This is a genomic window from Aureimonas altamirensis (assembly GCF_001463885.1).
In the GTDB taxonomy this organism is placed as follows: domain Bacteria; phylum Pseudomonadota; class Alphaproteobacteria; order Rhizobiales; family Rhizobiaceae; genus Aureimonas; species Aureimonas altamirensis.
Genome location: NZ_BBWQ01000009.1, coordinates 56423 through 165084, shown reverse-complemented (window position 1 = coordinate 165084; position 108662 = coordinate 56423). Strand labels below are relative to the sequence as shown.

The following is a 108662-nucleotide window of genomic DNA, read 5'->3' as shown; positions in this document are numbered from 1 at the left end:
AGCTGTCTGCCCAAATGCCTTTTGCCCGCCGCAGGTAGGTCTGACGATCAGGGAAGCCGGTCAGCCCACCATTGACCGCACGGGTCAGGCCCTCAGCATCGTCGATATCGGCGAACCGAGAAAGGCGGTTCTTCTGCCAGTAGATGCAGGCCGACAGCAGCGCTTCGGGAAAGCGCCGGAGCATATCCGGGTTGGAGACTACAGGCAGGCCGGTCTCTGCCTCTACCTGGCGGTAGTTGCTCCTGCCTGTCGTCATCTTCATGCCCGACCCGCGAAACCGCCATCCGTCGCCAGTTGCCGGCGGGCCGTTGCCCATTCGGCTTGAGTAGACGTTGTTCGCCAGCTTCTCTGGGTTGCCGGCGTACTCTCGCGCCACATCGATCGACTTGAACCTAGATGGCCAGACCTCGCGCAAGCGCCCGGCCGAGTAGTTCAGGTTTTCCTCGAGCTGTCGGAGCCCGGATGTCTCCTGAGCGCACTGCGCCATGAAGTGCTGCAGCCGACGGCCTGTATCGATCCCGTACTGCGGCAAGAGATGCTGATGCTCGATGATGCCATTGACGATCATGGCAGACGCCTGCGGCGCCAGCCGACGCAGGTCGGCAGCGGTGATTTTCATTAGGGTGCTCCAAAGAAAAAGCCGCCCCATTGCTGAGGCGGCGCGGTTTGCACACATTCTGTTGATAGGTCGCGGCGGCGTGAGCTCGGGAGGCTCCGCATGGGAGGACTGGGGTTAGCTACGGCGCCCCGGTTCTCTCCGTCTCAGGCTGTAAAGCGGTCTATGTCTGATAGACCGAGATCGCAGCCAGCTCGGCAGCGGTGAACAGGTCCGATGTGAACGCGATGATGTCGTATCCAGCAGCACCCGAAGACTGCGCCTGGTAGGAGCCGGTATCTCGGCCGAACACCAGCTGAGCATGATCGCCAAGGCCTGAGCCGTAGCGAGCTTCATGGCTAGCAGCTGCGGATCCATTCACCGACATGCGGCAGATGCCCGGTCGATCAGCGGGGTAGTTGCCGGCAACGTCGCGCTCTCGGAACGTCACGGCGACCCTGAACGGATCGGCAGCGGTGTTGCCCGTTGGGATCGACAGGTTGCCGCCGCCGGCGGTGCAGAAAATCGTCCCGTTCGCCTGCATCTCCAGACGGCCGTCATACTCCCAGCCCATGAGGTAGCGGCTGCCCGATCCGCCAGTGTCGGTATATGGCGGGGCAAACAGCTGGCCCTGCAGCAGAATGGTGCCGTTCAGAGCGATCTCGGGCGTGATCAGGCTGCCTGGGTTGATGGTTTCCGCCGCCTGATCGACCCGCGCCGTAGTGGTGCGGATCGGTATGGTCGGATAGTCCGGCTCCTTGAAGGTTGTCCCGCGAGCATCGAGGTTGACGTCCCGAACGTCGCCGCTGGGCGTAACCGTGATAGCGCCGCCGCCTGTCGGCTGGAAACGCGTCCACACGCTGACATTCGTGCCCGCCCCGGCAAGCGTCAGCGTCCCGCCAGGGATCGGACTACCGGTCAGCGTCAGGCTGCCGGAGCCACGGAAGCGCAGGTTGTGCCGGAAGTTCTCGATCGTGACTGACTGCGCCGCACTGAAGATGCCCGACGGGAACAGGATGTTGGCTCGTGGGTACGGATCGAACACCACCTGAGGCCGACCGCGGTCGTTCGACACCCGGACTGTGTTCGCTGCGGTGTCGTAGGCATACGGGCCGTTCGGTGCGGCCATGTATCCCCGCCCTGCCGACGCGACGATCGCAAGCACTTCCTCACGCGTGGCGACCCTCTTGGGCCACTTCCCGCCCACCTTCGGCCCCGTCCAGATGGCAGCGTCATTCCCGCGGGCAATTGCCTGGAAGCGATCCCACTGGGGATCATCGAACCAGTTGCCAGCCGGGACTTCGGCGACGACGGTTGGGTTGAACATGACAGCCGTGGACGCGATTGCTGGGGGCGCGATGGTGCGAACGCCACGGCCAACGACAGGAGCGCGAACCAGGGATGATGCGGCGATCGCCGATGGTGCGACCGCCACTGCACCACGGTCGATGGTCGAGGCGTAGAAGGTGTTGGTAGAAGCAACGGATGCCGGCTCGATGCCGACCACACCAGCTGAGACGCCGGCGACCAGCACGGTGGCGGCAGACGGGATATCTACCGGCTGGATGATTACTTCCCCCGTGGCGATCGCAGGCTCGCTGATGACGGATATCGTCTGTATCGCCTCAGGGAGGATCGCCAGCGCGTCACGAAGAACCGAAGGTTCGGAGATCGTGGACGTGGAAGAGATTGCTCCCGGTGAGAGACCGACTCCACCGCGAAGCACGGTATGACCGAAGACTTCCGCAGTCGTCGCGATGGCATCCGGAACGATGTTCAGTCCGTCCACGGCGGCTACAGCGGGCGCCGGGACCGAGGAGGATGCCGATATTGAGGCTGGCGTTAGACTGACAGGGCCCGCGCCTACGACTGGGCTGGAAACAGCAGAGGCGGAGACTATCAAAGCGGGGGCGATAGAGAGCGCACCGCGCGCTACCGATGGATCGTGAAACACCGAGACGTTGAGAATGGGATCAGGCACCACGCCTGCTACATCGCCGGACACGGTGGGGGATGGAACGTCGCCCAAGCTTGCGATTTGTGCCGGCGCGATCGTGACAACGCCGGGCGTAACTCCCGAAGCCGGCACCACCGAGATGCTGGCCACAACAGGCGGAGCTATGATCCGATCACCCTGCCCCACCGACGGTCCGTGGACGACGGATGATGACGGGATGGTCGGGACTGTGATCACCTGTCCCGGTATCGCATCCTGCATAGGCGGCAGGTGCGCGGTCAGCCCGGCGAGGTTCAATGCTACTACCGACACCGCCACCACGAGGGGCGCGCGGGATCCGATGGGCGCATTGGGGTGCTGAACCGGAATGACGCCCCCGAACGGGCGGGCGACCTTGACCCGGTTCATTCGGGCTTCGTCACGGTCTGAGACACAGGGATCTTCAGCAGAAAATACAGGTACTGCTCATCCGGCTGATCCGTCCTGACGAGATCCAACATGAGGAAGTTCGATGCCTGCGATGTTGCAGATGCCGGAATGCGGACCTCGACGGTTTGCGGGTTGATCACGACCAGTCCACCATTCTCGGTCGTCAGTTCGGTGATCAGGTCGGCCGTAAACCGCTCGCGCACCTGAGCCCGCAAACCGATCCCAGCGGGAAACACGACATCGCTACCGGCTGCCTCGAACTGCACAGCGTACGGATACCCTTGAGCGATCGGCGGCGCGAAGATCATGTCGGCCATGGAGATGCCCCTGATTAGAGCGTGAAGATGCCGGAGGCGTTCCAGGTAATGGTGATGTTGCCGCCGTTCGGCGTGACCGGGAGGCCGGTGGCCGTGTCGATGTAAGCGACGAGAGCCGACGTGCTTTCGGTGCCAGTGTCGACGTAGATCAGGATGGCCTCGGCTGCGTCACCGAGCGGCACGCTGGGAAACGTGACGTCGGCAGCGTCGAACGTGCCGTTCAGCACTGTCTTCGTACCCAGAGTCTGAGGCGTACCAATGCGCGATCCTGCCGGCACCGACGACAGGTACTGGTGAGACGCCGCATAGGTGTAGGTGCCGGTGTCGATCAGCACCGCGCGAACGGTGCCCGACACAAGGTTCAAGGCGCCGAGCAGGCCTTCCTTACCCTTCGGGTAGATTGCGTTTGCCATGAGGGCTCCATGAAAAAAGCCGCCTCGAAGGGCGGCTTGTTGAATTGGACGGTCTACGCCAGGCAGACCGTGTGTATTTCAGAGTTAAGGCAGCTTGGCCTTTATCTTACGAAGGAGTGGCGTGAAGCGGTTGAAGCCGCCAGGGGCCTCCTTGCTAATAAGGAAGTAGACACTGCCTCGATCCTCCGGACGATCATTGCCCTCCAAATGATTGAAGTGCGCGTCGACGATGTTCCAGCCTTTGCGCGAGATCATTCGAGTGAAGGACGCCGCGGAATATCGACTGCCCCAATCCCATCCAGGAGCTGGCGTTTCGAAGTAGTCTTTGTCGTTCGTTGCCAGTGACACGACCGTCTGGACGATGAGGAACCGCCTAGCCATTGCGTACGAGAGATCGAGTATCTTTTCCGGATTGGGGACATGGTAGAGCCCGCCGACATTCGCGACTATGTCGAACTGACCGTGAATGCCGATGTCGTTCACGTCCGCTTTTCTGAACTCGCACCCCGTTAAGCCCAGCCTCTCGGCAATTGCTCGGCCGTTCTCGAAATGCCCATCGCGATCATTGTCGATCCCAACACTGTTGGCTGCGCCAAAATGCTGCGCAAGCATTACGTAGTAGCCATCAGCGCAGAAGAGTTCACAGAAGCTGCTTGAACTCCCGCCCCTGCCACATTTGGCTAATGCATGAAGAATGTAGCTGCCGATGATCGCTTCTTTTGCGAGTTGGTTCTTCTCGTACATGCCGGGTATCTGCTCGTTGTCCACTCCAAACCAACGATAAGAGTGATACAGAGGACCCAAGTCAGAAAGAACGTTCTCGCGAGCCATAACCAATCCCGATCCGACGACGATTTCCGTCGCTAGCATGTCGGAGGGTCGGGGCAAAGAGCGTTACGGTCGTTCCGGCCAGCCCGAATTCAGATCCACCGAATCCAGACCTGGCGCATCCGCCGCGTTGCCGACGTCATGCTTCAGCTGGAGGCGGCGCTTTTCGATCGCCGCTCCGACCGTTGCCCATGCAGCGTCCATTTCAAGGATGGTGTCCGCCACTTCCTTGATCGTCTTGCCGTCAAGGCCGATCGAAGCGGCGAGCATTGGGTAGTCTGCCGCCTTCGGCGACGTCGCGGACTGCACTGCCTTGGCCTCTTCCACCTTCCTGGCATAGGTCATCGCCTGCCCTGCCCCAGGCGTGATCCAACGGAGACGCTCGGCTTCGGCTCGATCGTCGATTGCCTGCGAGAGAGCAGCCTTCCGACGATCCATGCCAACGGCGAGGCCATAGGTTGCCAAGACCTCCTGAAGGGCCGCGTCCGTCTGGTTGCCTTCTTCGTCGCGCGGCCAAGCCGTGGCCCGGTTGCTCTCGGACCACTCTGTGTAGGCGGCATCGTCTGCGGCAACCTCGGCTTGCACGGCCGAGCTGAAGAGACGGCCGTCGTCGGCGAGCCAGTACCAATCGAACGGGTTGAATGTCGGCATCTCAAGCATACTGACCCCCAGTTTGAATGACGCCGGCGACGGTGCCAGGAAAGTAGTTCTGTCCTTGCCCGGACGTGTTGATGACGCCGTTGAGCGCAACGAAGTATCGAACCGCGACTGGGTTGGAGCTGCCAGTGAAGGTGCACGCCGACCAATCAGACACGCCACCCAACGAACATCCGCAGAAATAGCTGTTGTACGTCTGGCCCGCGTCCAAATTGATGACGGCCGGCGCTGCACTGACGCCGCCGAGGAAGACGCCCCCACCCAGCACACGAGCGAAATACCCGCACATGAACGCGCCCTGAATCTGGGTCTGCCCGCGAACGGAGATGATGCACTTACTGTCAACGTCGTTCATCACCAGGCGGCTGCGGTTGGAAGTCATCCGGAACCGGCAACCGTTCGTTGTTATCTGACTGCCGCCCCGTGCGCCAAGGATCCATTCCGAGGATGGGGCGCCCGTGTACGTGAACGAGAGCACGCAGTTATTGATCTCAAGCGAGGAAATCGCAGAGGTGATGACCTCAGCTGTTGCGGCATCACGACAACGGATGATGTAGTTATTGGACGGGATTGTGTCGCCTTGGATGGTGACATTTCCCGCAAAAGAGTTCGCCCGGAAACCGTCATACGTTCCGGGATTGCCGAGGGCGATGGTGATCGCTTGCCCACCGGAATCAAACCGGCTGGCAATGTAATTCCATGCAGCCTGAATTGTCGCGAATGCCCGGGCCGCAGCGTTGGCGCCGCCGTCGTTGTTGTCGTTACCGTCGGTACGAACCCAAACCGTCAAACTCTCACGAAGCACGCGGCGAATGACGAGCGATTGCCAGATCGTCCCGTTGAACCAGAGCATCGAAAAATCGTTGCCGTCCATGTAGTTCACGAGCAACCCGGGAACCGCATCCAGGAAGGTCCATGCCCCGATCCAAACAGCAATTCTTTGCGCTTGTCCGACCCATGCCCCTGTCGGATTGACCCCGACCACGTACCGATCACCGATCGAGGGAGAGGCGGGTGGGCTGGATCGCCAACCCATCACCGGAATGTCCGCGTTCCCGTTTCGCAGATGAAATGCGTTGATGGCCTGCTGGATGTCCTGGAACAGACCATTGAACAGCTCACGGTCCGCCTCTCCGCACGGAAACCCGAGGTTCTGTTCGCTGGCTGTGGGATCGCGCGACGGTCCGTCGACGGCCCATACCGGGTCGAAGGGCAAAGGCATGTTCACCTCTTATGATTTAATTGCAGGCGTACGGGTCGACGGGATCCGGACAATGCCAGACTGCATCTTCGCAAAAGCCAGCCCATCCAGTTCCAAAACCGAACAGCCTTCCAACTGAACGGTTGACGTAGATCGCAATGCCGGGAGCGACTGGCAGGACCCGAAGGGCAAGCGGTAGCTCTTGCTCCTCTCGTGCGGTCAACGCACGACCGGGCGACAGGCTGATGCGGGCATTGCCCATGCTTACAGCTGCGGCGGTCTCGCCCCAGATGTGCTGCATGGCGTTTTGAAGGTCCTCGAGCGAGTAGCGCTGCAGAGCCTGATAACGTCGAGCGAGGAGAAACCCGCGGTAAACTTCGTCATCGTCGAGGCAGAGATCGCCAGATCCGAACGACTGGCAGGATGCCCACGTGCTGTTTTCACAGAAGCCTACCACAGGCCTATTCGGGTTAGTCTCCCCGCAGGAGAAGCCAAAGACTGGACCGGTTTCGCAAACGCAATGACACCGTGGCCAACCCAAACGCTTCCCGAGAATTGTCAGTTGGTCGCCGACGGCAGTCCTGATGTCGAAGTAGGTCGGAATATCGCAAATTCGAAGCGATGCTTCAGCGACCTGCGATAGCCCTTCCCGTATCACCGTGATGAGGTTCGGACTTTCTCGATACTGAGTGAGGAGCCGATCAAGGCCGCTCTCAACCAAGTCTTCCTTCTGCGGACAATCGCTCATGTCGCGCTCACGATGATGTTCGCCAACGGAACGGCAGCAATCTCATCGAAGGCGATGGGAAACGGTGCGGATGATGCCGGGTGCCCGATCCTTCCACCCGCGACCGACAGAACCTCGACGCTTGGGAAGACACACGAGATTGCAGTCGAGATCAGATGGACCGTGATGTCTTCGCCGTTTGCAGGTCTGGTGGCGCCGGACAGTGCCATAGCCAAGGTCTCAGCGATCGCACTGTTCGGCGGCGGTGGGCAGCCATTCCGATCGTGCCGTTTGACGATCGAGACATTCAGGTAAAGCGGCACCACCACAGGGCGCATTATGAAGATGCTGCGGCAGAAACCGTCGATCTCCGTCTCGACGCGCGTATTCCCGAAGGAGGATATGCCAGGCACGATATAGCGACGCGCAACGGTAGCGATCTCGTCGTCGCTTCCGCCGAGGGCAATGACGCTGACACTGTGCGGCGTCACACCGTTCTCGTCCATCACACCGTCGTCGTTGGCGTAAATGCGGGCGTACGTCACCCCATCGACGTTGGTGATCGCGCGGTAGAAGTCAGCATCGCGAATGTTTGCGCGGCCAGCATTGGTAATGGCGCTCCGCAATGTGACGTCGGTCTCACCGATAACTCGCTCTATGAGACGAAGCCGGGCGAGGTTTTCGAGCGTCACACCTTCGGCCTGATCCGGATCGCTGGCTTGGTAGACTGCCTCGCCTAACTCCCACAGCTTGGCTTCGATCTCTGACAGGATGCCATTGATCTGCCCCATCGGGGACTGAGGCGTTTGGATCAAGCCAGGCCCGAAAGTGCCTACCATCGCCTGCTCTCGTTCGTCGAGAATGACGGCGATCGGCTTGATGACGAAGCCGGTCGGTGTGACGCCGTAAGTCGTCATATCGTGGTTTCCTCATCATACACTGTGGAGACTAAGGCGCTGGGCACATCAACACGCCGGCTGCTCGGGAACCGGCGGATTGAGAATTCGGAGATCGTTGTGACACCGTCGGTGTCGAGGATTTCCGCTTTGATGACCGCCTCGGCGAGCGGGAGATTTTCAGCGGCGCCGAGTATCTGCGGGATCCAGGCAACGCCAGCGGTCGTGTCCAGGAACCATTCACCCTCATGCGCCATAAGACGCTGACGAGCGTGCTGGCCGATTGCCTCTGCATCCTGGACAAGCGCAAGGTTGCCGACGGCATCGAGATACAGGTCGGCCGGGTCGCCGGATATGGCGAGACCAATTCGATTCACCATGCGGAAAGCCTCAGATGGTCATTTCGTCGAAGGCGTCGGCAATCGCCAGGATCTCCGCTCTGTTGGCCAGCGCATGGCCAGTGCCGGCGGATGAGCCGTACATGATCTGCAGTTCATCGGATCCGATAAGACGCAGGGCCTGAGCAAGCAGCTGGAACCAGTTCCCCGCAGCGCCGCGCATCCTGAACTTTCCGTCCTCGCTCATCTCGATCGCAAACTGACCGTCAGCCGAACGGATTTCCATGTTCTGCGCATTGAAGTTCGGGATGGGCGCGGAAAGGCTCTCGCCGCCCTCAAGGTGAGCCTCATAATCCGACAGGTTGAACGAACGGGAGTCCGATGCGGCATAGCCGTCACCGTCGGTTTCGTACCCCTCGCTTGATCGCATCTGCGGGCGAAGCGTCACGCGATCTCCGACCTTGATCGGCGAGGTGATGACAAATCCGCCGGCACGCGGGAAGCGAACCGGGACTTCTTCAAGAATAGGAAGATCGGTCGGCACGCCATTCAGGCGCTTCTTGTAGAGGGGCTGGACCGAGATGGTCTGGTTCGCGGCATCAAAGCCGACCACCCTACCCGGCATTTCGCCCCACATGTCATCGCGTTCGGCCTGGATCATCGCACCGATGACCGTCTCGGCTCGATTTGTCTTCTTTCCGAGGTAGCCGGTCATGACCTCTTGCCTTCGTCTACCTTGCCACCTTCGATGCGTTCACCGGTTATGATGACCCGGAAGTCGCCATCACGATTGTCGCCGGTGTAGATGACCTCCGACACGCGGTAGGCGCCGCCCTCTGCGTTCATGGACAGCGTTTGGCTTTCAATGACGACCTTGCGGTTCGGCCGGATTTCCGGATTGAGCAGTGCTTCTGCCCTCACGCCATTGTCTGTGATGGTCGGTGTGCCCACGAGGCCCGTAGATGGGCTGAGGAATGCCTCAGCTTCGATGTACCCGTCGCCTGGGACGATCTCCGTCGCCTCGTTCTGCATCGACCAGTACAGGCCATGCGATCGGCCTATACGGTCCATCTCCCTGCTGCATATCCCGCACATAGAGTATGGGCGGTTGTACGGCGGAAGATCGTCGAGGCCCTTCCACTCTCCACGATCAATGCCTTCCTTCTCGAATTCCTTCTGAAGCTCTTCGATCACATCCTTGACCGGCGTTCCGGCGCGGAACGTTCGGGAGATCACCGCCTTGCGAAGCGCGGCATCGCCGTCACCGCATGCTATTCGCGTGATAATATCGGGCCCGTCCCGCCGATGCTCAACGTCGCGCATGGCACCCTTGAAGATGATGCCAACATTAGAGCTCGAGGCTGAGGCTTCGAACTGGGCGCCCCCGCTAATGAAGGGCAGCGTTCCGCTTGCGCTAATGCCGGCTGGCGGGATGTATCCAGCTTCGAGCGTGACCTTGTCCAACTCCTTGCCGACGGCATTGCGATGCCCCTCAGCCAGGTTCCATATCTCGATCTCAGCTTCATTCGCTGAGCCGGAGAGATCCTTACTGACAGTGAAGGCAATGCGCAGCTGTGCGTCCGTCTCGTTGCCCGGGTTGATCGTGATGCCACCGCCCGAGCCCTGGAAGGTGAGCCTGACCTTGCGGAGATACTGAAGCATTCAAACCCTCAGCCGGTGACAGCTTCAACTTCGGCAGCTGTTGCGTGATACATCCGGACCAATCCGCCGGGCAGCTCGTCTCCGCCGGGGTTCACCGTTCCCGTCTCGGGAAGCACAAAGATCGAACCCAACCCATAATCGTAGGCCGCAAGAAGGTCGGTGCCGAGGACAAGCCGGCGTCCTGTCAGCACAGGTCTATCGTCAATGGAAAGGTCCATCATCCAACGGTCGATGCTGACGTTGTACCGGATGCGGATCGTGCAGCGCCGGCCATTGAGGATCACCGTAAATTGCTGGTCGGCGTCGTCGGTGATGACGAACTCGCGCATGGTCACTCTCCGAACATCTGAAAGAGCAACGACTGCCCGCGGCTTGCTTCGACAGGTTTCGTGGCGCTATCGCCCCGCTGTACGGTCGAAGACGCGCGATCGGCTGCTGGCCGGTCTGGCGATCGTTCCGGTGTCGGCGCCGCCGTTCTACGACTATCTTTGCCACCTGGCTCCGCCTTCCCGCCACGCTCACTCTTGCGTTGCCCGCTGGCATCGGACGCTGCGGCTTGGGCAGTATCGACGAGTATGACTTCCTGCAGTTCAACAGTCGCCCGCAGAACTTGGCTGAACACCGCATCCCGCTCGGCGTTGATGCGCCGTATGAGCAGGTTGCGATAGATATCCAGACCGGACACGACAACGAACGGGATACGGCTTTCCTGGAGGCGGCGAAGCGCCTGGAAGGTTGCAGCCGCGGCCCCGTCCGCAATCTCCATAATCAACCGTCGAGGCTGCATGTAGGCATGATCGGTGATGTCCGCTGAAGCCTCCACCGGGTTCTGCGTAATCTCCAACTCAGCCTCATGCTGTTCGCGAACGATGACGTCCAGCGCCACCGGACCGATCAACCGGTTGAAAGCAATCGCTGTCATGGCTGGGCGGCTCCAGTGGCAATACGGGCCGGCGGAACGGACAGGCCGCGCGGGGATGCTCCGAGCGATGCAGCCGCTGTCCGCAAACCTTCTATCGCCGCCTTTGCCGCGGCAATCTTGGTCGTCAGCGGGGTGATGTCCGCGTCAATCTTCGCCATCACACCGCGTTCCAGGTCATCCATGGCACGCCGGGCCTGAGTTGCCGGCTCCATGAAATTGCGAAGAGCGTCGATGGCGCCGTTGATAGAGGCGGCCGTGTTCATCTTGCTGAGGAACCCGGCGACACCCTGAGCCGCACCGATCATTCGATCCTCGCCAACTCCGTATTCAGCTCGCATGCCTTCGGCCTGAACCATTCCATCGCGGACGAGCCCCGCGTCCGGCTCGAAATTTGCCACTGGAGCGCGAGACCGTGAGGCCCCGCCACCGACCCGGACGCCGGGGTTCGGCGCTTCCTGGGCCACTGGCTCGGCACCGAACATGGCCCGGAACTTGGTGATCAGGCCGCCTGTCGCTTCGTCGATGGCTGCCACGATGCGATCGATCTGCGCAATGGCGGCGTCCGCGAAGCGCGTGAACACAGCCTCCGGGTTCGTCATCAACTCGAACCAGGTCCGCATGACCGCAATGATCATGCGCCAGCCATCGGCGATGTTGTTCAGAAGCCGAACTGCGCCGGAAGAGACCAACCCCTTGAACGCCTCTATCAACGCGCCGAGCTGGCCTTGACCCGGCACAGCAACCACGCCGAAGACTTCGTTGATGGCGGTGGCAAGCTCGTCCGCAGCCGAGGTGATTTCGGTGAAAGCCTCGCGAATGTTCTGCAGCGCCTCTTCGCCGCCTTCCAGGCTGCCGATGACACTGCGATCACCAGCAAGGCCAGACATGAGGTCGTCGAGGACAAACAGGGCAGCGATCATGGGCACGCGCTTGGCGAGTGCGATCAGAGCGCCACGGCCGAGCGCAGACGAGGCGATCAGGCCAATGCCAAGGCCGGCGGCAGCCATCGAACGGGACAGCCCCGTCACCTTGCTAGTCAGGTCGACGATGCCCCGGGCAGCGTAGAAGAAGCCGGCGCCGATGCGATAGGCCTGCGTGGCGAGGTGAGCCGCCGTGTTCATGCTTCCAACGAGGAAACCAGAAATACCTTGAGCGACGCGGGTAATTGCGCCCGAGCGCTCCCACCCCTGCCAGACGTCCAAAACAGTCTCAAGGCGCCGCTTGATGCTGTCGTAGTAACCGCTGTCGTTCACATCCTGAAGGAATGACTGCCAGTTGTCGGACATGCGGGCCGTGAGGCCTTCCCACGTCTTGCCCTGAGCTTCCATCGCACCGTCGAAGCGGCCGAAAATCTCCATCAAAGCGGCAGTGATCTCGGTCGAGTTCTTTCGAACCGTCTTCGACATCTCTTGGCCGTTCTGCGTCCACCGGTAGGTGATCTGCTCACCCTCAACCGACGCCCTGACGCCAAACGACTTCAGTCGCTCATTTTCTCCAGTGACCGCATCCGCAATCGCCTCGACACCGTCCATTAGGGATTTCCCCATGGCGGACGCGGCGTCACCGATGTTTTTGAAGCTGCCATCCATCGGATCGAGGCCGTATGCCCGCATCCGAACGAACGCTTCGCTGACTTCAGCGAGTTCGTATGGGGTCTCGACAGCGAACTCGCGGATCCAAGCCATGGCCTGAGCCGCGCGTTCCGAAGATCCCTCAATGACGGTTAGGGTAGCCTCCAGTTTCTCGAACTGAGCTCCCGTCTGGACGAGGCTTGCAAGAAAGTCTCCGCCCATCCGTCCAAGAGCGTTAGCTCCACCGATTGCAGCAAAAGCTCCAGCTACAACCAAACCTACCTTGGCGAGAGAACCGGCGAAGGCTCGCGCACCATGCTCGGCCTTGTCGAGCCCATCGTTGAAACGCTTGAGATCGCCCTCGCCCTTCAGGTCAAATCCCAGGACTGCAATTAGCTCGTCAACGATCATGTGCATTTCTCGCGAAGCGTTACACGTTGAAGAACCCGCAGAGGCTGGTATGTCTTCGGCGAACTACAGGGATGGAGGAACTGGCATGCGACGGATTGGAATCGCCGGGCTGATCGCTCTTGCAGGCATCACGTCGGCTGTCGCTCAGGATGATCCGAGGGACCGTGCCTTGGCGGCAGTCAACGAAGAACAAAGCGTCGTAGAGGCGCTATGGAGCACCTATCGAACCATGTGGGTTTCGATGCGAGACGATGGGTCGAACCGCCGAGGGTTCGCCGAATATCTCTGCCTGGTGCTGAACGACTATGATCTCGGCGAAGGCAGCATCCGAGTTCGGATATTTGACGCTGGAGCGATGGCGCGCGGTGAACAGCGGGAGATCGGAGAAGCTACCTGCTAGTCCTTTTCCCTTGCCCTCTCCTGCATCACTGCCTTCAGGTCCAAGACCTCATGCGCGTCCAAGGCGTCGGACAGCGTGACCCATTCTTTCAGATCGCGCTGGGTGTAGACAGGCGGCTCAGCCAGGATTGGACGCCAGAGGAATAGGTTGAGGTTGGGCGCAATACGCTCAACCTCCTGCTGGGTCAGGCCGCGCCCCGAACTGCCGCCCTCCCACTCGCCGCGGCGCCGGAGAAAAAATCGCCGAACACCTCGCGCACGACGAAGGCGACGACCGGCATCAGATCCCCAAGACGGCCGGAGAAGTCTCCGTCGAAGTCCACCGGTTCGAAGTGGCCCGATGCGCGCTTGACGCGAGCCATCTCGGTGAGGTCTCGCATCAACCCGGCAATCTCTTCCGGCTTGAGGCCGGCAAGAACGTCGGACAGAGCCTGGATGGCCACGGACTCGGCGCGGTTCTTCTCCGGGCTCCCATCGGCAGCGCGTGCGCCGGCGAAGAAGTCTGGAAGACGATCGAGCGCGGGCCCGACCGCTTTCATAAGCCGGGCCTGCATGATGATCGCCTGTGTGGCGAGGGGTGCTTCGACCTGAAACGTCCGGTCGCCAATTCTCTTTTCAGCCATGTTCGCCTCAGACGTTCGGGATCATCTCGTTCCAGTCGCCACAGACGAGCACCCAGACCCGTACCGCGGCATTCCGGCCCTTGGAGTTGTCCGGGCCAGTCTTGATGAAAGCCGACGCCGTCGAGCCACCCTCGCCGCTGGACTTGTCCTTCATGTCGAACGGGAAGCCTCGCCCGCCGGCCAAGGCGCGCTGCCGCTTCTCTTTCTGAAGCAGCAGACGGTGCGTCGGGCTGGTGTGCATCAGCCGGAGCGTGATGGTGGCGGCGCGGCTCATGTTCTGGCTGAACAAAAACGAAGCGTCAGCACCGACGACTTCCGTTCCGATATCGTCGCGCCGGGTGACAACGAGAGCATCGTCGCCTTCCCAGAACCCGGAGACGGGCTGCCCGTCGAGCGTTGCGGCAACGGCCTCGAAGCCGTAGCTGGATACCTGCGGCATCAGGGCCTCCTTAGAAGTTCATGGTGTAGTTGATGGTCGAGTAGTGAACGGCACCGCGATAGCGGAACGTCACCGGGATGTTCGGCGCAACGCGGGCAACACGCTGGCTTGCCGGCACGTCGAAGGCGCTCGGCACCTCGACGGTATAGTTCGGCGCATACTCGCTGGTCTCCGGATCGAGATCGATCGCCACCAGGCCGGCGCGATCGGCAAGCCCCATCACGATGCGTGCCGAGCTGGCAAGCAGCTCCATGCCGCCGTCGTCGAACGGGATGGCCTGGTTGTTGAGGTAGACGCCGAGGGCTTCTTCTTCGGTGCGCGCGATGATCCAGTCCGTGGCGTGGATCTCGTCGATGAAGACGTTCGGCGTTAGGGTCGAGCCCTCCACGACGAAATCGCGATCACCGATGTCGATCTGCGTATTGGCCATGTGGCCGGCAGTCTCGGACTGGCCGAGCGAGGGCACGAAGCCGGTGATGGCCTGGACGGCCGACGACGCCAGATCGACGGGCGGGACATTGCGCAGACGCTTGAACTTCGCGGTGTAGTTCGACCGGCTATTGTCGAAGTTGAAGGTGCCAAGAAGGGCAGCCAGAGCGAAGGCACCGTAGACGTCGGCGTCCGTGTGATAGAAGACGACCGTGCGCTCCACGGTGCCCTTATGACGCGCTGCGACGTTGGTCGTGTTCGTGGGATTGCGCAGAAGCGCATCGTTGCTGTCGATGATCGCCAGCTTCCGGCGGCTTTCGGCCCACGAGATGACGCCGTCGACGGCCGCGACATCTCGCAAGCCTTTGTCAATCGTCAGCCAGTACCAGCCATTGTCGGCATCCTCGATGATGTCGAGCTGCGCGGCGATCCCTGCGGCTGTCAGCGTTGCAGGGTCGTAGTAACCGACCTTGATCTGCAGCGGACGCGGGTTCTGGGCGAAGGCATAGGTCGCAGCGATGTAGAACTCGTCAGTCGTCTCCCAGTCGGCCGCGACTTCCTCGATCGAGCCGTACACCTTCGTGCGATGCGTGGCGTCGACTTGGCCGGTCTTTGCAACCCGGGTCAGAAACAAGGGAATGCCGAAACCGCGCCGGCTGGGGAAGGCGTCGGTCCGCGTGAGGGTCACGTTGACGACGCGCGAGTACGGGATCTTCGCCATGAGCGAACAGTCCTCTCACGTTGTGCCCTCGTCGGGCGTTCTGGATGGTGGAGATCAGACGCTTTGGGCGCTGAAGCTGTATTCTTCGATGGTGTCGATCGGCAGGGCGTCTCGCAGGATGCCGCGAACCTCAAGGTCCATCTGGGCCCGCGTCTGCCATTCCTCATTCAGGATCTCGGTGGCATCGCGGATCTGGCTGGTGTCGTGGACGATAAGCGGCCGCAGCACAGTCTTGGCCGTCTCCACTTTCTCCGCGGTCTTTACTCGACGAAGGATGGTAGCCGCCTCGGCACCGTACACATTGACAGAGAAGCGCCAGTACCAGTCGCGCACCGGCGCCTGGAGCGCTTGGCCTTCAAACTCAGTGAATTCATCGACTATCGGATGCGGGTGGAGCGCATCGCTCATTGTCAGGTTCAGAACGGCGTAGGGCTCTGCCGGCTCGTCTCCGCCCTGGTAGGTGTGGATCACCGTCACACCCATGACAGTCGAGAGCCAACGCCTGATGGCGTCTCGAACTTCCTTCTCGGTCATGGCGTTCTCCTCAGCTCTCCGAGGATCGCCTTGCTGTAGCCGCCAAGCGCCTGCCAGTCGTCGACGGACAGCACCTTGTATCGGTGGGAGCCGTCAACGATCTCATCGTCAGATTGAAGAACCGCAGCGGTGAAAAGCTTCGCCTTCGCCTCGTTGCGGATACCCTCCGGCAGATTACGAAACTCGGTGCCGGACAATGGCTGCAAGGAGCCAACAATGACCTCGGTGACGGTGGCGCCATCCTGCCAGTAGCCATCGACGTAGGCACCGCCGACATGGCGAACGTGAGCCAGTTGCGTCCCTGTGCGGAGGTTTATGGAGCGGCGGACATTAAGCATTGTCGACCTTCCACGTCACCCGCTGGCGCATTTCGCCGCTGTCGATCAGAGGATTGCTCGACCCCTTCAGCTTGATCGTGACGGGGCTGTTGGGCGGGCTCGAGAGGGAGGTGATCTCTGATTGTATGTCGCCTTGGGCCAGTGCACCGAGACGAGCGAGAATTGTCGGGATGCTGGTTCCCTGACGAAGGATCTCAAGCGCGCCGTGACGCAAGCCTTCTCGGTACTTATTCTGGTTGGAGCGCATGGCATTGCGTAGAAACGGCCGCTCAGGAATTGGCCCACCCCAGCCACCGCCGGAAGCACCGCCGCGCGTGCCGAATTCGTTCCATATCGCTTTCTGGATCGTATCTGCGCCTGCCTGCCCGGCGGGGAAGCCTACCTTAACATGCGTGCCGCGAAACGAATGGGCGAAGACACGTCGCCAGATGTTGTGGTGCTCCCGCCGAACCACCTTGACGTCGAACATTTCACGCCACCATCGGGCCACTGAAGTTTGCCCGCATCATGAGCAGGAAGCGGCGGCCATAGAACGTGAGAGAATATCCCCAGGGGTCTGATAGGTCGGTGCCGCCACCAGACGCACCGGAGCCACCATAGGTGGTCTCGACCTCGCCGACCTTCTCCCGGGTTATCGGTCCCGCATATTCACCGCCGATAGCACCAAGCGAACCGGGAAGAGCCCCCTCAAGGGTCAGCATGTGAGCCGTCAGAAGCATGATTGCGGGCTGATAGTCCTTCTCAACCCAACGCGTCGTTTCAGGCTGCCCAACCGCCCCGACCGCCTCTTCCATAACCGCTGACAGCCGGTCGCCTTCTACGGCTTCGAACTGCGGATAGCGCGTCAGGAACTCATCAACGGTCGGGACGATGTACGGCATGGCTTACGATCCCCGGCTGGGCTTGTCGGCTTTCGCTTCCGGCGCCGGCTTTTCCTTCTGCACCTCGACTGCCTTGGCTGCGATCCAGCCTTTGACGATCGGGTGAGACTGCAGGCCGTCCCAGTTGTCGATACGAAGGGTCCTGCCGGCGGGGATGATCCCGCCGGTGGGGAGGGCCAGGGGCCGATCGGTGACGTTCTTGACGTTCGCCATGGGATCAGGCCTCCGCCTTGTTCGCCTGGACGAAGGCCGCCTTCTGCTCGTCATTCATCTTGGCGAAGCCGTCGACCGCATCCTTGCGAAGGCCCTTGGTGACCTCCTTGCCGTCCTGGGTGATGGCAAACCACCCCGAGCCCTTCTCGGTGACGGCGTATCCGCCTGCGGGCGGGCTGGACGAAGCCTTGGCGCCGCCCTTTACCGACAAGACGCCGGCTTCGACGGCCGACTTGAACACCTTCGTCTCGACGACATCGATGTCCTTCGTCTGGCCCGGGGCGATCGACACCTGAACGACGCGATCGCCATTCTTGGCATTGATGACCCGCACTGCCTGGGAGTTGTTAGTGACCTGGGCCATGGTTCAGATCCCGTCCATGTAGCGCATGGCGCCCGGCAGCGAGACGTCGACGCCACCGAGGCGGAAGGCGCCGGGAACCTCGAAGCGGAACGGACCAGTCTGCCAGACCGGGAAGAAGCGGAAAGGCATGGGCATGTTCAGCCGCAGCACTTCCTCATCGTTCCGGTAGGCGACTGCCCGGGCCGATCCACCCTGCCCGACGGTCTCCAGGCCACGAATGGCTCGGATCGTCAGCGGCTGGTCGGTCTCCATGGTGTAGACGTTGTTCGTCCGCAGCCATTCGAGGATCGTCGTCTCGGAGTTGTCGTTCAACGTCCGCGTGCCCAAGGCATGCATCTGCGTGTACGGCAGCAGGAGCACACCAGCGAGCTCGACCGTGTTGGAGTCGACGAACACGCCGGTCAGGAGCGCGTTCACGTCGCCCATGATCTGGCCGGGTGTCTTGTCGGCCCACTCAGTCGAGGACCCCGTACCCGTCGCCGCAGCATCGACAGCCGTCACGCCCGGCTGGTTGGTGATGCCGAAGAAGCCCTTCGTCGTGTCGCCGAAGAAGGCAACGCGATCGATGAACTCTTCGGACGCACGCCGTGCGGCCTGGCCCTTGCGGTCGGACAGGTTGATGCCGAGCATCTGAGCCTGTGCCAGTTCCTCGAGGTTCCAGCCGTAGCCGATCGCCGCCATCGAGACGGTCGCTTCGGTTTTGGCGCGGATCAGCTCGGCGCGGGGCACGTCGTCAGCGCCGGCATGCTGCCATTCGGCCTGGCCAACCCCATCGAGCGAGAAGTAGGTGATGGACTTCACCCATTCCGGACCAGTGGTATCGACCGGCACGAGGCCACGATAGCGGATGGACGGATACCGCATCTGGTAGACCGTCGTGTTGATGCGGGATGCCTGCGACACGGCAAAGGCCATGCCCACCTGAGCATCCATCTGGAGGTTCTGCATGTTTCTGGCTCCCTTCAGGATCAGCTCAGGGTGAGGACGGCGAGCTGATTGGCACCGGTGGTCGTGGTCTCCCACTTGCCGATCAGCGTGTTGTCCGTCGCAACGTTGGTCAGCGCGCCCGTGGCGGGCACGTAGTAGGCCAAGGCGCCGGCGGCGACGGCAACGGCAGCCGTGACAACGACCGGGCCCTTTGTGCGAACGCGGGCCGTGGCATACTGCGGGTACGAGTCCTGCAGCTGTGTCGTGTCGAGGACAGTGATGCCGCGGAAGGCACGACTGGCAGCGGACACGCGGATCTGGTTGTCCTGTGCGCCCTGCACAGCCACCTTGCCGAAGCCGATGCCGGCGGCGGTCTCCACGTTCATGGAGATGTCCTGGCCCGGCGTACGCATGTCGGGGATCATGCCCTCGATCCAGCGCGCCTGACGGTCAGCGTAAGTCGTCTGCAACGGGTCCATTATGCGGCCTCCGGCTTGCGGTTGAGGTCGGCGAGCGAGGCGGCGTAAGCATTGGCCTCGTCGGCGGTGAGGTTCGGCGCCGGCTTGGCGTCACGGACGGCATTGCGCAGTCCGTCGATGTTCTTGACGCCGTCCTCGGCCAGGATGTCGAAGCGGGCGTCGATATAGGCCTCGGCCTTGTCCTTCACGGCAGCATCGCCGAGCTTGGCGACGACGACGGCGCGGCGGATTTCTGCATCGGACTTGCCAGCGTGTTCGAAGTTGTCTCCGACGATCGTCTTGGCCGTGGTGATGAGGTCAGCACGCTGCTGAACGCGCTTGTCGAGGTCGGCATCGGACAGGATCTTGGCCTTCAGGCTGTCGATCTCCGCATCCTTCTTGGCAAGATCGGTATCCTTCGTCGCGATCGCCTTATCGTTGGAGACCTGAGCGTCGGACAGCTTTGCCTCGATGGCCTGCTTGTCCTTCTGAAGCTTGTCGATGGCAGCTGCGCCCGCGTCGGTCGTCTCGACCTGGAGCCCGTCGACCATCACCTTACGAAGATCGGCCATCAGGCCCTCCTTTGGTGCATTGTCAGTGATCGGGGCAATGCCCCAGGGACCGCCGGCGTCATCGCCGATACGGCATTCCGTGCCCGCCCGTCCGCGTTGGACGATGGCGAGGTGGTTGGCGCGGATATTCCGCTGGATCGCGTCGTAGGCCTCGCCGTCGGGCGTGGTGCCGCTTTCGAACGCGAGATCGCAGGTGTAGCCGGCAGACAGTTCGCGCTTGCCAGCCTGCACCTTGCTGACCGCCGCGGCGTCCTTGACGATCAGCGGGATGCGGAGGCGATGACCGTCCCGCAGAACCTCGCCGCTGGTCTCGCCGACGGCCAGGTCTTTCCAATTGGCTGCCGACACGGCGACCGATGGATGATCGTCCGTCACCGGGATATGGGAGAACGAAGCAAGGCTGTCGGAGGAGAAAACCTCGGCCCCAGGACGGTAGACCCGCACCATTGCGAGCTCGGGCTTTCCGACTTCGGCGCCGGTGTAGATCTGGATGCCGGTTCGCACGACACGGGCATCGGCCACGAGATAGCCGTCGCTCGTCACGCGCGGGTGTTCAACCGCGGCGGCGTCGATGAAGTTCATGGTGACTTTCCTGTGAGGAAGGCGGCAGCGATCTAGGCGGCTTGCGCGATGCGTGTGAGGCTCGCGAAGCCAACCGGAGGATTCGCCATGGCTTGCTTTATCGTCGCGTACGACCTGAACCAGACTGGCCAAAATTACACTTGCGTCACCGGCAAAATACGAGCTTTGCCGCACTGCCACGCACAGGGATCAGTTTGGTTTGTCGAGTGGTCAGGGACGGCAGGCACACTTCGTGACCACCTCAAATCTTGCCTAGACACGAACGACAAGATTTTCGTCGACCAAGTTAGCCAGACTTGGGCAGGGTATAACATGTCCGTTTGCGGAAAATGGCTGAATGATCGCGGCTGTTAAGCCGTGATGTGCTTTACCGCCCACATCACGGCTTCCTCGACCTTGGTCTTGGCGAGGGAGAGCTCCCGGCTTCCGCCCAGGGCGGCGATCCGATCATGGAACGCGAGGCCCATGTCCTTTATCTCCTGCATCGCGGCCTTCTCCTCATCTGAGAGAACGCGGTAGGCATGACGCATCGTGTTGTTGACGGTACGCGCATCGCCGGTGCTGTCGACTTGAGGCATTGGAGAGTGCTCCATGAATGGCTTGGCATTCATCGCTACAGTTCTGTCGAGCGGGGTCGTCGCCGCGCTCACATCGTTCTTGATGGCGGCCCGTAGGGACCTGCACCTTTCTCGGCAGCAAAAGGCAGAACAACTTTATATCGCCGCTGATACATTTTACCGTGACCTCGGTGGGCACCTCATAGGCCTGTTGCCGATCATTAAAGACAGGGGCTCAATTTATAGCGGATCGGACATTGCACCCGACCCAGCAAAGTCGCGAGCGAATGTTGAGATGCTAATATCATTTTATTTCCCGAACATCCGGCCAGCGTGGGATCAACTAGACAGAGCACGAGCTGCCGCCGTTCACGCGATGATCGAGTATGACAAGGGACGCGCAGGTGTTAGAGAATACGATGCCGCGCTCTCACTTTGGGAGCCCGCAGGCAAAGGTTTACTTGAAGCAATCGCTCAAGAAGGGCGGCGATACTCTACCTTCGACCCGCTTACTGATCTGAAAACGTGGATGGTACGCATCGTTCGCAGACACTAGCTCGTCATCCTCCACTCCAAGTAAGGCAGCGTCGACAAATTTCATGGCCGAGGCCTTCGCTTGTCTGTATTGTCCCCGTCGATGTCCAACGACCAACTAGACCGGATCGAGAAGTTGCTCCGCGAGGTGAACCAGCGTGTGCTGGATCTCACCCTTCGCGTGATGGAGGTCGAGATGCGGCAGAAGCGAGAAGCCGAACTCGCGACCACCCGCCATACCGCCGTATTCGAATGGGTTGCCCCGGATAGCTGGAAGCAATCTATCGATGCCTTGGACTACACCGAGATCGAGACGCCCCGGGACATCCACGCCATCCTTGCCCAGGCTAAACGCGCACGCCGTTGAACCGGACGATTGCCTTACCCACGCACCGACAGTTGATGGGCTGCCCCGGCGGGAGCCCCTGCTCTGCCCCGGTTGGCTGCCCGTAGGCGTATTCCTTGCCCTCAAGCGAGCGATGCAGCGCGCGAACGCGCTCGTCCTGACTGGTCATCCAGACGTATTCCGTAATGCCCGCCTGCTGGTGTCGGATGCGGTTCAGGTCCGACGTCGTCTTCGCGATCTGGTCACGGGCGATGGTCTTCGCTCGCCGATCCGCTATCCCGAAGCGTGCGGTCAGATCCTTACGCAACTGTGCGGCCGTGCGGCCCTGCAGGATGGCATTCGTCACGGCGGCGCGAACCCCGGACACCGTGTCATCCGCCAGCGATTGGATCAGGCCGACGTTCCGCGTGACGGCCGTTTCGAGATAGCCGTCCAAGTCCTCGTCACGAACCACTGCCGCCATGTCTATGCCGAGCGCGGACCGAACTGTCCCCAACCACCGCCTGGTGTGCCGACGGCGCTCGGTCTGAAGGATCCGCTCCACCAGCCTTTCGGCAACCTCGACCAATGCACGTGTCACAGAGGACAGCAGGTCAAAGGCCCGACTGTTCATGTCCCGCTGCAAGCGGTCCCGTGCCGTTGCCAGTTCGGCCTCGGCAGCCGGAATTATATTCTGCCTGACCTCTGCCGATATGCCCCGCAGCATGGCTCGCAAGGCCCGCAGGTAGTCCGTCTGGGTGCCCTGGCTGTCGAAGATGGGCGGCAGGACGATAGACGAGCGCCGGCGGTCCGAAGCGAGGTCAGCAAGGGCGAAGGTTTGCATCCTACCCACTTATCGAATCGAACAATCGGTGCTGTTGTGCAAGCTCAACCCGGAGAGAAAAGCCATGGCATTCGCAAGGTTCAAAAGCATTCCCGAAGGGAACTACGTCAACATCAACCCAAAGCATGTTGCTGCGGTCTACGACGATGAGGACGGCAACATCGTCATCCACACAACAGCTGTGGCTAGAGGCGGCGAAGGCTGCTTCTTTCGTGTTGAGGGCAGCGTTGGCGACGTTATCCAAGCGTTGGATGCACAGGATCGCTAACTAACCTTCGCCTTCCAATCCTCGTCCAGCTCCTCGAACACCTCCGGACCCAGCACGATCTCACCCTGATAGGGCGTGATTGCTGAGAGGTCCGCAGGTGCGCCGCCGTAGCTGATGGTGATGTGAGGCTGGTACTCGGGGTGATCCCACGAGGCTCCGGCCTCCTTGATCTCCTCATGCCGCCAAGTCAGGTAGCGCGAGGAGATCAGCAAGACGGTCGCCTCGCCGAACTGCTCCATCAACCGTGGCCCACCGGCGCCGATCTTCATCTCGTCTTCCCATGACGGGTCGATCTTCATCCAATCCAGCGGCTGCCGGCTGAACGCGATCGTTACATGCAGGTCGTCGGCGTCGAGCGTGGTGGCAAAGCCCTGCTCCTTCGCCCAGGCGAGGATGTCAGCGCCGTTCTTCACCTTACGATGCACGTACAGCGTCCGGGGTTCTGCATCGTTCGCAGCAACCTGTATCCGGGTCACATTGGCTTCTCGCCGCTCGTCGATCTCGTCGAAGTCGACCGGGCCCGCCTCTTCCTGTGCAGCTTCCAGTCCCGGATAGGTGCCAGCCTCGACACACTGGTTGAAGCGTGCCTTGGCCAGGACCTCAGTCGAGAACATGCCAGACCGGCTGTCGATGTCGAATGCCTGGGCGTTCTTCAGGTTGATGTCGGCCCGATCCTTCTCACTGTGCTGCCAGAGCGGCGCCCAACGGTAGTGGATTTCCGGCGGGCGGCTGCCCAGTGCCGAGCGGATCAGGCATTCATCCAGGATGGACATGGCAGGGCGAAGCTCGAGCTCCTGCCCTGACGATATGCGGTCGTAGTAGTTGACCAAGTCGCTTTCACCGGTCGAGTTCATGCCGGCTGGCGACTGGCCAAGGAAGCGTGTGGCCGGGATATCAGCCGCGCCCGATGCGATCTGCAGAAAGCGATCCAGCACATCCGGCAGAGTTTGGAAGCTCAGCGACTTTGAAGACCATTCCTCCTCGGCATCCAGGATCAGCGTGTTGTGCAGGCTCTTCGCCATGCTGGCGAGCGTCATCCGCTTCAGGAAGCGCTGCTCGTACCCAGCATCAGCTGCGAACTGCATCAGGTTCGGCACCCTCACGACATCGATCTTGGACTCGTGCGTCATGTCCGAGATGTTTGTCGCCGCGCTCTCGGCATCCTTCAGCGCGCGCTGCACGGATTCCAGAATGCTGTCGCCCCACCCATCATTTGCTTGGCCGACCAAGCCTTCCGGCCGGGGCGAACCGATGTGGCGGACGATCCGAGACGGATGGATATCGACCTGACCGTTCCCCGACTGAAGACGGTAGAACCGCGGCTGCCCATAATACGGCGATGCCGGGTCGTTCTCGATATCGGCCGTGGTCAGGTTCTGTCCCGCAACGACGGTCAGGAACTTGATACCGCCCTTTCCAATCCGCTCAGGAACGAGCTCTTTGGTCAGGTTCTCCGTTCCGTCGCTGATCAGGATGCCTGCGCCACCATATAGACGGGCCATGGTCTTGGCCCGCATGGTGATGAGCTGCAGGTTCAGCCGACGCTCTTCCGCTTCGATGGCCTCGATCTGCGCCTTGTCAGCCTGCCATAGGCGCCAGGCACGGCACATATCCATCGCTGGCACGTCGACGACCTTGCGAGCCATCCACGACCCACGATAGGCCATTTCAAGCTCTACCGCAGTCATGGGCGCGAAGCTGTAGACCGTCGCCGATCCCTTGGCCTTCACAGTGCCCATGCCTGTCAGCATGTTCGTCAGGCTATCGAACATCGCGCGAACTGGGTTCACATTCATGCGTCGATCCAGCCTTCAGAGGTTTGCAAGCGTGTACTGTGACCCATTGAGCATGAGGTCGGTGAGTGCCCACACCGCCGCGTCCACCCGATCCGGCGAGCCGTCGCCGAGGTAGCCGTCGCCGGTCATGGCGCACATCTGATCTTCGAGGTTTTCAAGCCCAGCGACGTGCTTGACACGTTCCTGTTCATACAAGGCGGCGATTGGCTCGGCCCGGACGACCTTGCCGCGGCTTGCCACGACCTCCGCATACGGCACTTGGCGATCCACCGTCCTGATGACGTGCTCCACCATGGCGCCGCCATAGTTGCGCTCCGCGACGATGCGGTCCGCCTTGAACTCATGGAAAGCGGCAACTGCTCGGCGCCCCCAACCATCCGGCGAGAGTTTGCACGTGCGATCTGCGAGAATGTACCCGTTGCCGTCGATACCACGCCCGGCCACCACTATTCCGATGCTGTCGCCTTCGTCCGATGACCCGGCGGTACCCGAAGGATCGATCGCGACAACCACACGCTGCATGTCAGGCAACACCAAGCCGCCCTTTGCAGCATCGATCATGTCGCGGGTCCACAAGGCGCCGGGCACATCATCCAGGATTTCCGCTGCCAGTTCCTGCCGGCCTAGCCGAGTCCCTTCGTACTTGCTGATGATCTGGTCGATGAATGACCGGGCAAGGTTCGCCTTGTTGTCGTACGTCGAGCCCCGCGTGATGGCGGTACCGTCGTCCCGTATGATCTCCCGCAAAAGCGGCAGGGGCTTCGGCGTCGTCGTGATGCAGGTCCGGGTGTCGTCGCCAAGACGCAAGCCGAACATTGCCATGTCCCAAGTGTCCCGAAGGTACTTCCAAGCGGCAAGCTCGTCGCACCACAGGATCTCATGCTGCGGACCACGCAGACGCTCCGGCTCCTCGGCTGAGTAACAGGTCGCTATCGCCCCGTTCGGCCACGTCAGCCTACGCTTGGATGGCTCGTACGATGGGCGGCCCAGGCTATCGCCCGCATTGTCCCTATCGCCTGGCCAGCAGACAGCAAGGAGGCCGCTTTCGCCTTCCACCATAATGTCACGAGCATCCGAGGCAGTGGGAGCAATCAGGCCTATACGCTTGCGACCGGCTTTGACCTGCTCCCTAACCCACTCGGCACCAGTCCGCGTCTTTCCGAACCCGCGACCCGCAAGCACCAGCCAAGTGCGCCAGGCCCCACTCGGAGCGAGTTGGTTCGGCCGAGCAAGAAAGCGCCAGTCGTGCAGCAGCTCGCGGCATTGTTCATCGGTCAGCGTCCTCAGCGCCGCCGCTCGTATCGCCGGAGGCAAGGTGGCGAGTGAGGAGAGATTCAAGCTGGCTGCGGGCATCCGTCACCGTTACATCTGCGGTTACGCTGGCCTCGATCTTCTCGGTGAACAGACCGTGGTATTTTCCGAGCAGCCCCCACGCGCTCACACGAGCCCCGTGAGACGATCCTTCGCCGGTACGGGTTGCCTCCTCAAGAAGGCCGCGAAGCACTCTCCCTGCCGACAGGTCGAGCTCTGAGGCATGTTTTTTGGTCCGCTCGGCCACCGCAGCAGCGACCATGACATTTGATAACAGCCGAGAGCTTTGCTCCTGCGCCGTCTTGGCGCTGTACCCTGCCCTGATTGCCGCCTGGGTCGCGTTGAGATCGATCAGATACTCATCAACGAACCGCTGTTGGCGGGCGGTCAGTGCCATTGCTCTCTCGCTTCAGTTTTGGCGGGTTGGTCAGCATATGCCGACCGACTGCCGGCAGCACCTTCACCACACCTTTGATGCCGTCCTTAGCCTTGGCTGTGGCTAACATCTCGCGGCGGGCTTGGCAGCGGCAGCAGGGCATCGATACCCCTTCTACTTTTAAGCAGAGGCTGTTACGCCAGAACTACTGGTGCATTCCAAATTTTCTGGGAGGTGGGGTGCGTGTACAAATACGTAGTCAGTTTAGGCGGCGCGTGCATGGTGGGGTATCAAATCCACCAGAACTTCGATCAGCCAATATCATTCCCGTTTGACTGGCTCATTACCCCATTCAGCGCACTTACTCCGCTCCTCAAAGCCAACTTCCAGAACTTTGCGGCACTCGACGACCTGTCACCGTCGCCTGACTGCAAGACAGTCATCAATCAGCGATGGGGCATTCAGCACGTCCACGACGTGGAGAAAGTTGATGGCGCTCTCCCCAAGAACTGGCGAGAAGTTGCGGAAAGTGGCTTGGTCAGCAAGTTCTCGTATCTCGTCAACCGCTGGCATTCCATCGTGGCCGAGGGTGGTCCGATCCTGTTCGTCCGCCATCGCGGCCATGTGGACATCTTCAACGGTGGGGCCCGCTACATCACCATACAGGAAGCGAATAGTCTGGCCCTCGCAATCACGAGGAGATACCCGCAGCTTAAGTTTCGACTAGCGCTGGTGAACTGCCTGGACCCTTCAAGTATAAGCGCCGACCTAAACGGAACACAGAGACGCAGGGGCCCTTTCGCGTCCAGGCGTCAAGAGATTGCCCTCAAGCTTCCGTTCGCCAACGATAGGTTTGCGAACTGGATACATCCGGAGCTGCATCCCAGCATCGATCTGCATGATGTTGAGTATCACGATGAGATCGAGTGGCCAGACCCCGATGATCGTTGGCGGGGATCTTCTCGCGATTGGAAGATGGTGTTTGATCAGTACAAGGTAGCCTAATAACTCCGATCGACATACGAAAATCATGCGGCAGCCAGATAACGAAACTCCCTATGGTCGATAACCGCTACACCATGCGCAAGGAAGAGGACGGCACCTGGTCCGTCGTAGACATCTTCGCCAACATCCCTGTCACCCTAAAGGGGATACCGATGGTCAGGCTACATATGCAGGAGGCCGACGATCTCGTTGACCTCTTCAATGCGATGGATCGGAAGCGGCGATCCGAAATGTGATTGGCTTGAGAGCTGGACCGCTAGCTTCCCACCCCGGCTTGCTCAAACGGTGGGGTATCTAATCCCACCTCGCTCATGGGCCTTAGCCTCGTCCGTCCGCTCTCAACTGATTGCAGAGGCCCGACTCGAACGGGCGACCTCGTGGTTATGAGCCACGCGAGCTACCGACTGCTCTACTTTGCTGAACTGTTTGCCGGTCTTTCCCGACTGCCATGCGCTAGCGACCCGTGCCGTCACCTTCGGGCCCCGGAGGCACCCTGTCCCAGATTCGAACTGGGGGTTCACCTGTTCTCCGCAACCGAGCCGGAATTGAACCGGCCTGCTCCGTTGGCGACCTAAGCCGCCCTGTCCTTCTCCATCCGGCGCCGTCGCTCGTTGCGCTTGTCGGCGTACGAAAAGTCTCGAAGATCGGGTCTATCCGCCGGTCTCGCGTTTTCCTTGATCCAGGCATATTGCCTGTCGGCCACACGATCTGCGACGTTATCAAAGTCTGTACCGGATTTCGGGAGCATTGGCACCACCCGAGACCAGTCCGGCGAGTGCAACAATTTCGCACTTTTAAGCAAGCCTATCGCGATGCGCTGGAACGCAACGTATAGATGCCTTTCTGCCGTGCTTCGCGATCGGCCGCTTTTCTCGCAGAAGCCACGGAAAGAGCCCGACCATTTGGGGGTTGCAAGCGATCCAGCCCATCGAGTGATCAGGACACGATGCTCCTCTTCCGGCACATAGTCGAGGAGCCATTGATGCATGACCTCTTCGGAACGGGAGATTGCCGCAGAAGACGGCCGGTATCGGACCTGGCTACCATTGGTCCCGTATCCAACATGATGACCACCGATCGTTTCGCCCGGGAACGCCGGCCACAGACTGCGGACGGCCGACGGCTTCAAGCCCTTAACATCGACTTGGGCAAGGGTATCCATCGCTTCGACAAACCGCGCCCTGACGATTAGCATGACATCGGCGACCAATGCTGCGTCCTGGCTCAACTCATTCATGCGGCTTCTCCAAACAGGTCTTTGTCAACGCGGCTGTCCAGCCGTGCTTCAAGGGAGGAATACAGGTACGCTCTAAGCGTCTGGCGGACCGGCCAGGGTCGACGCAGAACAGCACGCCGACGAAGATCGTTCAGGTCGATGCTATCGAGGGCTTCGAACACATCGGTTGCGCGCGTCATCCAGTCTGGGCGTTGCTCCATGACATCGGACATTGCACCAATAGTTTCCGACCACAGGGCGGTCTTGTTCCGATCTCCCTCTCCGCTATCCCGGATGAAGCGGATGACCAGTGCGAGATGGTCTTCCCCATGCTCCCGCATGACCTCGTACATCGTGGCTCTGGCGTGGCTCTGCGCTCCCTTGCGGCGCTTCCATACCGGAAGAAGCCGAACTCCAAGGCCATCAAGGAGTGTATCCAGTCGGGCCTTGGGTGCAGTCATGCCGCCACATCTCCGCGGACTTCAGCCTCGCGCTCACGGATCATGCGAACGATCAGGCCGGCAAAGCCTTCAGGCTCTCCCATCTCCGTCATGGTGAGGGATCGCTGAAGGATGCTCGGGGTCGCACCGTACTGGAGGTTTATGGATAGAAGGACAGACGCATCCCTGACCATGGTGTCCATTTGCGTCCCGACCTTCCGGGTGGAAGCAAAAACCTCGGTAATTCGTCCATCGTCGGTCCAGCCGAAGGAGACCTGAACCTCCATGCCTTGGAAGATGACGTCGCAGCTCTCAGACGGCCGACGGTTGGGAAGATGCTGCCGGCTCATGCTCCGCGCCTCCGGGTCTCGACGACGACTGACTTTTTGCCCAGGCCTTGGAAGACACTCCGACGCTCGACAGCGCGCTTTATCTGACGTTCATCGTCCCATGCTTTGGTATCGAGGAATGCCGGGACGGGCTCTGGTTCAGCGGTGACCGCTCGGATGTCGGGCTCGCAGACTTTTCTCACCTGTGCCTGTGCGGCCGCGATTGCCTCGAAACAGGTCGCGAACAGTACGACCTTCCCGTCCTTGCAGAGAAGGCGCGTCCTGCGGTTACCTGGGTAGGCGAACTGCGCTGCGTACCCATGTCGGTACTGAACGAACCAGCTGTAGCTCTTGCCGATCTCGTAGTTCATGTGCGGTTCTCCGCGTGAGCGAAATCACCGTGCAGAATTTTCGCGGCTCCCTTGTAGGCAGCATGAGCCTCTTCGGGCGTCGCAAATACGCCGATATGAATCATTCGATGGTTCTTCTGAATCTGTGCGGAGTATCCGGACGAGGCCGTGTTCTTCGCTACCCCTCGCGGCAGCCCGGACGTCTTCGAGTAAGCGCCGCTGTTGCACATGTTGTCGTAATGCGAAGCCTCGCGGAGATTGGCCCACATGTTGTTGCTTCGGTCGCCGTCACGATGATCGATCTCAGCGACAGGATCGGAACCAGTCATCATTTTCCAAATGACGCGATGTGCGGAATAGGTGCGCCCTTTGATGCCTATGCGGACGTAGCCATCGGGCGACGCTTTGGCGACAAGACTGCCCGCCTTCTTTGGACCGACGGCGCGGCGCCAATAGAGCGCCCCGGTTTCCGGATCGTAACGCAGCATGTCATGGAGAGTGGAGACCGCTGGCAGCGGGATGGAGAGAATTGGCATCAGAACAACTCCCTCTCGTTCTGCCGCAGGGAGACATACCGGGTTAGCCGCCCTTCCCATCCAACGACTTCTCGAAGATCTGACCGGCCGTAGCGAACCTTAAGCGCTCCGAGCTCCGCCTTGTCCTCAGGGCTCTTTCCGCCAATCAGAAACCGGGCCCTGATCTTGTCTTCCTCACTGGCCGAGGAGGCCACCTTCAGTTTTTCATTCTGCCAATGCTCGGCGCGGTAGATGTACAGGATCGCATCGAAATCCTCGCGAGATTGCTCACCACCAAAAAGGTCGGCTGCGATGGGCCGGGGAACATCTCTGCGCAAACCTCCTCCGTTTCTCTGGCATATAAACAGCACTGCCGCGCCGATCTCCTCGGCAAGCGCCTTCCCTGCCCCGTTGATGCTTCCGGCTATGCGACCTTCATGGTCGTTCGGCCGGTCAGGGCTCACCTTGCGGTTGTGGTCGAGAATGATCAGGGGTGCCTTGTAGGGCTGTCCGTTCGGCTGCGTCCGTCTCGACCACGCCTTTGCGAAGCCCTGCGCTATGCCGCAAATGCGACCGATCTTTTCGGTCTTCAGCCGTTTAATTTCGATGGGGAGCTTGTGGAGTGCCCTCCGCTCCTCGTCGAGAAGGGATGCCTCGTGATCGTTTATGCAGCCTCGGCGGCGGATCGCGGAATAGGTAACACCGGTGCGCTGAGAGACCATCTGCATAGCCGCTTGCTCGCCATTCTGGTCGAATGACAAGAGCAGTACCGGATGAGATGCTTCTGCCGCAGCTCGGACTATCTGCAGCATTAGAGAAGTCTTGCCCTCTCCCGATGCACCAACCAGCCCGTACAGATTACCCGGGCTCCATCCATCCTCTTGCAGGATGCTGCCTATCTCGGGCAGCGGAAATGGAATGCTCGCGGCAGCATGCCGATCAGGGTCTGACAGCTTCGCTAAGGCGCCATCAATGTAGGCGCCAATGAATGATCTGCTGTCTTGGCGAGGCGCAAGCGTCCGCAACTCGGCTGCCAAGTCGTCGAGAAGGGCAACTCGCTCGCTGAAGAGCTCCCCGTTATCTGGATGTAGGAACGCGTCAGCGCATTCATGCAACCCCATCGCGGCCTTACGGCGACCGAACATTTCCAAGATCACTACGCCGTGGTCGCGAACGTTTCCAGGGTTACCCTCTGCGACCAGCCGAGCAATATACTCGCAGGCTGTCATGTCGCCTATGTCGTTGTGGCTTCGGTACTCCGGCATCAGTGTCACCGGATCCGCTCGCTTCCCTCGGTCGACCAGTGCCAAGATGTGTGAGAACAGCTTCTGGTGGAACTGCTCAGAGAAGTGTTCCGGTTCCAGAAATGGGATGCGGCTTCCGATCAACGCGTTGTCCATCATCACCGCACCAAGAACTGATTGCTCAGCGTCCAAGTTCGTCGCGTCCATCAGTTCCGGTCGGTTCTCACGATCGGCAGGTGCGAAGTCGCGGAAGCTCAGGTCGTGCGCGTTCATTCTGCGGCCTCCGCCATGGTCTTGTAGGTTACGAAGGTGAAGACGCGATCGTCGGGGCTGTATGTCTTCGTGACCGTTAGGATGCCCTCGTTCTCGATGGCGGTGAGGATACGGCGCAGCTTCGTCGAGCAGCCGGCGATCGTCAGCAGCTTCTCCTTCTCGGCATTGGCAACTGAACCGGTGAGATTGCGCTCGAACTCGGCAAGGATCTGACGGGCTACGGACGCTGCGGCCGGAGTGATCGAGGCGAAATCATATTCTGGTGCGGGAGTGAGCTTGGTTAGCTTCGTCACCGTCCGCACAGGCTTTACCGGCGGTGCGTCACGCAGTTCGTCGACAAGCTCGTTGTCAACCGCGCTCAGCCACTGGATGAATTTCTGATGCCGCTGGCGCCGGCGGCGCTTGTCTTGCAATGCAGCTTCGTCGGCGTCGATCTCGCGGTCCATCTCTTCGAGCTTGGTCGTGGCGCGCTGCTTCATATCGTCGAGGTTCATGCGGCCCTCCGGCTGAGCTCGTAGGCGATCTGTTTGAATTCTGGGGTGTTCTTGGCGGCAATCGCGATCCCCACCGCGTCGGCCATGTCGTCATTGGTCACGACGATCTTCTCGCGAGCGCATTGCTCGCGCACGGCTCGCTTCCAGTCCTTGCGCTCCCATCCAGGATGCCGGGCGAAGCCGAGGAACGCCTTACGCCAGGTTGCGGACGGGATGCAGACGCGACGAAGACCCTTCCATCCGCACAAGGCAGCGATTGCGCCGACCAACTGATTGGAGGAAATCATGGCGTTCACGCCGCCACCGCTGGTGACGATGATCTCGTCTTCGCCCATCATCTTGGTGGTCCGCTTGCCCTGCGGAAGCGTGCGAAGCGGTGTTTCGATCGCGATGAGGTCGGGTCGGCCGACTTGCTTCAGGAGCAATCCGAACTGTCGACCGAGGGTGGCGGATCGGTCCTCGAACTCGTCACCCTCAGCCTTCAGGACACCGGCCTGAATGGCGGAGATGCTGCGTTCGGTATTGTAGACCGCCCACCCTGTCTTTTGCGCTACGTCGAGCCCGATGATGATCATGATGCCCTACTCTCGACAAAAGCCGGGCTGCGCGGCTTGATCTCATCTTCTCGGGAGTGGGGGCACGGATGCGATTCGATTGGTCGAGCTGCGCAGTTGGCATCATAGCTGGGGCAGGTGCTATTCTGTGCGTTACTTTCGCGGCTCAGCTCGACGTGTTCGCAAACACTGCAATATGCGCGGGCGATGAAAGCGGGCTGACCTGCGCCAGAAGTTGGACAGAAGCGATTGCAATACTCGCTGCCGGAGCCACAATTTTCTTGCTCATTAGGGAGCAGTCTGAAGCGCGCAGGATTCGTGCTGAAGATGAAAAACGCTGGTTGGAGTCTCAAACCCTCCAGTCTCTTAATCCGCGCGCAATCGCGCGAAGGGCTGTCAGGCAGACGACATATATGTCCTTTACTCTTGATTGGTTTCATGAGGATGTCGAAAGACTGCGCCAAATGCGACAATCGGCACCAGCTAACAACCCGCTGTCGCTCATCAAGAAACTGATCCACATTTACGAGATTCTGGAAAGCGACGTATGGAAGAGCGTCATGAATCTCGATGGGGACCTCTACATTGACGCGATCCAAGCGAAGGGGTTTATTCGGGAACTTCTCTTGGCCCTGTATGGCCGAGAACGCGATTTTGACGAGATCATTCAAAGGAAAGGCGATCGCGTTTTTTTCCCGGACCAAGATTTCGGTGAGGATTGGGCGGATGAACTTGGAAAGGATCGTCTCGATAAGCTCGACGAGCTTATACGTAAGATATTGACCAGGATGACAGCATTCTCTGACGCCTTCGAGAAAGGTCGCTTGACCGAATACTTCAGAGGCATGGCTGGTTAGCATCTGATTTTGGCGCTTGCTCATGCCGCCTCGTCTTCATCATCGAGGTCGCCACCATCATCGTGAGCCGGCCCCTCTATCAGTTCGGCATCCTGCTGCGCCTTCATCGCCAGGATCTCGTCCATGACCTCTTTCCCGCGATGCCAGCCGCGAGCGTAGTCTTCGTGGTCTGCCGTCCCGGCGCCGTACGGATTGCGCAGCGGCTCGTCGTCCATGCCGGCGATCTTGCCGTCGTGGTATGCGCGCGTTTCGTCTGCCTTCGGCTGGCCGCTGAACATGTCGAGTTGGCCATCTTCGCCGGCGGCCCATGCTTTTGCTTCGGCAGTGGCGCGAAGCTCCTGCTCAAGCGCCTCACGGCCTTCTTCGGTCTCTGCCCGGATCATGGTCTTGATCTGAAGCATGCCGGTATCGCCGAGGTCGGCTTTGACCAGACGGCCGAGATTGCGGAGGTCCGCGGCGATCTTCCTCTTCTGCTCGTCGAGGCCGCGATAGCGACGACGGTGCATCAGAGCCAGTGCATGCCGCTGATCCGGCGACAGGCCAGAGTTATGCCCGATGCCGGGGCTGCTATTTGATGTTTGTGCTTTCTGGGCGCGCGCCATTCTAGGCTCCCTTGGCGTGGTTGATGCGGGTGGTTCTGTTGCGGCCGGGCGAGAGCGTCACCGCTCCGCGTTCAGCGAGGCCGTGAACAAGGCGATGGACGCCGGACTTGGATTTGATGTCGAGCGCTTCACCGATCTGCGCGAAGCTGGGCGAAGAACCCCTGCGCATCTGGTGATCGTGGATGAACTGCAGGACCTCGGCCTGGCGAGGCGTTAGGCCGGTGTGGGCGTCTTCCATCTGAAGACGGAAAGCTGCTTCCCGCAGCTCGGCCGGGTGGCGCTTCATCTCGTGGACGAGGTCCATATCCAGATCGGATACGACGCGGTTTGCGACTGCACCGAGACGCTGAAACGGGGCGACGGAGTCTGTGTCGTTGGCGGCGCCGTTCATCGCGCTGCCCCCGTCATGCGGGTGACGGCGCCCTGCCCGGCCTCATACTTAGCCCGGACTGCTTCCAGCATCCGAGTGACATTCGCCACAACGGTCTTGCCTTCGGCCTCGATAAGGTTGAGGTCGCGGATGCAGATTTCGCCGTCGGCCTTTGCCTGGATGACAACGCGGACGATCCGGCCGCTGTCTTCCGAGAAGACGCCAAGCGCCTCCATCACCGAGATCGCGTCGGCAGAGACATCGTCGCGACGGATGCTGTAGCCACTCAGGCCGGCAGCCGTCTCAAGCATGCACGGATACCCGGCGATCTGATCGATCTTCGAATGGAGGCTGGCCGGCACATGCTCGTTGTGGTGCAGGTGCTTCCACCGGGAGACCAGGCTCTCGCTGACGCCCAGCAAATCCGCCATCCGGCGGTTGCTGCCTGCGAGCGCGATCGCCCGGCCAAAGGCGTTCTTGAAGGCTTCCTGTTCGAGTGTCGGCTTCCACCTGTCGGGAGTGTCGGACATGAAAGGCTCCGAAAACTGTGAGCTTCGAATTTCGCTGACAGCCACAAGTTGCTGCGGCATTCAGTCAGGCATGGATGACGAGAGCCCCACCGACGAAACGATGACCATCAGCGAAGCCGTGGACCGTGTTCTGGCAAGACTGAAAGACTTCCCGGTTTGCTGCATGCACGTGCCGGGAGGTGGCCATGGCGATCAGACCGCCAGTGCCGTGAGCGAGACGCGGCGGGCGCGGGACTCTTCGATCAGCGCGTCCGGCGAATACCGATCAGCAGGATGAGGAATGTTCGCGATCACATGGCCGGTGCGGCGCTCGCAGATGACGAAGGGCGCCTCGCCTTGCTGACGGCGGATCTCTGCCAGTGCGCGTGCACCGGAGAAGTCTTCGCTGACGGTGGTGATGGCGGAGGTCATGCTGCCACCTCCGAAGGCAAAAAATCTTCCGCCGTCAGGACGACTCCCGCATTCTTTGCTGCCGACAAAAGCGCCGGCACATGCCGGAACGGGATTAGGCCGTCGGTCCCACCAACATCCTTCGATCGCATCCAGTTAGAGACGCGCGTCCGATGAACGCCAGTTATTCGCGATACTGCGGAGGGGCCGCCGAGGCTACGAATTATCGTGGTTGCAGGTTCCATGAACTGAAATGTAGCGATAATCGCTACGAACTACAAGCCAGATCGTCGCGAATATCGCTTCAGACGACCGTTTCTTTTTTCGCTACACCTCTGCGTATGATGAAGATGCACGAGTGGGTGAAGGAAGCGCGCGAAAAATCCGGCATGAGCGGTCGGAAGCTTTCGCACGCTTTGATTGAAAGGCTTGGCAAGGAATCGCAGGACCAAAGCCTGATCAGCAAAATGAGCAAGGCGCCAACCGGGACGGGAAAACCTCGTCGCGTCACCTTGGAAGAAATTATCGCAATCTCCGACCTAACCGGCCATCCTATTCCTGACGAAATTAGAGCGGCAGCAGGCGTCGGCATGCCCGAGCACGTCCCAGTCGTCACTGATGTCCCATTGATAGCTTGGGTCAGCGCGGGCAACTTGGAAAGCCCCGAGAGCCAGGTGGAGTTAGAGGACGCTCCTAAGATCTCTGCTATCGACCTGCCAGACGGGGACTACATCGCGTTGCGTGTCCAGGGCGCGTCGATGAACAAGATCAGTCCGCCAGAGTCCGTCATCTTCGTCAATCGCAATGATACGCGGCTAGTGGCAAACGCCTGTTACGTCGTAGCCGACGAGACAGGCAAAGCGACATACAAGCGGTATAGGCCCAAGCAGTCACCTCAGTTCCAGCCGGTGTCGTTCGACAAGATAGCGGCACCGGAGCTTAAGGGCGAGGTGCGCGTGATCGGCCGGGTTAGGCGAACGGTGTTGGATCTGTAGCACGCATTGTGGGTGTGGTGGCCAAGAGGTGGAGGACGGCGTTTGAGCGTGAGTGACCACGAGTTCGGCGGGCAGCATACGGACATCAAGCTAGCTATCGTAGAGCAGTACCTTCAGCGATACTCCGCTGCGCTTCACACATGGTGCGATAAGGTCTGGTACATCGACGCTTTCGCTGGCACTGGCAATCGAACGGAACGCGTAGCCGCTCAGGCCGGCGACCTTGTCAGTGAGCCGGTTCCCGAACAGGTTGTTCAGAGGCGGGGCTCAGCGAAGATTGCCCTAGACATCGAGCCGGCATTTGATCGTCTGGTCTTCATGGACGTGAAGCCACGGCATGTTGCGGCTCTCATGGAATTGCGGGAGCAATATCCTGGTCGAGAAATCGATATCCTTCAGGGGAACGCGAACGAACTCATTCAAAAGGACATTCGCTGGCATGGGTGGAGGTCTACTCGTGCGGTGATGTTTCTTGACCCCTACGGGATGGAGGTTGAGTGGGAGACCCTACAGATGATCGCTGGAACTAAGGCAATCGACGTTTGGTATCTGTTCCCACTCGCGGGCCTCTACCGTCAGGCGGCACGAAACTTTAGCAAGATCGATGAGTCCAAGGAGCGCGCGATCACACGAATGCTCGGCACTGAAGAATGGAAGGAAAAGCTGTACGCAGAGGTTCAGCCAGCATCAGACCTTCTCGGACTACTCGACATACCAGCAGTTCGTCAGCGAGCTGCAAACGTCGCAGCTTTAGAGCGGTATGTCGCCGAACGCCTCCGCACCATCTTTCCGGAGGTCTTGGAACCCTACCCTTTGCCGCCGGTCGAACGGCCCCAACGCTATTCGCTATTCTGCGCGATATCGAACCCGTCACCGAAAGCCACGTCGCTAGCTCGATCATTCGGCAATTCAATCACAAAGTCGCTGACGGCATCTCATCGTATGTCCGGCCGTTGAGCGTCCTACCAGTCGCCTTCTTATTTCTCCCGCCCCACTGTTTGAAGAAGAAGGCGGTCCCAGAACGACGGCACATGCGCTCGATCTCGTCGACCCACTCGGGATCCATATCGCGAGCCTTGGGCCCGGACTCGCCGCCTACTATCGCCCAATGAATATCTCTAAGGTCAGCACCGTCAACGCTACCGATCAGAGGCTCGAAGGAGATGAATCGGATAGCCGCCGGCACCTGGCGCAGCTCGTCGACGCGATGAAGAACTCGGCCATCTTCGACGCTGGTCCCGAGCCAGACGTTCGGCAACTTTGGCAGCTTCGGCACGATCTCGAGCATGCGGTCCGGACGCTTCGTGAGAATTTGGTAGGTGTGACGGCGGGTGTCCGCCATGACCTTCCAGACGTCGGCGATAAAATCGGCCGGGACGTCACTGTGGAATAGATCGGACATCGAATTGACGAAGACACGCCGCGGCTTCGCCCAGGTGGATGGCACTGCCAGAGACTTGCGGTCGAGAGTGATCTTGCCCGTCCACTTCGCGCGACCGCCGCTCTTGCGCGTAAGGCCTTCATATTTCTCGACGCCCATTGCCTCAAGACGCGCTGCCATGCGCATCGCGTAGCAGTTCGTGCATCCAGCAGTCAGGATAGTGCACCCGGCGACTGGATTCCAGGTCGCGTCCGTCCACTCGATCGAGGTCTCAGCCACGGTAATCTCCACGAGAACGAATGATGAACAACATATTCGCTTCCATCATTTATGTCTCGTCTAACGTTTCCGAACCTTGAAGCTTTTTTGAGGTTTTGAAGGATGGTGAGGGAGGGTTCCAAGCCAAAGACCCCCCTACCCCCATGAGCATCAGCCCATGAAGGGAGGGAGGTCGTTTGGCATGTCCTGAAGGCCGGAGCCGGGATGGGACACAACACCAGGGCGCCTCTCGGCAACCCGTCCTCTGTTTCTGGCAGCACCGTAGGACTTACGACCCCCGCGCTTGCGGCTTAACCAGCCGAGGAACTGCCCCTCGGTCTCCGCGTCATTCTCGGCGTCACTGGCAACGTTGCCAGTGAGCAATATCCGTAGAGCAATCCGACATAGCGTCGCTCACCCCGCCCTTATCGACCCAGCAAAATCGCACGTCAACAAAATTGTAGCGAAAAAAGCTACGTCCGCTCTTGCAGACTGTAGCGATTATCGCTACGTTTGGGTCATCGAACACCGGCGATGGAGCCGCAAGTGACCCAGCATCAGCATCTCGTAGCCGAACTGGCCGACATCCGGGCCGACCTCGACGAAGCGCGCCGTGACAACCTCACCATGCAAGGCATGTTCTGGGTAGTGGCACTTGTGTCGGGACTGGCCGGCGCGGCGGTGACGATCTCGGCGATGCACATCGGAGGTGTCATCTGATGGCCTCTCCGTCCGATCACGGCCGCGGTGCCGATCAAACCGTTGTCCGCTTCCCCGATGGTTTGCGAGACCTGATCAAGGCCGCTGCGGCTGAAAACGGCAGATCAATGAATGCCGAAATCATGAGCCGTCTGGAAGCATCGTTTGCTTCGGTGAATTCGCTACACCGAGAGATTGCAGTGATGATGAACCGTCGGCTGCAGGAGGAGGTTAACTCGCGCCTCTCGCAGATCGCTTCTGCAATTGGGAGGGATGCATAATGGGTGTCTCCCCGCAATTCATCGACTTCCTGAATCCGCAGGCAGCCCCGGACCATCTGGACGCGCTGCGTGCCCAAGTTCCGGTCACGGCCCCGTACGTCATCGACGGGCACTGGGTGATGGATATCGAAGGCTTGGCGACGGTCTATCGCGACGGCGACCGGATCGAGCTCGACGACCTCGCAGTGGTCACCCGGAAAGACGGCAAGGACGATGTCCTGCCAGTGTGGGTTCGTCGTCCCAACGAGAGCGAGAACGCCAAAACCGTCATCGCCTCGATGCTCTACGACCAGTGCCAGACCAAAGCATTCGAACGGGACGCCGACGAGGCGCTGGCGAAGCTCGAAATGGAAGAGGCCTACGAATGAGCTTCCTCCTATCCACCCTCGCCGCTTGGCTGGTCCTCACGCTCTCAGCCTACGCCTTCCTTGCATTCGGGAGGCCTGTCCAGTGGTAGCCGGTCAGCCCCGAATTCTCGACGCCCAGCGTCGTTTGACGACATCGTTTGATCCGGATGGCGGCAAGCCGAAGTCTGGATGGCAATCCAAGATCGACGACTGCGCCTTCGCCATCTTCGTCACGGACGCCCGCTGGCCGGGCCAGAAATTCGACCACGACAAGAAGCGCATGGAGACCGTCCAGGAGGCATTCACCCGCCGCTGGAACTCGATGCCCGAACTGAACCGCCAGCGCTACCGGGACAAGGCCGAGGCCTGCCTGCGCGCCGCTCACTGACCAACACACCGAAAGGAACGACCATGCGCACCACCGTCGTGCAGCCCCGCGACTTCCTGCATGCCAAGAAGATCAGGCTGGATCACAACCACAAGTTTCAGCGCCGCAAGGACGGCGCCGAGTACGCATTCTTGTTCGAGCAGGATCACCTCTACAGCGGCAACATTCGCCCGCTGCGTGAGGCCGGTCGGACGCAGGGATGTGCACGATGACGGTCGTCGGCTCTCCTGAGATGGGCAAGAACGCCCCGAAAGCCATGTGGCTGCTCCTTCTCGTGACGTGGACCATCTGGTTTATCGTCTGGGCACTGCCGGAGGCTCTCTATGGTTGAGACCTCCAACGTCTTGAACCGCCTTACGGCTACGGCAGCTTGTGCCGCGGCTGTTTGGTTCGCCTGGAACTTTCCCGACACGGTGCTGTGGAAGCTCGCTGTCAGCGTGACGGAGGCTGCGATCAATGGCTAATCCAATCAACGACGGCGGGCCGGCATTCCCGGTTATTCCTCCGCAGGACGAGCATGGAATTGGGAGCGCGCCCGGATACCCGTTCCCCGATACGGGCATGTCCCTTCGCGACTGGCTCGCCGGAAAGGCTCTAACGGGGACGATCTCGAACGTGGACGCCATGAACAAGATTTTCGCCGGATTAGATGACGGCGAGGATCTGACGATGGCCGTCGCGAAAAGCTCTTACGAGTTTGCCGACGCCATGCTGAAGGCCCGCGAGGTCAAGCCATGAAGACGGTCAAGGAAACCGTTTGGAACGGCCAGCAGATCGTCGAACCGGGTATCTACGCCGGCGTGCCGATTGAGACTTATCACCACGACGTAGACCTACTCGACAGCTTTGGCATTTCGTCGTCTGGCATCCGCCAGGTCGATGACCGCCCGTCTGCCTACTGGGTCCACAGCCCGTACAACCCGGAGCGAATCGAACGTGACGCAACCGAAGCGCTGAACTTCGGCAAGGCCGCCCATCACCTACTGTTGGGTGAATCCGGCTTTGCGCAGCACTTCGCGGTTCGCCCCGCTTCGATCGCAGGCAAACCGTGGCAAGGCAACCGGACCGAATGCAAGGATTGGATGGCCGATCAGGCAAAGGCCGGACGCACTGTCATCCTGCCGTCCCAGATCGACGACATTCGCCGGATGCGGGACAGCCTCGCAGCTCACCCCATCGTGCAGGCCGGTGCGCTGAACGGCCGTATCGAGCGGTCCATGTTCGCCAAGTTCGACGACATCTGGATGAAGGCGCGGCCGGACGTCATCCCGAACGACGGAGGCGACTTCGTCGATCTCAAGACGGCGGCGTCCGTCGACGACGACAGCCTGTCGAAGACCATCTTCAGTTCCGGCTACCACGTTCAGGGCGCCGTTGTCCGCATGGTCTGGCGAGAACTGGGTCTGCCGTTCGGCTCGTTCGTGCTCGCCTTCCTGGAGAAGTCAGCGCCGTACGAAGTCCGGTTCTTCGAAGTCCGGGCCCAGGATCTGGACCTCGGAGAAAGGCAGGCGCGCGCCGCACTGCAAACCGTCAAGGAATGCCGGAAGCAAGGTGTATGGCCCGGCTACGACGGCTTCCACCCCTCAGTTCTCAACATCGACATCCCGCAATGGGCCCGGACGCGCACGGAAACGACGCTCGCGGCCAAGGAGGCAGCATGAGCAACCTTGCACTTCGAGACCCGTCCGAGGTCCGCACGCCCATCAACGACGTCCGCTTCGCTTCGGATGGCGGGGGATCACATCTAACACCGCAGAGCCTCGGTGACATCGTTCGCTTTGCTGAGGTTATGTCTCGGGCCGACATTGCCATTCCGAAGCACCTTCGCGGAAACGCCGGAGCGTGCCTTGCCGTCACCATGCAGGCGATGAAGTGGGAAATGGATCCCTTCTCGGTCGCGCAGAAGTCCTACAAGGTCGGCGATCAGATGGCTTACGAGGCGCAGCTGATCGCGGCCGTCATCAACACTCGCGCCGGTCTCAAGCGGCGCCCCCAGATCGAGTACGAGGGCCAGGACGGTGATCGGCGCTGTCGAGTGACGTTCGAGGCACTGGACGGTTCTGTCCACGTCTACGAGAGCCCGCGGTTCAGCGCGATCACGACGAAGAACTCTCCGCTGTGGAAGTCGGACCCGGATCAGCAGCTCGGCTACTACTCCATCCGCGCCGGCGCCCGCCGCCACTTTCCCGAAGTCATTCTCGGCGTCTACGACCGTGATGAACTCGAAGGTGTCCGCGACGTCACGCCGGCTCAGCCGGAGCGCTCGAGCTTTGCCACACGTATCGCCAAGCCTCAGGAGAGCGTTGGCCCTCGCGAAGGATTTGACCACGGGTTCATCGATGGTGAGCTTGGTGCGGATACGATGGATACGTCGCAGGTTCCGGAAGGCGACGACAGCAGATCTGCTGATCCTGCTGAGGAAGAAACCGGCCCTGCCTTCGACGACGACACAAAGGCGCGGTTGGCAGATTACGCCCGCGGCATGCTCGCGATTGTCATCCAGGAGGCTGATGCGGGCCTTATCAAGGATCGTCTCCTCAAGTCGCACACCCGCTGGAAGGGCGACCTTGCTCAGCTGTCTCCCGAAGCGGTCGCTGTAGCCCAACAGGTATTCAAGACAGCCCAGGCGATCAGCAAAGGCGAAACTGACGTCGCCTCGGCCGTCACCCACTTCGCTTACGAGATCGGTGTTGAGGAAGGCCTCATCCAGCCGGAGGTTGCCGGCTGATGGTTCGGGCGCACAACTTCAGCACCAAGCAGCGTAAGGCGATAGCCAAGCGCGCCGATGGCATCTGCGAGAAGTGCCACGCCGTGTTGAAGATCGGCGAAGGCGAAGCCGATCACATCATTCCCGTGGAACTCGGCGGCGAGAGTGAGATCGAGAACGGACAGTGGCTTTGCCGGGTCTGCCACCGAGGGAAGACAACACTCGACGTCAAGATGATCCGGAAGGCGCAAAGGCTCGAAGCCAGTCGTCTCGGGGTCAAGAAGCGCTCAACCATTCGCAAGGCGCCACCAGGCACCCGTTACGAACAGGGGCCCTATGGCCTGCGTGCCGTCAGGGAGAATGCCTGATGCAAGCCCTAACCCAACCCCATCGATGCCGCAGAGAAGGAGGTGGGGGATGATTGACCAGCCCATGTCGTTGGAAGACGCAGCTTCCATTCTGGGCATTACCAGCTCAGAGTCCCAAAATCCAAAGCGCTATGTTCGCGAGCTACTTCGCCGGCATGGTGTCCCTTATGTTCGTGTCGGCCGATCGGTGAAGCTCAGGCCTGACCAGGTCCGCCTACTCGGCGAAAGGATGGTAGAGTGCCCCTCCAGTGCACCCCAAACCCTAAAACCGGAATCTTCTACGTCCACGGCTCAGTCATCGTCTGGCGCGGTGGTAAGCCTCACAACATTGAAATACGCCGGTCTACTCGCACGAGGGATGCCAAGCAGGCAGAAAGCATCAAGCGGCAAATCGAGAACGAAGTCGCCGAGCAAAACCACACCGGACGAGAACCGTCGATCCCGTTCGAAATAGCAGCGCACCTATATGCACAGGGGGGTGGAGAGGCTCGCTTTCTTGCGAAGCCAATCGCGCACCTCGAGGGTCTGCCAATTGATAAAATCGGCCAGCGGGAAATAGACGAAGCTGCCTTGAAGGCATACCCATCTGCCCAACCAGCCACCATTCGTCGGCAGTTCTTCACTCCGGTTCTTTCCGTGCTTGCATCCCAAGGCGTCAAGCCTGTCGTCTCAAGGCCGGCAGGTGGCGGGCGTCGAACGTTCTTCTTCCGGCCAGAGCAGGCTGACAACCTGATAGCGTCCGTTCTCGCCGGACGATACCGATCCCTATGGGGCGCCTGCCTTGTAACCTTCCTATTCGGACAGGGTGTTCGGATATCTGAGGCCATGGCCCTGGACGCGTATCAGGATGTTTCCCTGGAGGGACGGTACGCAGTTATCCGAGACCCGAAGAACGATGATCAGCGGACGGTGACCCTTATTCCCCGCGTCGTAGCTTCTCTTTCGCAGCTTCCGAATATCGGTGAGCGCGGCCCCCTGTTTCGCCGATATGACGGCAAGCCGTACATCGATAGGACCGGAGAGAACCGAGGGAACCCTCTTTCATTCTGGGCCCACCACGTTGCAAAGATCGGCCTCGATGCGAACCATTATACACCGCACACAGCGCGGCATTCATGGGCGACGTGGTTCTACGCCCAAACCAAAGACGTGATGCGCTTGAAGGATGAAGGTGGATGGAACTCGGAAGAGTGGCAGCGTTACGTGAAGCTGGCGCAACCTGGTCTCGGCGATGCAGCCCGCAAACGTGGATGGCGTTTTGACGGAAGCGAGAACAAAGGCAGATCAAAGCTTGCGAGAATATTGCGGTGATGGTCGGAAATCGCAAGGATGTTCGCGTAATGTCTCGTCACTTCGCGTCAATCGACCCGAGCGGTAATCAGTAATCGAATCGATGGAAAGCCTTCATTTCCGGGCTTTCGTGGCGGAGAGGATGGGATTCGAACCCACGATACCGTCTCCGGTATACTCCCTTAGCAGGGGAGCGCCTTCGACCACTCGGCCACCTCTCCACGAGCGTGGCAGTAGCCGAGGAATCGGCGTTTAGCAAGGGTACCGCGCCAAATTTCTCCTCTGCATTATCATGCAGAGGATCGCGTTTTAGGGCAGCACGACAACCGGGCTTTGCGTGACCCATCAGCCGATTTACCGTGCTGTCCCGTTCATTCTCTGTACCGTGTCTTGACCACTCCCGCTCTGCAGCGTCCCCACGGTTGCGACGCACCGCTGTGGCCAAAGCGATGGCGGGCGAGGATGCAAGCACGCACCCTCTCCGCCCCCGTTATCCACAACCTCCCTGCGGAAAAACCCGGGATTACCGCCTCCACTGACATTTGCGACGTCAAGCGGATTGAAGGTGCGCGCTCACAGCGTTAGCGTCCAGTTCGAACGCCGCCGAATCCAGGTAGAAATGGTCTGCTTCTACCTTGTGGAAATCGTCACTGACGGCTCCTAATATCGGTCGGGAAACACTATATATGGCGTCGGCCCTCGTGATTGGGCACAAGGTTTAGTTAATCAAAGCGGTGCAACATGATCGCGGCGTATGCGCGGCGAACCTGCCGTGCCAGCGTTTTCACCGTTTCTGGAAAGGGTCGAAGTCATGGGCATGAAGGTTGAGCGCCGCTATACGAAAGCGGGTGAAAGCCCCTACGCTTCCGTTGAATTCCGCAAGGCGACGAGCGAGATTCGCAACCCGGACGGATCGATCGTCTTCCGGCTAGAGGGAATCGATGTTCCGGCCCAGTTCAGCCAGGTCGCGAGCGACATCCTGGCGCAGAAGTATTTTCGCAAGGCCGGTGTCCCGAAGCACCTGAAGGAGGTTGAGGAGAACGACGTTCCGTCGTGGCTCTGGCGCAGTACGGCCGACGAGACGGCTCTGGCCGCCCTGCCCGAATCGGAGCGTACGGGCTCGGAGCTGGACGCCCGCCAGGTCTTCGACCGCCTTGCCGGCACCTGGACCTACTGGGGCTGGAAGGGCGGCTACTTCGCCTCCGAAGACGACGCGCTCGCCTTCCGGGACGAGCTTGCCTACATGCTGGCGACCCAGAAGGTGGCGCCGAACTCCCCGCAATGGTTCAACACCGGCCTTCACTGGGCGTACGGCATCGACGGACCGGGACAGGGCCATTTCTACGTCGATTATCGCACGGGTGAGCTGACCCGTTCCGCCTCGTCCTACGAGCATCCGCAGCCGCATGCCTGTTTCATCCAGTCCGTTGGCGATGACCTCGTCAATGAAGGCGGCATCATGGATCTGTGGGTGCGCGAGGCGCGCCTGTTCAAATACGGCTCCGGCACCGGCTCCAACTTCTCGGCGCTGCGCGGCGAAGGCGAGAAGCTGTCCGGCGGCGGCAAATCGTCCGGCCTGATGAGCTTCCTGAAGATCGGCGATCGCGCCGCCGGCGCCATCAAGTCTGGCGGCACCACACGCCGGGCCGCGAAGATGGTCGTCGTCGATATCGACCATCCCGATATCGAGGCTTACATCCAGTGGAAGGTCCGCGAGGAAGAGAAGGTCGCCGCGCTGGTAACCGGATCGCGGATCGTGTCGCGCCATCTCAAGGCGATCCTGTCGGCCTGCGTGAACTGCGAAGGCCCGGAAGGCGATTGTTTCGAGCCGATGAAGAACCCGGCGCTCAAGCGCGCGGTGCGCGACGCCAAGAAGGCCCAGGTGCCTGAAAACTACGTCAAGCGCGTCATCCAGTTTGCCCGCCAAGGCTATACCGACATCGAATTTCCCGTCTACGACACGGATTGGGATTCCGAAGCGTACCTGACGGTCTCGGGCCAGAACTCCAACAATTCGGTGCGCGTCACCGACGCCTTCTTGGAGGCCGTCGAGACGGATGGCACCTGGGATCTGCGCGGCCGCACGTCGGGCAAGGTGACCAAGAGCCTCAAGGCCCGTGAGCTGTGGGACCAGATCGGCTATGCCGCATGGGCTTCGGCCGATCCGGGCATCCAGTACCATACGACGATCAACGACTGGCATACCTGCGCCGCAGCCGGCGAGATCCGCGCATCCAACCCCTGCTCGGAGTACATGTTCCTCGACGATACGGCCTGCAACCTGGCGTCGTTGAACCTGATCCAGTTCCGCAAGCCGAACGGCGACTTCGATATCGTCAATTTCGAGCATGCGACGCGTCTGTGGACCATCGTCCTCGAAATCTCGGTGCTGATGGCGCAGTTCCCGTCGCGGGAGATCGCGCAGCGCAGCTACGACTATCGTACGCTGGGTCTCGGCTTTGCTAATATCGGCGGCCTCCTGATGACGGCCGGTATTCCCTATTCGTCGGCCGAGGGCCGCGCGATCTGCGCCGCCATCACCGCGATCATGACCGGCCAGTCCTACAAGACCTCGGCCGAGATGGCGGGGGTTCTGGGCGCCTTCCCGGATTATGAGCGCAACGCCGACGGCATGCTGCGCGTCATCCGCAACCACACCCGTGCCGCGCAGGGCATTGCCAACGGCTATGAAGGGCTGTCGACCGACCCTGTGCCGCTGGACCATGCGTCGCTGAAGGATCGCAAGCTTTCGTCGCGCGCCAAGGCCGTCTGGAACGAGGCGTTGGAGCTTGGCCAAAAGAATGGCTTCCGCAACGCACAGGTTTCCGTGATTGCACCCACGGGCACGATCGGCCTGGTCATGGATTGCGATACCACCGGTATCGAGCCGGATTTCGCGCTGGTGAAGTTCAAGAAGCTGGCCGGCGGCGGCTACTTCAAGATCATCAACCGCGCCGTGCCCGACGCCCTGCGGACGCTTGGCTACAAGGAAAGCCAGATTGCCGAGATCGAGGCCTATGCCGTCGGCCATGGCAATCTCGATCAGGCGCCGGCGATCAACCCCGGATCGCTCCGCGCAAAGGGGTTCGGCGATGCGCAGATCGAGGCTCTGAACATCGGCCTCAAGAGCGCGTTCGACATCAAGTTCGCCTTCAACAAGTGGACGTTGGGCGAGGATTTCTGCCGCGATACGCTCGGCATCAGCGACGAGCAGCTGAACGATTTCAGCTTCGAGCTGCTGCCGTTCCTGGGCTATTCACGGAAGGATATCGAGGCTGCAAACATCCACGTTTGCGGCGCGATGACGCTGGAAGGCGCTCCTTTCATCAAGGATGAGCATCTGCCCGTCTTCGACTGCGCCAACCCCTGCGGCCGCATCGGCAAGCGCGCTTTGTCTGTGGAAAGCCATATCCGCATGATGGCGGCGGCGCAGCCCTTCATTTCGGGCGCCATCTCCAAGACGATCAACATGCCGAACGACGCCACGGTGGAAGATTGCGCCGCGGCCTACATGCTGTCGTGGAAGCTGGCGCTCAAGGCCAACGCGCTGTACCGCGATGGCTCCAAGCTGTCGCAGCCGCTGAACTCGTCGCTGATCGCCGATGAGGACGAAGAGGAAGACGTGATCGCCGAGGCGACGGAGGCTCTCCTGGCCGCACCTGCCCCGGCGCGCGCGGCAGAAGTGGCGGAACGGATCGTCGAGCGGATCGTGGAGCGCGTCGTGCGCGAGCGCGAGAAGCTGCCGAACCGGCGCAAGGGCTATACCCAGAAGGCCATCGTCGGCGGACACAAGGTGTACCTGCGCACTGGCGAGTTCGACGATGGGCGGATCGGTGAAATCTTCATCGACATGCACAAGGAGGGCGCTGCCTTCCGGGCGATGATGAACAATTTTGCCATCGCCATCTCCCTTGGCCTGCAGTTCGGTGTGCCGCTGGAAGAGTATGTCGACGCCTTTACCTTCACGCGCTTCGAGCCGGCGGGCATGGTGCAGGGCAACGAGTTGATCAAGAACGCGACGTCCATCCTGGACTATGTGTTCCGCGAACTGGCCGTTTCCTATCTGGGTCGCCACGACCTTGCGCATGTCCAGCCGGACGACGCGGCATCGTCCACGGTTGGCCGTGGTGTCGAAGGTGATCGCCCGGCGAACCTGCCGGTGTCGCACGGCATGGTCCGTGGCAACACGGGCAAGTTCCGGGTCGTCTCGTCCGGCGAGCCGGCTGGCTCGGCGACGGCTTCCCCGCGGCCTGCGAATGTCCAGCCGACGGCAGCCCGGACCATCCAGCCGACGGCCGGCACGCGGCCTGTCGTGTTGGGTGGCGGTTCGGCGGCGGCAACGGCGTTCAAGCGCGATTTCGAAGCCGCGCCTCTGGACCTGCCTGCCCCAGTTGCCGATACGTCGCCGGCACAGGGTCTGTTCGATCAGCCGGTCGAAGGGCGCGCTACGGCGCGTGACGTGGCCAACGTGACCGGCAGCAAGATGGCCGAGCGCCGGGCAGAGGCTTTGATGAAGGGCTATACCGGCGAAAGCTGCTCCGAGTGCAACAACTTCACCATGGTTCGCAACGGAACCTGCCTGAAGTGCGATACCTGCGGCTCGACGAGCGGCTGCTCCTGATACCGGCCCCGCTGATCTACGTTTGGCGCGCCACTAGGCTCGACATTCGCCAATGACGTATTAAGCGTGGCTTGCCCGCGCACTCCAGGCGTTAGCAGCGCCTGGAGCTTTGGCACAGGGAATCTAATAGCGGGACGAAGTTCTGAGGCGGAATCTCGGAATTAGGTTGCTTTAAGCGCTGCCGAAGCGGTCAAGTCGTCAACCACGCGCGCCGGGCAATTTGATTTTGAACTGGCGGACCTGGGTTCGCCGGCAGACGGGCCACCATTGCGTTGGAGAATGCAGCGGTTCCAAAAGCTTGACCTGGTTCTCGAAAACGCACCTATCTCAGTCAGTGAACGCATCATCTAGAAGCGCCGGTGGGCATCTACACCGCAACCTTTGCTTAAGCTGAAATGCAGAGCGCAAGCCAAATCACTTGGAAGAGGAGCACTGACGTCCGACGTCGTTAGCTCATAAGACGGCTAGAGCTAGTGGATTGGAACCATAACATGATCGTAAATTCGGCCTTTGCTCAACCTATGAGGATGTTCCACGACGTTGAGAATTGACCTCTGGCCCGAACTATTGCCGCGGAAGCGGAACTGAAGCGGGAACCGAAATTAGGAATACAACAACGATGGCCAACGCGATGACCGAGCCACCGCCAAGAATGCAGGCGATCTTGAAAGCAAGCTCTGAACGCTCCGTCGGGTCCGTCACCAACTCCTTGTAGTCATCACCAGGAATGAATCTATACAATCTCTCCTTCCATTTTGCGCGTGCCTCGCGCTGAAGCGAGACGAATACCCACCCTGTTACGATCACCATGAGAACGTACACGACGGCAACGGCCATCAAACCGGCAGTTAGGATACTGCTGACCGCAGTGGTTACCTTCGCAGCCAGAAGGCCCAGTCCGACTGCAAGCGCGCTTGCCACCGCTGCCGAGGTCTGGCGTGTTGCCTCCGTGACCTTCCCAGTCTCTTCTGTTACAGCCTTGCGAAGTTCCGCTAGCGACTTGATGGTTTCAGCACCCATTGACGAGAGATGCATCTCGTAGGCTATCCGTGCTCCCTCGACAGCCGTCTTCAATTCATCAAGCAAGAAAGCAGTGGCTGATCTCGTAGCAGTTGCCGATCTCGCGATTTCCGAGGCGAGCAAAAGGTGCCTCGTTTCGGTTTCCCGTTCACTCTCGAACACCCAGTTCGCTGCCTTTTGAAGCTCATCAAACCCCTGCCCTGCGGCGAATACGGACAAATCTTCGGTCGAAGGCTTCTCAAGAATTAACCTAGGCGGCCCTCGAAACCTCAATGCTCCGGACTCTGCATCGATCTCATTTGGAAGAGATGACGCGAGGGCCATGGTTGCTGCTTCCGCCCATGCGTTTCGGTAGCGATCGGATACGCCAAGGTCCATGTCGGGATTGCGCAGAATCCACCTACCTACGTTTGACGGAACAATCCTGTCTTCAGTGTACTCGCGAACTAGGTATCGTGGGTTCTTAGTTTCAATCTCATCGAAAGGTTGCGCGATCCTTCCCCATGGAAGATATACTCGTTCGAAGGTCCTTATAGGTGCCCCGAGCCCCGCTATCCACCAAACTCGTTTCGTAACAGCGGAATCGATAAGTAGATCGCGGAAGCCTTGTTCGGTCAGCACCTGCAGAATGAGACTATCAGTGGACGATTTTGTAATAATGATCCTGAACGGCTCAAGCGCTTCTTCAAGATCGTCAACTCCCCATCGGGTTCCAGCCTCATCTGAAATCGAACAACTCATGTCATCCGATCGGCACAGATTAGCAAGCTCACGCGCATCAGACGCAGCGAGATTCGAAATATTGACCGAGTGCTCACCTTCGCGGATAAAGGCCCCGCGGAAAGCAAGTTCGTCAATGCGTTGTCCTAGATCCCTCGCGGACAACATCTTCCTCCGTTGGTCTCGCTGTTCTAATCGTAATAACCTCGCCGCCGCCGGTCAGACGCTGGCGTTCGATCACACTCCGGTCGACGTCGTCGGGATAAAGTACGGTGACACCCTCCGTGGTTTTAAGACGCCGAAGAGTTGGTTTCTGCAGAATTGATCTATCAGGCGGGAACTCTAGACCATCCAATTTAGCTGACTTAAGCTTTCTGCTTACTCGAGTGAATACGTCTGTCGTAAGCGCCTCATTTCCGATGCCATCTGCTGCTGCCACGATGGCTTCCGAGATCGCTGCGCTAGTTATAAGGCTGCGATCGCGAAGGATCGCTTGAGCACGTCGAAATGCCTGCGCAACCCCACCATCAGGAAGATATTTTCGGACCTCTGTAAGTGTATCTCTTAGAATCCCGCGGACGGTTTGTGTCAGTTCCTCGTCGGAACGGTTTCGCTTTACGTGCAGGAATGAAGCAAAGTAGTCGGCTATGTCCAAACCTGGCATAATTCGGTCGGTAGCCGAGATAAGCGGAATGGCAGTCCCATCAGTTACACGAATGATTGCCGACTTTTGAACGGCTTTCTTCTGGGCAACGAATTCCTGAAGGATTAGCCTCAGCAGATCCCCGCCTTCTCCGGATGATTGCTCAATAACCTGTTGGTAATCGTATTTTATGAGACTGAACAGACGGTCATTCGTTGCTGCAGATCGAAGCGCAAAAACGAAAAATGCGCCCGACTTGCTCGATTTTCCGTGAAAGCGTGCAAATTCCCTGGACAGTTTTTGTGCTCCCAACTCAAAGCTAACGTCGCCGGATGCGATCCTCTCGAGCGTGTATTTAGTTGCTGACGTGGGATCAAATTCAAAGACCGGCGACATGTCGGTATCCTTTATCCGGTCAAGAAAGAAATCAGCATGTTCCACTATGCGGGAGCGCTGCGGCTCGAAGGTGCCGTCGCTAACAACGTGCAGTATCATATTTTCAATACGCAGAGAGCCAAGTTCCGCGTCAGTGAAGAAACCCATGGATGCTTCCACCAATGTGTTGAACTGAGTTTGTAAGCATCGATATACGTACGAATGGATTCGCACAACGTAAGTGGTGGTTGCAAGGATCGCGGCGATCCGCTGCGTCGGGAGCATCGTCTGCAAACATCCTGCGCGCCAAAAGGCGCGCAGGAAATGGCGCGGCAGCGCAAAGGCGCCGGAACAATTTGTGTGCTGCAGCGTAACCCTCACGTAAGAGTTTACGTGACGAGGTTTGCTATCATGAAAATCGGTGAATTCCGCGAGCCGGTGACAGTTCTGGTTGGTATCGGCGTACCGGTAGAGGTCTCCGATGTGCGGCACGCTTTGGAACTGATGATCGACTGGCCGCATCGAACCCGCCGGACCGGCCATTTTGCCTGCATAGATACTTGCCGGCAGGCCCTCAACGGCCGCTGCGATACCGAGACGGCCCGCGAAGCCTTCATCTCCTTCGCTGAAGGCGCAGGCATTCTCATGCCGACGCTGAACGATACGATCCTGGCTGCAAAATCCGCGCCTGCGGCCGTCGAGCCGTTCCGGGCCTGACCCCTCAACACGCGCATTAAACGTTCGGGGCCTCGGTCGTTGTATGTCTCCCGGGCCCCGTTCTGTATACGTAGCCCTGCATCGGTCAGGCCTAGTCGGCCTGTATCTCGTTTAAGATGTTTCGCATCGGCTGTGCGATCGCCTGCTCCGTCAGTGCCTGCGCCGTGCGATACTCTCTCACGATAGCTTCACCCAGCTTCGACAGGCGTGCGCCGCCGCCCTGATGGCCGCCATGCTGCTTCTCGACCGTCGGCTTGCCGAACAGCTCGTCCGCTTCGGCAACCAGCATCCAGGCCCGCTTGTAGGACATGCCCATGGAGCGCCCGGCCGCGGCGATAGAGCCGTATTCCGCGATGCGCTCCAGCAACTCCACCTTGCCGGGTCCGAGAGACCTTCCGTTAAAATAGATGCGGAGACTGAACCTCTCCATGCGACGGCTCCACGATGGTCGTTACCTGCCCGACACCAAGGGCTGCGCCGGGCCCTCAGGCTTTAGCACGCGGTCAGCGTGAAGCGACAATCGACACGCTCTTCACCTGGGCGAACACCGCGTCGCCGACAGTCAGGTTCAACATCCTGGCAGAGTGCGCAGTGACGCGCGACCGGATAAAGGCGCCACCGGGCCGCAGCTGCAACCGGATGCTGCGCTCGAAGTCGCCGATCGGGTCGATCCCGACGATGGTGGCCGGAAGCGCGTTGAGGATGCTTGTTTCTTCCGCCGGCTTCCTGACGATGGACACGTCACCGGCCGCGATGCGCACGCGCACTGCCATGCCCACGGCGACCGCCTTGCCGATTGTCCGGACCCGGGCACCGCCGACATCGACGACCGCGATTCCATCGGCTTCGAGAGCGTGCACCCGCCCGACCAGGACCGACGCAAAATCCGCTCTGGCCGCCAGCGGCGATGCCGGATCGGACAAGGCAGCCTCCAGCGGCCCGGCAGAGACGACCCGGCCATCCTGCAAAAGCACGAGGTGGTCTGCCAAGCGCTCGACTTCCGAGATATCGTGGGTGACCAGGATGATCGGAATTTTGAGGTTGGCGTGCAGCGCCTCGAAGTACGGAAGGATGTCTTCCTTGGCCATCCTGTCCAGCGCCGCCAGAGGCTCGTCCATCAGCAGCAGCCGGGGCTGACGCAGCAAGGCGCGCCCAAGCGACACACGCTGCCTTTCGCCGCCCGACAAATGCGTCGTCGCACGGTCCATCAGCGTCGGCAGGCCAAGAAGTTCGATCACCTCGTCGAACGCGATCGCCTGCCAGCTGCCTTGCGAGCGCCGTGCGCCGTAAGCGAGGTTCTGCCGCACGCTGAGGTGCTGAAACAGGCTGGCTTCCTGGAAGACATAGCCGATCGGCCGCCTGTGCGTCGGAACGAAGGATCGCTCGTCCTGCCAGATATCGGGTCCGATTCGCACCGTGCCTGCAAGCCGACTGAGCCCCGAAATGCACCGCAGGATCGTCGTCTTGCCGCAGCCGGAGGGGCCGAAAAGCGCGGAGATCCCCTGCATGGGCACGGCAAAATCGGCATTCAGCGCGAAGCTGCCAAGCCGCCCGGCCAGCCTTACGCTTATCCTTTCCTCCATCAATAGGCCCGCCGCCCGGTGCGTCGGGCAATGAGGGATACGGACAGGATTACCAGGAAGGAGAAGGCGAGCATTCCTGCGGACAGGATATGGGCTTCACGCCAACGCAGCGTCTCGACGAAGTCGTAGATCGCGACCGAAAGAACCTTCGTCTCGCCCGGAATATTGCCGCCGATCATCAGGATGACGCCGAACTCTCCGACCGTGTGGGCGAAGCCCAGCACCGCCGCCGTCAGGAAGCCGGGGGCGGCCAGGGGTACCGCAATGGTGAAGAACCGGTCCCATGGCGAGGCACCCAGCGTTGCCGCCACCTCCAGCGGACGCGGCCCGACCGCCTCGAAAGAGTTGCGAATGGGTTGGACCACGAAGGGCATGGAATAGATGACCGAGCCGAATACCAGGCCCTCGAAGGTGAAGGCAAAGGTGCGCAGCCCGACGAGACCGCCAAACCACCCGCCCAGCCCGGCCGGTCCCAGGGCGACGAGCAGGTAGAATCCGAGCACGGTCGGCGGCAGAACCAGCGGCAGGGCGACGATCGTGGCCACGACCTCGCGCCACCGCGAGCGGGTCCATGCGAGCCACCATGCGATCGGCGTCCCGACGATCAGCAGAATGAGCGTCGAGATGGCGGCAAGTTCGAGGGTGAGCCTGATCGGCGACCACAATTCGCTGGACAGTGCTTTCCCCTTTCATTTGACGCCGGCATACCATGCGGAGCGTGCCCGCAGTCGAAGTACCGGCTCACCGGGCAATGGCGTAGCCGAATTTGCGGATGATCGCGCCAGCTTCCTCGCCCTTCAGGAAGTCGAGAAAGGCCAATGCGGCGGGATTATCCTCGCCCGTCTTCAGAAGGACGGCGTCCTGCCTGATCGGTCGGTAGAGATCCTGCGGAACCACCCAGCGCGAGCCGGCATCCGTCTGCGATACCTGGCCAAGCGCTACGAAACCGACTTCCGCGTTGCCGGTTTCCACGAACTGATAGGCCTGGCCGATGCTTTGCCCCTGAACGATCTTCGACGTCAGGCTGTCGTAAACCTCCAACGCCTTCATCGTCTCGACCGCAGCGGCCCCATAGGGCGCGGTCTCGGGATTGGCGATTGCGATCTGCTGGAAATTGCCGGCTCTCAGCGTTTCCGGTCCCGTGACCTTCCCCGCTTCGGCCGAATAAAGCACCAACTGGCCGATGGCATAGGTGAAGACCGTGCCATCGACACCGTAGCCCTCCCGTACCGCCAGCGCCGTACGCTCGTCATCTGCGGCCAGAAACACCTGGAATGGCGCACCCTGCGTGATCTGCGCGTAGAACTGGCCGGTCGCGCCGAAGGACAGCACCGCATCGTGCTCTGTCGCATCGGCAAAGGCAGCGGCGATTTCGTTTGCCGCATCCGTGAAGTTTGCCGCAACCGCGACATTCACCGTTTTGGCCTGTGCCGTAACCGTTAGCGTGGCCACGACGTGAACTGCGATCAACACACGATGCATAAGGCCCCTACCCGATATATCCGAACGGAAATATTGCCTATTGCTATCGAGGGTGCAAGCCGCGATGGCGCATGACGGTTCATGCAATGGTCTGGCTGGTCAGGCGTCTTCCTGCCCGGCGCGGGGCAGTTTGCGACCGCCGATCCAGACGCCGCGAAGGTTCAACGCCGTATCCATCCAGACCATGTCGGCACGCAGACCTTCGGTCAGCGCGCCCCGCTCGCCCTGCAGCCCAAGGAAGGTCGCGGGATAGAGCGAGGCCATGCGCAGCGCCTCTTCCAGCGGCACGCCGATCGTGCCGACAAGATATTGCACGGCGCCGATCATTGTCAGGTCGGACCCGGCCAACGTGCCGTCATCCAGCGTCAGGCGTCCGTTGCTGCGCCGGACCGTGCGCCCGTTCAGCTCGAAAACACCTTCATCCACCCCGACGGTCGGCATCGCATCGGTAATCGCCATCATCGTGCCCTGGCCCCGCTTGGCGCGCAGCGCAACGTCGATGGCGGCCGGATGCACATGATAGCCATCCGCGATGATGCCGCACCAGATATCGTCCGTCTGGAGCGCAGCACCGACCAGCCCGGGGCTGCGATGGCCAAGCTGGCTCATGGCGTTGAAGAGATGTGTGACACCCCGCGCGCCGGCATCGAAGGCCCGTTTGGCATCCTCGAAGGTGGCGTCCGAATGGCCGATCGAGACGGTGATTCCGTTCGCGGCCAGCACGCTGATCTGTTGCGGCGTCACGCTTTCGGTGGCGACCGTCAGGATCATCGGCCGAACCGTCGTTGCCACGAATCTTGCCAGATCGTCGTCCGACATGGTCCGGATCAACGCCGGGTCGTGCGCGCCCTTGCGGGCCGTGGACAGGAATGGCCCCTCGACATGGATGCCGATGCAGCCGGCAACGCCCTCGGCCATCGCGGCGCCAACCGCCTCGATGGCTGCAAAAGTGGTCTCGGGCCGGTCGGTGATCACGGTGGGCATCAACGCGGTGGAGCCGAAGCGTGCATGTGCCTCGCAGATGGCGCGTATACCGGCCACGGTCGGCTGGTCGTTCAAAAGGACGCCGCCACCGCCATTCACCTGCACGTCGATAAAGCCGGGCGCCAGCAGGCCGCCGGGCAGGTCCACCAGCTCAACGCCGCCCGGCACATCCGTCTGCGGCAGGATCTTCCATACCCGGCCTTCATCGACCAGAAGCGCATGGCCGGAGCGACGAACCTGCCCGTCGAAGATGTCTGCGCCCCGGTAAGCGGTGATCGCCATCAGATCGTCTCCGTAACCTTCTTCAAACCGCGCGGCACATCGGGGTTGAACCCCCGCGCACGGGACAGCGCCTCGGCAAAGCCATAGAACGAAAGCAGCATCACCAGCGGCTCCAGCAGCGGGTGCCCGGCCGGCGCCGTGGGCAGGCGGCGCCCTGGCGCGCCCTCGCCCGCCACGAACAGCATTGCCCCCTTTTGCTGCAACTGGTTTGCCGTATCCACAAGGCTGGCATGCGCCGCGTCGCGCGGGACATAGGCGAAGACGGGAAAGCCGCCTTCCACCAGCGAAACCGGACCGTGCAGCAACTCGGCGCCCGAATAGGCCTCGGCATGCACAATGCACGTCTCTTTGAACTTAAGTGCGGTTTCCGCCGCCACCGCAAATCCAGGGCCGCGCCCAAGCGTATACAGCGAGCCTGCATCCCGGACTGCGTCAACCGCCTCGTCCCAGCGGCATTCCAGTGCGGCGTCGAGATCGTCCGGCAGGCGCCGGAGGCCCTGCCGAAGCGCATCGTCGCCCTGCCACTCCGCCAGGATGCAAAGCGCCGCAGCCACGGAGGCGATGAAGCTCTTGGTGGCCGCCACGCTTTTCTCCGGGCCGGCCTGCAGCGCCACGCTGGCCGATGCCGTATCGGCCAGCGGCGAGCCTTCGGCGTTGACGAGCGCTATCGTTTCGCCGCCGCCGGCGCGCGCGGCTTTCGCCAAGGCAACGATATCCGGGCTGCGCCCCGACTGCGAAACCGCGATGGCGGCGCAGCCCTGCAGCTTCAGCGCCGCGCCGTATACGGAAACCACGGATGGCCCCAGCGAGGCCACGGGAACGCCGGCCACGATCTCGGTTGCATATTTGAAGTAGGTTGCGGCGTGGTCGGACGATCCCCGTGCGATCGTGGCGACGACGGGCGGGCTCAAGAGTCGCAGGCGGTTGCCGGCAGCGCGCATCGCTTCGCCAGAGAGGTCCAGCAGACGACGCACCGCCTCGGGCGCCTCGTCGATTTCCCGCCGCATCAGGGACGGTTCGCTCATCGCTCAGCCTTTTCCGGATAGTGCCATTTCGGCGACGAAGTCATAGGCATCCCCCCTGTAGTGCGAGCGGGTCAGCTCCACCGGCTGGCCCGAAGCGTCGAAGGACACACGGAGAATGGAAAGCGCGGCCGCGCCTTCGGGCAGGCCCAGCAGACGCGCATCCTCGGCCCCAAGATTTTCGGCGCCCAGCCTTTGAAGCGCCCGCACGGGGCGATGTCCGGCAACCGCCATGGCATCGTACAGCGAGGCCGCGACAAGATCGGGATCGGGCAGGATCGCCGCTGGAACGCAGGCGCGCTCCACCGCCATCGGCTGTCCGTCGGCACGCCGAAGCCGATGGAACCGGCTAACGGGCTCTCCCGGCGACAAGGCCAGTTGCAGCGCCTCTTCCGGCGTCACACGGCCGATCGTGCGGGTGAGCCAGTCGGACGTCGCCACGCGTCCGCGTGTGCGCATGTCCTCGGTGAAGGATGTAAGATGCGACAGGCCCTGTTGCAGCTTGCGGCGCGAAGGGTCGGCGATGAAGGTGCCGGAGCCGTGCCTTTGCTCGACCACGCCTTCCGAAGCCAGCCCTTCCAGCGCCTTGCGCACGGTGACGCGCGACACGCCCGCCTCCTGCGCCAGTTCCCGCTCCGATGGAAGCGCCTGGCCGATGCGCAACGCGCCCTGTTCCACCGCCTCACGGATGGCCGTGCCGAGCCGCAGATACAAGGGGCCGCCGCCCGTGGCCAACCGCCCGATGCGGAACGGCGCGCTCATGCGCCCACCCCAGCCGGAAGCAGCGTTGCCGCAAGATCGAGCGCGCCGTCCATGGCATCGCCCTCTGGCGAAACGATGCGTTGCTGAATGTTGGCTGCAAACAGCGGCTGATAGCGGGCCGCGAGCCCGCCCAGAAGCGCGATTTCCGGAGCGCCGAGTTGCAGCAACCGCCGCAGCATGGGCTCTACCAAGGCAACGCCCTGCCCGACGACCCGCAAGGCGATGGCGTCGCCGGCGTCGAACCGCTCCCACACCAGCGGCGCGAAGCGACCGAAGTCACGCGGCAGCGCGGCGCCGGCAAACTCGGCAAGCGCGCTTGGGTCGCGGTCGAACTCGGCCAGGATGTCGCGGCACAAAGCGGTTTCCTCGACCACGCCGTCGAGCGCCAGCAGCGCGAAAGACAGCGCGGAACGGCCAAGGTCGGCACCGCTGCCCTGGTCGGAAACGGCAATGCCCCAGCCGCCCAGCAGCGTGAACGCCGGTCCGCGCCGTATGACATAAGCCGATCCGGTTCCCAGGATGGCGATGGCGCCGTCCCGGCCGCCATGGGCGCCCCGGCATGCAACGACGGCATCCGTTTCCAGTGCGTAGGCCGCAAACGGCATGGGCCGCGCGGCAAGCTCGGCGGCGAATGACGATACGTTGGCTCCGGCAAGTCCGAGGCCCGCATGGCTGCGCGCAAGGTGATCGGCGGAAAGACCGCCGGCCTGAAGCGCGGCCGTGGAAACGGCAATGATGTTGGCAAGGGCGGCGTCGACACCGGCAAAGATATTGGCGGTGCCGCCGGATGCCTCACCAATCGCGGTGCCGTCGGCATAGCGTGCGCGAACGCGGCATTTGGTGCCTCCGCCGTCTACGCCGAGAAGGATTGCGCCCTGCACCGATGACATCTCCTGACACTCAACCCGACAATACCAAAATAAGCCGGATGGGCAAGATGAACCCGAAATTAAGAATATCCGCCTGAAATTATCACTGCATATCAATGATTTATGGTCGCCGCGCAAAGCTTCGTATGACAAAATCTTAACGAGCCATCTGGACGAATGGCATTAAGTTGGTAACACTACTGATTGTGATGGTGCGCTCCAGGGCGGAGGAGGCTGGCATGACGGACGAGTTGCGGGCAACCGAAGCGCTGCATCCTGCATCCCGCGGGCTCGACACGCGGTCGGACTTGGAAACCCTCGGCCTTCTTCTCGACGGGCAAAGGCACGCGCTTGCCGCCGTCGAAAGCGCGATCCCGGCACTGACTGCGGCGGCCGAGCTGGCGCTGGAGCGGCTGTCGCGTGGCGGGCGGCTCGTCTATCTTGCGGCGGGAAGCCCCGCCTTGATCGCCCTTGGCGACGCGCTCGAGATTCCCCAGACCTATGGCGAGCCTGCATCGTCCTTCATCACCATACTGGCCGGCGGCGCCGAGATCGTAACGAAATTCGGCGGCGGCGCCGAAGATGACCGAGCGCAGGCCGACAAGGACGTTCTGTCTGCGGCCATCGGCGCGGACGACTGCGTCGTCGCCATTTCGGCCAGCGGCTCCACACCCTATGTCCAGCAGGGCCTGGAAGCCTGCGCCGCGCGCGGCGCGGCAACCATTGCCATCGCCAACAATCGCAACGCCCCTATCCTGCAGATGGCCGAAGTTGCCGTGCTCCTGGATACCGGTCCGGAGCTTGTGGCAGGCTCCACGCGCATGGGCGCCGGCACGGCACAGAAGGCGGCGCTGAACATGCTGTCCACCATGATCGCGATCCGGCGCGGCCATGTGCATGACGGCCATATGGTGGGCGTGCGCGCCGACAACGACAAGCTACGCGCACGGGCCGTCCGGATGGTCTGCGACATCACCGGGGCATCGCCGCAGCAGGCAGCGGACGCGCTGCGGCAGACCGATGGCGACGTCAAGCCTGCCACATTGCTGGCCGCCGGCGCACCTGACATCGCAGCCGCCGGGCAGCGGCTTGCCGCAGCCGACGGCAGCCTGCGGCGCGCGCTGGCCGGCCTGCAAGACTGACGCATGAACGATCGTGAACCGGCGTCGACGCCGCATGGAAAGGGAATAAGCGAATGAGCAGACCTGTCCTGAAAGCTTCCATCAGCCTTGCCGCCCTTGGCCTTGCCGGCCCTGCGCTGGCGCAGACGACGCTGACCATCGAGAGTTGGCGCAACGACGACCTGCCCGTCTGGCAGGAAAAGATCATCCCCGCCTTCGAGGCGAAGCACCCCGATATCAAGCTGGTCTTCTCTCCGTCCGCGCCGACGGAGTATAATTCGGCCCTGGCCGCCAAGCTGGATGCGGGGTCTGCCGGCGACATCGTCGCCTGCCGTCCCTTCGATGGCTCGCTCCAGCTCTTCCAGAACGGCAAGCTGGGCGACCTGACCGACCTTCCGGGCATGGAGAATTTCAGTGCCATCGCCAAGACGGCATGGTCGACGGATGATGGGTCGAAGACGTTCTGCGTGCCGATGGCCTCGGTGCTGCATGGCTTCATGTACAATATGGATGCGTTCGAGCAGCTCGGCCTCGAAGTGCCCACCACCGAAGCCGAATTCTTCGCCGTCCTCGACAAGATCAAGGAGGACGGCACCTTCGTACCGCTTGCCATCGGCACCAAGGACCAGTGGGAAGCGGCCACGATGGGTTACCAGAACATCGGGCCGACCTACTGGAAGGGCGAGGACGGCCGCAAGAAGCTCATCGACGGCGAAGAGAAGCTGACCGACGAGCCATGGGTAAAGCCGTTCGAGGTGCTGGCCCGCTGGGCCGACTACATGGGCGACGGCTATCAGGCGCAAACCTATCCGGACAGCCAGAACCTGTTCACCCTCGGACGGGCGGCCATCTACCCCACCGGCTCCTGGGAAATCTCGGTCTTCGAGCCGCAGGTCGATTTCAAGATGGGCGCCTTCAAGCCGCCCGTCGTCAATGCCGGGGACACCTGCTACGTGTCCGACCACCCCGATATCGGCATGGGCGTCAACGCCGCAAGCCCGAACCAGGAAGCGGCAAAGACCTTCCTGGAGTGGGTGGCGACATCCGAATTCGCCGAGATCTATGCCAACGCCGCTCCGGGCTTCTTCCCGCTTATCGATGCGGATGTGACCATCGAGGATCCGCTGGCGCAGAGCTTCGTTGCGTGGCGCGGCGAATGCCAGCCGACGATCCGCTCCACCTACCAGATCCTGTCGCGCGGCACGCCGAACCTGGAAAACGAGACATGGGCGCAATCGGCCAATGTCATGAACCGGACGGTAACACCGACTGACGCGGCGACCACGCTCCAGACGGGGCTGGATAGCTGGTACAAGCCGGGCGCCGCGCCGGCTGCGCCTTCCGGACAGTAACGCGCACCTGAAGCGGACCCGCTGGACATGACCGAGACGATCAGGCCAAGACGGCGCTGGCATATCGCCGTCTTCCTTGCACCGGCACTGCTGGTCTACACGACCATCATGATCGTGCCGCTGATCCAGACCCTATGGCTGGCGCTGGAGCGGACGACGCCCGAAGGCACCAGCTTCGTCGGGCTGGCGAACTTTCAGGTCCTCTTCGGCGATCCGCGCTGGTCGGCCAGCTTCTGGAACGCGCTCGGCAACAACGTGTATTTCTTCCTGATGCACATGCTGATCCAGAACCCGGTGGGCATAGCGCTTGCCGCGCTGATGTCGGTGCCGCGCCTGCGCGGTGTGGCCCTCTACCGGACAGCCATCTTCCTGCCGACGATCCTGTCCTTCGTGATCGTCGGGTTCATCTGGAAGCTGATCCTTTCGCCGCTGTGGGGCATCGCGCCCGACCTGTTGAACGCGGTCGGGCTGCGGTTCCTGTTCGCCCCCTATCTCGGGCAGGAAGCCTATGCGCTGACGGCCGTTTCATTGGTGTCCGTCTGGCAGAATATCGGCATTCCGATGATGCTGATCTATGCAGCGCTGCTGACCATCCCCAACGAGATCATCGAAGCCGCCGAATGCGACGGCGTCACCGGCCTTTCGCAGTTTTTCAGGATCAAGCTGCCGCTGATCCTGCCGGCGATCGGCCTTGTCTCGATCCTGACTTTCGTCGGCAATTTCAATGCCTTCGACCTGATTTATTCCATGCAGGGTGCGCTGGGCGGACCGGACGGGTCTACCGATATTCTCGGCACGCTGCTTTACCGCACCTTCTTCGGCTTCCAGCTTCAGCAGGGGGATCGAAACATGGGCGCGGCCATCGCCACCGCCATGTTCCTCATCATCCTTGCCGGCGTGTCGCTGTACCTGTTCGTCATTCAGCGGCGGATGCGCCGCTACCAGCTCTAGGAGGCGTCGATGCCAAAGTCTCCCCGAGCTTTCCGCATGGGCTTCGTGCATCTTGCCCTGATGCTCTACACGCTTATTGCCATCGCCCCCGTGGCGATCGTGGTGATGAACTCGTTCAAGACCCGGCGGGGCATCTTCAACGAGCCGCTTATGCCGCCGTCGCTGGAGACGGCAAGCCTGGCCGGCTACCGCATGGTCGCCTCGCAGGGCAATTTCCTTTTGTATTTCCAGAACAGCATGATCGTGACGGTGACGTCGCTGTTTCTGGTGCTGCTGTTCGGCGCCATGGCAGCCTTTGCGCTGTCGGAATATCGCTTCCGGTTCAACAGCCTTCTCGGGCTTTTCCTGGCGCTCGGCATCATGATCCCGATCCGCCTTGGCACGGTCGCGATTTTGCAGATGATGGTTGCGACAGGTCTGGTCAACACGCTGGCGGCGCTGATCCTGGTCTACACGGCGCAGGGGCTTCCCCTCGCCATCTTCATCCTGTCCGAGTTCATGCGCACGGTCTCCGACGACCTCAAGAACGCCGGTCGTGTCGATGGGCTGTCCGAGTATCGCGTCTTCTTCACGCTTGTCCTCCCGATCATCCGCCCAGCCATGGCAACGGTTGCGGTTTTCACCATGATCCCGATCTGGAACGATCTGTGGTTTCCGCTCATCCTGGCGCCGGGCGAATCCACCAAGACGGTCACGCTGGGGGCGCAGCTCTTCCTTGGCCAGTACGTCACCAACTGGGAAGCGGTGCTGGCCGCGCTGTCGCTGGCCATCCTGCCGGTGCTCGTCCTCTACCTCATCTTCTCGCGCCAGTTGATCCGCGGCATCACCGCCGGCGCTGTGAAATAATGGAAAGGAATGCAGGGGCTATGAGCCGACCGCTTCGTGTCTTCGTCGCCGGCCTCGGCCAGATGGGCCGCTCTCACGCGCTGGCCTACCACCGCGATCCGGGCTTCGAGATCGTCGGCCTGTACAACCGCTCCGATATTGAGTTGCCGCCGGAGCTGGCAGCCTATCCAAGGCTGGAAAATTTCGAGGCTGGCCTGGCGACGGCGCCCGATGTCGTCTCCATCAACACCTATACCGATAGCCACGCCGACCTGGCCATCGCGGCGATGGAGAACGGCGCGCATGTCTTCGTGGAAAAGCCCCTGGCCGCGACCGTGGAGGATGCGCGGCGGGTGGTGGACGTGGCGCGCCGGACAGGCCGCAAGCTCGTCGTCGGCTATATCCTGCGGCATCATCCGTCGTGGCAGCTTTTTATCGAAAAGGCACGCGAACTCGGGCCGCCTTACGTATTCCGCCTCAACCTGAACCAGCAATCCTGCGGCGCGGCGTGGGACATCCACAAGCGGCTGATGCAGACGACCTCGCCGCTGGTGGATTGCGGCGTGCATTATGTGGATGTGATGTGCCAGATCACCGACGCGCCCCCGGTCGAGGTGCGGGGCATGGGCGCGCGCCTTTCCAACGAGATCGCCAGCGGCCAGGTCAATTACGGGCATCTTCAGGTTCTGTTCGCCGACGGCTCGGTTGGCTGGTACGAGGCCGGCTGGGGCCCGATGATGTCGGAAACGGCGTTTTTCGTAAAAGACGTGATGAGCCCCGGCGGCTCCGCGTCGATCGTACTGGGCGAAGGCGCATCCTCGTCCGATATCGATACCCATACGAAGACGGCGAAGATCCGCGTGCACCGCGCCGCCCTTGGTGCGGATGGCGGTTTCGCCGGCGCCGACGAATGGCATTCCACGGCCGACGAGCCCGACCATCAGGCGCTGTGCGAGCGTGAGCAGGCATTCCTGTTGCAGGCCATACGAGAGGATATCGACCTGTTCCGCCACAATGAAGATGCGGTCCGCTCGCTGGAGATCGTCCTGGGCGCGGATATGAGCATGCGGGAAGGCCGCATCGTAAAGCTATGACCTGCCCCGGCACGCGCACGGAGACCGCCTTGTGACGACATCGCTCGAGTTGAAAGCCATCGCCAAATCCTTCGGCGCGACGGATGTCCTGAAGGGCATAGATTTGAAGGTCGAGGAAGGCGAGTTCGTGGTCTTTGTCGGCCCTTCCGGATGCGGCAAATCCACGCTTCTGCGCATCATCGCCGGGCTGGAGACGCAGACCAGCGGGCATGTGGAGATTGCGGGCCGTGTGATGGATGGCGTCGAGCCGGCCAAGCGCGGCATCGCCATGGTGTTCCAGTCCTATGCGCTGTATCCGCATCTGACGGTGTCCGGCAACATGGACCTTGCCCTCAAGCAGGAGGGGGTGGACAAGGCCGAGCGCGCGCGGCGCGTTGCCGATGCGGCGGCGATGCTGGAGCTGACGCCCCTTCTTACGCGTCGTCCCGCCGAATTGTCGGGCGGGCAGCGGCAACGCGTCGCCATCGGCCGCGCTATCGTACGCGACCCGACCCTATTCCTCTTCGACGAGCCCTTGTCCAATCTGGACGCTGCCCTGCGCGTGAATACGCGCCTGGAAATCGCCCGGCTGCATAAGGCCCTCGGGGCTACCATGGTGTACGTCACGCATGACCAGGTGGAGGCGATGACGCTTGCCGACAAGATCGTCGTTCTCAATGCCGGCCGGGTGGAACAGATCGGCCGTCCGATAGACCTCTATAACAGGCCGGACACGCTGTTCGTCGCGGGGTTCATCGGCTCACCCCGCATGAACTTCCTGGGTGGACAGCATGCCGAAGCCCTGGGCGCGGCGCGCATCGGCGTGCGGCCCGAGCATCTGGAGGTCGTTGCCGAAGGTGGCCAATGGCGCGGCACGATCCGCCACGCGGAGCATCTGGGTTCCGATACCTATCTCTACGTCGCCATATCCGACACGGAGGAACTGACGGTGCGGCTGCCCGAGGAAAGTCCGCTTGAGGCGGGACAATCCATCGGCCTGCAGCCAAGGCCGGGGCGTGTCCACCGCTTCGACGCGGATGGAAAGACCCTGAGGGGCGATCAGTCCGCGCCGCCCTTGTAACCGGCGCGAGCCGCCACGATGGCCCCATGATTGTGGTCCGCCCAGGCCACCAGCGATCGCATCGGCACAAGAAAGGACCTGCCCAGCGGGGTCAGGTCGTAATCCACGCGCGGCGGAATTTCTGCATAGACGGTCCGCTTGACCAGCCCATCCTGCTCCAGACGCTTCAACGTCTTGGACAGCATCTGCCGCGAGATGTCATCGACGCTGCGGGTCAGCTCACCGAACCGCCGCGTCCCGCCATCGAGAGCGTCGATGACAAGCAGGCTCCATTGGTCTCCGATCCGGTCCAGCACGTCGCGGATCGGACAGGGTTGCTCGAACTTCGTTTCGCTTAACAGCATGAATGGCTCCTTTTGTCAGGGCCGGTCAGCGCGGCGTGACTACTTGCAGGCATGGGCACGGCGTCCTACCCTTTGGTCTGCAATACAGACCAAGTCCAGAAATCATACCAAGGAGATTACCAGATGGCAAAAGTGGCGCTTATCGGTGCGTCCGGAAATGCCGGCTCCCGCATCCTGAAAGAGCTGTCGGACCGTGGGCACCAGGTTACGGCCATTGCGCGCAACCCGGACAAGATCGCAGACCTGCCGCAGGTTACCGCCGTCAAGGGCGATGTCTTCGACAAGGACGGGCTTGCGGCGCTGCTTGCAGGCCATGACGCAGTCATCAGCTCGGTGCACTTTACCGCCAGCGACGCGCAAACGCTGATCGACGCCGTGCGTCAGTCCGGCGTGCGCCGCTATCTGATCGTGGGTGGCGCCGGCAGCCTGGAGGTGGCCCCGGGCCAGCGCCTCATCGACCTGCCGGACTTCCCGGAAGCGTACAAGGCCGAGGCCAGCAAAGGCGCCGAGTTCCTCGACCTTCTGCGCAAGGAAGGCGACCTCGAATGGACGTTCCTTTCGCCATCCGCGGAGTTCGTGCCCGGAGAAAGAACGGGCACGTTCCGCCTCGGCAAGGATACGCTTTTGTCGAATGAAGCCGGATCACGCATCTCGTTCGAGGATTTCGCCATTGCGCTGGTGGACGAGCTGAAAAGGCCGCAGCACATCCGCGCCCGCTTCACCGTCGGCTACTGACCGGAATGGCGGAGGCGGCCATAGCAAGGGCCGCCCCGCCGAGGGCCGGGCCGCTTCCCGCCTGGTCGTAGACCATGCCGAACAGCGGCGCGCCCGCCGTCTGGCCAAGCGCCACCACAAGAAACGGATAGCCGAGCCCAAGTGCCGGCTGGTCGCTGAGGATCGCGATGCCCCACAAGAGCAAAGCGCCGGTGGACACGATATAGGCAAGGCCGAACAGTGCCATCGCCGCAAAGGCGAAGGCCGGTCGCTCGCCGGCAAAGGCAATCAGGCCGATTGCCAACGCCAGCGCACCGACGCTGACCCGGTGGACGGGGCCGATACCGAAGCGATCCGTCAGAATGCCCGTCGCCACGGCTCCGGTGCCGGCCACGCCCAACACGATCCATGCAAGCGCGATGCCCCTGTCGTCGAACGCATATTCGTCCCGCAGGATGGTTGCCCCGAAGGTCCAGACGGCGGTCGAGCCTGCGCCCATCAGGAAGGCGGCGATGGTCAGCGCGGCAATTCCCTTCCGCTTCAGAAGCGCCAGAGGCGCTTGCCTTGCGGCTTCCAGGCCCCTGCCCGCCGGAATGGCAAACCATAGCCATGCGGTGATCGCCAACCCTGCGAAGGCGAAGGCGGCGTACATCTGACGCCAGCCGATGGCGAGCGACAGGACGGCAATCCCGGAAAGGACGATCCCCGCCGCCGTACCGGTATTGATCGCCCCATTGGCTCTGGCCTGCGCTTCGGGGGCAAAGGCACGTGCCACCGCGGCAGCCAGCGGCGGCGACGTCAGCCCGGTGCTCAATCCGGCAAGGGCCATGGCAAGGCCCATGGCTATGGGCGACGAAGCCATGGCAGCAAGAACCAGACCGCATGTCGCCACCCCGCCGGCCAACACCGCGTTGGTACGCTCCGCGTAACGGGCGCCATGGGTGGCCGTGAAGACAATGCCGACGCAGTACGCCGCAAAGGAACCGCCACTGATCCAGCCGGCAGCGGTTGCGCTGAGGTTCAGCTCCGCGCCGATGCCGGGCAGAAGCAGGCCGAAGGCAAAGCGCGCAAGCCCGTAGGTCAGCGCGGTCAGGCAGAAGCCGGCAGCGACAAGGTTGAGGTTCCTAGACAATTCCGCGTTCCCGCGCGTGCTGCAGCAACACGTCGGCAGCGTTCTTTGCCTCCTTTAAGCAGCCGACGCCGACGACGGCGGCGGTGGCGGTTGCACCCTCGAAGAGCATCCATATCTGGCGCGACAGCCCGGCGTCCGGCCGACCGAGCGCGCTGGCAACAAGCCGTGCCACCTCGGCTTCGAACTCCGCCTTTTGCCTTGCCACAAGCTGGGCGATCTCGGCATTGGCCTGCGCGTATTCGGCGCGGGCGCGCAACAGCATGCAGCCCCGGGCCCCATGCTCGTCGACCCATTTTTCAAGCGTATCGAACAGGGCCGCCACGGGGTTTGCCGCGGCATGCACGCCGGCCAGCCGCGCCATGAAGGCTTTGTGCCGATGGTCGAGAACGGCAAGCACCAGCCCATCGCGCGAGCCGAAATGCTTGTAGAGGGTGCGTGTGGACGCACCGGACGGCGCAAGCAACGCATAGACGCCCGTTGCCCCGAAGCCGTTTTTGTCGAAGACGCCCTCAGCGCCGCGAATGATCTCTTCATCCTTGCTCATCGACGCGCATGTAAAGCGATCGTTTTACAGGTCAAGCAGGCCTGGCAAGGCGTCGGGCTTCGGATCAGCTTTTGGACAGGGTAGCCTGCACGATGCCGCCATCGGACTTGAACCGCGAGCCGACGGGCTGCCCGGCCTCGATGAAGCGCACATCCTGGATGGCGCCCGCGCTTTGCAAGGCTGCAACGATATGGTCTCGCTCGGGATCGGAATGGCGGTCCACCCTGTGCGAGATCTGGAACGTCATGGATTGCAGGCCGAAGCCCAGATCCTGCGTGCCGGCCCCCACCCAGACTTGCGCCCGATCGGCTGAAATTTTGGTCCGGCGGCTCCAGAAGGCGGCCGCCACGGCATCGAATTGCGGCTCGGCTTCCGCCGCCCAGAACCGGACATGGTGGCGCTTGCGCGGGCTGTCGCCGACATCTTCCTGAAAGCCGATATCCTGACGGCGTCCGAACAGGAACAGCGGGCTGAAAGGTGCGGTCGGATAAGGTCTGTCGGTGACGAAACAGACGATCATCCGCCAGCTCGTGCGCAAGGTCAGCGGATCGGCCTGCGCCCAGCCGGCCTTTTCGAAACCCGACTTCAGATCGGCGAGCGATCCGGCCAGCACGATGTTGACGGGGTCTGCGGGGATACCGTCTCCCGCCCGGGTCACGCGCGGTATGCGGTTGCCGCGCGTCACCGTCACGGCAACCCGCAGCACCAGCGGCAGGATCACATAGGCAGCGACGAAATAGGTGCCGAGAAGCGCGACGAACCAGGGAAGCCGCCTGTCCACCCGGTCGAAGATCTGCACCACGACCAGCCAGATGGTGAGTGCCGCGATGGCGGCCAGGACAAGTCGCTGCAGCCAGCGGACAAAGAAGCTCATGGTGTGGCGGCATCCGGCGATGGGCGGCCCCGTCCACCACGCGGCGGACGGGGCCCATGGCCGACGATGCGTCAGGCGACGCGCGTGCGCAACTCTCCGATGCCGTCGACATGACCCAGCATCTCGTCGCCGCGCTGGACGGCGCCGACCCCGGCAGGCGTTCCAGCGAAGATCAGGTCGCCGGGCTGCAGCTCGAACAGGCCGGAAAGATAGGAGATCATCTCCGGCACTTTCCAGATCATCTGGTTGAGATCTCCGCTCTGGCGCGTCTCGCCATTGACCTTCAGCCAGATCGCACCGGAGGTGATATCGCCCGCCTCACCGGCCGGCACCAGCGGGGTGCAGGGCGCCGATGCCTCGAATGCCTTGCCCGTTTCCCAGGGGCGGCCCATTTTCTTGGCCTCGCCCTGCAGGTCGCGCCGGGTCATGTCCAGGCCGACGGCATAGCCGAAGACATGCGACATGGCGGCGTCCAGCGGGATGTCCTTGCCGCCCTTGTGCAGGGCGACGACAAGCTCGATCTCGTGGTGCACGTCGTTCGTGGACGACGGGTACGGAAAATCCTGCCCCGACAGAACCAGCGTGTCGGGGTTCTTCTGGAAGAAGAAGGGCGGCTCGCGGTTCGGGTCGTGCCCCATCTCGATCGCATGGTCGGCGAAGTTGCGTCCCACGCAGTAGATGCGATGCACCGGGAACAGCTTGTCCGTGCCGGACACCGGAAGCGTCGGTATGGGAAGAGGCGTGAAGACGTAGGCGTCGGAAGCGGTATGCACGTTCATGATCTTGCTCCAGCGTAATACTCGATCCTGGACTCGAAATGTTCGACGATTGCTGACAGCAGCATGGCCGCGGCAAACAAAATGATGGTCAGCGCCCAGAAACTGGCCATCTCGAAATTGCGGGAGAAGCTTTCGAACAATTCGCCGTATCCGATAATGGAAACGAGAATCTGTCCGATGACCACCCCTTTGACCCCACGGATGAGGCCAATTCGTATGCCTGCCAAAATCTCCGGCAGGGCCGACAGAAGCACGATCTTCCGGAACAATGTCCACGGACTGGCTCCGTAGCTTCGCCCCATCTCGAACAACGAGCGGGGAACCTGCATGACCCCGGCGCGGGCATCCAGCACGATGATCCACACCGCGAACAGGAAGACGGTGACGATGACCGTCGTTTCGCCGAGGCCGAACAGGATCATCAGCACCGGCACCAGCGCCGACAACGGTGCCGAGACGAACATGTTGACCCACAGGGCCATCAGCCTGTCGACCGATCTGAACAGCCCCATCAGGATACCGAGGGGCACGCCGACGCCGATGGCGAAGGCCATGCCGATGACGAAGCTGCGCACGGTGATGATGGACGCATTCTGCCAGGACTGGCTCTGCACCAGCCGAAGGCCGGCCTGCAGGATGTCGCTCATGGGCGGAATGAGGAAGATGAGGTCCATGCGGCCGACGATCTCCCACAGGAGAGCCCAGACGATCAGGGACGCCATCATCGGGATGCGGATACCGAATAGCGTCATGGCCCCTACTCCGCGTAATGCCGAAGGCCGTGCCAGATCTCTTCCACCGTATCGAGATAGCCGGGGTCGCGGCGGATCTCGTCCGGGGTGGTGGACCGGTCGATCTTCGGGTCGATAATGCGCGAGACGCGGCCGGGGCGCGGCGACAGAAGCACGATCCGGTCCGAGACGTAGACCGCTTCCTCGATGGAGTGCGTCACGAACAGGAAAGTCTTGTTTTCCAGCGCCACCAGCCGCAACAGGTCTTCCTGGAACTTGCGGCGGTTCTGCTCGTCCACTGCCGAAAAGGGCTCGTCCAGCAGCAGCACGTCGGCGTTGACGGCAAAGGCGCGGGCGATGCCGACGCGCTGTTTCATGCCGCCCGACAGCTCGTGCGGATATTTCTCCTCGAACCCGCTCAGCCCCACCTCGTCGATGTAGCGCTGCGCCACGCGGCGGCGCTCGGCCTGGCCGACGCCCCGCAATTCCAGCCCGAAGGCGACGTTGCGCATGACCGTGGCCCAGGGCATCAACGCGAAATCCTGGAATACGAAAGCCCGCTCGGGCCCCGGCCCGGTTACGACACGCCCGTTGACGCGCACCTGCCCCGCCGTCGCCGGGACCAGCCCGGCGATGATCTTCAAAAGGGTCGTCTTGCCGCAGCCGGACGGCCCCAGAAGCGTCGTCAGCTTGCCCCGCTCGAAGCCGAGGTCCACATTGCGCAGCGCCTCGACGTCGCCATAGGTCTTGCAGATTCCGGTGACCTCGACGACGGCGTCGCCGACGCCCGTATCCAACGCATGGGCGCTTTCGGCCCGTACCGTGTTTGACATCTCAGGCACTCCGTCTTTCTGGCCGCAGATAGCGCGTCTCGATGCGCTGCAGGGCGACGAGGGTGAGCATCGACAGGACGATGATGGAGGCGACGGCGGCATACATATGCGCGTAATCCGCCACCGAGCGATGATAGGTTATGAGATCGCCTATCCCCGTGGGGGTGATCAGCAGCTCTGCCAGCATGACGCCGATGTAGCCGGCGGCGACGCCCAGGCGAAGCCCTGCGAAGATGACGGGCGATGCGTCGGGGATGATGATCTTGAACACGCGCTGCATGCGCGTGCCCTGGAAGGAGCGGCACATGGCCACCAGCGAAGGATTGACGTGCCGCACCGCCTTGTAGGAGTTGAGCGCGATGACCGGCAGCGCCAGCATTATGACGGCCAGCGTCTTGGCCGTCAGGCCGATGCCGTAGACGAAGGTGACGAGCGGCACCAGCGCCGCCATGGGCGCAGCCTGCAACACGATGAACACCGGCGCGAAGAACCATTCCGCCTTGGGCGACAGGCCCATCAGGACGCCCAGCCCAACCCCCAGCGTGGCCGAAATGGCGACGCCCAGCACAAGCGGTTGAAGCGTGATGAAGAAGGCGTAGATGAGGCTGCCGTCGAACAGCATCTGAAGGAACGCGGCGAACGTGTCGGTGAAGGTCGGAAACGCGAAGCTGATCGGCACGAGACCGGCGATCTGCCACGCGGTGCACAGAACGGCCAGGGAGGCCACCGACCAGAGCGCCGGCACCCGATCGAACACTCGGCCCATCCCGCGCAGCAGGTCGTCGAGGGCGCGATGCACGCCCCCGGCTTCTCCCGTCTTGGTATAGGAGGTCATCGCATCCCCCTCACGACGAGCCGAGCTTGGCGATGGCGGCGTTGAGGGCATCGAGATCCCAGAAATCCTCGACCTTCAATTCGGACGGCTCGCCGGTCAGCGCGCCCGAAACTGTATAGAACTCGAAGTCGCCGCGTGCCGCGGCCTCGCCGCCGCCGTTGACCGGCAATCCGGCTTCCGCCGCCCCGGCGAAATAGGGCTCGATCTCGGCAATGGTTTCGGCGCTCGCATCGGGCAGCAGATTGTATTTTTCCCGAAGCTTCACCATGACGGCCGGGTTTTCGGCCACTTCGCGCCAGGTGGTCAGGATCGCCTCCACCAGCTTGGCGACGTCCTCTTCGTTTTCGCGCAGATAGTCCGTATTGGCGAACAGCGCCTCGTCCGTTGCCGGAGCGGTATCGAGCGGCAGGAAGATGAAACGGTCCGGCGCCTCACGCTCGAGGATGCGGCGGCCGGATGAATCGACGATGGTCGCCTTGACGTTGCCCTGCAGCAGCGCCCCGGTGCGCACTTCCGCGCCGGGAATGTAGGACACGCGGGAGTAGCTGATGCCGTTCTGCTGGGCCGCCAGTTGCATCAGCGCTTCCGTACCGGACCCGCGCGAGTGGACCGCCACTTCCTGCCCGTCGAGATCCTTCCACTCCTTGTAGGTGCTTCCGTCCACGACGGGATACATCTGCAAGGTCGATAGCTGCATGAAGATGCGGATGGGCGCGCGCACTTTCTGGATCAGGGCATAGGGCCCGCCGACACCGATATCGGCCTGCCCGCTCACCACCGCCTGCGCGGCGATGTCCTCTGACTTCAGATAGGTGACGTCGATTTCCACCCCGGCTTCCCGTGCCCGCTCGATGGCGGCCATCAGATGCAAGGTCTCGACCGTCGCGATATCGCCGAACGCGATCCGCATCGGGTCGGCCATCGCCGGCGCCGGGACGACGCTGGCAGATGCGAGAATTGTCGCGGCCAGAGCGAGCCGCCTGAGCGCCCGCAACTTTATTCCTGACATGATTTCCTCCCTGGACATTCGATGCGCTCTTGTCGGCGCATTCATGAACCAATGGCTGTATTGTTACGGATTTGGTTAAGCGCCTGTCAACTCCAAAGCCGTTGACGTTGGATTTCCCGTGTCGTAGAGAGTGAACCAATATCCAATTGGTACAAGCAATGTACGCTTCGCTCGATTCATCTGCAGACAACGCCGCCCTCGCCCGCATGCGGGAATATCTGCTGCACGCCGAGCTTGAGGATGGCGGTCGCCTCCCTCCCGAGCGGGACCTTGCCCTGTCGCTTGGCCTGTCCCGCGGAGCGCTGCGCAAGGCGCTGGCCGATCTGGAGGCCGAGGGTGTACTGTGGCGGCATGTCGGCAAGGGCACCTTCACCGGCGCACGGCCCATCGACGGCGCGGCCGATGTCGCCGCCATGGCCAGCCGCACCAACCCCATCGAGATCATGGGCGCGCGCCTGTCCATCGAGCCGGAGATCGCACGGGTGGCCGCGCTGAACGCGACGCCGGCCTCATTGGCGCGCATGCGCCAATGCACCGAACGCATGCTGACCGCGCCGGACTGGCGGCAGTATGAAAGCTGGGACAACCAGTTTCACCGCACCGTCGCCGAGGCCACCCAGAACACGCTGCTGGTCGGGCTTCTGGACACGTTGAACGCGGTGCGGCGCCAGGTGAACTGGGGCCGGTTGCGCGCCAACCCGAAGAAGCCGCCCAGCGACCACCATAGCTTTGCCGAGCACGAGGCCATCATGGCCGCCATCCATGATCGGGATACGCAGGGTGCGTGCATTGCGATGCGGGTGCATTTGCAAAGCGTCGAACGCAATCTGAAAAACGCGTGACGCGCTGCCCGGTCTGCTTTGCCCGCGCCGTCGCGCCGACGCGGCGTCATCTGGTGGACCCGTCGGCAGGCGTGTTGCGGTTTCCGCTGGCATGCCTTTCGTGCGGCCTCCTGATGCATCGGCGCGACGCCGCGCGGCTGCGCAACGCCCTTTCGACCGCCTTTGGCGGCCCGGTTTTCGCACCGCCGGCAGAGCTGGGGTTCGATATGTTCACGCTGCGCATAGCGGCAACGCGGTTTGCGCTGCTGGCGCTGCCCTCCGGCCGCCGCCAGAAGCGCGCTTTGTCCGTGCCCCACTCGCCGCTTATGGCGCGGGCGCGACTGACCCCAATGGATACCGCTCCGCGCAGCGCCGTTTCGTTGGGCATCATGTGCCGGGCCGACAGGCTGGAGGCCTGCGTGGAGAAGGCACGGCGCCATCTGGATTGGGCGTCCGAGGCAATCGTCCTGTGCGACGGCGCCGCGCGCAGCGAGTTGCGTGAAGGCCGTCTGCGGATCGCCTATCGGCCGATGGACGGCGATTTCGCGGGTCAGCGCAATGCCCTGCAGGACCTTTGCGAAAGCGCATGGATGCTGCAACTGGACGATGACGAGACCGTATCGCAGGAAACGGCATCGGCCTTGCCCGCCCTTGCCCGGGCCGCCGAAGCGGCGGGCGTCGTGTCCATCGGGCTTGCCCGACGCAACATGGTGGACGGCGTCCTGTCCGATCTCTTCCCCGATACGCAATACCGCCTGAACCGAAGGGACGTGCGCTATCGCGGACAGGTCCACGAGCGTCCCGACCGCCCATGGCAACGCAGCACGATCGCGCTTCATGGCGCAATCGAGCATACGTTGGACAGCGAGCGCGTGGCGCGCCGCTCCCGGATCTACGAGCAGCTTTCGCCCGGAAAGGGCCGCCTTTCGGAGGCCCGCGAGCTTCTGACGCCCTATCGCCCCTGATGGCGCGCGATGGCGGCGCGGTAAAGATCCAGCGTCTCCTGCGCCAGCGACTGCCGGGTGAAACGCCCCGCCGCCTTCAAGGCTCTCTCCCGGTGATGCTTGCGCAAATCGGCCGAGGCGACCAGCGGACGCAGGGCGTCGGTGATGGCATCCACCGACGTTTCGTCCGCCAGCACACCGCCATCGGCCACGAAATCGCGTGCGCTGGAATCCGTCGCACTGGCCAGGATGACCCGTCCGAAGGCCATAGCCTCCTGGTAGACAAGGCCAAAGCTTTCATAGCGCGAGGGTGCGGCAACGATGTGCGCGCTCGCATATTCGCGCATCAGGCGCTCTTGCGGCTGGCGCCCCAGTGCTTCTGTCCGGGCGCGGGCCGCCGGCGAAAGCCCGCCTGGCAGATCGGCTTCGGATACCCCGAGAAGCCGAAGCGAAAATTCAGCGCCGGAGCCGGTCTCCGCCTCTTCGGCCAGCCGCTCCACCGCGGCCAGCAATTCCGCAAAGCCTTTGCGTTCTTCTGCGCGGCCGACGAACAGAATGCGTGCGGGGCCACCGGTATCGAACGGCGCGTCCGCCGCCACCGCCAGAAACTCCGGCGGCAGGGAAAGGCCGATCACCGCATGCGGCACGCCGCTGCCGATGCCGTAATGGCTTTCCATGCCGCGCGCGTGCACGGCCGAATTGGAGATGAGCCCGCTGGAGCGGGCGATCTGCCGATGCTCCAGCCGGTCAGCCGCAAGATTGTCGAGCCTTTCGCGCAGGCTCTGCGCCTCGGTTCTGGAATAGGCAGCCGGAGTCGATATGCGCGACACCAGCGGCGCATCGCTGGGACGGCCCAGGAGAGCGGCCGGCGCATACCAGTTCGTCGCCTCCACGATGTCGAAAGGCCGTTCGCCGTGCAGCGCCCTCACCGCGCGCCGGAAGGCGACGGGCGCCGCGAGATGGCCGATACCGCCCCACAGGCGCAGCCGCGCCAGCGGAGCCCCCTTGTCCATAGCGGCACCGATTACGCGCACACCGCGCTCCTGCTGCACGCCGACCCGGTCCAGCGTCACGACGGTCATATCGCAGCCGGCTGCCGCAAGGCTTTCGGCAATTTCCCGCGCGGCGGTAGAAAGGCCACTTGGCGATGGCGGGTAATCCCAGGCAAGAAGGCAGCACCGCATCAGCCCTGCCTTCCATCCAGAAGCGAGCGGTACAGCGCGATATAGTCGGCGGCCATGCGCTCGGACGTGAAGCGCGCGTCAAAGCGCTGCCGTACGATGCCTCGGTCGAGCTCGTCCAGGCGCTTTATGGCAGAGACCGCCCCGGCCTCGTCATCGACGACGAAGCCCGAAACGCCGTTTTCAACGATCTCGGATACGGAGCCCTTGTCCCAGGCGATCACCGGCGTTCCGCAGGCCATGCTTTCGATCATCACCAGGCCGAAGGGCTCCGGCCAGTCGACCGGAAACAGAAGCGCGGCGGCACCCTGCAGGAGCTGCTGCTTGCCGGCATCGTCGAGGGGGCCCTCATACACCGCATCGGGCCCCAGCAACGGGGCAACCTCGCGCTCGAAATACTGGGGATTGCCGACATCCACCGTACCCGCCAGCCGGATCTTCCAGCCTGCGGCACGCGCCACCCGGATGGCCCTGTCCGGACGCTTCTGGTCGGTCATCCGGCCGATGAAGGCAAGGTAACCGCCCTCCCCAGGCCCCGCCGCATAGCGGTCCCGTGCGAGCCCATGATGAACCACACGGGTTCGGTTGGCTGGCGGCAGCATGGCGTTCTGCGCCGCAGAGATGGCTGCGACCGGGAGATCGGGAAAGGATGCGAAGAACAATTCGCGGTCGAGTTCGTCGACGCGCCAGTGAATCGTTGTCACCGAGTGCCGACGCCGATTGCCTAATAGTGCGGCATGGAAAAATTCGCCATGGCAATGGATGATGTCAAAATTATCCAGTTGCAACCTCAGTTCTTCCATACGAACTGCTTCCAGAACGGACGGAATCGACGGGGGTACGGAACCATATTTATTTTCCAGGCTAAGCAAACTCGGCAGCTTACCGACCTGCGGCACCGGCGCCGCACTATCCGAAGGCGCAAACAGCGTTACTTCAACTCCTGCTTGTTTGAGAGAAACGCATAGGTCACCGATCACGCGTTCGGTTCCGCCATGATCGCGGGGCGGAACCGGAAAGATTCCGGGCGCGACCTGGGCAACACGAAGTGGCGATGAGGTGTGGTGCGTGCTTGCCATGCGCTTTCCTTGTTTGCCGAGGGAGCGGGTATGTTCATCTTGCACGTCGCACTTCAAGGGTGCCTCAAGGGACACGGAGTCGAATACGGGCTGACAGCCGATACCGGCGGGCATATCCGCTACCTCCTCGAGCTGGTCGAGGCTGCTGCCGAGGGGCATCCCGGCCATCGGCACGTTATCGCAACGCGCCGGTTTTCCGGCATCGGGCCGGAATACGAAATCGCCGACGAGGTGTGCGGGCCCGGCGTCCGTATCCTGCGCCTTCCGACGCGAAACCCCGGCTACGTCACCAAAGAGGAGATGCACGAAGAGGTCGACAGCTTCGCAGATGGCCTCGTCGCGTGGATCGAGGCCAATGGGCGGCCCGATATCATCCATGCGCACTATGCCGATGCCGGGCGCGTGGCCTCCATCGTCCGGAAGCGGCTGGGCATTCCATTCGTCTTTACCGCGCACTCCCTTGGCCGGGTAAAACAGGCTGCCTTCGAGACGATCGACGGTGGGCTGCCCGGCATGGCCGAGCGGATCGAGGCAGAAGAAACCGCCTTGTGCGATGCCTCTCTCATGATCGCCTCCTCACGCGACGAAGCCGAGGTGCAATATGCGATGTACCGTGGATACGAGCCCGGCCGTATCCGCATCCTGCCGCCGGGCAGCGACCTTGCCGCATTCCGGGATGCCGTCCCGACACCCGCCGTCGAAACGGAAATGGCCCGCTTCCTGAGCGATCCGTCGAAGCCATGCCTGCTTGCCATCGCCCGCCCTGTCCGGCGCAAGAATCTGACGACACTGGTCGAGGCCTTCGGGCGCAGCGCGGAGCTGCGCGCGCGCGCAAACCTTGTCATCGTGGCCGGCACCCGTACGGATCTTGCGCATTGCGATGCCGAGACCTCCGGCGTCCTCGCCGAAATCCTGCATCTGGTGGACACCTACGATCTCTACGGGCAGGCCGCCTATCCGAAGCATCATGCCCCGCAGGACATACCGTCCTATTACGCCTATGCCGCCAGCCGGCGCGGCATCTTCGTCAACCCGGCGCTGAACGAGCCGTTCGGCTTGACGTTGCTGGAGGCGTCCGCCGCCGGACTGCCCATCATCGCGACAGACAGCGGCGGGCCGAACGACATCGTGGAGACCTGCGGCAACGGCATGCTAGTCGATCCGCGCGATGCGGACGGCATCGCCCGTGCCGCGCTGACGATGCTGTCGGATAATACGCGCTGGGACCGCTACGCCCGTGGCGGCGCGTCGGCCGCCGACGCGTATGACTGGAAACGGCATGTCACGCGATATGACGGGCTGCTTCGATCCATCCTGCACCCGGCCGGGCCGCATCCCCGCCCGACCAGCCTTCTGGTGTCCGATATCGACAACACGCTGGTCGGCTGCGGTGATGGCCTTCTGGCGTTTCGGGACTGGCAGTGCCGGCAGCCGGGCCTGGCCTTCGGCGTGGCCACCGGCCGCTCCTTTCACAGTGCGATGGCGATCATCGAGCAGGAGAACGCACCCCGCCCGCAGGTGATGATCACCTCGGTCGGCTCCGAGATCTATCACCTTGCCTCCGACGGCATCAGCTACATGGCGGACACGGCATGGCGGCGAAAGGTTCGGCGTGGCTGGCGGCGCGAGGCAGTGATCCGCGCCATCGAGGGAATAGAGGGCCTGACACCGCAGGCGCCGCTGGAACAACGCCCCTTCAAGCTGTCCTACTTTTCGGACGGGCGGCCGGACACGGCGGCTACGGTGCGGCGACGGCTGGAGGCGGCCGGCATCGCTGCTTCCGTCGTGCACAGCCATGGACGCTATCTCGACGTGCTGCCGCACGGCGTCTCGAAGGGCTCCGCCGTCGAGTTCGTCCGTAACAACTACCGGCTTCCGGTCAACTCGGTCTATGTCGCCGGCGACAGCGGCAACGACATCGATATGCTGGGCATCATGCCGCAGTCGATCATCGTCGCCAATTACTCCGACGACCTTGCCGGCCTGCCGGCGCTTGCCCATGCCTATGTGGCACAGGGCACGCATGCGCGCGGCATTATCGAGGGCGTTGCGCATTTCCGATCCAATGGGAGGGTCGGATGGAAGCCAGCGTCCTGACGCTCGTCCGCGGCCGGCATGCCAGCCTGGGCAATCTGCTGCAAGGCATCGCCGCGCAGAGTGTGCGCCCGAAAGAGCTTATCATCGCGTATATGCAGCCCGAGCCCTTTGCAGGCCTGCCAGACCCCGGCTGTCCTGTGCGAAACCTAGTCGTACCGGGTGAACCGATGCCATTGGCGCTGGCGCGCAATGCGGCCGCGAAGGCTGCGCAAAGCGAGCTGCTGATTTTCCTGGACGTGGATTGTATCGCCTCTCCCGGCCTCGTTGCCTCTTATCTGGCCGCGGCAGAGCAGAACGCCGAGGGCGTTTTCCTGGGCGAGGTCCTGTATCTTCCGCAGGGCGCCGTGGATGGTGGGATCGATTATGCAAAGCTGGACCTCTTCGGCCGCCGCCATCCCGCAAAGCCTGCAATGCCGGACAAGGGCGTGCGGCGCGAGCCAGACCATGGCGAATTGTGGGGCCTGTCCTTTGCCATAAGACGCGCCTCCTGGGACCGGATCGGCGGCATGGACGAAAGCTTCGTCGGTTATGGCGGCGAGGAAACGGACTTTGCCCTGCGGCTTGCCCAGGCGGGCATACCGCTGTTCTGGACGGCCGACGCGCGGGCGTATCACCAGCACCATGCGGTGCATATTCCGCCGCTGCAGCAGTTCGATCATATCCTGCGCAACGCCGAGTTGTTCCACACCCGGCATGGGCGCTGGTGCATGGATTACTGGCTCGGGCAGTTCCGTGATGCCGGCTACATAGACTGGCGCCCGGATGACGGTCTCATCGACATCAGGCGTCGCCCCACCCCTTCGGAAATCGACGCCGCGCGCCAGCCCGGCAGCGTCCTGTACTCTTGATCGCATCGGAGACCGTCATGAAGCGGCCCATATCATTCTTCGTCCACCATCAGGGACGTGGCCACGCCAGCCGCACGATGGCGCTGGTAGAGCGGATGGCGCTGGACCGTCCGGTGTCGGTGCTGACGGCCGGTCCGCATCTGTTCGATGGTTTTTCGCGCGACATCGAGATTGTTCCCCTGCCCAACATGATCGGCGCAGCGGTGCCGACGCCGCGCCTTTTCGCGGAGGCGACCCCCAGCGTCATGCACTGCGTGCCGTTGGGCCTGTCCGAGATGCGGCGGACGATGCGCATCATCCTCGATCATCTCGATGCCCGCGAGGTCGGCTTGTTCGTCGTGGACGTATCGGCCGAGATCGCGCTTCTGTCCCGCATCGCCAGCGTCCCTTGCGTGCAGATCCGCATGCATGGCAACCGCGCGGACGTTGCGCATATGGGGTCTTACGAGGCCTCGGTCGGCATGCTCGCGCCCTTCGACGAACGGCTGGAGCAGGACGATTACCCGGCAGCCCTGCGCGCGCGCACCTGCTACACTGGCGGCCTGTGCACGACCAAGGCCGAAATACCCCAGCGCGCCGATGCCCGCAGGCGGCTGGGGCTGGACCCGGACCGCGAGATCATACTGGCGCTGACGGGCGGTGGCGGCGCCGGCACGCCCTATGCCGCGCTGACGGTCGGCGCGCGCGCCGCGCCGGATGCCCTGTGGATCGCGGTCGGACCGACGCTGGAAGAAGGCCACGAAACCGATTTCGCCAACCTTCTCAAGCTGGGCTGGGTGGACAACGTGCCGGATTATCTGGCAGCCGCCGACATCGTCATCGCTTCGGCCGGAGACAATACGATCCACGAAGTGGCCCGCGCATCGGGTAAGCTGATCGTCATGCCGGAATGGCGCTACTTCTCGGAGCAGCATCGCAAGGCCGACGCGCTCGTCGCCATCGGGGCTGCCGTCACCGCGCCGCAATGGCCGGGGGATTTCCCTGCCTGGCTGGACCTCCTCGACGCGGCACGTCGTCTGGATGGGTCCATCCTCGCTTCGCTCCACGAGCCCGACGCCGCGGCGCGGGGTGCGCGCTGGCTGGAAACGCTGACGGATTCCCTCTGGGAGGCTGCGCCGCAGCAGGTGCCTGCCGCCACGCCGACGCCCTTGCCGGTGCGCGTGGCATGAAGCCGGGAACCGCCCAGAAAAGAGCGGCGACAACCACGCTCGCAGACACCGCGCGGGCCTTGTCCGCACAGCTCGCAGCCGATCCCGACACGGCCACCCGAAGCCTTGTCGCCATACTGGCGAAACATGGGCTTCTGGCCGCCGGGATCGTGCCGACAGGCTCCGGCGAAGGCGGCTTTGCCTTCCATATGCCCTGGCAGGGACTGGCGGATACTCTCGAATGCATCGGCGCCGTGGACCTCAGCCTTGCCCGGTTGCTGGAAGGCCATGTCAACGTCCTGCAGCTTGTGCACCTGTATGGCTCGGCCGCCCAGCAGGAGCGCGTCGCCGACCTTGCTTTGTCCGGCGAGCTTCTCGGCATCTGGGGTGCCGACGACACTCCGCCGGTGACGCTGGTCTGCGAGGGAGCCGTCTGGCGCATGAGCGGCGCCAAGCGCTACGCATCCGGCGTCGGCGTCGTGCATTCCGCGCTTATCCCGGTGTTCACCGGTCCGGCGCCTCTTTTGCCCCTTGTCGAGGTGCGCACACCCGACCGCATGGACCTGTCCGGATGGAACCATGGGGGCATGGAGCGTTCGCTGTCGGGGCGCTATTCCTTCGAGGGCGTCAGTCTTTCCGGGGCCGAACTGGTGGGCAATCCGGGCGATTACCGGCGCGAGCCGCATTTCGTGGGCGGTATCTGGCGGTGTGCCGCAGCCCAGCTTGGCGCGGTCACGGCCATCGTCGCCATCATGCGTTCCACGCTGGAAGAGCGTGGGCACGATGCCCACCCTTTGCAAAAGCAGCGGCTGGGCCGGGCGGCCATGCAGGCGCGCACCGCGCGACTATGGGTGCATGACGCGGCCGCGCGGGTGGAAGCCGCCGCATCGTCCCGCAATGGCGATGCGATCAAAGAGGCGACGGCCCTTGCCGCCTATGCGCGGCTGGTGACGGAGGAATCCGCGCTGGCCGTCATCGAGCTGGCGCAAAGGGCGATCGGACTGTCGGGCTTCCACCGAACGCATCCCCTGTCCATCCGGGCAGCGGACCTTGCCGTTTATCTGCGGCAAGCCAACCCCGACGCCATCCTGCTGGAACATGCGGTCACCGTCAGCGAAAGCATCGGCGCGTGAGTGGGCCATACGGCGCATGGTCGGATCGGTTCGAGACAGCGCCGGTGTCCGATGTCGGCGTACTTGTGGGCGATGGCGCATTGATGGTGATCGCCCCGCATCCGGACGACGAGACCATCGCCTGCTCGGCGCTACTGCTGGATGCTGCCCGGCGCAGACGACCCCTCATCATCGTCGCTCTGACGGATGGCGACGGCTCACATCCCGGGTCGGTGGCGGTGCCGCCCCGCAGGCTGGCGGAAATTCGCGCCGGCGAGCAGCTCGCCGCCGTGGAGGCGCTGGGCTGCGGGCACGCGGAGTGGGTGCGCCTTGGCCTGCCCGATGGCGCCAGCCGCTGGGACGCCGGGCGCGCCGCCGCCGTAGACCCGCTTGTCGAGCGATGCCGGCAACTCGGCGTCACGGCGATTGCCGCGCCGCATCCGGACGACCCGCACCCGGACCATCACGCGGCGGCAGACCTGGCGCTCGATCTGCAGGCGCGGCTGCCGCAGCTTCGTATCCTGTTCTACGAGGTATGGACCTGCCGGCTGGCGCCCGATGCGCCGTTTCGCCAGGACGACCTGACGCCCTTCCGTGTGACAACCGACCGGGAAGCCAAGCGGCAGGCCCTCGCCTTTCATGCCAGCCAGCTTGGGCATGTCGTTCCGGACGACCCGGCAGGCTTCACCTTGCCGGACTGGTTCCTGACGCTTCACGACAGCGATTTCGAACGCCTGTCATGGTTGCATATGCCGGGCGAGGCGCCCGGCGCCGCCCATTTCGACGCCATCTACAGCGCAAGCCCAGATCCATGGGACGTTCGCACCTCACCCTATGAGCGCGGCAAGCGGGACGCCGCACGCGCGCTTTTGGGCGACGCGCGTTTCGACCATGCGCTGGAGGCGGGGTGCGGAGAGGGCTGCCTTGCCCGAGACCTGTTGGCGCACGGACAAGCCAGGCGCGCCACCGGCATCGACCAGGCAGCCGACATCATCGAACGCGCGCAACAATCGGCCCCGCAGGGGCTTCGCCTCGTGCAGGGGCGGCTGCCCGACGACCTGCCGGAGGGGCCCTACGATCTCGTGATCTTCTCGGAACTGCTCTATTATCTGCCGGAAAAGGAGCTGGAGCGCCTGGCCGGGCTGACACGCATGCAGATGGTACCCGGTGCGGCCATGCTGATCGTGTCGTATCTTGGCGATACCGAAACGCCGCTCGATGCCCCCGCCGGCGCGGATTTCTTCATCGCGCTGTTCGGACCGGAGCTCCAACCCGTTGCGCGCCACGGCGCAGAGCGGTTTCGGATCGATCTCCTGCGATGGCGTCCCTGATCTTCAAGAGGTCCGGCAGGTGATGGGCCAGATCGGAAAGCCGCAGAACGCGCCGCGCCAATATGGGGCTTGCATCCTCGGCCATGTGAAAGGCGCGCCTTTCACCCTTCTCTGCCAGTTCGTCGAGCTCTTTGCCCTGGATGTCGATGCCGGCCAGCACCGAGCGGCGTGAAGCAACGTCCGGCGCGGCCAGAAAATCGCGCAGAGCGCACATGCGCAGCAGCAGCGTCTCCGGCGCTTCCAGCAATTCGTCGACGATCGGGTCCGCTTCGGTCCGGTTGCGCTGCAATTCGTCGGCAAGGCCGCCACGCGCCCGGCCATCCAGCCGGGGTGACGTCGCGACGCGCGCGGTATCCACATAGAGAACGCGGAGCCCGAGGCCCAAAACCATGCGCCGCAGGGCACGATCCTCGCCGGACGGCGGAGTGGGCAATCCGCCGACCGCGCGATAGGCGTTACCGGTAATGGCGAAATTGGCCCCGCCGATATTGCCATGGTGCGGCCAGGAATTGTCGCGGTCGGGACACAGCATTTCCGCGATTTCGCGCGAGACGGCCCTGAACTCCCGCAGCAGATACTCGCCGGCAGGGTCGGCTTGCGGCAGCAGTGCGGCTTCCTCGGCTATGAAGTCTATGGTGCCGCAGACGAGATCGCCGCCACGCGCAAATGCTGCCCTGTAGGCGCCTGCCAGCCCGTTGGCCGCAAGAGTGTCGCCGTCCGTGGACAGAAGCAGGGCATCGGGGCTCAACGCTGTCGCGATATCCATCGCAAGCCGGCGCGCACGCGGAGCGCTTCCCTGGCCCACATGCCATTCGCATTGCAGAAGCAGCCAGGGCCGCGTCCAGCCCTGCATAACATCCAGCGCGGTGCGCGCCGTCGCGTCGCGGCACCCATTGGCCAGGACAATGACACCGTCGCCTTCGTCCAGCGCCTCATTTAGCGCCTGAAGAGAACGGCCGATCAGACGTTCCTCGTTGCAGGCGGGCACGCAGGCGCACAGCGCCACCTGCCCTGACCAGGCCCCATCGACGGCTATTTCGCCATCGACCGGAAACGCCGCCGCCACAGTTTCGATGATCCGCTGCACTTGCTTGTCCATGCAGCTTCAATTCATCCGGCAGCACCGCGTTCCGCCGGACCCGGCCGGAAGGGATGCTGCGGCAAGCATATTCAGGCAGGCATCATCACCGTCAGCGCGATCGCCAGAAACGACAGGCATCCTGCCGTCAGCGTCGTCACATAAAACACAAGCTTCTTCTGGCTCATATCCATATCGATCAAACCCTTCGGCAGTCTCCGATGTCCATCCACGCCGCCTGCCGTCACGCCGCAACGGCCATATAGGCGCCGACAGGCAGGCTCTTGGATTGGACATTATGTCCAACCCCCGGTTGGCCTCACCGCATCGGGCTTGCGTATGTTACTTTATAACATTACTAAGTTCGAAATCACGTCATTCCATGCTGAGGGACCGTCCATGCAACGCCTACCTGTCTCCGTCCTTTCGGGCTTTCTGGGAGCCGGCAAGACCACGCTTCTCAACCACGTCCTGGCCAATCGGGACGGCATGCGGGTTGCCGTCATCGTCAACGACATGAGCGAGGTGAACATCGACGCCAGCCTTGTGCGCGACGGCGGGGCCAACCTGTCGCGGACCGACGAGAAGCTGGTGGAGATGACCAATGGCTGCATCTGCTGCACGCTGCGCGACGACCTTCTGGCCGAAGTGCGCGACCTGGCCCGCCAGGGTCGGTTCGATTATCTGCTGATCGAGTCCACCGGCATTGCCGAGCCGCTGCCCGTTGCCGCCACCTTCGAGTTTCGGGACGAGGCGGGAGACAGCCTGTCCGATGTCGCGCGGCTGGATACGATGGTAACGGTGGTGGATGCAGCCAACCTTCTGGCCGACTACGCCTCTTCCGATTTCATCCGTGAGCGCGGCGAATCCCTTGGCGAAGACGACGAAAGGCGGCTTGTGGATCTGCTGGTCGAGCAGATCGAGTTCGCCGACGTCGTCGTCCTGAACAAGGTGTCGATGGCCAGCGCCGAGCAGCTCGACGCGGCGCGCAAGATCGTCCGCGCCCTGAATGTCGACGCGCAGATCGTCGAGACCGATTTCGGCGAGGTCCACCCGAAGGCCATTCTGGGCACCGGCCTCTTCGACTTCGAGAAGGCGCACGAGCATCCCTTGTGGTTCCGCGAGCTGAACGGCTTCGGAGACCATGTGCCCGAAACCGAGGAATACGGCATCCGATCGTTCGTCTATCGGGCCCGCCGCCCTTTCGAGCCCGCGCGCTTCCAAGCCTTCGTCGATCGCTCATGGCCGGGCGTCGTGCGGGCAAAGGGCTTTTTCTGGCTGGCGACGCGCCCGGACTTCGTCGGAGAGATCAGCCAGGCTGGCGGTCTTGTACGCACGGGCAAGCGGGGGTTGTGGTGGGCAGCGGTGCCGAAGCAGCACTGGCCGGATCACCCCGAATGGAAGGCCATGATGGGCGGCCTCATCGACCCCGAATGGGGTGACCGGCGGCAGGAAATCGTCTTCATCGGCACCGATCCGATGGATGAGGCGGCCCTTCGGGCCGAGCTGGATGCCTGCCTGGTGGCGTCCGAGAGTTTCTCGCCGGAAAGCTGGAGCCGCCTGCCCGATCCGCTTCCTGCCTGGCCACGGGCCGCGTGACGCCATGGCGATGCCACGCGCATAGCCTGACGCTTCGGAATATGGTCAACCTGCCAGGGTGAACTGGCAGGAAAGGGCTTACGATGGCCGACAGCGCAGGCATGCAGGATACGCCGATACACAAACGTGGAGCCGGGGTGGGCTTCGTCTACGAGACGTTGCGTAACGAGATCGTGGAACTGAAGCTCAAGCCCGGCAGCGCCATGGACGAAGTGCAGCTCTCCGCGCGCTTTGCCATGTCGCGTACACCCATCCGCGAAGCGATGGTGCGCCTGCTCAGCGAGGGTCTGCTTGTCACCCTGCCCAACCGCGCCACCATCGTTGCGCAGATCGACTTTCTGAACCTGCCGCATTTCTTCGATGCGCTCACCCTGATGTATCGCGTGACGACGCGCCTTGCCGCCGCCAATCACGACGCGGACGCCATGAAGGCCATAGAGGCACGCCAGGCCGATTTCGTCGCGGCGGTCGCACGGCGAGATGCGCTAGCGATGATCGCCACCAACCGCGACTTCCACCTGGAGATCGCACGGGCCGGCGGCAACGCCTATTACACCGACATGTTCACGCGCCTGCTGGATGAAGGCCGCCGCATCCTGCGGCTGTACTACTCCAGTTTCAACGACATGCTGCCGCGCGATTACGTGGACGAGCACGAAGGGCTGATCGCCGCGATCGGCCGGCGCGCGGTGGACGAGGCCGACGGCCTTGCCGCCGCCCACGCCAGGCAGATCATCGGCCATATCCAGACGGCAGTCAGCGCGGATGCGCGAGTCAACGCGGAAATCCTTCTCTAGCTCCAGTTTCTTGTCGACAAAGAAAATACAACGCCTATTATGGTGTCGGATCTAGCCGATGGAGAGTGCCGTGGACAATTCCGTATTCGAAGGTTGCATGCCGGCCCTGATGACGCCCTGCAAGGCCGACAGGACACCGGATTTCGACGCACTCGTGCGCAAGGGCCGCGAGCTGGTGTCGAAGGGCATGTCGTCGGTCGTCTATTGCGGTTCGATGGGAGATTGGCCGCTTCTGACGGACGCGCAGCGCATGGAGGGCGTCGAGCGCCTTGCCGATGCCGGCATTTCGGTGGTTGCCGGAACGGGCGCCGTCAACACGGCCATCGCAGCGGCGCATGCCGCCCATGCCCAGAAGGCAGGCGCCAAGGGGCTGATGGTCATTCCGCGTGTCCTGTCGCGCGGGCCCTCGCCCGCGGCGCAGAAAGCGCATTTCAAGGCGATTTTGTCGGCCGCTCCGGACCTGCCGGCGGTGATCTACAACAGCCCCTATTACGGCTTTGCCACGAAGGCGGACCTGTTCTTCGCCTTGCGGGCCGAGCACCCCAACCTTGTCGGCTTCAAGGAGTTCGGGGGCACCGACTCCCTCACCTATGCCGCCGAGCACATCACCAGCCAGGACGATGCGGTGACGCTGATGGTCGGCGTGGATACCGCCGTCTGCCATGGTTTCATCAATTGCGGGGCAAAGGGCGCGATCACCGGGATCGGCAATGTGCTACCGGCGGAAGTGCTTCATCTGTGCGGCCTGTCGGCTGCGGCCGCCAAGGGCGATCCGGAGGCCCGCCGCCGCGCGCTGGAGCTGGAAAGCGCGCTCCATGTCCTGTCGACCTTCGACGAAGGGCCGGACCTGGTTCTGTTCTATAAATATCTGATGGTTTTGACCGGTAACCCGGAATACGAGCTGCACTTCAACGAGAGCGACAGCCTGTCGGCAAGCCAGCGCGGCTATGCGAAGGCGCAGCTTGAGATGTTCCAGACCTGGTACTCCGTCTGGAACGGCAATCTCGGCACCGAGTATCGCCACGCTGCATGATCTTGAAAGGCATGCGGGCCGCCCGATGGGCGGCCCGCATTCTTATTAGTTGAAGCGGTACGAAAGCTTCGCCGTGATCGTGTGGAAGTCGAAATCGTCCGAACCGGTGAAGTCGGTGAAACCGCCAACGCCGCCGCCGAACGGGCCGGCTACGAAACGCGTGAAGGAATCGTCATCGCCGAGGTTGGTGTAGAGGTACTCGACACCGATCGAGATGTTCTCGGCAACCAGGAAGTCCAGGCCGCCGCCGACGGTGTAGCCCCAGCGATCATTGCTGTCGGAGAAAGCCGCTGCCGTGGCGAAAGGCGCCGAATTGGCAGAGAACTTGTAGCTCACGTCACCGTAAGCGACACCGCCCGTGGCGTAGGCCAGGGTGGTCGGGGTGACGAGGTAACCGGCGCGCAGGCGGCCCGTTGCGAAATAGTCGAGGTCACGCTCGGCGGTGTAGAATGCCGGGGTGCTCGAGAAGGCGCTCTGGCGCTGGCCGAGATCCGAAGCGTTGATGTCCAGAACGGCACCGACGACCCAGTTGTCGATCTGGTAGTCGTAGCCGACGTGACCGCCGCCGACGAAGCCGGATTCGAAGCTGGACTCATAGTTGCTGCCGAAGGCGCTGCCCGGGAACGCGCCGGGGAAGCTGGGCACGATGCTGAAATTGTCGGGGTTCGACGGGTTGAAGCCACCGCCTGCCTGGACGCCCAGGTAGAAGCCGGTCCACGACGGAACGGCAAGTGCGACGACCGGGGTCACCATCGGCTCTTCATAGATGACATCCGCGGCCGAAGCCGGAATTGCCGTGCCGGCCAGAAGGCCGAGGACCAGATACTTCTTCATACATCCCTCCATGGGTGAATCGAACGCAAATCACGCGCTAATCGTGATTGCGAAATTTTCCGGACACGCTTCAAACGAAAAATACTTCGAGGGCGGGGATTTTCGATCAACAATTGTTGTTGCGCGAATTGTCGCACCTCTATTGCCAATGGCAACGCGTGACCCAAGGGCAGAGGAATGACGCAAGGTTTACTTAAGCCACAGAATACACGTCGATAGCAAGACCTCTGCCGCCCGCACGATATCGTCCGGCTCGACATGCTCGGATTCATTGTGGCTGACGCCGTCCCGGCAGGGGCTGAACAACATGGCGGACGGCGCAACGCCGGCGATGAACGTGGCATCGTGAAACGCTCCCGACAGGATGCGCCGGTGCGATGCGCCGGCCAGACGGGCCCCCTCTTCGACCAGATCGACCATGTCTTCGGGAAAGGCCACCGGGGCCATCTCCATCATGGGATCGACCGTGACCGTACATCCATGGTCGCGTGCTGCATCCTCCAGTACAGCGCGCAGCCTTGCCTCGTGCGCAGACAAGCCCCGCACGGTCGGGTGCCGAAGGTCCACCGAAAAGCGCACCTCTGCCGGCACAGCGTTGATGGATCCCGGCGAAGCCGCGATGCGCCCGACCGTCAACCGGACGTCTTCATCTCCCGGCATGATCGAGGCGAAAAGCTCGGCAAGCGCCAGGGAGGCCGCAGCCATCGGGTCGCGCCGAAAGGCGAGCGGGGTGGTGCCGGCATGGGCCGCCGCACCCCTGTAGGTCACGTCGTACCAACGCGTGCCCTGAATGCCGGTGACGGCGCCAATGGCGATCCCTTCCTGCTCCAGTACCGGGCCCTGCTCTATGTGCAGCTCCAGATAGGCGGCGATCGGGTGGCCGGGTTGCTCCACGGCTACGCCGGGCAAGGCGGCCAGCGTGTCACGCAAGCCCACCTCCAGTGTCGTGCCGGCGGCATCCTGTGCCTGCAGCCATTCCGGACGCAGGCCACCCTCTGCGAAGGCACGCGAGCCGAGCGCACCCGGCTGGAAGCGGCTGCCTTCTTCGTTTGTCCAGGACACCAGCTCCACCGGACGCGTCGTCGAGACGCCGGCATCGTCCAGCGCTTCCAGCACCTCGAAGGCCGCCAGAACGCCGAGCGCCCCATCGAAGCGCCCGCCCGTCGGCTGGCTGTCCAGATGGCTGCCGATCAACAGCGGCGGCAGGTTCGCATCGGTACCGGCGCGCCGCGCGAAGAGGTTGCATGCCGTATCCTGACGCAGGGCGAAGCCGCGTGCCGCGGCAAGCTCTGCCAGCAGGGCGCGGGCCTGCCTGTCTTCCGGCGACAGCGCTTGTCGGTTGACGCCGCCCTTCGGCGTCGCGCCGATGGCGGCGAAGGCGTCCAGACGCGCCAGGAGGCGCGCGGCATCGATTTTCGGCGTCACCGGACGGATGCCGCAAAGGCACGGACGCGTTCGGCATCCACGGCATTCCACCAAACGCCGTCATGCTTGAGCGAGCTTGCGACGATCACCCCGTCGCTGACGGCCAGAATGTCGTTGACGTTGTCCCGCGTCACGCCACTGCCGACGAGTGTCGGAAGCCCCCCCGCCTCCCGGATCATCCTTATATAGGCAGGGTCGGCCGCATGGCCCGTGCGCTGACCGGTGGCGATCACCACATCGGCGTCGAAGAAGACGAGATCGCGCACCAGTTCCTCCACCGGGCGGTCGGCGACGATGGCGTGGGCTCCATGCTTGACATGCGCATCGGCAAAGATGCTGACGCCATTGGCGCGAAGCAGCGCGCGGTACCGCATGGCGCGGGCGGCCTCGCCCTCCATGAAACCTTCGTTCGCCACATAGGCATTGGCCCACTGGTTGACCCGGACGAAGGAGGCCTGCGAGGCGGTGGCGATGGCCAGCGCCGGGATGGCGGCATTGGCCAGAACGTTGATGCCCATGGGGCGCTGCAACTCGCGCCGGATCCTGTCCGACACGACTGCCATGACGGCGCTTGTCTCCGGGCCGATATCGTCGGGCTTGGCGAAGGGCACATCGCCATGATTTTCCACGATCACGCCGTGGCAGCCATTGTCCAGATAGGCTCTGGCGTCGGCCAGGCCGCGCTCGTAAAGGGCCTCTACCCCGCTGCCGTCGTAGCGCGGGCTACCCGGAATGGGCATAAGGTGGACGACACCGATCAGGGGTTTGTCGACGCCGAAGATGCGGCGCAGCGTCGTGGTATCGCCGCGTCCGACGGGAGAGCCGTTGGATGCCATGTCTAGTCCTTCCGCAGCATGATCGCCTGCATTTCGTCCCGGGTGGGACACGAATCGAAAGTGCCGGGCCGCGTCACCGCCAGCGCAGCGGCACCGGCCGCCCGTTCGACGGCCTCCGGCAATGCCATGCCGGCATGCCATAGCGCTACGACGACGCCACAGAAAACGTCTCCGGCACCGCTTGTGTCCACGGCCTTGACCGGCTTTGCCGGCCGCCAGAACCGCGCACCGCCGCAAAGCCCGGTGGCGCCCTCGGCCCCCAGCGTCACGACGACATCCCGGGCTCCGAGGGCATGGAGCCTGTCGATGGCGGCGTCGATATCGCCGTTTCCCGACAGGCTCTCGGCCTCGCCCCGATTGACGACCAGAAGATCGCAGCTCGGAAACGCGGACCCATCCAGCGGGCTGGCGTTGACGGCCAGCCGGATGCCGGCATTGTGCGCCAAAGCGGCCAAGGCCTGTGTGACCGCATTATTCAGATTGCCTTGCAGCAACATGGCATCGCCCGGTGACAAAGCCTTCGCCACCGCCGCTACCGTTTCGTCGCCGATGGCGCGGGCACACGCAACGCAGCTTGCGACGATGTTTTCCGCCGAGTCGGCCACCAGAACAACCGACATGTCGGTTACGGCCCTGACCCTTGCGATGTCGATGACGGGCAGTCCGGCAGCCGCCACACGATCGAGCAGCCCGGCGCCCTCGCCATCCTGCCCGACGGCGCTGAAAAACCGGACGGCAGCGCCGGCGCGGCTGGCGGCCAGCGCCTGGTTTGCACCCTTGCCACCCGGCCCGCGCAGGCTGTCGGCAGCGTTCACCGTTTCGCCCGGCCCGGGCAACGCGGTAACGCGCATCGCGATATCCACGCAGATATTGCCGATGACATGCAGCGTCATGGGCGGTCCGCGAAGACCGCGCGCGGATTGCCCACGAGCATCCGGTCGATGGCGGCGTCCTCCATGCCAAGGCGGCGCAGGCGCGGCACGAAGTTGCGCAGCACATGCCCATAGCCGAAGCCGCCATAGCGCGTGAGCATCATTTTCAGGAAGACGTCCTGCGACAGAAGGATACGGTCCGCGAAGCCGCGCTCCACCAGAGCCGCGATGGCGCGGGCGTTTTCCTCGTCGCTGGGGGATTGGGCATCCTGGTCGGCATAATAATAGTCCATGCCGATCATGTCGTATTCCAGAAATGCACCACGCCGGGCAAGGCTTTCCTGGTAGGCCGGGTCGGAGTGGCTTGGGTTCATGTGGCACAGAACCGTGTGGCTCAGGTCCGCGCCTTCCTCTTCCACAACGTCCAGCACGCTATGCGCCAGCCGCTCCCAGCCAGGCAGATGGATGGACAGCGGCACGCCGGTCCGGGCCGAGGCGCGCGCCGAGCCGCGCAGCGATTTCATTTCGGCTGGAGTAAAGTCTTTCGAGACGCCGACCTCGCCGATGATGCCGGCCATGATGTCGGGCTTCTCCGCCGCACCGCCGACATCGGCAACGATGAAATCGGCCACCGCATCCACATCCATGCCGGACAGCCAGTCCGGATGGGTATGCTCCAGATAGAAACCGGTGCCCATCACGATCTTCAGCCCGCTCATCCGGGCGATGCGGGCCAGTTTCGCAGGGTCGCGCCCAATGCCGAAATTGGTGCACTCGACGACGGTGTGCCCGCCCAGCGCGCGGAAGCGATCGAGTTCGGCGAGCGCAAGGTCGGAATCGAGCAGCGATACATTGTCGAGGTTGGCATAGGGGTTCATCCGCAACTCGCCGATGATCTCCATGCGCACCGGACCTTGCGAAACCTCTTCGTTGCCTGGGCCGCAGGGGCAGCGCCAGGTGGCGCTGCCGTCCAGCACGATATGCTCGTGCATCAGGGTCACGCCCATCTCGTCCACCGGCACGGGCCCGGTTACCGTCATGACGTGTCCGGAGCGTACCCCGATGCCCGCAGACGCGCCCGGCGAATGCGCGCCGGGGGACTGGAAATCGAGAGCCATGGCCTCAGCGCCTCCGTGCCGTGCCCCGGAAGAGGCGGAAGTTGAGCCATATGGCGATCAGGATGATGCAACCGGTGATGATCGGCGTCAGGAAGGGCGACATATGCGACAGGATCAGCCCGTTGGCGATGACGGCAACCGTCAGCGCGCCGAGCAGCGTGCCCGTCATCGAGCCCCGGCCGCCGAAGAGGCTGGTGCCGCCCAACACCACGGCGGCGATGACCTCCAGCTCGAAGCCCTGCCCGGCGTTGGACGAGCCGGAACCGAGGCGCCCCGCCAGCACGATGCCGGCCAGGGCTGCGGCTGCGGACGACAGCATGTAGACGCCCAGCACGATCCGGCGGGTATCGACGCCGGCGCGCCGCACCGCCTCGGCATTGGCGCCGATGCCGGTGACATAGCGGCCGAAGCGCGTCGAGTTGAACACGATGAAGGCCACAATCAGAACCGCAAGTGCGATCCAGGCGGGAATAGGCACTCCGGCCAGCCAGCCGCGCCCGAGCACGACGAAGGGGCTGTCCGGCGCGATGGGGATGGAATAACCGCCCGTTATCAGCAACGCCACGCCCCGGATCACCGAAAGGCCCGCCAGCGTGACGATGAAGGCGGGTATGCCTTCATAGGCGATGAAGAACCCCTGGATAGCCCCGATCAGGCAGCCCAGCGCCAGCATGGCCACGATAACGGCCGGCCACGGCACGCCCATCTGCAGCAGCGCCGCCGACAGGGCCGAGACGAGCGCCAGCACGGAACCGACCGAGAGGTCGATCCCGCCGGTCGTGATGACCAGGGTCATGCTTGCGGCAACGATCAGCAGCGGCGCCGACTGGCGAATGACGTTGAGAAGGTTCGGCGTCGACAGGAAAGCGTTGGTGGACAGCGCGAACATGAGGCAGACCGCGATGAAGAAGACCGCGATGGACGCAACCCCGCCATTGGCGATGAAGCGGTCGGCCAGCGTTTCCTTGCGGAACCGCTCGGAGGCCGCGGCCTGCGGCTGATGAACCTTGCTCATGGCCGGGGCTCCTCGATGTGGCGGCGTGCCGACCGTGCATCGAACTTGCGTCCGACGATCAGGTTGACGACCTCTTCGACATTGGTGTCCTCGACCCGCCTTTCGGCAATGGCCCGCCCCTCGTACATCACCTGGATCCGGTCGCAGACCAGGAACAGGTCCTGCAGGCGATGGGTGATCAGGATCACGCTGACGCCCCGCGCCGAAACGGTGCGGATCAGCTCCAGCACGGCTTCCACCTCGGCCACCGCCAGCGCGGCGGTCGGCTCGTCCATAATGAGCACCTTGGGGTCGAAGGACGCCGCCCTGCCGATGGCGATGGACTGGCGCTGGCCACCCGACAGGTTCTCGACCTTCAAACGCGTGTCGGCGATGACGATGCCCAGCCGGTCCAGCATGGCCCGCGCCTCGTCATGCATGCGCGCCTTGTCCAGAAATGGCAGGCCCGCCACGCGGCGGCGCGGCTCCCGCCCCAGAAAAATGTTGCCGGCAACGTCCACCGTGTCGCACAAGGACAGGTCCTGATAGACCATTTCGACATGCGCGGCGCGTGCGTCGGCCGGAGAGGCGAAGCTGACCGCCTGCCCGTCGATCTCGATCGTGCCGCTATCGGGCACCACCGCGCCCGACAGCACCTTGGACAGGGTGGACTTGCCGGCGCCGTTATCGCCGACAAGGCCCAGGACCTCGCCCGGCGCAAGGCGCAACGAAACGTCTTCGAGCGTCTGGATGGGGCCGTAGCGCTTGCTGATGCCGCGCATATGGACCCGGTCTCCCGCAGGGGCGGATGGCATGGGCAATTTCCGTTCGGGGCCCGGCCATCAACGGCCGGGCGGACAAGAAAATACCGGGCGCCGCAGCGCCCGGTCGGGTTCGATCACTGGAACATCGAGCGGAACTGGTCGACGTTCTCCTTGGTGACGATCGTCACCGGCACGTTGATGATCGGCTCTACCGTGCCGCCGCCCTTCAACGTTACGAGGGCTTCCACGGCGGCCTTGCCTTCGCCGGCCGGGTCCTGCTGGACAACGGCCGTGACCCAGCCCTCGTCGATGCCCTTGACCGCCTGTGCGGTGAGGTCCCAGCCGAACACCTTGACGTCCGATTGGCGGCCCTGGCTTTCCACCGCCGAGACGGCACCGATCAGCGCCGGCTCTCCCGTCGCGTAGATGGCCGTCATGGTGGGGTTGGCGGTCAACAGGTTTTCGGCGGCGCCCAGCGCCACATCCTGCACGTTCTGCCCATCCACCGTCTCGGTGAAGGTGACCGCATCGCCGGATGCCGCAGCCGCTTCCTTGAAGCCGTCGAGACGCTGGTTCTGGATGAACGAGTTCAGCGCACCGACGACACCCACCGTCGCCTCGCCGCCCATGTCCGACTTGACGTAATCGGCAAAGAACTTGCCGATATCGGCTCCGGCGGCGGCATTGTCGACGCCGACGAACGAGACGTTGTCGCCGTCCGGTATCTGTGCGTCGATGGCGATTACCGGAATGCCGGCCTCCTTGGCTTCGGTGATGGCAGGCTTGACGCCATTGACGTCGATGGCAACCAGGATGATGCCGTCCACCTTCTGCGTGATGTAATTTTCGATGGCGGTATTCTGCGCGGCCGGCACGTTGTTGGCGTCGAAGATCACCAGCTCCACGCCTGCGGCCGCGGCGGCTTCCTTGGCCCCGTCATTGATCTGGTTGAAGAAGAGAGCCTGCTGGTTGATCGTCACCAGGGCATAGGTGTCCGCATGTGCGGCGGCCGCGGTCAGCACCGACAGGGCAGCCACGGTCTGTGAAAGTCTACGGATCAGGCGCATGTCTGAAGTCTCCTTTGAGCGTTCACGGCCGGCTGTCCGGCGTCGGAGCTCGTGGAGATTTCAAGAGACTTGAATTTATGTCAAGGGATTTGCACGCACTGCGTGCATGTTTCGATCTTGCACCGCAATTGTGCATTCAAAAGGTGGGTGGCGTATTCACCCAGAAGATGGCGGCCGGTTCCGCACCCAGATTGCGGTAGTGGTGCGGGCGCTCCGACTGAAAGGCGAAGCTGTCTCCGGCCGCCAGCCGAAACGCCAGATCGTCGACCATCAGCTCCACCTCGCCGGTGATGACGTAGCCGACTTCCTCTCCCGAATGGCTGATCGGCCCGGCACTTTCGCCGAATGGCGCGAGATGGTGGATGTTGCATTGCAGGAGATGGCCGGGCGCATAGGGAATGATCCGCTCCAGCGCGATCCCGCGCCCCTGCCGCAGCGGGTCCAGCGCGATCAGCGGCCGCGCTCCGGCGCGATAGACGATGCCCTCTTCGCCGTCGGCTTCCTCGAACATGCGGCCGATATTGGTGCCCAGCACCTCGACCAGGCGATGCAGCATCGGAAGCGAAGGAGAGGCCTTGCCGTTCTCGACCTTGGACAGAAGGCTTTCCGAGCATTGGGCCTCCGCCGCCACCGCCTTCAGCGTCATGCCGCGCATCTGCCTGGTATGGCGCAACCGGGTGCCGAGACGTCCGGCGGCCCCCTCGCTTTTCAGGTCGATCGAACTGCGCGCCATGCCGGACACTCCCAAACCAAGTGGCGGCAGAATGCCGCTAACTTGAACTTCATTCAAGTAACTGGAACAGACTTGCGTGAAATTGCGGCAGCGCGTCACAATTAACCGCTTTACTAAAGCGATTTACAAACACAACCTTGCGTTTATGAGCGATATCGGACGCAAGAAACGAGTGACGCTGGGTGAGGTAGCCAAGGCCGCCGCGCTGTCGCCGGCTGCCGTGTCGCGATACCTGTCCGGGCAGTTGACGCTGCCTGAAACGACCAGCCGGCGCATCCAGAAGGCCATCCGGGAGCTGGGTTACCGCCCGAACCATCATGCGCGCAGCCTGAGCCTGGGGCGTTCCGACGCGATCGGGCTGGTCGTGCCGGATATCAACAATCCGTTCTTCTCCAATCTGGCGGCGGCGGTAGAGCGCGCGGCCCAGGCGCGCGGCATGCTGATGATGCTGTGCGCCACGTCCAACAGCCTGGAACGGGAGCTGGAATATCTGCACCTTCTGGGCGCGGGCGTGGTCGACGCGCTGGTCTTCGCCACCAACCACGGAGACCCGGACGGCCAGTTGGCCGGCATGCTGAACGGCGACTCGCGCGTCGTGCTGCTGGACGAGGACGTGCCCGGCACGGACCTGTTCAAGGTCTTCTCGGACAACCGGCAGGGCGGCCTTCTGGCCGGGCTTCATTTGATAGAGCACGGACACCGCCGCATCGCCTATATCGGCGGCCCGTGCGACCTGATGAGCGCGCGCGAACGCGCCGAGGGCCTTCACGACGCCGTACGCGAGGCGGGTGGCGATGCCGCCATCGTTTCGGAATTGTTCGGCAGCTACACCATCGCCCATGGCGAAGCGGCCATGGAAGAGATCCTGGATACGATGCCGGGCGTCACCGCCGTCTTCAGCGCCAGCGACGAGATCCTGATCGGGATGCTTCACGTGCTGCGTCGCCGCGACATGGTCGTCGGGCGCGACATCTCCATCGTCACCTTCGACGATGCCGGGCAATTGGAAATCCTGGCCGTTCCGGTAACGGCCATCCGCCAACCCCTGAAGGCCATGGGCGAACGCGCCCTCGACATGGCCATGGACTCCCTTGCCGGAACGCGCAGTCCAACCGTGGCGCGCCTGCCGGTGGAACTGATCCGTCGCCACTCCGTGGCCCACCTCGCCTGAATTGAAAGAAAGAAGGAAATACGATGTCCGTCAAAAAGAAGGTACTCCTGGTCGGCGAAAGCTGGGTCAGCTCGGCCACCCACTACAAGGGCTTCGACCAGTTCGGCTCCGTCACCTTCCATCTCGGCGCCGAGCCGCTGGTGAAGGCGCTGAAGGACAGCCCCTTCGAGCTGACCTACATGCCGGCGCATGAAGCGGTGGAGGCATTCCCCTTCGAACGTGCGGGACTGGACGCCTACGACGCGATCATCCTGTCCGACATCGGCGCCAATTCCCTGCTGCTGCCCCCGGCCGTATGGCTGCACAGCAAGACGGTGCCGAACCGGCTGAAGCTGCTGCGCGAGTGGACGGCGGATGGCGGCGGCCTGTTCATGATCGGCGGGTATTTCTCGTTCCAGGGCATCGACGGCAAGGCCCGCTGGCGGCGCACGCCGGTGGAAGAGGCCCTGCCCGTCACCTGCCTTCCCTATGACGATCGGGTCGAGATTCCGGAAGGGACCGCGCCCGTCTTCGTCGCCGACCACCCCGCGTTGGCCGGCCTGCCGAAGGATGGCTGGCCGCTGCTGCTGGGCGTCAACGAGGTGGAGGTGAAGCCGGGCGCGGACCTTCTGCTGCGTCTGCCCGACGACCAGGGCGGCCACCCGCTGCTGGTGACGGGCACCTATCAGAAGGGCCGCACCGCCGCCTGGACGTCCGACATCGGGCCGCACTGGCTTTCGCCGGCCTTCTGCGAATGGGACGGCTACGGGCGGTTGTGGAGCAACATCCTGTCCTGGCTGACCGAAGCGCGCTGACCGGGAGGCGACGATGACCGACAGCCCCCTCATCGAGGCAAAGTCCATTTCCAAGCGTTTCGGCGCGCTCGCCGCCCTGACCGATGTGGACCTTGCAATTCGCAGCGGCGAGGTGCTGGCGCTTCTGGGCGACAACGGCGCCGGCAAATCCACCTTCATCAAGGTCCTGTCCGGCGCGCACCCGCAAAGCGACGGCGAACTCTTGATGGATGGCAAGCCGGTGTCGCTGTCCTCTCCGCAGGATGCGGCAGACCTCGGCATCGCCACCATCTTCCAGGAACTGGCGCTGTCGGAAAACCTGTCCATCGCCGAAAACGTCTTCCTGGGGCGGGAGCTGACCCACCGCTTTCTCGGCGTGCCGCTGTTGCGGCGCGCCGCCATGAAGCGCCGCGTCAAGGAACTGCTCGAAGAGCTGGACGCCCACATTTCCGATCCGGAAGCGCCGGTCGGCGCATTGTCCGGCGGCCAGCGACAGGCGGTCGCCATCTGCCGGGCCCTGAACCTCAATGCGCGGCTGGTCATCATGGACGAGCCGACAGCCGCCCTCGCCGTGGCCGAGACGCGCAAGGTGCTGCAACTGACGCGGCGGCTTGCCGACAGCGGCCGCGCCGTCGTGCTGATCAGCCACAACATGCACGACGTCTTCGAGGTCGCGGACCGCATCGTGGTTTTCCGGCGCGGCCGCAAGATCACCGAAAAACGCAAGGCCGACACCAATCCAGAGGAGATCGTCTCCTTCATCACGGGCGCGCATCCCGACGTGCGTGCGCTCGAGATGCGGCACTAGAAACCCGCACGTCCGACGAAAGGCCAATCGCATGATCCAGAGATCGCATTTCGCCCTGGCCCTCGCGGCCCTCATGTCATCCGCCGTCACGATCGCGGCTGCGCAGGAGAAGCCCAAGGTGGCCTTCGTACCGCAGATCGTCGGCATTCCGTATTTCGACGCCATGCAGGAAGGCGGCAACAAGGCCGCCGAAACGCTGGGTGTCGACTTCATCTACCAGGGCCCGGTCGATACCAACCCGGTGGACCAGCTCCAGATCGTCCAGAACCTCATCAACCAGGGCGTCGGGGCCATTTCGGTCAGCGTGCTGGACGCTTCCAGCCTGACGCCGGTGGTGGAAGCCGCCAAGGCCAAGGACATCAAGCTCTTCACCGCCGACAGCGACGCGCCGCAATCCGGCCGCGCGCTCTATGTGGCGCAGGCGACAGACCAGGGGCTCGGCTACGCCATCGTCGACCAGATGGTGGAGCGGGCCGGCGAAGACGCCAAGATCGCCATCGTTTCGGGCGAGGCGACCGCATCCAACCTCAACGCCTGGATCGGCTTCATGCAGGAGCGGGTGAAGGAAAAGTACCCGAACGTAACGCTGATGGAGCCGCAATATGCCGGCGGCAGCGCCGAGCGCGCGGCGCAGATCGCCACCGACCTGATGACCGCCAACCCGGATTTGAAGGGCATCATCGGCGTCGCGTCCACCACCTGCCCCGGCGTTGCGCAGGCCATCGAAACGGCGGGACGCTCGGAAGACGTCGTCGGCACCGGCTATTGCAGCCCCAATACGGCACGCAGCTATCTGAAAAGCGGCGCGCTCGACTACACCGTGCTGTGGGACCCGGCCGAACTCGGCTATCTGACGGTCTGGGCAGGCAAGCAGTTGATCGACGGCACGGAGATCCCGGCCACCGTGACCCCGGAGGGCATGAGCCACGCCGTGACCTACGATGCCGCCACCGGCATATTGCTGCTCGGCGATCCGGCGATCTTCACCGCCGAAAACGTCGATGACTTCAACTTCTGATATGGGGCGGCTGTTCGGCACCCGCGAAGCGATCCTGGGGGCGGCCATTCTGGCCGCCTGCCTGTTGTTCGCCTTTCTGTCGCCCACCTTCGCCACCCCGGCCAACATAACCACGATCCTGCGCAACTCGACCGAACTGTTCCTTGTCGGGCTCGGCATGACGCTTCTTCTTGGCGTCGGGGCCATCGACGTTTCGGTCGGCGTGGCCATGGGGCTGGCGGCGATCCTGGCAGGCAAAATGCTGGAGGCCGGCGCGCCCTGGTATCTGGTGGCTCTGGCCGGGCCCCTGGCCGGCGCGGCGCTCGGCCTTCTCGCCTCGCTCGTCGTCGTTGTCGGGCGTGTGCCGGCCATCGTCGGCACACTCGGCCTGTACGGTATCTACCGCGCGGCGATCTTTCTTGCGCTCGGCGGAAGCTGGCTGTCCGGCCTGCCGACCGGCCTGACCGATGTTCTGGCGGCCCGCCCATTCGGCATTCCGGTTGCGCTGCCGCTGATCGCCCTCGCCTATCTCGCCGTCTTCGTCGCCGTTCGCAAGACGCCCTTCGGCCCGCATCTGCTGGCCATCGGCCAATCCGAACCCAAGGCGCGGCTGGCCGGCGTTCCGGTGCGCCGCACCGCCTGCATCGCATTCCTTGTCAGCGGGCTTCTCTGCGGCCTCGCCGCCATCTTCTATATCGCCACCTACCGCAACGTCGCCATGACCATCGGCGGCACGCTGGCGTTGGAGGCCATCGCCGCGGTGGTGCTGGGCGGAACCAGCATTCTCGGCGGGCGCATCAGCCTGATGGGTACTGCGCTGGGCGTACTTCTGCTGCGCATCCTGCAAAATGGCCTGCTGCTGATCGGCGTGCCGTCGCTGTGGCAGCCGGTTGTGACGGGCGCGCTGATCCTGCTGGTTCTGGGCGGTGAAGTCGCCTCGGGGCGCCTGGCCCTGCCCCGCACAACAAAGACTGTGGAGGCCGTGCGATGATCCGCTCCAGGGACTTTACCCTCTATCTCCTGGCCGGTCTCTGGCTTGCGGCGATCGCCATTCTGGCGGTGATGCAGCCCGGCGCGCTGGCCCTTTCCACGGTGACCACCGTTCTGCAATTCTCCACCATCCTGGCGCTGGTCGCGCTTGGACAGGCCATGGTGATCCTGTGCGGCGGCGCCGGCATCGACCTGTCGGTCGGCGGCACCATGTCGCTGACGGCCATCCTGTCCATGATGGCGGTGGACGCCGGCATGCCGGGCTGGCTGCTCGTACCCGCCTGCGTGGCGATGGGCGGCGTCCTTGGCCTTGCCAACGGGCTGATCGTCACGCGCCTCGGCATCCTGCCGCTGATCGGGACGCTCGGCACTTTCTACATCTATTCCGGCACGGCGCTGGCCATCACCAGCGGCGCCAATATCGGCAACGTGCCCGCCGGCCTCACGGTCTGGGGGCGCGGTATCCTCGGCGGGCTGCCGCTGCCCTTCCTGACGCTCGCCTTGCCGCTGTTCCTGATTGCCGGCGCAATCCTGCGCTTCACCAGTTGGGGACGCTGGATCTATGCCGCCGGCTTCAACGAGCGTTCCGCCCGGCTTGTCGGCATTCCGGTGGATCGCCTGCGGCTTGCCGCCTATGTCGCCAGCGGCGCCCTGGCGGGCACCGCGGCGCTCGTCAGCCTTGCCTGGCTGGGCAGCGCCCGCCCCAATATCGGGCAGAACCTGGAACTCACCTCGCTGACCGCCGCCATGCTGGGCGGCATCGCCATCTTCGGCGGACGGGGCGGCGTCATCGGCGTGCTTGCGGCCGTGCTGCTGCTCGTCACGGTGCAGACCGGGCTTCTGCTCATCAACGTCAACAGCATCTGGCAACTCGGCATCGTCGGTGCGCTGCTTGTGGCCGTGCTTCTTGTCGACACGCTTGCCATCGTTCGGAGAACATCATGACCCTATCACCGGAAACCATCGCCGAGGCCGTGGAGGCACGCGCCGACCGCATCGTGGACACGCTGTCGCGCCTCGTCGAATTTCCATCCATCGTGATGAACGACCCGACAAAGGCCGGCCCGGGCGAGCGCGATTGCCAGATCTACCTGCAGAAGCGGCTGGAATCGCTGGGCTTCACCACCGACCTCTGGGAGCCGGACGGGCCCGGCCTTCTGGCGAAGTACGAAGGGCGACCCGGCGCCAACAAGGGCCGCACCTTCGAGGGGCGGCCCAATCTGGGCGGAACGCTGAAGGGCAGCGGCAACGGCCGCTCCATCATGCTGACGGGCCATATCGATGTCGTGCCGCCCGGCCCTGCAACGCATTGGCGAAGCGACCCGTTCGTGCCCGTGGTGGAAGACGGGTTCGTGCGCGGGCGCGGCACGGTGGACATGAAGGGCGGCGTCGCCTGCATGCTGATGGCAGTGGAAATCCTGAAGGAAATCGGCGCCGAGCTGAAGGGCGATGTCGTCTTTACGACGGTCGTCGACGAAGAGATCGGCGGCATGGGCTCGCTCGCCATGGTCGACCGGGGGTTTTCGGCCGATGCCGGCATCATGACCGAGCCGACCGCCAACCGCATCGCGCCTTTGTGCCACGGCATCCTCTGGGGCCGCATCGTGATCGACGGCATCGGCGGCCATGCCGAGCTGACACCGAATGCGTGGTATGCTGGTGGCCCGGTGGACGCCGTGCAATTGACCCGGCAGATGCTGGACGGGCTGGATATCCTGAACCGGCGCTGGATGCACGATCCGCGCAAGAACCACCCGCTGATGGCGATGCCCAACCAGATCATCATCACCCAGCTCAATGTCGGCGAGCATCCATCCTCGATGGCGGGACGCGGCGAGATCGTGATCGACGTCCAATATCTGCCTCATGAAAAGGACGAGTTCGGCCTCGGCGGCCATGTCAAGCGCGAGATCGAGGCGCATGTGGCGGCGGTGTGCCTGGCAGACCCCTATCTGAAAGAGCATCCGGCGCGGGTGGAATGGATACTCGACGCCGACTGTGCCGAGGTTCCGGCGGACCACCCGTTCGTCGAGAGCTTCCAGGGCGCCGTGGCTGCGGCCAAGCTGGACCCCGCCTTGTCCGGCTTCGGCGCGCACAGCGATATCGGGCTGCCGACCGGCCTTGGCAACACGCCGACGGTCAATTTCGGGCCGGGAGATCCGGCCCAGAGCCATCAGCCCAACGAACGGGTCTCGATCGAGGATCTGGTGGCCTGCACGAAGGCCATCGCGCTTACCGTCTACGACTGGACCAACCGGGAGCGGTCCGCCGCCTGAGGCGGCGGCGCCATGCGGGGCTTGCGGTCCGCAAGTCCCCCGGAGACATCGCCCACGGTACGCCCGACGATGCGCATATGGATGCCCATCGCCTCGGCTGCGGCACCGCCATCGCCTGCCAGTATGGCCGCAACCACGCGGCCATGCTCTTCCTGGGAGCGGTCTATACGCCGGTCGGCGTCGAACTGAAGCCGCCGGAACGGCGCCACCCGCCGGCGCACGCTGCGCGCGGTTTCTTCCAGAAAGCCATTGTGGCTGCCGCCATAGATGGCGTCGTGGAAACGGTCGTTGTGGGAGCGGTAGCGCTCCACCTCCCCCGCCGCCACCAGCGCCTCGCCGGACGCGTGGAGCGCCTCGAGCCGGCATCGTTCGTCGTCGGTCATGGCCCTGGCGCACAAACGGGCGGCAAGGGTTTCAAGCTCCGCCATCACCAGAAAGATGTTCTGGAACTCGGCTTCCGTCAGCGTCGTCACCACCGCGCCCCGATGCGGCCGCGACAAGGCAAGGCCGATGGATTCCAACTGGCGGATCGCCTCGCGGACCGGCGTACGCGATACGCCGAACTCGCCCGCCAGCCCGGCCTCGTCCAGAGGCTCTCCCGGCAGCAGGATGCCATGCACGATCCGGTCGGCGATGGCCTCGCGGATCATGTCGGCCTGCGTACGGCGTGCCATGGTCTTGTCTGTCTGCGTCATGATGCCGTGTCACGCTGCCGGGGCGCGGCCGGCGATATAATTGCGCCAACCACCATAATGCGTGATCTCTTGCGCGTTGGCGAGCGCGGCCGGTTCGCAGATGAAGCCGGTGACCATCGAGCCGTCGTCCAGCTCCACCTTGCCGACCCCAAGCGGCTGCGGAATGCCCGCAACGAACCGTCCGAAGCCGCCGGCCGGCATGGTCCACACCTCCACCTCAAGCCCCGGGCCGGCAAAGCCGCTATCCCGCACAAGGCCGGGTTTGGGCGGCACCGTGCCGGACAGGGCATGGAGCCGGTAATGCGGCGCGGTGCGTGCCGTGCGCAGCAACCGTGCGCCCTGCGCCGCAAGCTCGCCGTTCAACGGCATGCCCGTCAGGTGCGCGCCGACGACGGCGATCTCCAGCCAGCCGCTATGCGATAACGCGGCAGGCGCGATCCGTGCGATCAGGCTGCGGTCCAGCCCCGCGCCGCAGGCGGCTGCCTCGTGCAGGCGGGTGGCAAAGGCGGCCAGCGCGTCGTCGCTGTCGGCCGGGCCCACCAGTTGGACACCGAAAGGCAGCCCGCTTTCGGTGAAGCCGGCAGGCACGGCGATCGCCGCCGCGCCGAAGAAATTGGCAAAATTGGTAAACCGGCCGAAGCGCGCATTCAGCGCCAGCGGATCGGCAAGCATCGCCGCCACCGTCTGGATGTCGGGCGAAGTCGGCAGCAACAAAGCGTCGAAATCGGCCATCGCCTCTTCCGCCTGTCGGCGGTAGGCGGCAAGGGCATAGACACCCTCGAAGGCGTCCACGGCGCTCATGCCGCGCGCGCCCTCCATGATGGCGCGCACCGTCGGCTCCACGCTGTCCGGCTGCGCATCGATGAATGGTTTGATAGCGGCAAGCCGTTCGGCCACCCACGGCCCCTCGTACAGCAGGGCCGCCGCCTTGCGGAAGGGTGTGTAGTCGATGGGTACGATCTCCGCCCCCAGACCGCGTGCCCGTTCCACTGCCGCACCAAACAGCGCCGCATAGGCATCGTTGCCGAAGAACTCCAGCTCTTCCGCCTCCGGCACGCCAAGGCGCAGCCGCGTCGGCAGCGGGGTGCTGCCGAAGCGGCGTGAGAACGCGTCGGCGGCATCGAAGCCTTCCATCACCCGGCGCGCCGCGATGCCGTCGGCAACCGTTGCGGCAAACACGGTGACGACGTCGATGGAGCGGCAGGCGGGGACGACGCCCGTGGTGGACACCCGGCCGGTCGAAGGCTTGATCCCGACGATATTGTTGAAGGCGGCGGGCACGCGCCCGGAGCCTGCGGTATCGGTGCCGAGCGCCAGCGCCGCAATGCCGGAGGCAACCGCCACGGCCGAGCCGGAGGACGAGCCGCCCGAGACATAATCGGCATCGAACACGCAACGCGGCGCGCCATAGGGCGAACGCGTGCCGTTCAACCCCGTGGCGAACTGGTCGAGGTTCGTCTTGCCGACGATGATCGCCCCGGCCTGCCGCAGCCGTGCCACCACATGGGCATCCGTATCCGGCGTATAGGCAAAGTCGGGGCATGCGGCCGTCGTCGGAAAGCCGGCAACGTCGATATTGTCCTTGATGGCAACCGGCACGCCCCAAAGCGGCAGGCTGCCGGGAGCGGGAGACCGCGCCTCCAGCGCCCTTGCCTGCAGCGTCAATTGCTGCCGGCTGGCCGGGGCGATGAATGCTGCCGGATCGCCCGCCGCGATGCGCCGGGACACGGCATCGACCATCGCATCCAGCGTCAGTCCCGCCGCGTAGGCGTCGGCCAGCGAAGCAAGGTCGATGATCTTCGGAAGATCGGTCATTATCGGTATGTCCTCAAGCCTGTTCGTCTTCATCCAGAATTTCCACCGGCGCCGCCCAGTGGATCAGCACCAGGCAGCCCTCGTCGGACCAGACCCGGTGGATGCTGCCGGGGCGGTTGACGACGAAATCGCCGGCGACATAGTGCCCGGCATCGTCGCTTTGTGCCCCGTCCAGCACCAGAATGGTTTCCAGTCCGGCGTGCCGGTGGCGGGGCACGGACGCCCCGGCCGTGTATCGCAACAGGGCGACGCCGGGCCCTCCGTCCACCGAGCGGGCAATATGGTGGATGTCCACTCCGGGGCGGAACGGCTCGAAGGCCACGGCATCCGGCGCAAGGGCCAGAAGCCCCTGCAGGCGTTCGGGGGTCATGTCGTCAATCCTTCCGCAATGGCGTCCACGGTAGCCGTCCAGCCGACGATGCCCCCTTGCGCCCGCACCATGTCCAGTGTCGCCTCCTTGAAGTGCGCAAAGTAGCTTTCCGTCGCGTCCTCGGCGAGCAGACAGTCGTAGCCACGGTCGTTGGCCTCGCGCATGGTCGTCTGCACGCAGACCTCGGTCGTCACCCCGGCCAGCACCAGCGCGGTGACGCCGAAGCCTTCAAGAACCTCGGACAGGTCCGTCGCATGGAAGGCGCCCTTGCCCGGCTTGTCGATCACCGTTTCGCCGGGCAGCGGGAACAGTTCGGGCACGATCTCCGCGCCCGGCGCGCCGGCAACAAGAATCCTGCCCATGGGCCCGATATCGCCGATACGCCGTCCCTCCGGCCCGCGCCGCCACTTGGCCGGCGGGCAGTCCGAGAGATCCGGGCGATGACATTCGCGCGTGTGGACGATGGGTGCGCCACGCGCACGAAACAGCTCTATCAGCCTGCGCGTTGCCGGCACGATGGCCCGCAGCCGCGAAACGTCGTTGCCGAGGCTCTCGCCAAATCCGCCGGGCTCCAGAAAATCGCGCTGCATATCGATGACGATGAGCGCCACGCGCCCGTCCTCGTAGCGGAATGGCGATGGGCTTGCCGCGATCGTGCCCATCACCGATGCCCCGCCATGTGCCTGCCGATCTCCATCGGATCGGCCTTGCGGCCGCCTTCCGTCTCGAAGACGATCCTGCCCTCGTGCATCACGAGGATACGGTCGGACAGGGCGATCACCTCATCCAGATCCTCGCTGACCAGCAACACCGCCGTTCCCTTGTTGCGCGCCTTCAAAAGCGCCGCGCGGATATCGGCCACCGCGCCGAAATCCAGCCCGAAGCACGGATTGGCGACCACCAGCAATTCGGCATCGCCGTCCAGTTCGCGAGCCAGTACGGTACGCTGCACGTTGCCGCCCGACAGGGTGGCGATGGGCGCGTCCGGAGACTGGGTCTTGATGGAATAGGCGGCAATCTGCGCCTCGGCGTACCGGCGCATGCCGCGCCTGTCGACAAGGATACGGGCCCGCCCATCCGCATGCCGGTCGAAGCTGCGCAAGGCGAGATTTTCCATCACGCTCATCCGGCCGACGCAGGCATTGCGCAGCGGCTCTTCGGGCAGGACGCGCACGCCCATCGCCTGCGCCTGCGCGCGGCGAGCCTGGTATGGCGCACCGCCGACATGGATGGCGCCGGAGGCCGGCATAGTCTGGCCGGACAGCGTCTCCACCAGCACCGCCTGACCGTTGCCGGATATGCCGGCGATGCCGACGATTTCACCGGCCCGTACCTCCAGCCTGTCGATATCGATGCCGCCGCGTTGCGGCCCGGCCTTGACGCGGCTGAGATCGAGGACGGCGCGTGCCTTGGCAGAGGCAGGCTCGGGCCGGGGCGCGGCCGCAAGATCGCGCTTGCCGATCATCATCTCTGCCATATC

At 62.9% G+C, this 108662-nt stretch carries 127 protein-coding genes and 2 tRNA genes (2 of these 129 running past the window's edge); 46 read left to right on the top strand and 83 right to left on the bottom strand.

From position 1 onward, the window contains the following. From AUL31_RS06020 to AUL31_RS05955, 15 genes are all read right to left on the bottom strand, one after another. Positions 1 to 619, bottom strand: the 5' portion of a protein-coding gene (locus tag AUL31_RS06020) for a peptidoglycan-binding protein (protein ID WP_060602876.1). Its footprint begins 254 nt before the window's first position; 619 of the gene's 873 nt are visible here — the first part of the coding sequence; its start codon is at positions 617 to 619; its stop codon lies beyond the left edge, outside the window. A 160-nt stretch (positions 620 to 779) separates the two neighbouring features. Next, positions 780 to 2960: a hypothetical protein gene (locus tag AUL31_RS06015; RefSeq protein WP_143190139.1), complete on the bottom strand. Its 2181-nt coding sequence runs from the start codon at positions 2958 to 2960 to the stop codon at positions 780 to 782. Beyond that, the gene (locus AUL31_RS06010; RefSeq protein ID WP_060602869.1) at positions 2957 to 3298 is read right to left on the bottom strand and encodes a hypothetical protein; all 342 of its coding nucleotides are present in this window, start codon (positions 3296 to 3298) and stop codon (positions 2957 to 2959) included. Before AUL31_RS06010 ends, AUL31_RS06015 begins: the two co-directional genes overlap by 4 nt. Before the next feature lie 14 nt (positions 3299 to 3312). Next, the gene (locus tag AUL31_RS06005) at positions 3313 to 3711 is read right to left on the bottom strand and encodes a hypothetical protein (RefSeq protein WP_060602866.1); all 399 of its coding nucleotides are present in this window, start codon (positions 3709 to 3711) and stop codon (positions 3313 to 3315) included. A gap of 84 nt (positions 3712 to 3795) precedes the next feature. Continuing rightward, positions 3796 to 4542: an SAM-dependent methyltransferase gene (locus tag AUL31_RS06000; RefSeq protein ID WP_192842512.1), complete on the bottom strand. Its 747-nt coding sequence runs from the start codon at positions 4540 to 4542 to the stop codon at positions 3796 to 3798. A 63-nt stretch (positions 4543 to 4605) separates the two neighbouring features. Next, positions 4606 to 5199: a hypothetical protein gene (locus tag AUL31_RS05995; RefSeq protein ID WP_060602859.1), complete on the bottom strand. Its 594-nt coding sequence runs from the start codon at positions 5197 to 5199 to the stop codon at positions 4606 to 4608. Next, entirely contained in the window at positions 5192 to 6418 is a 1227-nt protein-coding gene (locus tag AUL31_RS05990; protein ID WP_060602856.1) for a DUF2793 domain-containing protein, read from the bottom strand. The genes AUL31_RS05995 and AUL31_RS05990 overlap by 8 nt, the downstream gene beginning before the upstream one ends. A 16-nt stretch (positions 6419 to 6434) precedes the next feature. Further along, on the bottom strand, positions 6435 to 7145 hold the full coding sequence (locus AUL31_RS19920) for a DUF2612 domain-containing protein (protein WP_073469048.1): 711 nt from the start codon (positions 7143 to 7145) through the stop codon (positions 6435 to 6437). Beyond that, positions 7142 to 8041 carry a hypothetical protein gene (locus AUL31_RS05985; RefSeq protein WP_060602853.1) on the bottom strand — a complete coding sequence of 300 codons (900 nt, stop codon included), beginning with the start codon at positions 8039 to 8041 and terminating at the stop codon, positions 7142 to 7144. The genes AUL31_RS19920 and AUL31_RS05985 overlap by 4 nt, the downstream gene beginning before the upstream one ends. Beyond that, on the bottom strand, positions 8038 to 8400 hold the full coding sequence (locus tag AUL31_RS05980) for a hypothetical protein (protein ID WP_060602850.1): 363 nt from the start codon (positions 8398 to 8400) through the stop codon (positions 8038 to 8040). Before AUL31_RS05980 ends, AUL31_RS05985 begins: the two co-directional genes overlap by 4 nt. A 10-nt stretch (positions 8401 to 8410) precedes the next feature. Next, on the bottom strand, positions 8411 to 9073 hold the full coding sequence (locus tag AUL31_RS05975) for a Gp138 family membrane-puncturing spike protein (protein WP_060602847.1): 663 nt from the start codon (positions 9071 to 9073) through the stop codon (positions 8411 to 8413). After that, positions 9070 to 10020 (bottom strand): baseplate hub protein, encoded by a 951-nt coding sequence (locus AUL31_RS05970; RefSeq protein ID WP_060602845.1) that lies wholly within the window; start codon positions 10018 to 10020, stop codon positions 9070 to 9072. The genes AUL31_RS05975 and AUL31_RS05970 overlap by 4 nt, the downstream gene beginning before the upstream one ends. Positions 10021 to 10028: 8 nt before the next feature. After that, complete coding sequence (locus AUL31_RS05965) at positions 10029 to 10349, bottom strand: phage baseplate plug family protein (protein WP_060602842.1); 321 nt, start codon at positions 10347 to 10349, stop codon at positions 10029 to 10031. Between the two features lie 2 nt (positions 10350 to 10351). Next, on the bottom strand, positions 10352 to 10942 hold the full coding sequence (locus AUL31_RS05960; RefSeq protein WP_060602838.1) for a phage baseplate protein: 591 nt from the start codon (positions 10940 to 10942) through the stop codon (positions 10352 to 10354). Further along, the gene (locus AUL31_RS05955; RefSeq protein WP_143190138.1) at positions 10939 to 12924 is read right to left on the bottom strand and encodes a tape measure protein; all 1986 of its coding nucleotides are present in this window, start codon (positions 12922 to 12924) and stop codon (positions 10939 to 10941) included. Before AUL31_RS05955 ends, AUL31_RS05960 begins: the two co-directional genes overlap by 4 nt. A gap of 85 nt (positions 12925 to 13009) precedes the next feature. Between AUL31_RS05955 and AUL31_RS05950 the strand changes: the two genes are divergently transcribed. Further along, a complete protein-coding gene (locus AUL31_RS05950) occupies positions 13010 to 13324 on the top strand; it encodes a hypothetical protein (RefSeq protein WP_060602832.1) in 315 nt (104 codons plus the stop codon). A gap of 184 nt (positions 13325 to 13508) precedes the next feature. On the opposite strand, the gene AUL31_RS05945 is transcribed toward AUL31_RS05950, so the two are convergent. The 13 genes from AUL31_RS05945 to AUL31_RS05885 form a co-directional block, all read right to left on the bottom strand. Then, positions 13509 to 13946: a phage tail assembly chaperone gene (locus AUL31_RS05945; RefSeq protein WP_060602829.1), complete on the bottom strand. Its 438-nt coding sequence runs from the start codon at positions 13944 to 13946 to the stop codon at positions 13509 to 13511. Between the two features lie 7 nt (positions 13947 to 13953). Next, the gene (locus tag AUL31_RS05940; protein WP_060602826.1) at positions 13954 to 14385 is read right to left on the bottom strand and encodes a phage structural protein; all 432 of its coding nucleotides are present in this window, start codon (positions 14383 to 14385) and stop codon (positions 13954 to 13956) included. 10 nt (positions 14386 to 14395) lie between these two features. Beyond that, positions 14396 to 15535, bottom strand: coding sequence for a DUF3383 family protein (locus AUL31_RS05935; RefSeq protein ID WP_060602823.1), 1140 nt, complete (start codon positions 15533 to 15535; stop codon positions 14396 to 14398). Positions 15536 to 15589: 54 nt separating this feature from the next. Continuing rightward, on the bottom strand, positions 15590 to 16069 hold the full coding sequence (locus AUL31_RS05930) for a phage neck terminator protein (protein WP_060602820.1): 480 nt from the start codon (positions 16067 to 16069) through the stop codon (positions 15590 to 15592). Next, positions 16066 to 16407: a hypothetical protein gene (locus AUL31_RS05925; RefSeq protein ID WP_060602817.1), complete on the bottom strand. Its 342-nt coding sequence runs from the start codon at positions 16405 to 16407 to the stop codon at positions 16066 to 16068. The genes AUL31_RS05930 and AUL31_RS05925 overlap by 4 nt, the downstream gene beginning before the upstream one ends. After that, on the bottom strand, positions 16400 to 16876 hold the full coding sequence (locus AUL31_RS05920) for a hypothetical protein (protein WP_060602814.1): 477 nt from the start codon (positions 16874 to 16876) through the stop codon (positions 16400 to 16402). The genes AUL31_RS05925 and AUL31_RS05920 overlap by 8 nt, the downstream gene beginning before the upstream one ends. 1 nt (position 16877) lies before the next feature. After that, a complete protein-coding gene (locus AUL31_RS05915; protein ID WP_060602811.1) occupies positions 16878 to 17288 on the bottom strand; it encodes a DUF4054 domain-containing protein in 411 nt (136 codons plus the stop codon). Positions 17289 to 17291: 3 nt separating this feature from the next. Then, positions 17292 to 17501, bottom strand: coding sequence for a hypothetical protein (locus AUL31_RS05910; RefSeq protein WP_060602807.1), 210 nt, complete (start codon positions 17499 to 17501; stop codon positions 17292 to 17294). 4 nt (positions 17502 to 17505) lie between these two features. Further along, entirely contained in the window at positions 17506 to 17865 is a 360-nt protein-coding gene (locus AUL31_RS05905; RefSeq protein ID WP_143190137.1) for a hypothetical protein, read from the bottom strand. Positions 17866 to 17868: 3 nt separating this feature from the next. Beyond that, positions 17869 to 18813: a DUF2184 domain-containing protein gene (locus AUL31_RS05900; RefSeq protein ID WP_060602801.1), complete on the bottom strand. Its 945-nt coding sequence runs from the start codon at positions 18811 to 18813 to the stop codon at positions 17869 to 17871. A gap of 20 nt (positions 18814 to 18833) precedes the next feature. Then, positions 18834 to 19271 carry a structural cement protein Gp24 gene (locus tag AUL31_RS05895; RefSeq protein WP_060602796.1) on the bottom strand — a complete coding sequence of 146 codons (438 nt, stop codon included), beginning with the start codon at positions 19269 to 19271 and terminating at the stop codon, positions 18834 to 18836. Then, positions 19271 to 20404, bottom strand: a complete 1134-nt coding sequence (locus AUL31_RS05890) for a DUF2213 domain-containing protein (RefSeq protein ID WP_060602792.1) — start codon at positions 20402 to 20404, stop codon at positions 19271 to 19273. The genes AUL31_RS05895 and AUL31_RS05890 overlap by 1 nt, the downstream gene beginning before the upstream one ends. A gap of 350 nt (positions 20405 to 20754) precedes the next feature. Beyond that, on the bottom strand, positions 20755 to 20982 hold the full coding sequence (locus tag AUL31_RS05885; RefSeq protein ID WP_060602967.1) for an Acb2/Tad1 domain-containing protein: 228 nt from the start codon (positions 20980 to 20982) through the stop codon (positions 20755 to 20757). Between the two features lie 13 nt (positions 20983 to 20995). Here AUL31_RS05885 and AUL31_RS05880 point away from each other — a divergent pair, with 13 nt between their 5' ends. Next, a complete protein-coding gene (locus tag AUL31_RS05880) occupies positions 20996 to 21517 on the top strand; it encodes a hypothetical protein (RefSeq protein WP_060602788.1) in 522 nt (173 codons plus the stop codon). Between the two features lie 60 nt (positions 21518 to 21577). After that, entirely contained in the window at positions 21578 to 21862 is a 285-nt protein-coding gene (locus tag AUL31_RS05875; RefSeq protein WP_143190136.1) for a hypothetical protein, read from the top strand. On the opposite strand, the gene AUL31_RS05870 is transcribed toward AUL31_RS05875, so the two are convergent. Continuing rightward, complete coding sequence (locus AUL31_RS05870) at positions 21843 to 22664, bottom strand: phage head morphogenesis protein (RefSeq protein ID WP_060602782.1); 822 nt, start codon at positions 22662 to 22664, stop codon at positions 21843 to 21845. The genes AUL31_RS05875 and AUL31_RS05870 overlap by 20 nt on opposite strands. Positions 22665 to 22728: 64 nt before the next feature. On the opposite strand from AUL31_RS05870, the gene AUL31_RS05865 reads away from it, so the two are divergent. Beyond that, positions 22729 to 22932, top strand: a complete 204-nt coding sequence (locus tag AUL31_RS05865) for a hypothetical protein (RefSeq protein WP_073469046.1) — start codon at positions 22729 to 22731, stop codon at positions 22930 to 22932. On the opposite strand, the gene AUL31_RS05860 is transcribed toward AUL31_RS05865, so the two are convergent. The 3 genes from AUL31_RS05860 to AUL31_RS05850 are packed head-to-tail and all read right to left on the bottom strand — an operon-like array spanning position 22929 to position 26436. Next, positions 22929 to 24728, bottom strand: coding sequence for an anti-CBASS protein Acb1 family protein (locus tag AUL31_RS05860; RefSeq protein WP_060602775.1), 1800 nt, complete (start codon positions 24726 to 24728; stop codon positions 22929 to 22931). The two genes, AUL31_RS05865 and AUL31_RS05860, sit on opposite strands and share 4 nt — an antisense overlap. A 15-nt stretch (positions 24729 to 24743) precedes the next feature. Next, entirely contained in the window at positions 24744 to 26081 is a 1338-nt protein-coding gene (locus tag AUL31_RS05855; RefSeq protein ID WP_082646806.1) for a DNA-packaging protein, read from the bottom strand. Further along, complete coding sequence (locus AUL31_RS05850) at positions 25996 to 26436, bottom strand: terminase small subunit (RefSeq protein WP_060602772.1); 441 nt, start codon at positions 26434 to 26436, stop codon at positions 25996 to 25998. Before AUL31_RS05850 ends, AUL31_RS05855 begins: the two co-directional genes overlap by 86 nt. 222 nt (positions 26437 to 26658) lie before the next feature. On the opposite strand from AUL31_RS05850, the gene AUL31_RS05845 reads away from it, so the two are divergent. Then, positions 26659 to 27420 carry a DUF1796 family putative cysteine peptidase gene (locus tag AUL31_RS05845; protein WP_060602769.1) on the top strand — a complete coding sequence of 254 codons (762 nt, stop codon included), beginning with the start codon at positions 26659 to 26661 and terminating at the stop codon, positions 27418 to 27420. A gap of 53 nt (positions 27421 to 27473) precedes the next feature. Next, positions 27474 to 27656 (top strand): hypothetical protein, encoded by a 183-nt coding sequence (locus tag AUL31_RS05840; protein ID WP_060602766.1) that lies wholly within the window; start codon positions 27474 to 27476, stop codon positions 27654 to 27656. Between the two features lie 110 nt (positions 27657 to 27766). On the opposite strand, the gene AUL31_RS05835 is transcribed toward AUL31_RS05840, so the two are convergent. From AUL31_RS05835 to AUL31_RS05795, 9 genes are all read right to left on the bottom strand, one after another. Then, positions 27767 to 27839: transfer RNA gene (locus AUL31_RS05835), tRNA-Met, on the bottom strand. Positions 27840 to 27991: 152 nt separating this feature from the next. Continuing rightward, positions 27992 to 28657 carry a hypothetical protein gene (locus AUL31_RS05830; protein WP_060602763.1) on the bottom strand — a complete coding sequence of 222 codons (666 nt, stop codon included), beginning with the start codon at positions 28655 to 28657 and terminating at the stop codon, positions 27992 to 27994. Then, entirely contained in the window at positions 28654 to 29097 is a 444-nt protein-coding gene (locus AUL31_RS05825) for a hypothetical protein (protein WP_060602760.1), read from the bottom strand. The genes AUL31_RS05830 and AUL31_RS05825 overlap by 4 nt, the downstream gene beginning before the upstream one ends. Continuing rightward, positions 29094 to 29426 carry a hypothetical protein gene (locus AUL31_RS05820; RefSeq protein WP_060602757.1) on the bottom strand — a complete coding sequence of 111 codons (333 nt, stop codon included), beginning with the start codon at positions 29424 to 29426 and terminating at the stop codon, positions 29094 to 29096. The genes AUL31_RS05825 and AUL31_RS05820 overlap by 4 nt, the downstream gene beginning before the upstream one ends. Continuing rightward, entirely contained in the window at positions 29423 to 29776 is a 354-nt protein-coding gene (locus AUL31_RS05815) for a hypothetical protein (RefSeq protein ID WP_060602754.1), read from the bottom strand. The genes AUL31_RS05820 and AUL31_RS05815 overlap by 4 nt, the downstream gene beginning before the upstream one ends. After that, positions 29773 to 30291, bottom strand: a complete 519-nt coding sequence (locus AUL31_RS05810; protein ID WP_073469042.1) for an HNH endonuclease — start codon at positions 30289 to 30291, stop codon at positions 29773 to 29775. The genes AUL31_RS05815 and AUL31_RS05810 overlap by 4 nt, the downstream gene beginning before the upstream one ends. Then, positions 30291 to 31787 carry a DnaB-like helicase N-terminal domain-containing protein gene (locus tag AUL31_RS05805; RefSeq protein WP_060602748.1) on the bottom strand — a complete coding sequence of 499 codons (1497 nt, stop codon included), beginning with the start codon at positions 31785 to 31787 and terminating at the stop codon, positions 30291 to 30293. Before AUL31_RS05805 ends, AUL31_RS05810 begins: the two co-directional genes overlap by 1 nt. Next, positions 31784 to 32281, bottom strand: a complete 498-nt coding sequence (locus tag AUL31_RS05800) for a hypothetical protein (protein ID WP_060602746.1) — start codon at positions 32279 to 32281, stop codon at positions 31784 to 31786. The genes AUL31_RS05805 and AUL31_RS05800 overlap by 4 nt, the downstream gene beginning before the upstream one ends. After that, positions 32278 to 32856, bottom strand: a complete 579-nt coding sequence (locus tag AUL31_RS05795; RefSeq protein WP_060602741.1) for a RuvC family protein — start codon at positions 32854 to 32856, stop codon at positions 32278 to 32280. The genes AUL31_RS05800 and AUL31_RS05795 overlap by 4 nt, the downstream gene beginning before the upstream one ends. Before the next feature lie 68 nt (positions 32857 to 32924). Here AUL31_RS05795 and AUL31_RS20240 point away from each other — a divergent pair, with 68 nt between their 5' ends. Then, the gene (locus AUL31_RS20240; protein ID WP_073469040.1) at positions 32925 to 33692 is read left to right on the top strand and encodes a hypothetical protein; all 768 of its coding nucleotides are present in this window, start codon (positions 32925 to 32927) and stop codon (positions 33690 to 33692) included. A gap of 20 nt (positions 33693 to 33712) precedes the next feature. Here AUL31_RS20240 and AUL31_RS05785 read toward each other — a convergent pair whose 3' ends face one another. The 4 genes from AUL31_RS05785 to AUL31_RS05770 form a co-directional block, all read right to left on the bottom strand. Beyond that, the gene (locus AUL31_RS05785) at positions 33713 to 34294 is read right to left on the bottom strand and encodes a hypothetical protein (protein WP_060602735.1); all 582 of its coding nucleotides are present in this window, start codon (positions 34292 to 34294) and stop codon (positions 33713 to 33715) included. Between the two features lies 1 nt (position 34295). After that, complete coding sequence (locus AUL31_RS20585) at positions 34296 to 34685, bottom strand: LexA family protein (protein WP_060602732.1); 390 nt, start codon at positions 34683 to 34685, stop codon at positions 34296 to 34298. Continuing rightward, positions 34682 to 35194, bottom strand: coding sequence for a helix-turn-helix domain-containing protein (locus tag AUL31_RS05775; protein WP_060602729.1), 513 nt, complete (start codon positions 35192 to 35194; stop codon positions 34682 to 34684). Before AUL31_RS05775 ends, AUL31_RS20585 begins: the two co-directional genes overlap by 4 nt. Positions 35195 to 35386: 192 nt before the next feature. Then, positions 35387 to 35605 carry a hypothetical protein gene (locus AUL31_RS05770; protein WP_060602726.1) on the bottom strand — a complete coding sequence of 73 codons (219 nt, stop codon included), beginning with the start codon at positions 35603 to 35605 and terminating at the stop codon, positions 35387 to 35389. Between the two features lie 152 nt (positions 35606 to 35757). Here AUL31_RS05770 and AUL31_RS05765 point away from each other — a divergent pair, with 152 nt between their 5' ends. Then, complete coding sequence (locus tag AUL31_RS05765; RefSeq protein WP_143190135.1) at positions 35758 to 36579, top strand: S24 family peptidase; 822 nt, start codon at positions 35758 to 35760, stop codon at positions 36577 to 36579. A gap of 48 nt (positions 36580 to 36627) precedes the next feature. After that, the gene (locus tag AUL31_RS05760) at positions 36628 to 37536 is read left to right on the top strand and encodes a three-Cys-motif partner protein TcmP (protein WP_060602958.1); all 909 of its coding nucleotides are present in this window, start codon (positions 36628 to 36630) and stop codon (positions 37534 to 37536) included. On the opposite strand, the gene AUL31_RS05755 is transcribed toward AUL31_RS05760, so the two are convergent. Further along, entirely contained in the window at positions 37493 to 38239 is a 747-nt protein-coding gene (locus AUL31_RS05755) for a DUF5131 family protein (protein ID WP_060602956.1), read from the bottom strand. The two genes, AUL31_RS05760 and AUL31_RS05755, sit on opposite strands and share 44 nt — an antisense overlap. A gap of 525 nt (positions 38240 to 38764) precedes the next feature. On the opposite strand from AUL31_RS05755, the gene AUL31_RS05750 reads away from it, so the two are divergent. The 11 genes from AUL31_RS05750 to AUL31_RS19910 all read left to right on the top strand — a co-directional run bounded on the left by AUL31_RS05750 (position 38765) and on the right by AUL31_RS19910 (position 44319). Continuing rightward, positions 38765 to 38938 (top strand): hypothetical protein, encoded by a 174-nt coding sequence (locus tag AUL31_RS05750; RefSeq protein WP_156417286.1) that lies wholly within the window; start codon positions 38765 to 38767, stop codon positions 38936 to 38938. Continuing rightward, on the top strand, positions 38938 to 39198 hold the full coding sequence (locus AUL31_RS05745) for an Arc family DNA-binding protein (RefSeq protein ID WP_060602717.1): 261 nt from the start codon (positions 38938 to 38940) through the stop codon (positions 39196 to 39198). The genes AUL31_RS05750 and AUL31_RS05745 overlap by 1 nt, the downstream gene beginning before the upstream one ends. Beyond that, positions 39198 to 39566 (top strand): hypothetical protein, encoded by a 369-nt coding sequence (locus AUL31_RS05740; protein WP_060602714.1) that lies wholly within the window; start codon positions 39198 to 39200, stop codon positions 39564 to 39566. Before AUL31_RS05745 ends, AUL31_RS05740 begins: the two co-directional genes overlap by 1 nt. A 124-nt stretch (positions 39567 to 39690) precedes the next feature. Then, on the top strand, positions 39691 to 39933 hold the full coding sequence (locus tag AUL31_RS05735; protein WP_060602711.1) for a hypothetical protein: 243 nt from the start codon (positions 39691 to 39693) through the stop codon (positions 39931 to 39933). 23 nt (positions 39934 to 39956) lie between these two features. Beyond that, positions 39957 to 40145, top strand: a complete 189-nt coding sequence (locus tag AUL31_RS05730; RefSeq protein ID WP_060602708.1) for a hypothetical protein — start codon at positions 39957 to 39959, stop codon at positions 40143 to 40145. After that, complete coding sequence (locus tag AUL31_RS20785; protein ID WP_280137894.1) at positions 40133 to 40264, top strand: hypothetical protein; 132 nt, start codon at positions 40133 to 40135, stop codon at positions 40262 to 40264. The genes AUL31_RS05730 and AUL31_RS20785 overlap by 13 nt, the downstream gene beginning before the upstream one ends. 230 nt (positions 40265 to 40494) lie before the next feature. After that, on the top strand, positions 40495 to 40671 hold the full coding sequence (locus tag AUL31_RS20235; protein ID WP_156417285.1) for a hypothetical protein: 177 nt from the start codon (positions 40495 to 40497) through the stop codon (positions 40669 to 40671). Continuing rightward, positions 40668 to 41594 (top strand): PD-(D/E)XK nuclease-like domain-containing protein, encoded by a 927-nt coding sequence (locus AUL31_RS05720; RefSeq protein ID WP_060602701.1) that lies wholly within the window; start codon positions 40668 to 40670, stop codon positions 41592 to 41594. The genes AUL31_RS20235 and AUL31_RS05720 overlap by 4 nt, the downstream gene beginning before the upstream one ends. Further along, complete coding sequence (locus AUL31_RS05715) at positions 41591 to 42661, top strand: recombinase RecT (protein WP_060602694.1); 1071 nt, start codon at positions 41591 to 41593, stop codon at positions 42659 to 42661. The genes AUL31_RS05720 and AUL31_RS05715 overlap by 4 nt, the downstream gene beginning before the upstream one ends. Beyond that, positions 42661 to 43008 carry an HNH endonuclease gene (locus AUL31_RS05710; protein ID WP_060602691.1) on the top strand — a complete coding sequence of 116 codons (348 nt, stop codon included), beginning with the start codon at positions 42661 to 42663 and terminating at the stop codon, positions 43006 to 43008. Before AUL31_RS05715 ends, AUL31_RS05710 begins: the two co-directional genes overlap by 1 nt. Before the next feature lie 237 nt (positions 43009 to 43245). Further along, on the top strand, positions 43246 to 44319 hold the full coding sequence (locus tag AUL31_RS19910) for a tyrosine-type recombinase/integrase (RefSeq protein ID WP_073469036.1): 1074 nt from the start codon (positions 43246 to 43248) through the stop codon (positions 44317 to 44319). A gap of 110 nt (positions 44320 to 44429) precedes the next feature. Here AUL31_RS19910 and AUL31_RS05700 read toward each other — a convergent pair. Beyond that, positions 44430 to 44519 (bottom strand) — tRNA-Ser (locus tag AUL31_RS05700). 596 nt (positions 44520 to 45115) lie between these two features. Here AUL31_RS05700 and AUL31_RS05695 point away from each other — a divergent pair. Beyond that, a complete protein-coding gene (locus tag AUL31_RS05695) occupies positions 45116 to 48919 on the top strand; it encodes a vitamin B12-dependent ribonucleotide reductase (RefSeq protein WP_060602953.1) in 3804 nt (1267 codons plus the stop codon). A 564-nt stretch (positions 48920 to 49483) separates the two neighbouring features. On the opposite strand, the gene AUL31_RS05690 is transcribed toward AUL31_RS05695, so the two are convergent. Continuing rightward, positions 49484 to 50680, bottom strand: a complete 1197-nt coding sequence (locus AUL31_RS05690; RefSeq protein ID WP_143190134.1) for a hypothetical protein — start codon at positions 50678 to 50680, stop codon at positions 49484 to 49486. Between the two features lie 112 nt (positions 50681 to 50792). After that, positions 50793 to 51845, bottom strand: a complete 1053-nt coding sequence (locus tag AUL31_RS05685; RefSeq protein ID WP_060602950.1) for a nucleoid-associated protein — start codon at positions 51843 to 51845, stop codon at positions 50793 to 50795. A gap of 54 nt (positions 51846 to 51899) precedes the next feature. Here AUL31_RS05685 and AUL31_RS19905 point away from each other — a divergent pair, with 54 nt between their 5' ends. Continuing rightward, entirely contained in the window at positions 51900 to 52394 is a 495-nt protein-coding gene (locus AUL31_RS19905) for a DUF982 domain-containing protein (RefSeq protein WP_082646804.1), read from the top strand. 91 nt (positions 52395 to 52485) lie between these two features. On the opposite strand, the gene AUL31_RS05675 is transcribed toward AUL31_RS19905, so the two are convergent. The 8 genes from AUL31_RS05675 to AUL31_RS05640 form a co-directional block, all read right to left on the bottom strand. Next, positions 52486 to 52824, bottom strand: a complete 339-nt coding sequence (locus tag AUL31_RS05675) for a winged helix-turn-helix domain-containing protein (RefSeq protein WP_060602675.1) — start codon at positions 52822 to 52824, stop codon at positions 52486 to 52488. Positions 52825 to 52897: 73 nt separating this feature from the next. Then, on the bottom strand, positions 52898 to 53977 hold the full coding sequence (gene modC / locus AUL31_RS05670; RefSeq protein WP_060602672.1) for a molybdenum ABC transporter ATP-binding protein: 1080 nt from the start codon (positions 53975 to 53977) through the stop codon (positions 52898 to 52900). Beyond that, the gene (modB, locus tag AUL31_RS05665) at positions 53977 to 54642 is read right to left on the bottom strand and encodes a molybdate ABC transporter permease subunit (protein ID WP_244489326.1); all 666 of its coding nucleotides are present in this window, start codon (positions 54640 to 54642) and stop codon (positions 53977 to 53979) included. The genes modC and modB overlap by 1 nt, the downstream gene beginning before the upstream one ends. A gap of 76 nt (positions 54643 to 54718) precedes the next feature. Beyond that, on the bottom strand, positions 54719 to 55459 hold the full coding sequence (gene modA, locus AUL31_RS05660; protein ID WP_060602666.1) for a molybdate ABC transporter substrate-binding protein: 741 nt from the start codon (positions 55457 to 55459) through the stop codon (positions 54719 to 54721). Positions 55460 to 55558: 99 nt separating this feature from the next. After that, positions 55559 to 56725, bottom strand: a complete 1167-nt coding sequence (gene nagA / locus AUL31_RS05655) for an N-acetylglucosamine-6-phosphate deacetylase (protein WP_060602663.1) — start codon at positions 56723 to 56725, stop codon at positions 55559 to 55561. Beyond that, positions 56725 to 57750, bottom strand: a complete 1026-nt coding sequence (locus tag AUL31_RS05650; RefSeq protein WP_060602660.1) for an SIS domain-containing protein — start codon at positions 57748 to 57750, stop codon at positions 56725 to 56727. The genes nagA and AUL31_RS05650 overlap by 1 nt, the downstream gene beginning before the upstream one ends. Positions 57751 to 57753: 3 nt before the next feature. After that, positions 57754 to 58509, bottom strand: coding sequence for a GntR family transcriptional regulator (locus AUL31_RS05645; RefSeq protein WP_060602657.1), 756 nt, complete (start codon positions 58507 to 58509; stop codon positions 57754 to 57756). Further along, a complete protein-coding gene (locus tag AUL31_RS05640) occupies positions 58506 to 59390 on the bottom strand; it encodes a glucosamine kinase nucleotide-binding domain-containing protein (protein ID WP_073469086.1) in 885 nt (294 codons plus the stop codon). The genes AUL31_RS05645 and AUL31_RS05640 overlap by 4 nt, the downstream gene beginning before the upstream one ends. 227 nt (positions 59391 to 59617) lie before the next feature. On the opposite strand from AUL31_RS05640, the gene AUL31_RS05635 reads away from it, so the two are divergent. Genes AUL31_RS05635 through AUL31_RS05610 form a run of 6 tightly spaced genes read left to right on the top strand, consistent with a single transcriptional unit; the run spans position 59618 to position 65781 of the window. Next, positions 59618 to 60520, top strand: coding sequence for an N-acetylmuramic acid 6-phosphate etherase (locus AUL31_RS05635; protein WP_060602947.1), 903 nt, complete (start codon positions 59618 to 59620; stop codon positions 60518 to 60520). Positions 60521 to 60573: 53 nt separating this feature from the next. After that, entirely contained in the window at positions 60574 to 61851 is a 1278-nt protein-coding gene (locus AUL31_RS05630) for an ABC transporter substrate-binding protein (protein ID WP_060602651.1), read from the top strand. 27 nt (positions 61852 to 61878) lie between these two features. Continuing rightward, a complete protein-coding gene (locus AUL31_RS05625; protein ID WP_060602648.1) occupies positions 61879 to 62802 on the top strand; it encodes a carbohydrate ABC transporter permease in 924 nt (307 codons plus the stop codon). 9 nt (positions 62803 to 62811) lie between these two features. Then, positions 62812 to 63648, top strand: coding sequence for a carbohydrate ABC transporter permease (locus AUL31_RS05620; protein ID WP_060602645.1), 837 nt, complete (start codon positions 62812 to 62814; stop codon positions 63646 to 63648). Between the two features lie 20 nt (positions 63649 to 63668). Then, a complete protein-coding gene (locus tag AUL31_RS05615; RefSeq protein WP_082646803.1) occupies positions 63669 to 64721 on the top strand; it encodes a Gfo/Idh/MocA family protein in 1053 nt (350 codons plus the stop codon). 31 nt (positions 64722 to 64752) lie between these two features. Further along, the gene (locus AUL31_RS05610; RefSeq protein WP_060602639.1) at positions 64753 to 65781 is read left to right on the top strand and encodes an ABC transporter ATP-binding protein; all 1029 of its coding nucleotides are present in this window, start codon (positions 64753 to 64755) and stop codon (positions 65779 to 65781) included. Here AUL31_RS05610 and AUL31_RS05605 read toward each other — a convergent pair. Continuing rightward, positions 65760 to 66125 (bottom strand): winged helix-turn-helix transcriptional regulator, encoded by a 366-nt coding sequence (locus AUL31_RS05605; protein ID WP_060602636.1) that lies wholly within the window; start codon positions 66123 to 66125, stop codon positions 65760 to 65762. The two genes, AUL31_RS05610 and AUL31_RS05605, sit on opposite strands and share 22 nt — an antisense overlap. Before the next feature lie 51 nt (positions 66126 to 66176). On the opposite strand from AUL31_RS05605, the gene AUL31_RS05600 reads away from it, so the two are divergent. Beyond that, complete coding sequence (locus AUL31_RS05600; protein ID WP_143190133.1) at positions 66177 to 66860, top strand: NAD(P)-dependent oxidoreductase; 684 nt, start codon at positions 66177 to 66179, stop codon at positions 66858 to 66860. Here AUL31_RS05600 and AUL31_RS05595 read toward each other — a convergent pair. The 8 genes from AUL31_RS05595 to AUL31_RS05560 all read right to left on the bottom strand — a co-directional run bounded on the left by AUL31_RS05595 (position 66844) and on the right by AUL31_RS05560 (position 73576). After that, on the bottom strand, positions 66844 to 67971 hold the full coding sequence (locus AUL31_RS05595) for an MFS transporter (protein WP_060602630.1): 1128 nt from the start codon (positions 67969 to 67971) through the stop codon (positions 66844 to 66846). The genes AUL31_RS05600 and AUL31_RS05595 overlap by 17 nt on opposite strands. Continuing rightward, positions 67964 to 68515, bottom strand: coding sequence for a TetR/AcrR family transcriptional regulator (locus AUL31_RS05590; RefSeq protein WP_060602627.1), 552 nt, complete (start codon positions 68513 to 68515; stop codon positions 67964 to 67966). The genes AUL31_RS05595 and AUL31_RS05590 overlap by 8 nt, the downstream gene beginning before the upstream one ends. A gap of 64 nt (positions 68516 to 68579) precedes the next feature. Then, a complete protein-coding gene (locus tag AUL31_RS05585; RefSeq protein WP_060602624.1) occupies positions 68580 to 69389 on the bottom strand; it encodes an LssY C-terminal domain-containing protein in 810 nt (269 codons plus the stop codon). Positions 69390 to 69460: 71 nt separating this feature from the next. After that, complete coding sequence (locus tag AUL31_RS05580) at positions 69461 to 70168, bottom strand: fumarylacetoacetate hydrolase family protein (protein WP_060602622.1); 708 nt, start codon at positions 70166 to 70168, stop codon at positions 69461 to 69463. After that, a complete protein-coding gene (locus AUL31_RS05575; RefSeq protein ID WP_060602620.1) occupies positions 70165 to 70920 on the bottom strand; it encodes an ABC transporter permease in 756 nt (251 codons plus the stop codon). The genes AUL31_RS05580 and AUL31_RS05575 overlap by 4 nt, the downstream gene beginning before the upstream one ends. A 5-nt stretch (positions 70921 to 70925) precedes the next feature. Next, positions 70926 to 71732: an ABC transporter ATP-binding protein gene (locus tag AUL31_RS05570; RefSeq protein ID WP_060602618.1), complete on the bottom strand. Its 807-nt coding sequence runs from the start codon at positions 71730 to 71732 to the stop codon at positions 70926 to 70928. Between the two features lies 1 nt (position 71733). Then, positions 71734 to 72567: an ABC transporter permease gene (locus AUL31_RS05565; RefSeq protein ID WP_409359942.1), complete on the bottom strand. Its 834-nt coding sequence runs from the start codon at positions 72565 to 72567 to the stop codon at positions 71734 to 71736. A 10-nt stretch (positions 72568 to 72577) separates the two neighbouring features. Continuing rightward, entirely contained in the window at positions 72578 to 73576 is a 999-nt protein-coding gene (locus AUL31_RS05560; protein ID WP_082646811.1) for an ABC transporter substrate-binding protein, read from the bottom strand. Positions 73577 to 73734: 158 nt separating this feature from the next. On the opposite strand from AUL31_RS05560, the gene AUL31_RS05555 reads away from it, so the two are divergent. Then, entirely contained in the window at positions 73735 to 74418 is a 684-nt protein-coding gene (locus AUL31_RS05555; RefSeq protein ID WP_060602614.1) for a FadR/GntR family transcriptional regulator, read from the top strand. Then, positions 74415 to 75362 carry a glycosyltransferase family protein gene (locus AUL31_RS05550; RefSeq protein ID WP_060602611.1) on the top strand — a complete coding sequence of 316 codons (948 nt, stop codon included), beginning with the start codon at positions 74415 to 74417 and terminating at the stop codon, positions 75360 to 75362. The genes AUL31_RS05555 and AUL31_RS05550 overlap by 4 nt, the downstream gene beginning before the upstream one ends. Here the strand turns inward: AUL31_RS05550 and AUL31_RS05545 are convergent. Together AUL31_RS05545 and AUL31_RS05540 are read right to left on the bottom strand one after the other, a co-directional pair. Continuing rightward, positions 75350 to 76525, bottom strand: a complete 1176-nt coding sequence (locus AUL31_RS05545; RefSeq protein ID WP_060602606.1) for a glycosyltransferase family 4 protein — start codon at positions 76523 to 76525, stop codon at positions 75350 to 75352. The genes AUL31_RS05550 and AUL31_RS05545 overlap by 13 nt on opposite strands. Further along, the gene (locus AUL31_RS05540) at positions 76525 to 77601 is read right to left on the bottom strand and encodes a glycosyltransferase family 4 protein (protein WP_060602603.1); all 1077 of its coding nucleotides are present in this window, start codon (positions 77599 to 77601) and stop codon (positions 76525 to 76527) included. Before AUL31_RS05540 ends, AUL31_RS05545 begins: the two co-directional genes overlap by 1 nt. A gap of 30 nt (positions 77602 to 77631) precedes the next feature. Here AUL31_RS05540 and AUL31_RS05535 point away from each other — a divergent pair, with 30 nt between their 5' ends. Genes AUL31_RS05535 through AUL31_RS05515 form a run of 5 tightly spaced genes read left to right on the top strand, consistent with a single transcriptional unit; the run spans position 77632 to position 84137 of the window. Continuing rightward, the gene (locus AUL31_RS05535; protein ID WP_060602601.1) at positions 77632 to 79698 is read left to right on the top strand and encodes an HAD-IIB family hydrolase; all 2067 of its coding nucleotides are present in this window, start codon (positions 77632 to 77634) and stop codon (positions 79696 to 79698) included. Continuing rightward, positions 79680 to 80546, top strand: a complete 867-nt coding sequence (locus tag AUL31_RS05530) for a glycosyltransferase family 2 protein (RefSeq protein ID WP_060602598.1) — start codon at positions 79680 to 79682, stop codon at positions 80544 to 80546. Before AUL31_RS05535 ends, AUL31_RS05530 begins: the two co-directional genes overlap by 19 nt. A 17-nt stretch (positions 80547 to 80563) precedes the next feature. Beyond that, positions 80564 to 81715 (top strand): glycosyltransferase, encoded by a 1152-nt coding sequence (locus tag AUL31_RS05525; protein WP_060602595.1) that lies wholly within the window; start codon positions 80564 to 80566, stop codon positions 81713 to 81715. Next, positions 81712 to 82827 carry an acyl-CoA dehydrogenase family protein gene (locus AUL31_RS05520; protein WP_060602592.1) on the top strand — a complete coding sequence of 372 codons (1116 nt, stop codon included), beginning with the start codon at positions 81712 to 81714 and terminating at the stop codon, positions 82825 to 82827. Before AUL31_RS05525 ends, AUL31_RS05520 begins: the two co-directional genes overlap by 4 nt. Further along, entirely contained in the window at positions 82824 to 84137 is a 1314-nt protein-coding gene (locus AUL31_RS05515) for a bifunctional PIG-L family deacetylase/class I SAM-dependent methyltransferase (protein ID WP_143190131.1), read from the top strand. Before AUL31_RS05520 ends, AUL31_RS05515 begins: the two co-directional genes overlap by 4 nt. Here AUL31_RS05515 and AUL31_RS05510 read toward each other — a convergent pair. Beyond that, complete coding sequence (locus tag AUL31_RS05510) at positions 84049 to 85236, bottom strand: glycosyltransferase family 2 protein (protein WP_060602586.1); 1188 nt, start codon at positions 85234 to 85236, stop codon at positions 84049 to 84051. The two genes, AUL31_RS05515 and AUL31_RS05510, sit on opposite strands and share 89 nt — an antisense overlap. Positions 85237 to 85614: 378 nt before the next feature. On the opposite strand from AUL31_RS05510, the gene zigA reads away from it, so the two are divergent. The 3 genes from zigA to AUL31_RS05495 all read left to right on the top strand — a co-directional run bounded on the left by zigA (position 85615) and on the right by AUL31_RS05495 (position 88644). Next, positions 85615 to 86814, top strand: coding sequence for a zinc metallochaperone GTPase ZigA (zigA, locus tag AUL31_RS05505; RefSeq protein WP_060602583.1), 1200 nt, complete (start codon positions 85615 to 85617; stop codon positions 86812 to 86814). Positions 86815 to 86897: 83 nt separating this feature from the next. Further along, the gene (locus AUL31_RS05500; protein ID WP_060602580.1) at positions 86898 to 87611 is read left to right on the top strand and encodes a GntR family transcriptional regulator; all 714 of its coding nucleotides are present in this window, start codon (positions 86898 to 86900) and stop codon (positions 87609 to 87611) included. A gap of 97 nt (positions 87612 to 87708) precedes the next feature. Further along, a complete protein-coding gene (locus AUL31_RS05495) occupies positions 87709 to 88644 on the top strand; it encodes a dihydrodipicolinate synthase family protein (protein ID WP_409359944.1) in 936 nt (311 codons plus the stop codon). Between the two features lie 45 nt (positions 88645 to 88689). Here AUL31_RS05495 and AUL31_RS05490 read toward each other — a convergent pair whose 3' ends face one another. The 9 genes from AUL31_RS05490 to AUL31_RS05450 all read right to left on the bottom strand — a co-directional run bounded on the left by AUL31_RS05490 (position 88690) and on the right by AUL31_RS05450 (position 97287). Further along, the gene (locus AUL31_RS05490; protein ID WP_060602574.1) at positions 88690 to 89478 is read right to left on the bottom strand and encodes an outer membrane protein; all 789 of its coding nucleotides are present in this window, start codon (positions 89476 to 89478) and stop codon (positions 88690 to 88692) included. 189 nt (positions 89479 to 89667) lie between these two features. Continuing rightward, a complete protein-coding gene (locus tag AUL31_RS05485; protein ID WP_060602572.1) occupies positions 89668 to 90903 on the bottom strand; it encodes a Zn-dependent hydrolase in 1236 nt (411 codons plus the stop codon). Continuing rightward, complete coding sequence (locus AUL31_RS05480) at positions 90900 to 91739, bottom strand: BtpA/SgcQ family protein (RefSeq protein ID WP_060602568.1); 840 nt, start codon at positions 91737 to 91739, stop codon at positions 90900 to 90902. The genes AUL31_RS05485 and AUL31_RS05480 overlap by 4 nt, the downstream gene beginning before the upstream one ends. A gap of 2 nt (positions 91740 to 91741) precedes the next feature. Beyond that, entirely contained in the window at positions 91742 to 92632 is an 891-nt protein-coding gene (locus AUL31_RS05475) for a PfkB family carbohydrate kinase (protein WP_060602564.1), read from the bottom strand. Then, on the bottom strand, positions 92629 to 93729 hold the full coding sequence (locus AUL31_RS05470; protein WP_060602560.1) for a phosphotriesterase family protein: 1101 nt from the start codon (positions 93727 to 93729) through the stop codon (positions 92629 to 92631). The genes AUL31_RS05475 and AUL31_RS05470 overlap by 4 nt, the downstream gene beginning before the upstream one ends. Positions 93730 to 93733: 4 nt before the next feature. Continuing rightward, the gene (locus AUL31_RS05465; RefSeq protein WP_060602557.1) at positions 93734 to 94744 is read right to left on the bottom strand and encodes an ABC transporter permease; all 1011 of its coding nucleotides are present in this window, start codon (positions 94742 to 94744) and stop codon (positions 93734 to 93736) included. Continuing rightward, positions 94741 to 95505 (bottom strand): ATP-binding cassette domain-containing protein, encoded by a 765-nt coding sequence (locus AUL31_RS05460; protein WP_200801666.1) that lies wholly within the window; start codon positions 95503 to 95505, stop codon positions 94741 to 94743. The genes AUL31_RS05465 and AUL31_RS05460 overlap by 4 nt, the downstream gene beginning before the upstream one ends. 116 nt (positions 95506 to 95621) lie before the next feature. Further along, the gene (locus tag AUL31_RS05455) at positions 95622 to 96554 is read right to left on the bottom strand and encodes an ABC transporter substrate-binding protein (RefSeq protein WP_060602550.1); all 933 of its coding nucleotides are present in this window, start codon (positions 96552 to 96554) and stop codon (positions 95622 to 95624) included. Positions 96555 to 96690: 136 nt separating this feature from the next. Continuing rightward, positions 96691 to 97287, bottom strand: a complete 597-nt coding sequence (locus AUL31_RS05450; protein ID WP_060602547.1) for a cupin domain-containing protein — start codon at positions 97285 to 97287, stop codon at positions 96691 to 96693. Between the two features lie 145 nt (positions 97288 to 97432). Between AUL31_RS05450 and AUL31_RS05445 the strand changes: the two genes are divergently transcribed. The 7 genes from AUL31_RS05445 to AUL31_RS05415 are packed head-to-tail and all read left to right on the top strand — an operon-like array spanning position 97433 to position 104302. Continuing rightward, a complete protein-coding gene (locus tag AUL31_RS05445; RefSeq protein ID WP_060602540.1) occupies positions 97433 to 98458 on the top strand; it encodes a LacI family DNA-binding transcriptional regulator in 1026 nt (341 codons plus the stop codon). Positions 98459 to 98481: 23 nt separating this feature from the next. Continuing rightward, positions 98482 to 99252 (top strand): glutamine amidotransferase, encoded by a 771-nt coding sequence (locus AUL31_RS05440; protein WP_060602537.1) that lies wholly within the window; start codon positions 98482 to 98484, stop codon positions 99250 to 99252. Between the two features lie 13 nt (positions 99253 to 99265). Next, positions 99266 to 100039 carry an ATP-binding cassette domain-containing protein gene (locus AUL31_RS05435; protein WP_060602534.1) on the top strand — a complete coding sequence of 258 codons (774 nt, stop codon included), beginning with the start codon at positions 99266 to 99268 and terminating at the stop codon, positions 100037 to 100039. A 31-nt stretch (positions 100040 to 100070) separates the two neighbouring features. Further along, positions 100071 to 101057: an autoinducer 2 ABC transporter substrate-binding protein gene (locus tag AUL31_RS05430; protein ID WP_060602531.1), complete on the top strand. Its 987-nt coding sequence runs from the start codon at positions 100071 to 100073 to the stop codon at positions 101055 to 101057. Next, the gene (locus AUL31_RS05425) at positions 101041 to 102027 is read left to right on the top strand and encodes an ABC transporter permease (protein ID WP_082646801.1); all 987 of its coding nucleotides are present in this window, start codon (positions 101041 to 101043) and stop codon (positions 102025 to 102027) included. The genes AUL31_RS05430 and AUL31_RS05425 overlap by 17 nt, the downstream gene beginning before the upstream one ends. Beyond that, positions 102024 to 102971 carry an ABC transporter permease gene (locus AUL31_RS05420; protein ID WP_060602525.1) on the top strand — a complete coding sequence of 316 codons (948 nt, stop codon included), beginning with the start codon at positions 102024 to 102026 and terminating at the stop codon, positions 102969 to 102971. Before AUL31_RS05425 ends, AUL31_RS05420 begins: the two co-directional genes overlap by 4 nt. Further along, the gene (locus AUL31_RS05415; RefSeq protein ID WP_060602522.1) at positions 102968 to 104302 is read left to right on the top strand and encodes a M20 family metallopeptidase; all 1335 of its coding nucleotides are present in this window, start codon (positions 102968 to 102970) and stop codon (positions 104300 to 104302) included. Before AUL31_RS05420 ends, AUL31_RS05415 begins: the two co-directional genes overlap by 4 nt. Here AUL31_RS05415 and AUL31_RS05410 read toward each other — a convergent pair. The 5 genes in view from AUL31_RS05410 to AUL31_RS05390 are tightly spaced (at most 13 nt apart) and all read right to left on the bottom strand, a layout consistent with a single transcriptional unit that may run on beyond the window. Then, positions 104266 to 104997, bottom strand: a complete 732-nt coding sequence (locus tag AUL31_RS05410; protein WP_073469032.1) for a GntR family transcriptional regulator — start codon at positions 104995 to 104997, stop codon at positions 104266 to 104268. The genes AUL31_RS05415 and AUL31_RS05410 overlap by 37 nt on opposite strands. 9 nt (positions 104998 to 105006) lie before the next feature. Next, positions 105007 to 106812: an allophanate hydrolase gene (atzF, locus tag AUL31_RS05405; protein ID WP_060602941.1), complete on the bottom strand. Its 1806-nt coding sequence runs from the start codon at positions 106810 to 106812 to the stop codon at positions 105007 to 105009. A gap of 13 nt (positions 106813 to 106825) precedes the next feature. Continuing rightward, positions 106826 to 107182 carry a cupin domain-containing protein gene (locus AUL31_RS05400; RefSeq protein ID WP_060602516.1) on the bottom strand — a complete coding sequence of 119 codons (357 nt, stop codon included), beginning with the start codon at positions 107180 to 107182 and terminating at the stop codon, positions 106826 to 106828. Continuing rightward, positions 107179 to 107844 carry a cysteine hydrolase family protein gene (locus AUL31_RS05395; protein ID WP_060602513.1) on the bottom strand — a complete coding sequence of 222 codons (666 nt, stop codon included), beginning with the start codon at positions 107842 to 107844 and terminating at the stop codon, positions 107179 to 107181. Before AUL31_RS05395 ends, AUL31_RS05400 begins: the two co-directional genes overlap by 4 nt. Continuing rightward, positions 107844 to 108662, bottom strand: the 3' portion of a protein-coding gene (locus AUL31_RS05390; RefSeq protein WP_060602510.1) for an ABC transporter ATP-binding protein. 690 nt of this gene lie beyond the right edge of the window; the window shows 819 of its 1509 coding nt (coding positions 691-1509); its start codon lies beyond the right edge, outside the window; it ends in the stop codon at positions 107844 to 107846. Before AUL31_RS05390 ends, AUL31_RS05395 begins: the two co-directional genes overlap by 1 nt.

Excerpts from the sequence above, each read along its gene's own strand:
- AUL31_RS05825 (WP_060602760.1), bottom strand. The coding sequence starts at position 29,097 with ATGACTGCACCCAAGGCCCGACTGGATACACTCCTTGATGGCCTTGGA.
- AUL31_RS05590 (WP_060602627.1), bottom strand. The coding sequence starts at position 68,515 with ATGAGCAAGGATGAAGAGATCATTCGCGGCGCTGAGGGCGTCTTCGAC.
- AUL31_RS05410 (WP_073469032.1), bottom strand. The coding sequence starts at position 104,997 with ATGACGCAGACAGACAAGACCATGGCACGCCGTACGCAGGCCGACATG.
- AUL31_RS05710 (WP_060602691.1), top strand. The coding sequence starts at position 42,661 with ATGGTTCGGGCGCACAACTTCAGCACCAAGCAGCGTAAGGCGATAGCC.
- AUL31_RS05415 (WP_060602522.1), top strand. The coding sequence starts at position 102,968 with ATGACCCTATCACCGGAAACCATCGCCGAGGCCGTGGAGGCACGCGCC.
- AUL31_RS05495 (WP_409359944.1), top strand. The coding sequence starts at position 87,709 with ATGCCGGCCCTGATGACGCCCTGCAAGGCCGACAGGACACCGGATTTC.
- AUL31_RS05900 (WP_060602801.1), bottom strand. The coding sequence starts at position 18,813 with ATGCAGAACCTCCAGATGGATGCTCAGGTGGGCATGGCCTTTGCCGTG.
- AUL31_RS05525 (WP_060602595.1), top strand. The coding sequence starts at position 80,564 with ATGAAGCGGCCCATATCATTCTTCGTCCACCATCAGGGACGTGGCCAC.
- AUL31_RS05720 (WP_060602701.1), top strand. The coding sequence starts at position 40,668 with ATGAAGACGGTCAAGGAAACCGTTTGGAACGGCCAGCAGATCGTCGAA.
- AUL31_RS05880 (WP_060602788.1), top strand. The coding sequence starts at position 20,996 with ATGAATGGCTTGGCATTCATCGCTACAGTTCTGTCGAGCGGGGTCGTC.
- AUL31_RS05860 (WP_060602775.1), bottom strand. The coding sequence starts at position 24,728 with ATGAATGTGAACCCAGTTCGCGCGATGTTCGATAGCCTGACGAACATG.
- AUL31_RS05810 (WP_073469042.1), bottom strand. The coding sequence starts at position 30,291 with ATGCCAATTCTCTCCATCCCGCTGCCAGCGGTCTCCACTCTCCATGAC.
- nagA (WP_060602663.1), bottom strand. The coding sequence starts at position 56,725 with ATGGCGATCACCGCTTACCGGGGCGCAGACATCTTCGACGGGCAGGTT.
- AUL31_RS05645 (WP_060602657.1), bottom strand. The coding sequence starts at position 58,509 with ATGAGCGCGCCGTTCCGCATCGGGCGGTTGGCCACGGGCGGCGGCCCC.
- AUL31_RS05930 (WP_060602820.1), bottom strand. The coding sequence starts at position 16,069 with ATGACCGAGAAGGAAGTTCGAGACGCCATCAGGCGTTGGCTCTCGACT.
- AUL31_RS05995 (WP_060602859.1), bottom strand. The coding sequence starts at position 5,199 with ATGCTTGAGATGCCGACATTCAACCCGTTCGATTGGTACTGGCTCGCC.
- AUL31_RS05840 (WP_060602766.1), top strand. The coding sequence starts at position 27,474 with ATGGTCGATAACCGCTACACCATGCGCAAGGAAGAGGACGGCACCTGG.
- AUL31_RS05510 (WP_060602586.1), bottom strand. The coding sequence starts at position 85,236 with ATGGACAAGCAAGTGCAGCGGATCATCGAAACTGTGGCGGCGGCGTTT.
- AUL31_RS05605 (WP_060602636.1), bottom strand. The coding sequence starts at position 66,125 with ATGCTGTTAAGCGAAACGAAGTTCGAGCAACCCTGTCCGATCCGCGAC.
- AUL31_RS05795 (WP_060602741.1), bottom strand. The coding sequence starts at position 32,856 with ATGATCATCATCGGGCTCGACGTAGCGCAAAAGACAGGGTGGGCGGTC.
- AUL31_RS20785 (WP_280137894.1), top strand. The coding sequence starts at position 40,133 with ATGTGCACGATGACGGTCGTCGGCTCTCCTGAGATGGGCAAGAACGCC.
- AUL31_RS05440 (WP_060602537.1), top strand. The coding sequence starts at position 98,482 with ATGTCCGTCAAAAAGAAGGTACTCCTGGTCGGCGAAAGCTGGGTCAGC.
- AUL31_RS05635 (WP_060602947.1), top strand. The coding sequence starts at position 59,618 with ATGACGGACGAGTTGCGGGCAACCGAAGCGCTGCATCCTGCATCCCGC.
- AUL31_RS05990 (WP_060602856.1), bottom strand. The coding sequence starts at position 6,418 with ATGCCTTTGCCCTTCGACCCGGTATGGGCCGTCGACGGACCGTCGCGC.
- AUL31_RS05910 (WP_060602807.1), bottom strand. The coding sequence starts at position 17,501 with ATGGCGAACGTCAAGAACGTCACCGATCGGCCCCTGGCCCTCCCCACC.
- AUL31_RS05960 (WP_060602838.1), bottom strand. The coding sequence starts at position 10,942 with ATGACAGCGATTGCTTTCAACCGGTTGATCGGTCCGGTGGCGCTGGAC.
- AUL31_RS05570 (WP_060602618.1), bottom strand. The coding sequence starts at position 71,732 with ATGTCAAACACGGTACGGGCCGAAAGCGCCCATGCGTTGGATACGGGC.
- AUL31_RS05715 (WP_060602694.1), top strand. The coding sequence starts at position 41,591 with ATGAGCAACCTTGCACTTCGAGACCCGTCCGAGGTCCGCACGCCCATC.
- modC (WP_060602672.1), bottom strand. The coding sequence starts at position 53,977 with ATGGAGGAAAGGATAAGCGTAAGGCTGGCCGGGCGGCTTGGCAGCTTC.
- AUL31_RS05830 (WP_060602763.1), bottom strand. The coding sequence starts at position 28,657 with ATGAATGAGTTGAGCCAGGACGCAGCATTGGTCGCCGATGTCATGCTA.
- AUL31_RS05650 (WP_060602660.1), bottom strand. The coding sequence starts at position 57,750 with ATGAGCGAACCGTCCCTGATGCGGCGGGAAATCGACGAGGCGCCCGAG.
- AUL31_RS05775 (WP_060602729.1), bottom strand. The coding sequence starts at position 35,194 with ATGTCCGACACTCCCGACAGGTGGAAGCCGACACTCGAACAGGAAGCC.
- AUL31_RS05475 (WP_060602564.1), bottom strand. The coding sequence starts at position 92,632 with ATGACGCTGCATGTCATCGGCAATATCTGCGTGGATATCGCGATGCGC.
- AUL31_RS05940 (WP_060602826.1), bottom strand. The coding sequence starts at position 14,385 with ATGCCGCAGGTATCCAGCTACGGCTTCGAGGCCGTTGCCGCAACGCTC.
- AUL31_RS19920 (WP_073469048.1), bottom strand. The coding sequence starts at position 7,145 with ATGAGCGATTGTCCGCAGAAGGAAGACTTGGTTGAGAGCGGCCTTGAT.
- AUL31_RS05625 (WP_060602648.1), top strand. The coding sequence starts at position 61,879 with ATGACCGAGACGATCAGGCCAAGACGGCGCTGGCATATCGCCGTCTTC.
- AUL31_RS05915 (WP_060602811.1), bottom strand. The coding sequence starts at position 17,288 with ATGCCGTACATCGTCCCGACCGTTGATGAGTTCCTGACGCGCTATCCG.
- AUL31_RS05730 (WP_060602708.1), top strand. The coding sequence starts at position 39,957 with ATGCGCACCACCGTCGTGCAGCCCCGCGACTTCCTGCATGCCAAGAAG.
- AUL31_RS05820 (WP_060602757.1), bottom strand. The coding sequence starts at position 29,426 with ATGAGCCGGCAGCATCTTCCCAACCGTCGGCCGTCTGAGAGCTGCGAC.
- AUL31_RS05480 (WP_060602568.1), bottom strand. The coding sequence starts at position 91,739 with ATGGCATCCAACGGCTCTCCCGTCGGACGCGGCGATACCACGACGCTG.
- AUL31_RS05465 (WP_060602557.1), bottom strand. The coding sequence starts at position 94,744 with ATGAGCAAGGTTCATCAGCCGCAGGCCGCGGCCTCCGAGCGGTTCCGC.
- AUL31_RS05630 (WP_060602651.1), top strand. The coding sequence starts at position 60,574 with ATGAGCAGACCTGTCCTGAAAGCTTCCATCAGCCTTGCCGCCCTTGGC.
- AUL31_RS05890 (WP_060602792.1), bottom strand. The coding sequence starts at position 20,404 with ATGAACTTCATCGACGCCGCCGCGGTTGAACACCCGCGCGTGACGAGC.
- AUL31_RS05500 (WP_060602580.1), top strand. The coding sequence starts at position 86,898 with ATGGCCGACAGCGCAGGCATGCAGGATACGCCGATACACAAACGTGGA.
- AUL31_RS05935 (WP_060602823.1), bottom strand. The coding sequence starts at position 15,535 with ATGGCGAAGATCCCGTACTCGCGCGTCGTCAACGTGACCCTCACGCGG.
- AUL31_RS05615 (WP_082646803.1), top strand. The coding sequence starts at position 63,669 with ATGAGCCGACCGCTTCGTGTCTTCGTCGCCGGCCTCGGCCAGATGGGC.
- AUL31_RS05455 (WP_060602550.1), bottom strand. The coding sequence starts at position 96,554 with ATGCGCCTGATCCGTAGACTTTCACAGACCGTGGCTGCCCTGTCGGTG.
- AUL31_RS05855 (WP_082646806.1), bottom strand. The coding sequence starts at position 26,081 with ATGCCCGCAGCCAGCTTGAATCTCTCCTCACTCGCCACCTTGCCTCCG.
- AUL31_RS05430 (WP_060602531.1), top strand. The coding sequence starts at position 100,071 with ATGATCCAGAGATCGCATTTCGCCCTGGCCCTCGCGGCCCTCATGTCA.
- AUL31_RS05620 (WP_060602645.1), top strand. The coding sequence starts at position 62,812 with ATGCCAAAGTCTCCCCGAGCTTTCCGCATGGGCTTCGTGCATCTTGCC.
- AUL31_RS05470 (WP_060602560.1), bottom strand. The coding sequence starts at position 93,729 with ATGGCTCTCGATTTCCAGTCCCCCGGCGCGCATTCGCCGGGCGCGTCT.
- AUL31_RS05425 (WP_082646801.1), top strand. The coding sequence starts at position 101,041 with ATGACTTCAACTTCTGATATGGGGCGGCTGTTCGGCACCCGCGAAGCG.
- AUL31_RS05435 (WP_060602534.1), top strand. The coding sequence starts at position 99,266 with ATGACCGACAGCCCCCTCATCGAGGCAAAGTCCATTTCCAAGCGTTTC.
- AUL31_RS05950 (WP_060602832.1), top strand. The coding sequence starts at position 13,010 with ATGCGACGGATTGGAATCGCCGGGCTGATCGCTCTTGCAGGCATCACG.
- AUL31_RS05985 (WP_060602853.1), bottom strand. The coding sequence starts at position 8,041 with ATGACGACTTACGGCGTCACACCGACCGGCTTCGTCATCAAGCCGATC.
- AUL31_RS05560 (WP_082646811.1), bottom strand. The coding sequence starts at position 73,576 with ATGTCAGGAATAAAGTTGCGGGCGCTCAGGCGGCTCGCTCTGGCCGCG.
- AUL31_RS05675 (WP_060602675.1), bottom strand. The coding sequence starts at position 52,824 with ATGGAGAGGTTCAGTCTCCGCATCTATTTTAACGGAAGGTCTCTCGGA.
- AUL31_RS19905 (WP_082646804.1), top strand. The coding sequence starts at position 51,900 with ATGGATTCGCACAACGTAAGTGGTGGTTGCAAGGATCGCGGCGATCCG.
- AUL31_RS05585 (WP_060602624.1), bottom strand. The coding sequence starts at position 69,389 with ATGAGCTTCTTTGTCCGCTGGCTGCAGCGACTTGTCCTGGCCGCCATC.
- AUL31_RS05740 (WP_060602714.1), top strand. The coding sequence starts at position 39,198 with ATGGGTGTCTCCCCGCAATTCATCGACTTCCTGAATCCGCAGGCAGCC.
- AUL31_RS05545 (WP_060602606.1), bottom strand. The coding sequence starts at position 76,525 with ATGCGGTGCTGCCTTCTTGCCTGGGATTACCCGCCATCGCCAAGTGGC.
- AUL31_RS05805 (WP_060602748.1), bottom strand. The coding sequence starts at position 31,787 with ATGAACGCGCACGACCTGAGCTTCCGCGACTTCGCACCTGCCGATCGT.
- AUL31_RS05850 (WP_060602772.1), bottom strand. The coding sequence starts at position 26,436 with ATGGCACTGACCGCCCGCCAACAGCGGTTCGTTGATGAGTATCTGATC.
- AUL31_RS05765 (WP_143190135.1), top strand. The coding sequence starts at position 35,758 with ATGAACGCCAGTTATTCGCGATACTGCGGAGGGGCCGCCGAGGCTACG.
- AUL31_RS05745 (WP_060602717.1), top strand. The coding sequence starts at position 38,938 with ATGGCCTCTCCGTCCGATCACGGCCGCGGTGCCGATCAAACCGTTGTC.
- AUL31_RS05785 (WP_060602735.1), bottom strand. The coding sequence starts at position 34,294 with ATGGCGCGCGCCCAGAAAGCACAAACATCAAATAGCAGCCCCGGCATC.
- AUL31_RS05970 (WP_060602845.1), bottom strand. The coding sequence starts at position 10,020 with ATGCTTCAGTATCTCCGCAAGGTCAGGCTCACCTTCCAGGGCTCGGGC.
- AUL31_RS05395 (WP_060602513.1), bottom strand. The coding sequence starts at position 107,844 with ATGGGCACGATCGCGGCAAGCCCATCGCCATTCCGCTACGAGGACGGG.
- AUL31_RS05955 (WP_143190138.1), bottom strand. The coding sequence starts at position 12,924 with ATGATCGTTGACGAGCTAATTGCAGTCCTGGGATTTGACCTGAAGGGC.
- AUL31_RS06005 (WP_060602866.1), bottom strand. The coding sequence starts at position 3,711 with ATGGCAAACGCAATCTACCCGAAGGGTAAGGAAGGCCTGCTCGGCGCC.
- AUL31_RS05770 (WP_060602726.1), bottom strand. The coding sequence starts at position 35,605 with ATGACCTCCGCCATCACCACCGTCAGCGAAGACTTCTCCGGTGCACGC.
- AUL31_RS05540 (WP_060602603.1), bottom strand. The coding sequence starts at position 77,601 with ATGGCAAGCACGCACCACACCTCATCGCCACTTCGTGTTGCCCAGGTC.
- AUL31_RS05555 (WP_060602614.1), top strand. The coding sequence starts at position 73,735 with ATGTACGCTTCGCTCGATTCATCTGCAGACAACGCCGCCCTCGCCCGC.
- AUL31_RS05535 (WP_060602601.1), top strand. The coding sequence starts at position 77,632 with ATGTTCATCTTGCACGTCGCACTTCAAGGGTGCCTCAAGGGACACGGA.
- AUL31_RS06015 (WP_143190139.1), bottom strand. The coding sequence starts at position 2,960 with ATGAACCGGGTCAAGGTCGCCCGCCCGTTCGGGGGCGTCATTCCGGTT.
- AUL31_RS05690 (WP_143190134.1), bottom strand. The coding sequence starts at position 50,680 with ATGAGTTGTTCGATTTCAGATGAGGCTGGAACCCGATGGGGAGTTGAC.
- AUL31_RS06000 (WP_192842512.1), bottom strand. The coding sequence starts at position 4,542 with ATGGCTCGCGAGAACGTTCTTTCTGACTTGGGTCCTCTGTATCACTCT.
- modA (WP_060602666.1), bottom strand. The coding sequence starts at position 55,459 with ATGCATCGTGTGTTGATCGCAGTTCACGTCGTGGCCACGCTAACGGTT.
- AUL31_RS05980 (WP_060602850.1), bottom strand. The coding sequence starts at position 8,400 with ATGGTGAATCGAATTGGTCTCGCCATATCCGGCGACCCGGCCGACCTG.
- AUL31_RS05450 (WP_060602547.1), bottom strand. The coding sequence starts at position 97,287 with ATGGCGCGCAGTTCGATCGACCTGAAAAGCGAGGGGGCCGCCGGACGT.
- AUL31_RS05400 (WP_060602516.1), bottom strand. The coding sequence starts at position 107,182 with ATGACCCCCGAACGCCTGCAGGGGCTTCTGGCCCTTGCGCCGGATGCC.
- AUL31_RS05925 (WP_060602817.1), bottom strand. The coding sequence starts at position 16,407 with ATGCTTAATGTCCGCCGCTCCATAAACCTCCGCACAGGGACGCAACTG.
- AUL31_RS05530 (WP_060602598.1), top strand. The coding sequence starts at position 79,680 with ATGGAAGCCAGCGTCCTGACGCTCGTCCGCGGCCGGCATGCCAGCCTG.
- AUL31_RS20585 (WP_060602732.1), bottom strand. The coding sequence starts at position 34,685 with ATGAACGGCGCCGCCAACGACACAGACTCCGTCGCCCCGTTTCAGCGT.
- AUL31_RS20240 (WP_073469040.1), top strand. The coding sequence starts at position 32,925 with ATGCGATTCGATTGGTCGAGCTGCGCAGTTGGCATCATAGCTGGGGCA.
- AUL31_RS05895 (WP_060602796.1), bottom strand. The coding sequence starts at position 19,271 with ATGGACCCGTTGCAGACGACTTACGCTGACCGTCAGGCGCGCTGGATC.
- AUL31_RS05945 (WP_060602829.1), bottom strand. The coding sequence starts at position 13,946 with ATGGCTGAAAAGAGAATTGGCGACCGGACGTTTCAGGTCGAAGCACCC.
- AUL31_RS05575 (WP_060602620.1), bottom strand. The coding sequence starts at position 70,920 with ATGACGCTATTCGGTATCCGCATCCCGATGATGGCGTCCCTGATCGTC.
- AUL31_RS05695 (WP_060602953.1), top strand. The coding sequence starts at position 45,116 with ATGAAGGTTGAGCGCCGCTATACGAAAGCGGGTGAAAGCCCCTACGCT.
- AUL31_RS05965 (WP_060602842.1), bottom strand. The coding sequence starts at position 10,349 with ATGCGCGAGTTCGTCATCACCGACGACGCCGACCAGCAATTTACGGTG.
- AUL31_RS05800 (WP_060602746.1), bottom strand. The coding sequence starts at position 32,281 with ATGAACCTCGACGATATGAAGCAGCGCGCCACGACCAAGCTCGAAGAG.
- AUL31_RS05490 (WP_060602574.1), bottom strand. The coding sequence starts at position 89,478 with ATGAAGAAGTATCTGGTCCTCGGCCTTCTGGCCGGCACGGCAATTCCG.
- AUL31_RS05420 (WP_060602525.1), top strand. The coding sequence starts at position 102,024 with ATGATCCGCTCCAGGGACTTTACCCTCTATCTCCTGGCCGGTCTCTGG.
- zigA (WP_060602583.1), top strand. The coding sequence starts at position 85,615 with ATGCAACGCCTACCTGTCTCCGTCCTTTCGGGCTTTCTGGGAGCCGGC.
- AUL31_RS05920 (WP_060602814.1), bottom strand. The coding sequence starts at position 16,876 with ATGTTCGACGTCAAGGTGGTTCGGCGGGAGCACCACAACATCTGGCGA.
- AUL31_RS05975 (WP_060602847.1), bottom strand. The coding sequence starts at position 9,073 with ATGACCGGCTACCTCGGAAAGAAGACAAATCGAGCCGAGACGGTCATC.
- AUL31_RS05885 (WP_060602967.1), bottom strand. The coding sequence starts at position 20,982 with ATGCCTCAAGTCGACAGCACCGGCGATGCGCGTACCGTCAACAACACG.
- AUL31_RS05460 (WP_200801666.1), bottom strand. The coding sequence starts at position 95,505 with ATGCGCGGCATCAGCAAGCGCTACGGCCCCATCCAGACGCTCGAAGAC.
- AUL31_RS05520 (WP_060602592.1), top strand. The coding sequence starts at position 81,712 with ATGAAGCCGGGAACCGCCCAGAAAAGAGCGGCGACAACCACGCTCGCA.
- AUL31_RS05905 (WP_143190137.1), bottom strand. The coding sequence starts at position 17,865 with ATGGCCCAGGTCACTAACAACTCCCAGGCAGTGCGGGTCATCAATGCC.
- AUL31_RS05580 (WP_060602622.1), bottom strand. The coding sequence starts at position 70,168 with ATGAACGTGCATACCGCTTCCGACGCCTACGTCTTCACGCCTCTTCCC.
- AUL31_RS06010 (WP_060602869.1), bottom strand. The coding sequence starts at position 3,298 with ATGGCCGACATGATCTTCGCGCCGCCGATCGCTCAAGGGTATCCGTAC.
- AUL31_RS05445 (WP_060602540.1), top strand. The coding sequence starts at position 97,433 with ATGAGCGATATCGGACGCAAGAAACGAGTGACGCTGGGTGAGGTAGCC.
- AUL31_RS05815 (WP_060602754.1), bottom strand. The coding sequence starts at position 29,776 with ATGAACTACGAGATCGGCAAGAGCTACAGCTGGTTCGTTCAGTACCGA.
- AUL31_RS05565 (WP_409359942.1), bottom strand. The coding sequence starts at position 72,567 with ATGACCTCCTATACCAAGACGGGAGAAGCCGGGGGCGTGCATCGCGCC.
- AUL31_RS05600 (WP_143190133.1), top strand. The coding sequence starts at position 66,177 with ATGGGCACGGCGTCCTACCCTTTGGTCTGCAATACAGACCAAGTCCAG.
- AUL31_RS05685 (WP_060602950.1), bottom strand. The coding sequence starts at position 51,845 with ATGGGTTTCTTCACTGACGCGGAACTTGGCTCTCTGCGTATTGAAAAT.
- AUL31_RS05865 (WP_073469046.1), top strand. The coding sequence starts at position 22,729 with ATGGCATTCGCAAGGTTCAAAAGCATTCCCGAAGGGAACTACGTCAAC.
- atzF (WP_060602941.1), bottom strand. The coding sequence starts at position 106,812 with ATGACCGATCTTCCGAAGATCATCGACCTTGCTTCGCTGGCCGACGCC.
- AUL31_RS20235 (WP_156417285.1), top strand. The coding sequence starts at position 40,495 with ATGTCCCTTCGCGACTGGCTCGCCGGAAAGGCTCTAACGGGGACGATC.
- AUL31_RS05870 (WP_060602782.1), bottom strand. The coding sequence starts at position 22,664 with ATGCAAACCTTCGCCCTTGCTGACCTCGCTTCGGACCGCCGGCGCTCG.